This window comes from uncultured Brachybacterium sp. (assembly GCF_947500705.1).
Taxonomy (GTDB): Bacteria; Actinomycetota; Actinomycetes; order Actinomycetales; family Dermabacteraceae; genus Brachybacterium.
Map to the genome: position 1 here is coordinate 513886 of NZ_CANMSY010000002.1, position 114540 is coordinate 628425.

97 protein-coding genes and 1 tRNA gene (2 of these 98 cut by a window edge) are annotated in these 114540 nt (G+C 71.0%); 39 read left to right on the forward strand and 59 right to left on the reverse strand.

Annotated elements, in window-relative coordinates; genetic code table 11:
• The 3 genes from Q0937_RS05465 to Q0937_RS05475 all read left to right on the forward strand — a co-directional run.
• On the forward strand, positions 1 to 548 hold the end of the coding sequence (locus Q0937_RS05465; RefSeq protein ID WP_299300534.1) for a PTS sugar transporter subunit IIA. It extends 1564 nt beyond the left edge of the window; the window shows 548 of its 2112 coding nt (coding positions 1565-2112); its start codon lies off the left edge, out of view; its stop codon occupies positions 546 to 548.
• Positions 549 to 555: 7 nt separating this feature from the next.
• Positions 556 to 1695: a mannitol-1-phosphate 5-dehydrogenase gene (locus tag Q0937_RS05470; RefSeq protein WP_299300537.1), complete on the forward strand. Its 1140-nt coding sequence runs from the start codon at positions 556 to 558 to the stop codon at positions 1693 to 1695.
• Positions 1696 to 1780: 85 nt separating this feature from the next.
• Positions 1781 to 2053 carry an HPr family phosphocarrier protein gene (locus Q0937_RS05475; protein WP_299300540.1) on the forward strand — a complete coding sequence of 91 codons (273 nt, stop codon included), beginning with the start codon at positions 1781 to 1783 and terminating at the stop codon, positions 2051 to 2053.
• A gap of 81 nt (positions 2054 to 2134) precedes the next feature.
• Here Q0937_RS05475 and ptsP read toward each other — a convergent pair whose 3' ends face one another.
• Entirely contained in the window at positions 2135 to 3853 is a 1719-nt protein-coding gene (gene ptsP / locus Q0937_RS05480; RefSeq protein WP_299300983.1) for a phosphoenolpyruvate--protein phosphotransferase, read from the reverse strand.
• A 90-nt stretch (positions 3854 to 3943) separates the two neighbouring features.
• Between ptsP and Q0937_RS05485 the strand changes: the two genes are divergently transcribed.
• The gene (locus Q0937_RS05485; RefSeq protein ID WP_299300543.1) at positions 3944 to 4852 is read left to right on the forward strand and encodes an SDR family NAD(P)-dependent oxidoreductase; all 909 of its coding nucleotides are present in this window, start codon (positions 3944 to 3946) and stop codon (positions 4850 to 4852) included.
• A 5-nt stretch (positions 4853 to 4857) separates the two neighbouring features.
• On the opposite strand, the gene Q0937_RS05490 is transcribed toward Q0937_RS05485, so the two are convergent.
• Complete coding sequence (locus Q0937_RS05490) at positions 4858 to 5235, reverse strand: hypothetical protein (RefSeq protein ID WP_299300546.1); 378 nt, start codon at positions 5233 to 5235, stop codon at positions 4858 to 4860.
• A gap of 200 nt (positions 5236 to 5435) precedes the next feature.
• On the opposite strand from Q0937_RS05490, the gene Q0937_RS05495 reads away from it, so the two are divergent.
• On the forward strand, positions 5436 to 6254 hold the full coding sequence (locus Q0937_RS05495) for a DUF1684 domain-containing protein (protein ID WP_299300549.1): 819 nt from the start codon (positions 5436 to 5438) through the stop codon (positions 6252 to 6254).
• Between the two features lie 2 nt (positions 6255 to 6256).
• On the opposite strand, the gene Q0937_RS05500 is transcribed toward Q0937_RS05495, so the two are convergent.
• From Q0937_RS05500 to Q0937_RS05520, 5 genes are all read right to left on the reverse strand, one after another.
• Positions 6257 to 6344 (reverse strand) — tRNA-Ser (locus Q0937_RS05500).
• A gap of 26 nt (positions 6345 to 6370) precedes the next feature.
• Positions 6371 to 9049, reverse strand: a complete 2679-nt coding sequence (locus tag Q0937_RS05505; RefSeq protein WP_299300552.1) for an HAD-IC family P-type ATPase — start codon at positions 9047 to 9049, stop codon at positions 6371 to 6373.
• A gap of 119 nt (positions 9050 to 9168) precedes the next feature.
• Complete coding sequence (locus Q0937_RS05510) at positions 9169 to 9885, reverse strand: hypothetical protein (RefSeq protein WP_299300555.1); 717 nt, start codon at positions 9883 to 9885, stop codon at positions 9169 to 9171.
• Between the two features lie 13 nt (positions 9886 to 9898).
• Positions 9899 to 10777, reverse strand: coding sequence for an ABC transporter ATP-binding protein (locus Q0937_RS05515; RefSeq protein WP_299300558.1), 879 nt, complete (start codon positions 10775 to 10777; stop codon positions 9899 to 9901).
• The gene (locus tag Q0937_RS05520) at positions 10774 to 11127 is read right to left on the reverse strand and encodes a GntR family transcriptional regulator (RefSeq protein ID WP_299300561.1); all 354 of its coding nucleotides are present in this window, start codon (positions 11125 to 11127) and stop codon (positions 10774 to 10776) included. Before Q0937_RS05520 ends, Q0937_RS05515 begins: the two co-directional genes overlap by 4 nt.
• 356 nt (positions 11128 to 11483) lie before the next feature.
• Here Q0937_RS05520 and Q0937_RS05525 point away from each other — a divergent pair, with 356 nt between their 5' ends.
• Positions 11484 to 12470 (forward strand): MDR family oxidoreductase, encoded by a 987-nt coding sequence (locus Q0937_RS05525; RefSeq protein ID WP_299300563.1) that lies wholly within the window; start codon positions 11484 to 11486, stop codon positions 12468 to 12470.
• Positions 12471 to 12472: 2 nt separating this feature from the next.
• Positions 12473 to 13450: an NAD(P)H-quinone oxidoreductase gene (locus tag Q0937_RS05530; RefSeq protein WP_299300985.1), complete on the forward strand. Its 978-nt coding sequence runs from the start codon at positions 12473 to 12475 to the stop codon at positions 13448 to 13450.
• A 9-nt stretch (positions 13451 to 13459) separates the two neighbouring features.
• Here the strand turns inward: Q0937_RS05530 and Q0937_RS05535 are convergent, their stop codons facing one another.
• A complete protein-coding gene (locus tag Q0937_RS05535; RefSeq protein WP_299300566.1) occupies positions 13460 to 14326 on the reverse strand; it encodes an HAD family hydrolase in 867 nt (288 codons plus the stop codon).
• Between the two features lie 103 nt (positions 14327 to 14429).
• Entirely contained in the window at positions 14430 to 15701 is a 1272-nt protein-coding gene (serS, locus tag Q0937_RS05540; RefSeq protein WP_299300570.1) for a serine--tRNA ligase, read from the reverse strand.
• A gap of 44 nt (positions 15702 to 15745) precedes the next feature.
• Here serS and Q0937_RS05545 point away from each other — a divergent pair, with 44 nt between their 5' ends.
• Positions 15746 to 16915, forward strand: a complete 1170-nt coding sequence (locus Q0937_RS05545; protein WP_299300573.1) for a diacylglycerol kinase family protein — start codon at positions 15746 to 15748, stop codon at positions 16913 to 16915.
• On the opposite strand, the gene Q0937_RS05550 is transcribed toward Q0937_RS05545, so the two are convergent.
• From Q0937_RS05550 to Q0937_RS05580, 7 genes are all read right to left on the reverse strand, one after another.
• Entirely contained in the window at positions 16912 to 17865 is a 954-nt protein-coding gene (locus Q0937_RS05550) for a universal stress protein (RefSeq protein WP_299300576.1), read from the reverse strand. The two genes, Q0937_RS05545 and Q0937_RS05550, sit on opposite strands and share 4 nt — an antisense overlap.
• 159 nt (positions 17866 to 18024) lie before the next feature.
• Positions 18025 to 18564 (reverse strand): YdeI/OmpD-associated family protein, encoded by a 540-nt coding sequence (locus Q0937_RS05555; RefSeq protein ID WP_299300580.1) that lies wholly within the window; start codon positions 18562 to 18564, stop codon positions 18025 to 18027.
• A gap of 40 nt (positions 18565 to 18604) precedes the next feature.
• Positions 18605 to 19582 carry a prephenate dehydratase gene (gene pheA, locus Q0937_RS05560; protein ID WP_299300584.1) on the reverse strand — a complete coding sequence of 326 codons (978 nt, stop codon included), beginning with the start codon at positions 19580 to 19582 and terminating at the stop codon, positions 18605 to 18607.
• A gap of 42 nt (positions 19583 to 19624) precedes the next feature.
• Positions 19625 to 21187, reverse strand: a complete 1563-nt coding sequence (locus Q0937_RS05565; RefSeq protein WP_299300587.1) for an HNH endonuclease signature motif containing protein — start codon at positions 21185 to 21187, stop codon at positions 19625 to 19627.
• A gap of 261 nt (positions 21188 to 21448) precedes the next feature.
• Positions 21449 to 22006: a GNAT family N-acetyltransferase gene (locus Q0937_RS05570; RefSeq protein WP_299300590.1), complete on the reverse strand. Its 558-nt coding sequence runs from the start codon at positions 22004 to 22006 to the stop codon at positions 21449 to 21451.
• Between the two features lie 55 nt (positions 22007 to 22061).
• Positions 22062 to 22466 carry a GntR family transcriptional regulator gene (locus Q0937_RS05575; protein WP_299300592.1) on the reverse strand — a complete coding sequence of 135 codons (405 nt, stop codon included), beginning with the start codon at positions 22464 to 22466 and terminating at the stop codon, positions 22062 to 22064.
• Between the two features lie 17 nt (positions 22467 to 22483).
• A complete protein-coding gene (locus Q0937_RS05580) occupies positions 22484 to 23437 on the reverse strand; it encodes a hypothetical protein (RefSeq protein ID WP_299300595.1) in 954 nt (317 codons plus the stop codon).
• Positions 23438 to 23610: 173 nt separating this feature from the next.
• Here Q0937_RS05580 and Q0937_RS05585 point away from each other — a divergent pair, with 173 nt between their 5' ends.
• A complete protein-coding gene (locus tag Q0937_RS05585) occupies positions 23611 to 25629 on the forward strand; it encodes a hypothetical protein (protein WP_299300598.1) in 2019 nt (672 codons plus the stop codon).
• Here Q0937_RS05585 and Q0937_RS05590 read toward each other — a convergent pair.
• The 4 genes from Q0937_RS05590 to Q0937_RS05605 form a co-directional block, all read right to left on the reverse strand.
• Positions 25568 to 26914: a glycosyltransferase family 2 protein gene (locus Q0937_RS05590; RefSeq protein ID WP_299300600.1), complete on the reverse strand. Its 1347-nt coding sequence runs from the start codon at positions 26912 to 26914 to the stop codon at positions 25568 to 25570. The two genes, Q0937_RS05585 and Q0937_RS05590, sit on opposite strands and share 62 nt — an antisense overlap.
• Positions 26911 to 27741, reverse strand: coding sequence for a DUF5926 family protein (locus Q0937_RS05595; RefSeq protein ID WP_299300602.1), 831 nt, complete (start codon positions 27739 to 27741; stop codon positions 26911 to 26913). The genes Q0937_RS05590 and Q0937_RS05595 overlap by 4 nt, the downstream gene beginning before the upstream one ends.
• 60 nt (positions 27742 to 27801) lie before the next feature.
• On the reverse strand, positions 27802 to 28845 hold the full coding sequence (gene glsA / locus Q0937_RS05600) for a glutaminase A (protein WP_299300605.1): 1044 nt from the start codon (positions 28843 to 28845) through the stop codon (positions 27802 to 27804).
• 65 nt (positions 28846 to 28910) lie between these two features.
• Positions 28911 to 30527 (reverse strand): NAD-dependent epimerase/dehydratase family protein, encoded by a 1617-nt coding sequence (locus tag Q0937_RS05605; RefSeq protein WP_299300608.1) that lies wholly within the window; start codon positions 30525 to 30527, stop codon positions 28911 to 28913.
• 333 nt (positions 30528 to 30860) lie between these two features.
• Between Q0937_RS05605 and Q0937_RS05610 the strand changes: the two genes are divergently transcribed.
• The 5 genes from Q0937_RS05610 (at position 30861) to Q0937_RS05630 (ending at position 42335) form a co-directional block, all read left to right on the forward strand.
• On the forward strand, positions 30861 to 31637 hold the full coding sequence (locus Q0937_RS05610) for a metal-dependent hydrolase (RefSeq protein WP_299300610.1): 777 nt from the start codon (positions 30861 to 30863) through the stop codon (positions 31635 to 31637).
• 214 nt (positions 31638 to 31851) lie between these two features.
• On the forward strand, positions 31852 to 37788 hold the full coding sequence (gene pulA, locus Q0937_RS05615; protein ID WP_299300613.1) for a pullulanase-type alpha-1,6-glucosidase: 5937 nt from the start codon (positions 31852 to 31854) through the stop codon (positions 37786 to 37788).
• Between the two features lie 410 nt (positions 37789 to 38198).
• Complete coding sequence (locus Q0937_RS05620; RefSeq protein WP_299300616.1) at positions 38199 to 39500, forward strand: GAF domain-containing protein; 1302 nt, start codon at positions 38199 to 38201, stop codon at positions 39498 to 39500.
• A 106-nt stretch (positions 39501 to 39606) separates the two neighbouring features.
• On the forward strand, positions 39607 to 41130 hold the full coding sequence (locus tag Q0937_RS05625) for an aldehyde dehydrogenase family protein (RefSeq protein ID WP_299300618.1): 1524 nt from the start codon (positions 39607 to 39609) through the stop codon (positions 41128 to 41130).
• Between the two features lie 176 nt (positions 41131 to 41306).
• Positions 41307 to 42335 carry an ornithine cyclodeaminase gene (locus tag Q0937_RS05630; RefSeq protein WP_299300988.1) on the forward strand — a complete coding sequence of 343 codons (1029 nt, stop codon included), beginning with the start codon at positions 41307 to 41309 and terminating at the stop codon, positions 42333 to 42335.
• 19 nt (positions 42336 to 42354) lie between these two features.
• On the opposite strand, the gene Q0937_RS05635 is transcribed toward Q0937_RS05630, so the two are convergent.
• The 7 genes from Q0937_RS05635 to Q0937_RS05665 all read right to left on the reverse strand — a co-directional run bounded on the left by Q0937_RS05635 (position 42355) and on the right by Q0937_RS05665 (position 49695).
• On the reverse strand, positions 42355 to 43653 hold the full coding sequence (locus tag Q0937_RS05635) for a uracil-xanthine permease family protein (RefSeq protein ID WP_299300621.1): 1299 nt from the start codon (positions 43651 to 43653) through the stop codon (positions 42355 to 42357).
• Between the two features lie 38 nt (positions 43654 to 43691).
• A complete protein-coding gene (locus Q0937_RS05640; RefSeq protein WP_299300624.1) occupies positions 43692 to 45449 on the reverse strand; it encodes a hypothetical protein in 1758 nt (585 codons plus the stop codon).
• 146 nt (positions 45450 to 45595) lie between these two features.
• Positions 45596 to 46261, reverse strand: a complete 666-nt coding sequence (locus tag Q0937_RS05645) for a DUF6320 domain-containing protein (protein ID WP_299300627.1) — start codon at positions 46259 to 46261, stop codon at positions 45596 to 45598.
• Positions 46258 to 47772: an alcohol acetyltransferase gene (locus Q0937_RS05650; protein WP_299300630.1), complete on the reverse strand. Its 1515-nt coding sequence runs from the start codon at positions 47770 to 47772 to the stop codon at positions 46258 to 46260. The genes Q0937_RS05645 and Q0937_RS05650 overlap by 4 nt, the downstream gene beginning before the upstream one ends.
• Positions 47769 to 48719, reverse strand: coding sequence for an alpha/beta hydrolase (locus tag Q0937_RS05655; RefSeq protein WP_299300633.1), 951 nt, complete (start codon positions 48717 to 48719; stop codon positions 47769 to 47771). Before Q0937_RS05655 ends, Q0937_RS05650 begins: the two co-directional genes overlap by 4 nt.
• 48 nt (positions 48720 to 48767) lie before the next feature.
• Entirely contained in the window at positions 48768 to 49265 is a 498-nt protein-coding gene (locus Q0937_RS05660; protein ID WP_299300636.1) for a flavin reductase family protein, read from the reverse strand.
• A 10-nt stretch (positions 49266 to 49275) separates the two neighbouring features.
• Positions 49276 to 49695, reverse strand: coding sequence for a YccF domain-containing protein (locus tag Q0937_RS05665; RefSeq protein ID WP_299300638.1), 420 nt, complete (start codon positions 49693 to 49695; stop codon positions 49276 to 49278).
• A 150-nt stretch (positions 49696 to 49845) separates the two neighbouring features.
• Here Q0937_RS05665 and argS point away from each other — a divergent pair, with 150 nt between their 5' ends.
• Together argS and Q0937_RS05675 are read left to right on the forward strand one after the other, a co-directional pair.
• Positions 49846 to 51609, forward strand: coding sequence for an arginine--tRNA ligase (gene argS / locus Q0937_RS05670; RefSeq protein WP_299300641.1), 1764 nt, complete (start codon positions 49846 to 49848; stop codon positions 51607 to 51609).
• A 149-nt stretch (positions 51610 to 51758) separates the two neighbouring features.
• Entirely contained in the window at positions 51759 to 52466 is a 708-nt protein-coding gene (locus tag Q0937_RS05675; protein WP_299300644.1) for a lysoplasmalogenase family protein, read from the forward strand.
• Here the strand turns inward: Q0937_RS05675 and Q0937_RS05680 are convergent.
• Positions 52463 to 53356, reverse strand: coding sequence for an alpha/beta hydrolase fold domain-containing protein (locus Q0937_RS05680; RefSeq protein WP_299300647.1), 894 nt, complete (start codon positions 53354 to 53356; stop codon positions 52463 to 52465). The genes Q0937_RS05675 and Q0937_RS05680 overlap by 4 nt on opposite strands.
• A gap of 108 nt (positions 53357 to 53464) precedes the next feature.
• Between Q0937_RS05680 and mtnN the strand changes: the two genes are divergently transcribed.
• Both mtnN and Q0937_RS05690 read left to right on the forward strand, forming a co-directional pair.
• Positions 53465 to 54241, forward strand: coding sequence for a 5'-methylthioadenosine/S-adenosylhomocysteine nucleosidase (gene mtnN / locus Q0937_RS05685; RefSeq protein ID WP_299300650.1), 777 nt, complete (start codon positions 53465 to 53467; stop codon positions 54239 to 54241).
• A 197-nt stretch (positions 54242 to 54438) separates the two neighbouring features.
• The gene (locus Q0937_RS05690) at positions 54439 to 56274 is read left to right on the forward strand and encodes a BCCT family transporter (RefSeq protein ID WP_299300653.1); all 1836 of its coding nucleotides are present in this window, start codon (positions 54439 to 54441) and stop codon (positions 56272 to 56274) included.
• A gap of 44 nt (positions 56275 to 56318) precedes the next feature.
• On the opposite strand, the gene Q0937_RS05695 is transcribed toward Q0937_RS05690, so the two are convergent.
• Positions 56319 to 57260 (reverse strand): phosphoglycerate dehydrogenase, encoded by a 942-nt coding sequence (locus Q0937_RS05695; protein WP_299300656.1) that lies wholly within the window; start codon positions 57258 to 57260, stop codon positions 56319 to 56321.
• Between the two features lie 105 nt (positions 57261 to 57365).
• Here Q0937_RS05695 and Q0937_RS05700 point away from each other — a divergent pair, with 105 nt between their 5' ends.
• Positions 57366 to 59165, forward strand: a complete 1800-nt coding sequence (locus tag Q0937_RS05700) for an alpha/beta-hydrolase family protein (protein ID WP_299300659.1) — start codon at positions 57366 to 57368, stop codon at positions 59163 to 59165.
• Between the two features lie 7 nt (positions 59166 to 59172).
• On the opposite strand, the gene Q0937_RS05705 is transcribed toward Q0937_RS05700, so the two are convergent.
• Both Q0937_RS05705 and Q0937_RS05710 read right to left on the reverse strand, forming a co-directional pair.
• Positions 59173 to 60021, reverse strand: coding sequence for a sulfurtransferase (locus tag Q0937_RS05705; protein WP_299300662.1), 849 nt, complete (start codon positions 60019 to 60021; stop codon positions 59173 to 59175).
• A gap of 39 nt (positions 60022 to 60060) precedes the next feature.
• Positions 60061 to 61290 carry an endonuclease/exonuclease/phosphatase family protein gene (locus tag Q0937_RS05710; RefSeq protein WP_299300663.1) on the reverse strand — a complete coding sequence of 410 codons (1230 nt, stop codon included), beginning with the start codon at positions 61288 to 61290 and terminating at the stop codon, positions 60061 to 60063.
• A 103-nt stretch (positions 61291 to 61393) separates the two neighbouring features.
• On the opposite strand from Q0937_RS05710, the gene Q0937_RS05715 reads away from it, so the two are divergent.
• Complete coding sequence (locus Q0937_RS05715; protein WP_299300667.1) at positions 61394 to 62290, forward strand: NAD(P)-dependent oxidoreductase; 897 nt, start codon at positions 61394 to 61396, stop codon at positions 62288 to 62290.
• 37 nt (positions 62291 to 62327) lie between these two features.
• Here the strand turns inward: Q0937_RS05715 and Q0937_RS05720 are convergent, their stop codons facing one another.
• From Q0937_RS05720 to Q0937_RS05740, 5 genes are read right to left on the reverse strand one after another with little or no spacing between them, the layout of a single operon-like run.
• A complete protein-coding gene (locus Q0937_RS05720) occupies positions 62328 to 62864 on the reverse strand; it encodes an AAA family ATPase (RefSeq protein ID WP_299300670.1) in 537 nt (178 codons plus the stop codon).
• Positions 62861 to 64549 carry an FAD-binding dehydrogenase gene (locus tag Q0937_RS05725; RefSeq protein ID WP_299300673.1) on the reverse strand — a complete coding sequence of 563 codons (1689 nt, stop codon included), beginning with the start codon at positions 64547 to 64549 and terminating at the stop codon, positions 62861 to 62863. Before Q0937_RS05725 ends, Q0937_RS05720 begins: the two co-directional genes overlap by 4 nt.
• A gap of 1 nt (position 64550) precedes the next feature.
• Positions 64551 to 64895, reverse strand: a complete 345-nt coding sequence (locus tag Q0937_RS05730) for a hypothetical protein (protein WP_299300676.1) — start codon at positions 64893 to 64895, stop codon at positions 64551 to 64553.
• A gap of 48 nt (positions 64896 to 64943) precedes the next feature.
• On the reverse strand, positions 64944 to 66434 hold the full coding sequence (locus Q0937_RS05735) for a proline-rich domain-containing protein (RefSeq protein ID WP_299300678.1): 1491 nt from the start codon (positions 66432 to 66434) through the stop codon (positions 64944 to 64946).
• A 19-nt stretch (positions 66435 to 66453) separates the two neighbouring features.
• Positions 66454 to 67659: an SPFH domain-containing protein gene (locus tag Q0937_RS05740; RefSeq protein WP_299300682.1), complete on the reverse strand. Its 1206-nt coding sequence runs from the start codon at positions 67657 to 67659 to the stop codon at positions 66454 to 66456.
• A gap of 96 nt (positions 67660 to 67755) precedes the next feature.
• Between Q0937_RS05740 and Q0937_RS05745 the strand changes: the two genes are divergently transcribed.
• Positions 67756 to 68712, forward strand: a complete 957-nt coding sequence (locus tag Q0937_RS05745) for a bile acid:sodium symporter (protein WP_299300685.1) — start codon at positions 67756 to 67758, stop codon at positions 68710 to 68712.
• Between the two features lie 24 nt (positions 68713 to 68736).
• Here the strand turns inward: Q0937_RS05745 and Q0937_RS05750 are convergent, their stop codons facing one another.
• Genes Q0937_RS05750 through Q0937_RS05775 form a run of 6 tightly spaced genes read right to left on the reverse strand, consistent with a single transcriptional unit; the run spans position 68737 to position 75185 of the window.
• Positions 68737 to 70641 (reverse strand): ABC transporter ATP-binding protein, encoded by a 1905-nt coding sequence (locus Q0937_RS05750; protein ID WP_299300688.1) that lies wholly within the window; start codon positions 70639 to 70641, stop codon positions 68737 to 68739.
• A 60-nt stretch (positions 70642 to 70701) separates the two neighbouring features.
• Positions 70702 to 71640: a bile acid:sodium symporter family protein gene (locus Q0937_RS05755; protein ID WP_299300690.1), complete on the reverse strand. Its 939-nt coding sequence runs from the start codon at positions 71638 to 71640 to the stop codon at positions 70702 to 70704.
• Between the two features lie 33 nt (positions 71641 to 71673).
• Positions 71674 to 72309 (reverse strand): response regulator transcription factor, encoded by a 636-nt coding sequence (locus tag Q0937_RS05760; protein WP_299300693.1) that lies wholly within the window; start codon positions 72307 to 72309, stop codon positions 71674 to 71676.
• On the reverse strand, positions 72306 to 73457 hold the full coding sequence (locus tag Q0937_RS05765) for a sensor histidine kinase (protein WP_299300696.1): 1152 nt from the start codon (positions 73455 to 73457) through the stop codon (positions 72306 to 72308). Before Q0937_RS05765 ends, Q0937_RS05760 begins: the two co-directional genes overlap by 4 nt.
• Before the next feature lie 13 nt (positions 73458 to 73470).
• Positions 73471 to 74268, reverse strand: a complete 798-nt coding sequence (locus Q0937_RS05770) for an ABC transporter permease (protein ID WP_299300699.1) — start codon at positions 74266 to 74268, stop codon at positions 73471 to 73473.
• Positions 74265 to 75185: an ABC transporter ATP-binding protein gene (locus tag Q0937_RS05775; protein ID WP_299300702.1), complete on the reverse strand. Its 921-nt coding sequence runs from the start codon at positions 75183 to 75185 to the stop codon at positions 74265 to 74267. The genes Q0937_RS05770 and Q0937_RS05775 overlap by 4 nt, the downstream gene beginning before the upstream one ends.
• Positions 75186 to 75282: 97 nt before the next feature.
• Here Q0937_RS05775 and Q0937_RS05780 point away from each other — a divergent pair, with 97 nt between their 5' ends.
• Complete coding sequence (locus Q0937_RS05780; RefSeq protein WP_299300705.1) at positions 75283 to 76800, forward strand: amidohydrolase; 1518 nt, start codon at positions 75283 to 75285, stop codon at positions 76798 to 76800.
• A 1-nt stretch (position 76801) separates the two neighbouring features.
• Here Q0937_RS05780 and Q0937_RS05785 read toward each other — a convergent pair whose 3' ends face one another.
• From Q0937_RS05785 to Q0937_RS05795, 3 genes are all read right to left on the reverse strand, one after another.
• Positions 76802 to 77200 (reverse strand): type II toxin-antitoxin system VapC family toxin, encoded by a 399-nt coding sequence (locus Q0937_RS05785; protein WP_299300708.1) that lies wholly within the window; start codon positions 77198 to 77200, stop codon positions 76802 to 76804.
• Positions 77197 to 77430 (reverse strand): antitoxin, encoded by a 234-nt coding sequence (locus tag Q0937_RS05790; protein ID WP_299300711.1) that lies wholly within the window; start codon positions 77428 to 77430, stop codon positions 77197 to 77199. The genes Q0937_RS05785 and Q0937_RS05790 overlap by 4 nt, the downstream gene beginning before the upstream one ends.
• A 119-nt stretch (positions 77431 to 77549) precedes the next feature.
• Positions 77550 to 77918, reverse strand: a complete 369-nt coding sequence (locus tag Q0937_RS05795; RefSeq protein ID WP_299300714.1) for a MauE/DoxX family redox-associated membrane protein — start codon at positions 77916 to 77918, stop codon at positions 77550 to 77552.
• Positions 77919 to 78404: 486 nt separating this feature from the next.
• Between Q0937_RS05795 and Q0937_RS05800 the strand changes: the two genes are divergently transcribed.
• The gene (locus Q0937_RS05800; RefSeq protein WP_299300717.1) at positions 78405 to 79295 is read left to right on the forward strand and encodes a serine protein kinase RIO; all 891 of its coding nucleotides are present in this window, start codon (positions 78405 to 78407) and stop codon (positions 79293 to 79295) included.
• Positions 79296 to 79327: 32 nt separating this feature from the next.
• On the opposite strand, the gene Q0937_RS05805 is transcribed toward Q0937_RS05800, so the two are convergent.
• The 4 genes from Q0937_RS05805 to Q0937_RS05820 form a co-directional block, all read right to left on the reverse strand.
• Entirely contained in the window at positions 79328 to 79795 is a 468-nt protein-coding gene (locus tag Q0937_RS05805) for a DUF1992 domain-containing protein (protein WP_299300720.1), read from the reverse strand.
• Between the two features lie 47 nt (positions 79796 to 79842).
• Entirely contained in the window at positions 79843 to 80331 is a 489-nt protein-coding gene (locus Q0937_RS05810; RefSeq protein ID WP_299300723.1) for an SRPBCC family protein, read from the reverse strand.
• A gap of 14 nt (positions 80332 to 80345) precedes the next feature.
• On the reverse strand, positions 80346 to 81566 hold the full coding sequence (locus Q0937_RS05815) for a beta-propeller fold lactonase family protein (protein ID WP_299300726.1): 1221 nt from the start codon (positions 81564 to 81566) through the stop codon (positions 80346 to 80348).
• A 77-nt stretch (positions 81567 to 81643) separates the two neighbouring features.
• On the reverse strand, positions 81644 to 82675 hold the full coding sequence (locus Q0937_RS05820; RefSeq protein WP_299300729.1) for a GNAT family N-acetyltransferase: 1032 nt from the start codon (positions 82673 to 82675) through the stop codon (positions 81644 to 81646).
• Positions 82676 to 82830: 155 nt separating this feature from the next.
• Between Q0937_RS05820 and Q0937_RS05825 the strand changes: the two genes are divergently transcribed.
• On the forward strand, positions 82831 to 83904 hold the full coding sequence (locus Q0937_RS05825; protein WP_299300732.1) for a MerR family transcriptional regulator: 1074 nt from the start codon (positions 82831 to 82833) through the stop codon (positions 83902 to 83904).
• A 138-nt stretch (positions 83905 to 84042) separates the two neighbouring features.
• On the opposite strand, the gene Q0937_RS05830 is transcribed toward Q0937_RS05825, so the two are convergent.
• Positions 84043 to 85272 carry an AAA family ATPase gene (locus Q0937_RS05830; RefSeq protein ID WP_299300735.1) on the reverse strand — a complete coding sequence of 410 codons (1230 nt, stop codon included), beginning with the start codon at positions 85270 to 85272 and terminating at the stop codon, positions 84043 to 84045.
• 466 nt (positions 85273 to 85738) lie between these two features.
• Here Q0937_RS05830 and Q0937_RS05835 point away from each other — a divergent pair, with 466 nt between their 5' ends.
• The gene (locus tag Q0937_RS05835; protein WP_299300738.1) at positions 85739 to 87508 is read left to right on the forward strand and encodes an HNH endonuclease signature motif containing protein; all 1770 of its coding nucleotides are present in this window, start codon (positions 85739 to 85741) and stop codon (positions 87506 to 87508) included.
• 1 nt (position 87509) lies between these two features.
• On the opposite strand, the gene Q0937_RS05840 is transcribed toward Q0937_RS05835, so the two are convergent.
• The gene (locus Q0937_RS05840; RefSeq protein ID WP_299300741.1) at positions 87510 to 88142 is read right to left on the reverse strand and encodes an isochorismatase family protein; all 633 of its coding nucleotides are present in this window, start codon (positions 88140 to 88142) and stop codon (positions 87510 to 87512) included.
• Between the two features lie 131 nt (positions 88143 to 88273).
• Here Q0937_RS05840 and Q0937_RS05845 point away from each other — a divergent pair, with 131 nt between their 5' ends.
• A complete protein-coding gene (locus tag Q0937_RS05845) occupies positions 88274 to 90337 on the forward strand; it encodes an NADPH-dependent 2,4-dienoyl-CoA reductase (RefSeq protein ID WP_299300744.1) in 2064 nt (687 codons plus the stop codon).
• Here Q0937_RS05845 and Q0937_RS05850 read toward each other — a convergent pair whose 3' ends face one another.
• Complete coding sequence (locus Q0937_RS05850) at positions 90338 to 92215, reverse strand: penicillin-binding transpeptidase domain-containing protein (protein WP_299300747.1); 1878 nt, start codon at positions 92213 to 92215, stop codon at positions 90338 to 90340.
• A 30-nt stretch (positions 92216 to 92245) separates the two neighbouring features.
• On the opposite strand from Q0937_RS05850, the gene Q0937_RS05855 reads away from it, so the two are divergent.
• From Q0937_RS05855 to Q0937_RS05900, 10 genes are all read left to right on the forward strand, one after another.
• Positions 92246 to 93157: a PfkB family carbohydrate kinase gene (locus Q0937_RS05855; RefSeq protein WP_299300750.1), complete on the forward strand. Its 912-nt coding sequence runs from the start codon at positions 92246 to 92248 to the stop codon at positions 93155 to 93157.
• A gap of 79 nt (positions 93158 to 93236) precedes the next feature.
• The gene (locus Q0937_RS05860; protein WP_299300753.1) at positions 93237 to 93728 is read left to right on the forward strand and encodes a glutathione peroxidase; all 492 of its coding nucleotides are present in this window, start codon (positions 93237 to 93239) and stop codon (positions 93726 to 93728) included.
• Between the two features lie 50 nt (positions 93729 to 93778).
• The gene (locus tag Q0937_RS05865) at positions 93779 to 94921 is read left to right on the forward strand and encodes an SPFH domain-containing protein (protein WP_299300755.1); all 1143 of its coding nucleotides are present in this window, start codon (positions 93779 to 93781) and stop codon (positions 94919 to 94921) included.
• A gap of 3 nt (positions 94922 to 94924) precedes the next feature.
• Positions 94925 to 96391 (forward strand): arylsulfatase, encoded by a 1467-nt coding sequence (locus Q0937_RS05870; RefSeq protein ID WP_299300758.1) that lies wholly within the window; start codon positions 94925 to 94927, stop codon positions 96389 to 96391.
• A 74-nt stretch (positions 96392 to 96465) separates the two neighbouring features.
• Positions 96466 to 97107: an alcohol dehydrogenase catalytic domain-containing protein gene (locus Q0937_RS05875; protein WP_299300761.1), complete on the forward strand. Its 642-nt coding sequence runs from the start codon at positions 96466 to 96468 to the stop codon at positions 97105 to 97107.
• Positions 97108 to 97193: 86 nt separating this feature from the next.
• Complete coding sequence (locus tag Q0937_RS05880) at positions 97194 to 97316, forward strand: hypothetical protein (protein ID WP_299300764.1); 123 nt, start codon at positions 97194 to 97196, stop codon at positions 97314 to 97316.
• Between the two features lie 75 nt (positions 97317 to 97391).
• Entirely contained in the window at positions 97392 to 98450 is a 1059-nt protein-coding gene (locus Q0937_RS05885; RefSeq protein WP_299300767.1) for a hypothetical protein, read from the forward strand.
• Between the two features lie 85 nt (positions 98451 to 98535).
• Positions 98536 to 101229 (forward strand): PD-(D/E)XK nuclease family protein, encoded by a 2694-nt coding sequence (locus Q0937_RS05890; RefSeq protein ID WP_299300770.1) that lies wholly within the window; start codon positions 98536 to 98538, stop codon positions 101227 to 101229.
• Positions 101226 to 104465 (forward strand): exodeoxyribonuclease V subunit beta, encoded by a 3240-nt coding sequence (locus Q0937_RS05895; RefSeq protein WP_299300773.1) that lies wholly within the window; start codon positions 101226 to 101228, stop codon positions 104463 to 104465. Before Q0937_RS05890 ends, Q0937_RS05895 begins: the two co-directional genes overlap by 4 nt.
• Entirely contained in the window at positions 104449 to 105102 is a 654-nt protein-coding gene (locus tag Q0937_RS05900; RefSeq protein WP_299300776.1) for a nucleoside/nucleotide kinase family protein, read from the forward strand. Before Q0937_RS05895 ends, Q0937_RS05900 begins: the two co-directional genes overlap by 17 nt.
• A gap of 24 nt (positions 105103 to 105126) precedes the next feature.
• Here the strand turns inward: Q0937_RS05900 and Q0937_RS05905 are convergent, their stop codons facing one another.
• The 5 genes from Q0937_RS05905 to Q0937_RS05925 all read right to left on the reverse strand — a co-directional run bounded on the left by Q0937_RS05905 (position 105127) and on the right by Q0937_RS05925 (position 108123).
• Entirely contained in the window at positions 105127 to 105624 is a 498-nt protein-coding gene (locus tag Q0937_RS05905; protein WP_299300778.1) for an FBP domain-containing protein, read from the reverse strand.
• A gap of 226 nt (positions 105625 to 105850) precedes the next feature.
• The gene (locus tag Q0937_RS05910) at positions 105851 to 106735 is read right to left on the reverse strand and encodes an aldo/keto reductase (protein ID WP_299300782.1); all 885 of its coding nucleotides are present in this window, start codon (positions 106733 to 106735) and stop codon (positions 105851 to 105853) included.
• 92 nt (positions 106736 to 106827) lie between these two features.
• A complete protein-coding gene (locus tag Q0937_RS05915; RefSeq protein WP_299300785.1) occupies positions 106828 to 107235 on the reverse strand; it encodes a GNAT family N-acetyltransferase in 408 nt (135 codons plus the stop codon).
• Between the two features lie 73 nt (positions 107236 to 107308).
• The gene (locus Q0937_RS05920; protein ID WP_299300787.1) at positions 107309 to 107530 is read right to left on the reverse strand and encodes a DUF2945 domain-containing protein; all 222 of its coding nucleotides are present in this window, start codon (positions 107528 to 107530) and stop codon (positions 107309 to 107311) included.
• Positions 107527 to 108123, reverse strand: a complete 597-nt coding sequence (locus Q0937_RS05925; RefSeq protein ID WP_299300790.1) for an XRE family transcriptional regulator — start codon at positions 108121 to 108123, stop codon at positions 107527 to 107529. Before Q0937_RS05925 ends, Q0937_RS05920 begins: the two co-directional genes overlap by 4 nt.
• Before the next feature lie 136 nt (positions 108124 to 108259).
• Between Q0937_RS05925 and Q0937_RS05930 the strand changes: the two genes are divergently transcribed.
• Entirely contained in the window at positions 108260 to 109516 is a 1257-nt protein-coding gene (locus Q0937_RS05930; protein ID WP_299300793.1) for an MFS transporter, read from the forward strand.
• Positions 109517 to 109548: 32 nt separating this feature from the next.
• On the opposite strand, the gene Q0937_RS05935 is transcribed toward Q0937_RS05930, so the two are convergent.
• Both Q0937_RS05935 and Q0937_RS05940 read right to left on the reverse strand, forming a co-directional pair.
• Positions 109549 to 111327 carry a glycoside hydrolase family 3 protein gene (locus tag Q0937_RS05935; protein WP_299300795.1) on the reverse strand — a complete coding sequence of 593 codons (1779 nt, stop codon included), beginning with the start codon at positions 111325 to 111327 and terminating at the stop codon, positions 109549 to 109551.
• 10 nt (positions 111328 to 111337) lie between these two features.
• Entirely contained in the window at positions 111338 to 112717 is a 1380-nt protein-coding gene (locus Q0937_RS05940) for a DUF1343 domain-containing protein (RefSeq protein ID WP_299300798.1), read from the reverse strand.
• A gap of 197 nt (positions 112718 to 112914) precedes the next feature.
• Here Q0937_RS05940 and Q0937_RS05945 point away from each other — a divergent pair, with 197 nt between their 5' ends.
• Positions 112915 to 113859 carry a ribokinase gene (locus tag Q0937_RS05945; protein WP_299300801.1) on the forward strand — a complete coding sequence of 315 codons (945 nt, stop codon included), beginning with the start codon at positions 112915 to 112917 and terminating at the stop codon, positions 113857 to 113859.
• 86 nt (positions 113860 to 113945) lie between these two features.
• Positions 113946 to 114540, forward strand: partial view of a formylglycine-generating enzyme family protein gene (locus tag Q0937_RS05950; RefSeq protein WP_299300803.1) — the 5' portion only. 263 nt of this gene lie beyond the right edge of the window; only the first 595 of its 858 coding nucleotides appear in the window; it begins with the start codon at positions 113946 to 113948; its stop codon lies off the right edge, out of view.

Below are 114540 nucleotides of genomic sequence, written 5' to 3' on the forward strand. Positions count from 1 at the left end.
CGGCTGCGGCTCCCACCGGTACCGCTGCTGCGGCTGCCGGGCCGGGGGCGGCCACGGCAGGTGCGGTCGGCGCCGTCCACGGCCGCCGAGCCGCAACACCGGTCGCCGACTCGGGCCCCGAGATCCTCGCCCCGGCGAGCATCATCCTGGACGGCTCCGCGACCGACTCGTCCTCGGGCATCGACGAGGCCGGCGCGCTGCTGGTCACCGCCGGCGCGGTCGACGAGAGCTACGTCTCCGCGATGCACGACCGGGAGGCGACGGTCTCGACCTTCATGGGCAACGGGCTGGCGATCCCGCACGGCACCAACGACGCCAAGTCCGCGATCAAGCGCTCGGCGATGTCGTTCGTCCGCTACCCGGACGGCATCGACTGGAACGGGAACCCCACCACCTTCGTGATCGGGATCGCGGGAGTGGGCAACGAGCACCTGGAGCTGCTGCAGAAGGTCGCGATGACCTTCTCTGACCCCGCCCAGGTGCAGCGCCTGGAGAACGCCACCACCACTGCGGAGATCCTCGAGATCCTCGGCGATACGAAGGAGTGAGGCACTGATGAGAGCCGTACATTTCGGGGCCGGGAACATCGGCCGTGGCTTCGTGGGACTGCTGCTGCATGAGGCGGGGTTCGAGGTGGTGTTCTCCGACGTCTCCGCGGACCTCGTCACACAGCTGCAGCAGGCGGACTCCTACCAGGTGCGCACCGTGGGTCAGCGGCCCACGAGCACCACGGTGAACGGATTCCGTGCGATCAACTCGGCGCAGGATCCCGACACCCTGACCGAGGAGATCGCCTCCGCAGATCTGGTGACCACCGCCGTCGGCGCGCACATCCTGCGTTTCGTGGCACCGAACATCGCTGCAGGCATCGCCGCCCGCCCCGCCGGGGCGCCACCGTTGGCGGTGCTGGCCTGCGAGAACGCGATCAATGCGACGGATCTGCTCGAACAGGAGATCCGCGCCGCCTATCAGGGTGACGACCTCGACGAGAAGGCCCTGTTCGCGAACACCGCGGTGGACAGGATCGTGCCGGTCCAGGCCGACGGTGCGGGCCTGGACGTCACCGTCGAGGACTTCTACGAGTGGGCGGTCGAGCGCGGGCCGTTCAGCGGACATGAGCTCGATGTCCCGGGGATCACCTGGGTCGACGACCTGGGCCCGTACATCGAACGCAAGCTGTTCACGGTGAACACCGGCCACGCCACCACCGCCTGGCACGGCTGGGCGGCAGGGCACGCGACGATCGCGGAGGCGATCTGCGATCCTGCCGTCGCGGTCGAGGTCGAATCGGTGCTCGCCGAGACCTCCTCGCTGCTGGTGGCCGTGCACGGCTTCTCCGAGGAGGAGATGGCCTCCTACCGGACCAAGGTGCTCGGCCGATTCGCGAATACCTCCCTGCCGGACCCCGTTGAGCGGGTGGGTCGGGCACCGCTGCGCAAGCTCTCCCGCGAGGACCGGATCATCGGCCCCGCCGCCGCCCTCGCCGAGCGCGGACTGGAGCACGACAGCCTGCTGGCCGCCTTCGGTGCGGCGCTCGCCTTCACCCCGGAGGGGGACGAGGAGGTCGACCGCCTGCAGGAGATCCTGCGCGCGGGCGATGCAGACACCGCCGCGGCGGAGATCACCGGCCTCGCGACCACCCATCCGCTGTTCCCCGAGGTGCGCGCGCTGATCGCCGCGCGCACTGCGGGCTGAGCTCCCGACCGGTCCCCGGCGCCCGGCCCCTCCGGACGCGGTATATTCCCCTCACACACGTGACCCCACGAAAGGCACACACACCATGGCAGAGCGCACCGTCAAGATCGCCAGCTCCTCCGGGCTCCACGCCCGCCCGGCAGGCATCTTCGCCCAGGCCGCGGCCGAGCAGCCCGCGACCGTGACCATCGAGAAGGCCGGCGGCAGCGCCGTGCAGGCATCGAGCATGCTGATGCTGATGACCCTCGGGGCCGGCAACGGCGACGAGGTGACCCTGCGGGCCGAGGGCGAGGGCGCCGAGGAATCCGTGAACGCACTCGCCGCTCTCCTGGAGAAGGATCTCGACGCCGACGCCTGAGCCGGCCGCGCACAGCGACGAAGGGCGCCCCACCGATCCTGGTGGGGCGCCCTTCGTCTCTGCGGAGAGCAGGTCAGCGGGTCACAGCCCGAGCTCTCCGAGGATCGGCAGGCCGGCGCGAACCACGCTGATCGCGTCCTCCGCGGTGCGCGCGGCGACGGCCTTCGCCGCGAGCTCCTGCGCCTGCGCAAGGGTCACGGTGGAGAGCACCTTCGCGACCACGGGCAGCGAGCGCGGGGTCATCGACAGGCTGTTCACGCCGAGGCCCACCAGCACCACCGCGATGCCGGGGGCACCTGCTGCCTCGCCGCACACGCCGACGGGCTTGTTGGCGCTCTCACCGAAAGCCTCTGGATCGCCGCCCGCAGTGCGGGCCCCATCGCAGGTGGCCTTGACCAGTGCCAGCACCGAGGGCTGCCACGGGGTGTTCAGATGCGCGAGGGAGCCGAGCTGACGATCGGCGGCCATCGTGTACTGGGTGAGGTCATTGGTGCCGATCGAGGCGAAGTCGCACGCTGCGAGGTGTCGGTCCGCGGTGATCGCGGCGGCAGGGGTCTCGACCATGATCCCGGCCGGCTCCAGGCCCCGCTCGCGGCACATCGCGACGAAGTCCTCGGTCTCATCGATGGTCGCGATCATCGGCGCCATCACCCAGGGCTTCGCCTCGGACTGCTTCGCCGCGGCGGCGATGGCGTCGAGCTGGTTGGTCAGCACCGAGCGCTTCTCCCAGGAGGTGCGATAGGCGCGCACGCCGAGCGCCGGGTTCGGCTCGTCGGCGTCAGTGAGGAAGGGCAGCGGCTTGTCGGCGCCGGCGTCGATCGTGCGCACCACGATCTTCTTGCCGGGCAGGTGCGCGAAGGTTTCGACGTAGGCCTTGGTCTGCTCCTCGACGGAGGGCTCGTCCTCGCGGTCCAGGAACAGGAACTCGGTGCGGAACAGGCCCACCCCGTCCGCGTTCGCGGCGGCGGCCTTCTCGGCGTCCTTGGCGCCGCCGATGTTGGCCAGCAGCTGCACTCGGGTCCCGTCGGCGAGCACCCCGCCTCCGCCTTCATAGGTCAGTGGATTCATCTGCTGCTCGGTCCACGCCGCGGCCAGGCGGTGATGCTCGTCGGTGACGTCATCGGTGACGGTGCCGAATCCGGCGTCGACGAACACCTCGGTGCCGTCGGCGAACTCGTGGATGTCCTTCGCGGCGACGATCGCGGGCAGGCCCAGCTGCCGGGCGAGGATCGCGGTATGGGATTGGGGGCCGCCGTCGGAGGTGACCAGAGCGATCACTCGGGCAGGATCGAGGGTCGCGGTGTCCGCCGGAGCGAGGTCGATCGCGGTGAGCACGAAGGGCTCCTCGCCCTCAGGGATACCCGGGGCCTGCTCGCCGCGCAGCTCGGCGACGATGCGGGCGCGCACGTCACGCACGTCGGTGGCACGCTCGGCCATGTACCCGCCGAGGCCCTCGAGCATGGTGGCGACCTGGTCGCCGGCCTCCCAGACGGCCCGCTCCGGAGACTTCCCTGCGGTGAGGACGAAGCCCTGCGCAGTCTGGGTCAGGGAGGGATCCGCGGCCATCTGGGCGGTGGCCTCGAGGATCTTCTTCCCCTCCCCCGCAGCACGCTCGGCGAGCCTGGTCAGGGTGCCCTGCACGGCAGCGGCCGCCGCAGGGATCCGCTCGGCCTCGGCGGCACGGTCCGACCCCTCGGGGAGGGTGTCACCGGACGGCGGCTCGGCGACCGGCGGTGCCATCGAGCGGATGGTGCCGATCACCCGGCCAGGACTGACTGCGACACCGGTGTACTGAGCCATCATTGCCATCTCCTCTGAGGAGGCCGGAAGGGATTCGTGTCCGTCATCGTACGCGGAGCACGACGCTGTCCGCGCCCCTACGATGGCGCGATGAACGCCATGGCCTGGGAGCATCTGCACGAACCCGATCTGCGCGGGCGCACCGTCGTGATGACGGGAGCGAGTGACGGCCTGGGGCGGGAGGCGGCGCTCCAGCTCGCCCGCTGGGGCGCGGACCTCGTCCTCGCGGTGCGCAGCCGTTCCAAGGGTGAGGTGGTCCGGGCCCGGATCGTGCGCGAAACCGGCCGGGAGGAGGCAGTCCGCCTGGTCAAGCTCGACCTGGCGGAGCTCTCCTCGGTCCGCTCCGCGGCCGCTCGGGTCACGGAGTTCACGGACGCCCGCGGGATCGATCTGCTGATCCATGTCGCGGGACTGGTGACCCGCCGCCGGGGGCTCTCCGCGGACGGCTTCGAGCTGATGACCGGCGTGAACGCCCTGGCGCCGCTGCTGCTGACGGATCTGCTGCTGCCGCTGGTGCGGGGGCGGGTCGTGGTGACGGCCTCGCAGGCGCACACCTTCGGCGAGATCGACCTGTCCGATCCGTACTTCTCCCACAGCGGCTGGTCCCTGCGCGCCGCCTATGGACGCTCGAAGCTCGTGACGATGCTGTGGGGGCGCGAGCTCTCCGAGCGGCTGCAGGAACGGGGCGGGCCGGTGGACCTGCAGCTCGTGCACCCCGGCTGGGTGCTCACGAACCTGCAGAACGCGACCGGCTCCGCCCGTCTGGATCGGCTGGTCACCGAGGTGACCCGGCCATTCGCCATGCCGCCGACGGGAGGCGCCGCCGCGGTGCTGTTCGCCGCGACCCAGCCGCTCCCGCCCGGTTCCTACCTCGGCCCCGACGGACCCGGGGCGCTGCGGGGGCGGCCGACGCTCCTGCGCCGCTCCGGCCCGGCGCTGGACCGCGACCTGGCGCGCGAGGTCACGGCCTGGGCACGGTCAGAGGTGGCGGCCGTCTGAGGACATCAGTTCGCGGAGTCCGGGGACTGCGGCGAATCCGCCGAGACCGGGCTCGGGGCCGACTGCGCCGAGACCGCGGAGACCGCGGTCTGTGCGGAGACGGGGCTGTTGGCCGTCAGCATCTGCTCGACGGGCGGCACTGCGCTCGCCAGGCCCTCGCTCACCGCGCCCTCGCTCACCGTGCCCTCGCTCACCGGACTCGGCACCGGAAGGGTGGAGGCGTCCTCGGCCGGACGCTCGGCGGCCTGCACGGTGCTCTGCTCGACGGTGGTGTCGTCCACACCCTTGACGGGCCCGCCCGCGGTCATCGCATAGGCCACTCCGGGGATGAGCACTGCTGCCGTGGTCCCGGCCGCCACTGTCCAGATCGTCTTCGCCCGCATCGTCATCTCTCCTCCGTCGGCCCGTGCTCCGGGCTGCTTCTGTTTCTGTGATGCCCTCAGGGAACACCGCCCGGATGAGACCAGCCGAAGATCCGGATGAGGCCGTTCTCATCGATGTGACCGCCTGTGACGCAGGAGTCGACGCCGGTGCCCGCCCCGCGCAAGACTCCTCGCAGACCACGACGATCGAGGAGCACGCCATGAGCACCACCGACCAGATCACCGACCACGGCACCGCGCCCTCCTCCTGGTCGGACTTCCGAAGCCGGCGCCACCGCTCCCTCGCCGACCCTCACGGGATCCTCGCCCAGGTGGGGCTGCACTGGGTGGATCCGGAGCAGGCGGCCCGGTCCTTCGACGGCGTTCCTGGCAGCTGGGAGTTCGCGGGCGATCAGCTCACGGTGACCTGGCAGGGCGAGGAACTCGAGCTCCTCGCGTCGTCACCGGAGGTGGAGGAGACCCGCGAGGGCGAGCTGTACCGCGCGACGGTCACGACTCCCGGAGATGTGCGTGTGGCGCGGTACGGCGCGGACGTGCAGATCGACGTGATCCGTCGCGGCGGCCGCACAGGGCTGCGCCTCCTGGACCCGGCTGCGCCCCGTCGTACCACGTTCTCCGAAGTCCCCACCTATCCCTTTGATCCGGGGCTCGTGGTCGCCGGCACCTGGACCGCTCGGCCCACCGAGGTGACCGTCGGTTCCGCGCTGCCCTGGCTCGAGCAGCGTCTCCCCTCCCCTGGCGTCGCCTCGCTCGAGATCGGGGGCGAGCGCGTGGAGCTGGTGCTCACCGGCGACGCGAACGTCCTGTTCACCGACGAGACCTCGGGAACCACCAGCGCCGACTGGCGGGTGGTGACCGCGGAGCTCGACGGGGACACGATCACGGTGGACTTCAACCGGGCGGTGAACTTCCCGGCGGCCTTCAGCGCCTGGGCCACCTGCCCGCGCCCGCCCGCCGCGAACCATCTCGCGGCCGCGATCCGGGCCGGGGAGAAGCGGGTGACGCGCACGGAGCGGTGACGCGGAGGGTGCGGGATTCGAACCCGCGGTACAGGGTCACTGCACATTGGTTTTCAAGACCAACTCATTCGGCCGCTCTGACAACCCTCCTCATGCCCGGAGGCACCCGCGAGAGTCTACCGTCGCAGCGCCTTGTCCACCTCCACCACCGCGAACACCACCACGCCGGCCCCGAGCGGGACGAGCCAGCCCGTCCAGCCCACCGCGCCGGAGGCGAAGGCGGTCTGCATGAACGGGACATACACGAAGGCAAGCTGCAGCAGCAGCATGATCACGATGCAGAGCCAGGAGATCGGGTTCGTGGTCAGCAGCTCCTTGCGCAGGCTGCTGGTGCGCGTGAAGCGCGAGGCGAGCAGGTAGAAGATCTGCCCCACCACCAGCGTGTTCACCGCGATGGTGCGGGAGACCTCGAGCGGGACGCCCTGCGACTGGCCCCAGAGGAACACGCCGATGGTGATCGCGCCCAGCAGCAGCGAGACGTACACGATGCGGAGCACGCCGGCCCTCGGCAGGATCGATCCGCCGGGCTTCCGCGGCGGGCGCCGCATGATGTCCGACTCCCCCGGCTCGAACGCCAGGGCCAGTGCCAGGGTGACGGCGGTGATGGTGTTCACCCACAGCACCTGCACCGGGGTCAGCGGGAGCGTCATCCCCAGCAGCACGGAGACCAGGATGACCAGTCCCTGCGCGCCGTTGGTGGGCAGGATGAACACGATGGCCTTGCGGAGGTTGTCATAGATGGTGCGGCCCATCTCGACGGAGTCCGCGATGGTCGCGAAGTTGTCGTCCGCGAGCACCACATCGGCCGCGTCCTTGGTGGCCTCGGTGCCCTTGATGCCCATCGCGACGCCCACGTCGGCCTTCTTCAGCGAGGGAGCGTCGTTCACGCCGTCACCGGTCATCGCGACCACGTCACCGCCGTCCTGCAGCGCGGCGACCAGGCGCAGCTTGTGCTCGGGACTGGTGCGAGCGAAGACGGAACGGGTCCGGGCGAGCTCGGCGAACTCCTCGTCGTCCGCGGCGTCCAGCTGCGCACCGGTCACCGCGCCGTGCTCGTCCTCGATGCCCATCTCGCGACCGATCGCGGTGGCGGTCCCGGCATGGTCACCGGTGATCATCATGACCCGGATGCCGGCGCCGTGGACGAGCCGAATCGCCTCGATCGCCTCCTGCCGGGGCGGGTCGATGATCCCGTAGAGACCCAGGAACGTGAAGCCCCCGGAATCGACGTCCGACGGGACGAGGGAGTCGGTGGCGTCCCCGGCCCGGCGCACCGCCGCGGCGAGCACCCGCAGGCCCTGGCCGCTCAGCTCGTCGATCACCCGGTCCCAGTGCTCGCGATCCAGCGCCTCGCGCTCGTCCAGACCCGTCCCCTGGAAATCGCAGCGGTCCAGCAGCCGATCGGGGGCGCCCTTGAGGTTCACCACGCGGCCGACGCCTTCGATCTCGTCAAGGGTCGCCATGTACTTGTACGCGGAGTCGAAGGGCACCACGGCCAGGCGGTGCTCGTCATCACCTGGGATCCCGGCCTTCATCGCGAAAGTCCGCAGGCCGCCATCCGTCGGCTCGCCGGAGAGCACCCACCTGTCGTCCTTCCGCGAGACGGTGGACTCGTTGGTACGGGCGGCGACCTCGGCGAGCATCCGCAGGTCGCTGCGGCCAGCGGCGTTGACGCTCTTCCCGTCCAGCGTGATATCGCCGGCGGGATCATACCCGGTGCCGCGCACGTCATAGGTGCTGGCGGGGGTGACCACGGTGCGCACGGTCATCTCGTTCCTGGTGAGCGTCCCCGTCTTGTCCGAGGCGATCACGGTGACCGAGCCCAGGGTCTCCACCGAGTTCATACGCCGGGTGATGGAGTTGCGGCCCGCCATCTTCTGCACACCGAGCGCGAGGGTGATGGTGAGGACCGCAGGCAGCCCCTCAGGGATCGCGGCGACCGCGAAGCCGATGGCCGCCATCACGAGCTCGCCGAGCCCGTACTCGTACAGCACCCCGCCGAGACCGAGCATCACCACGGCCGCGAGGACCACCGCGATCGAGAGCTTCGCGGAGAACGAGGACATCTGCCGCGTCAGCGGGGTCTCCATCGACTCGACCTCGTCGAGCATGGAGGTGATGTGCCCGATCTCGGTATGGCGCCCGGTGCCGACCACCACGCCGCGGCCCGACCCGGAGGCGATGGTGGTGCCGGAGAAGGCGATCGCGCTGCGGTCCCCGAGCGCGGCGTCGACCTCGACAGCGCGCGGTGACTTCTCCACCGCGAGGGACTCGCCGGTCAGGGCGGACTCCTCGGCGGTGAGGTTGGTGGCCTCGAGAATGCGGACGTCGGCCGGGACCTTGTCCCCGGCGCCGAGACGCACCACATCCCCAGGGACCAGGTCCTCCGCCGGGATCGTCGACCAGGAGCCGTCGCGCCGCACCTGCGCGTCCAGGGAGAGCATGGAGCGGATGCCCTCGAGGGCATCCGCGGCCTTGCCCTCCTGGACGTACCCGATCACGGCGTTGATCAGCACGACCGCGAGGATCACGACGGTGTCGACGACCTGCCCCATGAGCGTCGTCAGCACGGCGGCGCCGAGCAGGACGTAGATCATCGGATCCTTGAACTGGCGCAGGAACCGGCGCAGGGTGGATTCCGGGGGGACGGAAGGCAGGGCGTTGCGCCCATGCCGCTCGAACCGCGCCGATGCCTCGTCGGCCGACAGCCCCGAGCCGGTGCTGTCCAGCGCCTCGAGCACCTGCCAGCCGTCGTGGGCATGGGCCTGGGCGAGCGGGTCGGGGGTCGGGGTCACGGTGCTCATCTCCCGTCAAGCATCACCCTGCTGAGCGGTATTTTTCCGGGACGTTTGCGGATCTCCGGAAACAGGCCGGGAACGGCAGGGGGCGAGAGCCTTCTCCGCGACCACTGCCGTCAGGCCACCTGGGTGCGACGCACCAGCAGCAGCCACACTCCCGCCGAGGCCGCCCCGATCGCGGCGATCACCACCATCCACGGACCCCAGCCCATGGTCATGACCTCGAGCAGGTTCCGCCCGAAGCCATCCAGCAGAAGCACACCCGCGAAGATGCCCACGCCGATCAGCGCAAGGATCGCTCCGGCCACCCAGAGGAAGGCCTGACCGAACCGCAGGAAGGCGGCGGTGATGGCGGCTCCGAGGAACAGCACCGCCATGATCAGCAGGAAGGTCTGCACGAGGGTCTGCCAGGAGGCGCCGGTGCCGGTGTAGAACACGTCGAAGAACCGCACGTGCAGACCGAAGCCGTCGGTCGCCTTCTCGATGGTCTTGCCGCTCGTGATCAGCACGGAGTAGATGACGGCGTTGCCCAGGAACACCGCGCTGAGACCGGTGGCGAACTCCCGACGGGTCAGCCCCAGCCCGAGCGCGAGCGGGAAGTACTGCCCCATGGAGGTGAAGCCGTAGCCGATCAGCGGCCCCAGCAGGGCGAAGATCGCCCCGTTCCACTGCATGCCGTAGTACATCCCGGCCTGGGCCTCAGGCCCCTGCGACCCGACGATCAGGCCCACCCCCAGGATGACCACGAAGGCGAAGGTGACGGCGACCAGGGGCCATCCGAAGGCCTGCATCCGATTGACCAGGTGCATGTCGATGACGTTGCGCGAGCGCATCAGGGTTCTCCTCTCAGGTCACCGGGGCAGCAGCCGCGGCGGTGGTGCGGTGGACGATGTAGTTCTGCAGCGAGACGGGGGCGACCTGGAGTCCGGCCGCCCGGGCGCGGTCCGCACTGCCCGGCTCGGCATGGACGGTGGCCGTGGCCAGCGCACCGATCTCCTGGACGCGGAGCACATCGGCCCCGGCGATGAAGGCCGTGACCTCGTCCAGCCGGCCGGAGACCTCGATCGCCGCGCTCTGCAGCTCCTCGGCCTCCGCGGAGATCGCGACCCGACCCTCGTCCAGCAGCACCACGTGCTCGAGCAGGTTAGAGACCTCGTCGATGTGGTGGGTGGAGAGGATCACGGTGCGGGGGTGTTCGGAGAAGTCGGCCAGCAGCCGGTCGAAGAAGAGGCGGCGGGCCACCGCATCGAGGCCCAGGTAGGGCTCGTCGAAGAAGGTCAGCGGGGCTCGGGAGGCCAGGCCGATGATGATGCCGACGGCCGAGAGCTGCCCGCGCGAGAGCTTCTTGATGGCCCGCTTCTCCGGCAGCCGGAAGTCGGCGACCAGCTCCCGGGCGAGCCCCTGGTCCCACGCGGGGTAGAGCCCCTCCGCGATCCGCAGCACGTCCAGCGGACGGAATCCGTCGGGGTACTTCTGGCTCTCCTGGATGAAGCAGGTCTTCGAGAGCACCTCGGCGTTCTCCACCGGGTTCTCGCCCAGCACCCGCATCTCACCGGAGGTGGCGAAGATCTGTCCGGTCAGCAGCTTCATGAGCGTGGTCTTGCCGGCGCCGTTGCGGCCCAGCAGTCCGTGCACCCGGCCTGCGGCGAAGTCGAGGGAGACGTCGTCGATCGCAGCGACGTCACGGAAGTGCTTGGTGAGGTTGCGGGTTTCGATAGCACTCATTGCAGTGCCTCCATCATCTCGGTGATCTCTCGGTGGTCGATGCCCAGGTGCGCGGCTTCGCGCAGCAGAGGGGCGAGGTAGTCGCGGGCGAAGTCGTCGCGCCTGCGCTGCCTCAGCATCGCGGTCGCGCCGACGGCGACGAACATTCCCACTCCTCGGCGTTTGACCAGGACGCCGGCGTCGGCCAGGAGGTTCAGCCCCTTGCCGGCGGTGGCGGGGTTGATGCGAAGGAACGCGGCCAGCTCATTGGTGGAGGGCACCGGGCCGTCCTCCGGATGGGTCCCGTTGAGGATCCCGTCCTCGATCTGCTCCGCCACCGCAATGTAGAGCGGCTTCGTCTCATCCAGCACGCGAGCCTCCCTGTCGTGAGGACCGCCATCCCGGTCCGTTGGTTCATTACTCCACTAATGAACCACGGAACCGACGAACCGTCAAGGGGTCGAGGTCGATGCGCGACGTGGTGCGCGGCCCAGGAGAAGCACTCCCACACAACCTGTGGAACGGCGGCGTGGCGCTGGACGTCCAGGCCCCGGCCCCTCTGCAAAGACGACACGGTCCCCGCCGGACAGCCTTCCCGATCCCCGCGGGCATCCACAGGGGTGCGATCCGGATCATCCGTCAAGAGGCGATACCGGCCCATGGGGGCACCGGTGAGGGAAGCGCGCATAGGCTGGAGACATACGCCCCCGAGCGAGAGGAGCGCCCCATGCGCGCCATAGTGATCGAGTCCGAGGGCGCAGCCCCGCGCCTGCTGGAGGACGCCGACGAGTCCCTGCTCAGCGGGGACGTCGAGCTGGACGTGCTGGCGTCCAGCCTCAACTTCAAGGACGGCATGGCCCTGGCCGGCAAGGGCATCGCCCGTGCTCATCCCCTGATCCCCGGCATCGATCTGGTGGGCCGGGTGACCGGCTCGGTTGGCTCGGACACCGAGCGCTTCTCCGCGGGTGACCTGGTGCTCCTCAACGGCGACGGCATCGGCGAATCCCTCCACGGCGGCTTCGCGACCCGCGCCCGGGTGCGGCCCGATGCGCTGGTGCGCCTGCCCGCAGAGCTCTCCGCCGAGCGTGCGGCCGCGATCGGCACCGCCGGGTTCACCGCGATGCTCGCGGTGCTGCGACTGGAGGATGCCGGCCTGACCCCGGACGCCGGGGACATCCTGGTCACCGGGGCCTCCGGCGGTGCGGGATCGATCGCGGTCGCCCTGCTGGCAGGACGCGGCTTCCGGGTCCTCGCCTCGACCGGTCGGGTCGAGGAGAACGGCGAGTATCTGCGGGATCTCGGCGCGGCCGGGGTGCTGGACCGTCGGGAGCTCTCCGAGGAGCCGGGCCGGCCGCTGCAGTCCCAGCGTTTCGCGGGAGCGATCGACGGGGTGGGCAGCACCACGCTCGCCAACGTCCTCGCGCAGACCGCCTGGGGCGGCACGGTCGCCGCCTACGGTCTCGCCCAGGGGCCGGATCTGCCCACCACGGTGCTGCCGTTCATCCTGCGCGGGGTGGCCCTGGCCGGGGTCAACTCGGTGGACTGCCCGCTCCCGCTGCGGCAGCGCGCGTGGGATGCCCTGGCCGACGAGCTCGACCTCGATCTCCTGGACGGGATGACCACCAGCATCGGCCTGTCCGAGACCATCGGACATGCCGACAGGATCCTGGCCGGCGAGGTCCGCGGCCGCACCGTCGTGGAGGTGACCCAGTGACCATGCGCGCAATGGTCATCACGAAGGACCATGGGCTCGAGCTCACCGAGCTCCCCGAACCCGTCGCCGCCCCCGGCGAGGTGCTGATCGACGTCGTCGCCGCAGGGGTGAACCGCGCCGATCTCGCCCAGACCGCCGGGAAGTACCCGCCGCCGCCCGGCGCCTCCGAGCTGCCGGGTCTGGAGGTCTCCGGGTATCGCCGCGACACCGGTGAGAAGGTCGTGGCGCTGCTCGCGGGCGGCGGCTATGCGGAGGTCGTCGCGGTGCCGACGGAGCTGCTGCTCCCGGCCCCGGCAGGGTTCAGCCTGGTCGACGCCGCCGGCGTGATCGAGGCGGCCGCGACCGTGGTCTCCAACCTGGTGCTCGAGGCCGGCCTGCACGAGGGCGAGACGATCCTGATCCAGGGCGGCACCGGCGGCATCGGCAGCGTCGCCATCCAGCTCGCCCGGCATCTGGGGGCGCGGGTGCTCGCCACCGTCGGCTCCGATGCCGCGATCGCGACGGCGCGCGAGCTCGGTGCCGACATGGCCTGGAACCGCCACACCACCGATCTGCTCGAGGCGGTCCGCGAGACCGGCGGGGTGGACGTCATCCTCGACGTGGTCGGCGGGTCGGCGCTGGCCGATCATGTGGGGATGCTGCGGGAGAGCGGCCGGCTGGTCATCATCGGCACCCTCGGCGGAGCGAGCGGCGAACTGCCGATCGGGATGCTGATGGGCAAGCGCGGCCGAGTGGTCGGCACCACTCTGCGCTCGCGCCCGCTGGAGACCAAGCACGGCATCCTCGAAGCCGTCCGGTACCTGGCGTGGCCACTGCTGGAGTCCGGCGACCTGAGAGTCCCGATCCACGCCCGCCTGCCGCTGGAGCGGGCGGAGGAGGCCCACGCGATCCTGCGCGAAGGGGGCCACCTGGGCAAGGTGATCCTCGAGGTCGCAGCACCGGCGAACAACTCCGGCGGTGGGCGGCGTCGGCGGGAGTAGCGGGCTGCCTCAGCCCAGCAGCTGCTCCAGCACGAGCACGGTGCCGTCCTCGTAGATCGAGTCGGTGACGGCATCCGCCACGTCCTTCACGCCCTGCGGGGCCTGGTCCATGGCCACTCCCACCCCCGCCCAGGTGAGCATCTCGACGTCGTTGAAGCCATCGCCGACCGCGACCGTGTGGGCGCTGTCGATCTCGAGCCGGTCGCGGAGCACCTCGAGGGCGCTCGCCTTGGAGATACCGGGGGCGGCCATGTCGAGCCAGGCGGTCCAGCCGATCGAATATTCCACGCCATGGACCCCGGATTCGGCGATGACCTTGCTGAACTCCTGCGGGGAGAGATCCGGGACATGGACGACCACGCGCACGGCCTCGAGGTCCATCAGCTCGTCGAGATCGCTCTCGATCGCCTGCACGCCGAAGCTCGCATCCTGGAATCCGCGGGTCGAGCGGAAGCTACCGTCGACCATCTCGACGGCGTAGTGGGCGTCGGGCGCGACCTCGCGCAGCGTGCGCAGGGCGTGACCGGGCTGGAAGGACCGGGTGTCGATGATGCGGTGGCCGCCCTCGAGCTCCGGGTCCATCTGGACGGTGACCGCCCCGTTGGAGCAGACGGCGAAGCCGTGGGTGATGCCCGCGGTCTCGACGATCGGCAGCGTGGCCCCGAGCGAGCGGCCGGTCGCGATGACGACGGTGTGCGCCTGCGCCGTCTGCTGCAGGACCTCGTGCATCTCAGGGCTCATCACCCCGTCGTGGTCGACCAGGGTGCCATCCACATCCAGGCCGATCAGCAGCTTCTGCGCGGAGAGCCCGGTGAGGTGGTCCCGGAGGCGCGCACGGGTCGCGTCACGGTCGGTGGTCGAGGTCTGGGTCGTCATGTCCGGCAGTGTGGCACCCGCATCCGACGAGCGGGTGAACCAACGGTGGCGACGAGCACTGAGCATGCTGCGCAGACGGCGCAGGGGGGTCGACGGTGCCATCTCAGGCAGCGCCCCCCACGACCTCGAAGATCTCGCGACCGCCGAGGTAGGGCCGCAGCCCCTCAGGGACCACCACCGAGCCGTCGGCCTGCTGGTGGTTCTCGAGGATCGCGGCGATGAAGCGAGTGGTTCCCAGGGTGCCGTTCAGGGTGGCGACCGGCCGCAGCCCGTTCTCGGTGCGCTCGCGGATGTTCAGGCGCCGCGCCTGGAACTGGGTGGTGTTCGAGGTGGAGGTCAGCTCGCGGTAGGTGTTCTGGCTGGGCATCCACGCCTCGCAGTCGTACTTGCGGGCGGCGGAGGTGCCGAGGTCGCCGGCGGCGGTGTCGATGATGCGGTAGGGCACGTCGATGCGCGCCATCATCTCCCGCTCCCACCCGAGCAGCCGTTCGTGCTCCTCGTAGGAGTCCTCGATGCGGCAGTAGGAGAACATCTCGACCTTGTGGAACTGGTGGACGCGGATGATGCCGCGGGTGTCCTTGCCGTAGCTGCCGGCTTCGCGGCGGTAGCAGGCGCTCCAGCCCGCGTAGCGGATCGGGCCGTCCGAGAGATCGATGATCTCGTCCTTGTGATAGCCGGCGAGCGCCACCTCGCTGGTGCCCACGAGGTAGAGGTCGTCGTCCTTGTCGAGGTGGTAGACCTCGTCGGCGTGCTCGCCGAGGAAGCCGGTGCCCTCCATCGACTCGGGCAGCACCAGGGTGGGGGTGATCATCGGGGTGAAGCCGGCATCGGTCGCCAGGGCGATCGCGGAGTTCAGGATCGCGAGCTCGAGCTGGGCGCCGACGCCGCGCAGGAAGTAGAAGCGAGCACCGGAGACCTTCGCGCCGCGGGCCATGTCGATCGCCTTCAGGCCCTCGGCGATCTCCAGGTGGTCCTTGACCGGGTGGTCGAAGCTCGGCACCTCACCGACGTGCTCCCGCACCGCGAAGTCGGCCTCGAGCCCTTCGGGGGCACCCTCGGCGAGGTTCGGGATCTCGTGCAGCGCGGCATCGCGGAGGGACAGGGCCTCGCCGGCCTCGGCCTCGAGCCGCTTGACGTCGGCGCTGAGCTGCTTCACCTCGGCCAGCAGGGCCTGCTTCTGATCACCCTGAGCCTGGGCGACCTGCTTGCCGAAGGCCTTCTGCTCGGCGCGCGCGGACTCGAAGGCCGCGGTGGTCTCGCGCCAGCGGACATCGGCCTCGAGCACCGCGTCCACGGTGGCGGGGTCACGCCGCCGCGCCCGCTGGGCGTCTCGGACAGCTTCAGGGTTCTCACGCAGGTGCCGCAGATCGATCATTGCACCAGGGTACCTGCGTGCACGCGTGCCAGTACGCTGACCGCATGGACCTCACCCTGCTGCTGCTGGGCATCGCCTCGGTGCTCACGACCGTCATCACGATCGCCCTGCTGGTGATGGTGCTGCGCCGCCTCGGCCGCCACCGCAAGGAGCTGAACGACCTGCGCACGGCCGCGGACCGCCGGTCGAGCACGCGCGAGACCGTCGAGGCCACGGTCGAGGGCGCAGAAACCTTCGCCGACGATGGCCGGCTCCGCCGGGTCGCCGTGGTGCTGAATCCCTCGAAGTTCGCGGAGACCGATACTTTCCGCCGGAAGATCACCGAGGTGGTGGAGCGGATCGAGGGCGCGGAGACCGTCTTCTACGAGACCACGATCGACGACCCCGGGAAGGGGCAGACCGAGCAGGCCGTCGCGGAGGGCGCAGACCTCGTGATGGCTGCCGGCGGCGACGGCACGGTGCGCTTGGTCGCCTCGGTGCTGGCCGGCACCGACACCCGGATGGGCATCATCCCCGCCGGCACCGGGAACCTGCTGGCGCGCAATATCGACATCCCGCTGGAGGACCCGTCCGCGGCGATGATCGCCGCGCTGACCGGTGAGGACCATCACGTGGACGTCGGCTGGCTGCGCGTCGGTGACTCCGCCGCCTCGGCCCGCTCCGCCGAACGCCAGATCTTCCTGGTGATCGCCGGCTTCGGCGCCGACGCGGAGATGATCGGCTACACCGACCCGGAGATGAAGAAGCGGATCGGCTGGATCGCCTACATCTTCGGCGGGATCCGCACAGTGCTGGGCCGCTCGGTGGACGTGGTGGTGCAGCTGCCGGACGATACTCGCCATGCTCACAAGGCCCGCACCGTGCTGCTGGGCAACGTGGGCAGGCTGCCGGGAGGCTTCGTGCTGATGCCGGACGCCACGATCGACAACGGCCGCCTCGAGGTGGTCGTCGCGGGCTGGCGCGGCGCGGCAGGGTTCAGCCAGGTCGCCGCCCAGGTGATGAATCCGAAGCTGGTGCCGAAGTATGGGCCCAAGCTCTCCACGATGGAGCGCTACCTGACCACCGGGATCCGGGTGACCACCACCAAGCCGCAGCCGGTGCAGCTGGACGGCGACACGGATGTCGACGCGACCCACCTGATCGCGACGGTCGATCCTGGGGTTCTGCGGCTGCGGGTGCCGGAGGGCAAGGGCGCGGAGCAGACCGCCGGCTAAGCCTGCTCGATCCGTTCGTCGTGCAGCGGCGGCACCACCATGACCGGCCGCTTCGCCCCGTGGAGGGTCGTCCGGGACACCGAACCGAGCAGGGCGCTCCTCAGGGCGCCCCGGCCATGGGAGCCGACGACGATCAGCTGCGCAGCGGGTTCGGCGTCGTGGAGAATCGCGGACGCCTCTCCCTCCCGGACCTCGCCGGAGATCTCGAGGCCCGGCACGTGCTCTGCGAGCCAGGCGATCTCGCCCGCCAGGTCCTCCTCGAGCTCGGCGCGACGGCGGCCGACGACCTCCCCGACATCGTCCGGGCGCAATGGGAACCAGTACTCGCCGCTGTCCGGCCTCGGCAGCGCGGTCAGCAGGAGCAGGGAGGTGCCGCGCTCGGCCGCTTCCTGCGCCGCATGCAACGCGGCGCGACGGCTGTGGGGCGATCCGTCGACGCCGACCACCACCGGTCCCGTGGAGGGCTCGATGCCCGCGGGGACCACCACCGTGGGGCACCGCGCGTGGGCGGGCAGGGCCGTGGAGACCGAGCCCAGCACCCGGCCCAGGAAACCTCCTCGCCCGCGGGCACCGACGACCATCAGGTGCGCCCGCTCCGAGGCGTCCACGAGCCCTCCGACGGAGTCTCCCTCGATCGTCAGGTAGGAGACCTCGCCGGAGTGCTCGGCCAGTCGTGTCGCCGCCACTTCCAGCACGTACCCAGCGATCTGCCGGCGAGCGTCGTCCTCGGGCTCCGCACTGAGCGAGGCGTAGTTGGCGTAGACCGGGAGCGCGGCCCGATAGGTGGTGATGACGCTCAGCCGACTCCCGCGGCGGGCGGCGACACCGGCGGCGTAGTCCAGAGCGAGCTCGGAGTTCGGGGAGCCGTCGAATCCGACCGCGACACCGAGGTGTCGCGCGGCGGGGTCGAAGGGGATCGTGTGCTGCTCGTGGTGTGCCTCTGCGCTCATGGCAAGCCCTCCGCGGGGCTGCCGACACGGACGACGATGACGCCCCGCTGTCGAGTCCATCCTCGTCGCTCCCCACCCTACTCCTCGGACGAGAGCTCGCAACAGGACTCGGGGCGCGGCCGTCAGCGGTGGTCGGCGGTCGGCGGTGGCGAGTGCCGGTCAGCCCTTCAGCTTGCCGCTGCGGGCGAGCTCCGGGTCTGTGCAGGAGGAGAGGTCGAAGCAGCAGGGACGACGCTTCCCGCTCCGCAGCTTGTCGATCGAGACCTCCACGCGGCGGGCGCGGGTGTCGGCGCTGCGGGTCGACCCGACCCAGCGCACCCATTCCCAGCGCGCCATCGGGGTGATGGATGCCCAGGTCTCCTCGAGATCGTCGGCCTGTTCGAGCGCGGCACCGAGATCCTCCGGGAGCTCCGGCTCGGGCCAGGCCTTGGTGGGGGTGAGAGTGAAGTCGACGACGCTGCCCTCGCTCAGGTCCAGTTCCCGCTGCAGCGCACCGTCGACGCGCAGCCAGTGCCCCTTGCGGCCGTCGGGCTCGACCACCATGGCCAGCTCCAGGCCGTTCAGCACGGCATCGACGGCGACCTGGCCGCGGGAGGGCAGCGCAGTGCTGGCCTCCTCGGGGAGCGGGATGAGGAGCCGCTCGTCGATCGCCCGGACCTCGGCGGTCCCGACGACAGGGCTGCTGGGCTTCGCTGCCATGACTGCTCTTCCTCTGCTCGTCCTCAGGTCCTGCTCGTCCTCAGATCTCCGTGGCGGGGTCCGTCGGGGTGATCATCCCCGACAGCCGCTCGATCCACTCGCGGGCGTCGTCGTAGGCATGGTCGGCGAAGTCCTCGCGGACCTCCGCCCGCTGCCCGTCGATCCGCGGGTACGAGCCGAGATAGTGCACCACCGGGCAGAGCCGGTGGAGCGAGCGCAGGGCGGCGGCGACGCGGCGGTCCTCGATGTGGCCTTCGATGTCGAGGGAGAAGGAGTATCGGCCGAGGAAGTCACCGATGGGGCGGGACTCGATCCGGGACATGTTCACACCGTTGGAGCTGAGGATCTCGAGCGCCTCGAGCAGGGCGCCGGAGCGGTTGTGAGGCAGCTGGAGCACGAGCGTGGTCTTGTCGGCGCCGGTGCGGGCGGGGATCCGTCCCTCGCGGGTGACCAGCACGAAGCGGGTCACCGCACCGTCGTAGTCCTCGATGCCCTCGGCGAGGACCTCGAGACCGAAGTGCTTCGCGGCGAGCGGGGAGCAGACGGCGGCCCGGCCGCGAGCCTCGTCTGCGCTCACCGCGGCGAGGTCTCGTGCAGCGGCTGCGGTCGAGGAGGCGGCCGCGATGTTCGCGCCCGGCACGTTCTTCCGCAACCAACCCTGGACCTGTGCCTGGGCGTGCGGGTGGGAGGAGACGGTGGTCAGCTCCTCCAGCGGCGTGGCCTCCCGGGCGGCGAGCACGAAGGTGATCTGCACGGTCTGCTCGGCGACGATGACGATCGAATCGGTCGCGGCGAGCACGTCGAGAGTGCCGGAGACGCCGCCTTCGACCGAGTTCTCGATCGGCGCCATCAGCGCATCGATATCGCCGGCGAGCAGGTCGGTGGTCGCGGTGGCCACGGCCGAGAAGGGCACCAGCACCGGCTCGGCCGCGGCGAACTCTTCGGGCGTCTCCGCAAGTGCCTGCAGGAGCGCCTGGTGGGTGAAGGTCGTCTCTGGACCAAGGAATCCGTACCGCATAGAGGAAGGGTACTTCGGGCGCAAGGACGCGCGCGGATCCAGTCAGAACGGTGGATCCTGGCTCCATCGTTCGCGCTCGGCGGCTTCGTCAGGGTCCTCCCCCGGATCGAGCTTCCCCTCGACGACGGTGTCGACGGGCCCCCATTCCTGGTGGATCCGTGCGTTCTCGCCGTTGCGGTCCATCTCTTCCATCAGGCAGAGCCACTGGTAGTGCTCCCACGACTCCATCATGGCGGTGGCGAGGCGGGGTGTGGCCAGGTCAGGGCGCGGGGAGACCCTCGTCCTCACCAGAGATGGCGAGCCGACCGTCCAGGTGGTGGAGCCGTCGGGTTCCCTTTCAGGATCCACGCGGCGAGCGGTCTTGAGGTCGTGATGGCCCCAATGCAGTCGGTGGAGGTTGTCGATGCTGGTGGGGCCTCCCCGTTCGGGGTGCGCATGGTCGAATTCCTCGATGTGGTCGTTCTCCGCGTCATCGGTGGTGCTCTTCGTGCAGCCGGGGACGGCGCAGCGGGGAGTGGTCAGTCGGAGGTGCTCGACCATCTCCGGAGTGGGGCGGTAGCGCTGAGCCGGAAGCGGGAGGAACCCTCCCGTGATCGGCTCCGTGAAGACCCGGTGCCACACCGGCTCGGCCTCGGCGAGCTTGCGGGCCATGGCTGCGGGCAGCGGGGTCATGCCGTCATAGGTGGCGGGCGTGTCATCCAGTCCCATCATGGTGAGGACGGGGATGACGATGTTGATGCGGTGCCGGGGTGCGGGCACCTCGACGCCTGCGGTGTCGAGCAGGGTGCGGTGGATGATCGCGTAGCGCAGTGCGGCGAGGGTCATGGCGCCGCCGTCACGGGCGAGGTCGCCGTCGAGGTCGAAGGGGATCGGGGCGTCCTGCTCGAGGGCATGGCGCTGCGCGGCCTGGACGGCCTTCGCCGAGGCATCGAGCCGGCGGGCGAGGGAGAGGATCTCGGGGATCGGGCCGGTGACGCGGAGGCAGGCGATGCCGTCATCGCGCCCGCTGGACTCGACGGTGACGTCACGGGAGTGCTCCGGGCAGTGGCGCGGCTCCTCCCGCTCGAACCAGGAGACCAGCTGGCGCAATTCATCGTGGAACCGATCAGCGGGAATGGAGGCGAGCTCCCACGCGGCGATGTATTCATCGGCCAGGGAGCGCTGCGATGGGGTGAATTCCCTGACAGCCTTCAGCATTCTCTGATGCCATTCCTTCGGCATCTCTCCGGAGGCGAGGCGTTCGAAGGTTCGCGGCATCTCGGCGAGGGCGATATGCGCGTCGCGAATCCGAAAGGACGCGAGCGCCGTGGTGGTGCGCAGCGCGATGGCGATCGCGAGGCTGCGCTCCTCACGGTCGTCCGCGATGTCCGGGTTCTCGTGGTCGATCCAGAACGGAGCGAGGTCGAGCAGGTGCCGGGCATGACGCCGCGACTCCTCGCGCTCGGTCTCCATCATGCCGGCCACAGCGGAGGCATCGGCACTGCCGGCTTTGAGCTTGCCGCGCGTGATCAACGACGTGGGGGTCAGTGGCGAGCGCGCACGGACCTGGATGAACGGAGGGGCACCGTCAGATCGACCGACAGGACGCTGCTCTGTCACGGCCATCGTCTCCACCTCCTCGTCGGCACGATCGCGAAAGAACTACTCGAAGAATGGTTCTTTCCGAGGTCTCCATCTTATCTCCGGGCACCACCGAGAACAAGGCATCCCCGCGGATGGGGATTAAATTGTGGATAACTCCGAGTGGGGAGGAACGGTCGCACCGATCCACCATTGATCACACAATTCGTCCACATTCTTCGAGGTGCCTTGACCGTGCGCGAAGGATATGCGTGAGAAGAGTAAGGGACGGAGGGAGTGCACCCCTCAGCTCTTTCGAAGCTCAAGGACCCAGCGGTCCACGGTGCGTGCCGCATCCGCCGGATGTCGTTCCACCACGCCTGTCGGCTGTGCACCGATGCTCCGGGCGAGGGCGCGGGAAGCTTCGTTCGACGGCGCGATGCGCAGGACGAGTCGTGAGATCCGCGGGTCGACTCGAGCGCGTGCGGTCAGCGCTGCCGCCAGGGCGTGGCCGTGACCGCGGCCGCGGTGGGGCAAGAGGATCCAGTACGTCAGTGCGGCCTCACCACGCTCGAGGCCCGGGTCCACCAGATTGAGCCCGCCGCCGCCGATCAGCACACCGTCGAGGGAGGCCGCGAATTCACGGATCGGCCCGTCGGCCTGCCATCGTGCCGCGCGGGCGAGGAACGAGTCCAGGCTCTCCCGGCTCCAGCGCTCCCCCACGATCTCCGCAGCGAGCGCCGTGTCCTGCCCGGCGAGGATGGCGTCGGCGTGCCCGGGGCCGAGCCTTTCCAGATGGATCCTCACCCCTGCACTCCGGTCGGTGGAGCGCTCTTCGACGCCCTGCTGGCTGATCTCGACCACGACCTTCGGAAAGGTGCCGCCGCTGCGGCATCGTGCTGCGCGAGACGCACCTGCGTCATGCTCCCCCGTCGCTCGCACCCGAGAGCGCTGCACGCACCGAGGCGAGGATCTCCACGTCACGGGCACCGCGGGCCCGTGCGGCGGCGATCGGGCCGGCGAACAGGGCCACCAGCCCCGCATCCACCGGCCCACCGGCCTCGCGCTGGACGGTCGACGCGAGCTTGCGCGCCTCCATCGCCGCCCCGGGGGCGACGGTCGTCCCCGCCCCCCGACGGGTGAGCACGATCTGGGACTCCTCGAGCAGCTTGTACGCGCGCGCGACGGTGCCGGCCGCGAGGCCGAGGTCGCCCGCCAGGACACGAATCGCAGGAAGTTTGTCGCCCGGCTTCAGCTCACCCGTGCGGACCTGCTCGATGATCTCGCGGCGGACCTGCTCGTAGGGCGGGGTCGGATTGTTCATGTCGACCACGATATGACTCATCGGCGCTCCCCCTGCACCCCGGCCACATCCGATCCGTCGACCACAGTCTCCGGTACGCGCACATCACGCGGTGCCCCCTTCCTCGCGATCGCCTCCGGGAAGACCACCATCACCAGTCCCACCGGCAGCACCAGGAGGCCGACGACGACCCCGACGCCGCTGAGCACGATGCACGCCAGCTCGACGCCGGTGGCGGCATGTTCTGCAGAGGGGAGCAGCTGCATCCCCATGAGCGCCGCGACCGGCAGCAGGGTGAGCGAAGCGACGAGCACAAGCGCTCCGAGCACGGAGGTGAAGGAGCGCCGTCGCAGCAGGATGTCCTGCACATCGTCGCTCGGACGGCGGCGAAGGATCACACGGAGCGCCAGAGCTGCCGCGACGCAGAGCACGAGCAGCCCACCCCAGATCGGGAGCGTGTACTGCGCTCCCGGGAAGGGGCTGGAAGTCGATTCCAGGATTCCGCCGCCCTCGAGCACGTCCACGGTCGCATAGAAGCGTCCGTCCGTCGCGAGCACGGTGGAGATCGCCGTGAGGAGCACGAGCACCCCGACGGCGACCGTGCAGAGCACGACCGCGAAACGGGGGACCAGGTCTCCTGCGGTGCGGCGGCGCAGCGAGGCCCGACGCACCGAGTTCCGAGGCGCGGGCAGGGTGAGCTCTCCGCCCGCGATGGCGAGCACCAGGACGAGGCCGCCGGCAGCCGGGCCGAAGGAGGCCAGGGCTCCATGGGCCAACGGCCCCGAGACCGAGCCTCCTGAGGTGCCGACGGACACGACCACCCCCATCATGAGGAGCCCGAGGAGCAGCCCGGCCCAGCGCGCGAGAAGCGCGCCGCGATGCAGGCCCGTGCGTTCAGCGCCGAGGCCGCCGGCGACGACGAGAGCTCCGACGAGCACCAGCGCAGCGACTGCGACGACAGGGACCACCAGCAGGACGAGAGCACCGGACATGGCATACCTCCAGGGGGAAACTTGTATCAGGTAAACGACACAATGGACCGCCCGGACCTTTGTGTCAATAGCTTGACACAAAGGAGATGCTCCAGTGAGGGAGCGGTGGAGGGTCTGCAACGGCCGGCCGCGCAGCGCAGTCCTTCCCCGACGCCTCCCCGTAGCATCGGAGCGTGCTCCAGGACCTGCCTACCCCCGTGCGCCGAACGCCGCTCGCCGTGCTGCTCGCGCTGCTGTTCGGCGCTCTGCTCCTCGCCGGCGCGCCCACCGCCTCCGCCGACGATCCCGACGATCCCGTGCGACTCGTGATCGCGACCGCGGGGCTCGGCTGGGAGGACATCGACCCCCAGGTCACCCCGAATCTTCAGTGCCTCGCCGACCGCTCCGGCGCAGGTGCCATGAACACCACCTCGACCTCGGTCATCTCCACGAAGCGGCAGGGCATGGAGACGCTGCACACCGGATACCGCGGCCTGGCGGACGAGGCGCCGCGCACCAGCGGCATCCCGAGCCCGGCCCAGGATCAGTGGGAGCAGCTCGGAGTGCCGGTGAGCGCCGTGGACCTCAGTGCGTCTCCGACGGACTCCGCGTACACCCAGATCGCCGACGCGCTCGCCGCAGGCGACCTGGTCCAGGTCACCGTCCCCTCGTTGCCCGATGCCGACGATCCAGCCCGCACCCAGGCCCTGGTCGCCCTCGACGGCGCCGTCGGCGCGATCCTCGACGAGCTCGGCGGCTGCGAGAGCGCGGGCCTCCCCCGCACCCTGCTGGTCTCCGTCGCCGCGACCGACCCCGAGCACCCGGAGTCGGTCGAGCAGCCGGGCGCGGTCGCCTCGCGCACAGCGGGCCTGCAGGTCGCCCTCGACACCGCCTTCCCCGGCAAGGCGCTGACCAGCGGGGCCACCAAGCAGACCGGCGTGGTGGTGCTCACCGATGTGCTCGCCACGATCCTCACCTCCTATGACGCCGCGGCCGACGGGCTGATCCCCGGCCAGCCGTTCCGCGGCGCCGACCACGACGATCCGCAGCAGCTGGCGCTGGATCGCTCCGAGGCCGCGGCGCAGGTCGATGCCGCGACCGTGCCCGCGCTCGGCTCCTGGTTCGTGCTCGGCGTGATCGGGATCGTGATCCTGCTGGTCCCGCCGCTGGCGAGGCGTCCCCGGCTCGCCGCCGTCGGCCGCGCGCTCGCGGCGATCGCACCGCTCGCGCTCCCGGTGGGGATGTTCGCCTCGCTGGTGCCGTGGTGGCGCGCGGAGCACTCGACGCTGGCGCTGACGGGCGTGGTGTGGGCGGGCTGTGCACTGCTGTCGGTGCTGGTGCTCGCCGGTCCCTGGCGGCATCATCGCCTGGGCCCGGTGGGAGTGTCCGCGGCACTCGTCGCGCTGCTGATCCTCGGCGAATCGGCGACCGGGTCGCGGTTCCAGCTGGGCTCGCCGCTGGGGACGCAGCCGATCTCCGGCGGCCGCTTCTACGGGCTCTCGAACCACCTGTTCGGGATGGTGCTCGCGGCGGCGCTGATGGCGCTGCTGTGCCTGTTCGCGGTGGTGCGCACCCCGCGCGGCCGGGTGATGTGGACGGTGGCCGTCGGGGCCCTGGTCGCGATCGTGTGCGTGGCCCCGTCGATGGGCGCCGACTTCGGGTCGATGCTGGCCACGATCCCCGCCTTCGGGCTGCTGGCGCTGCTGGTCTCCGGGATCCGGCCGCGGCTGTGGCACCTCCTCGCCCTCGGCGCGGGCGGCGCCGTCGCGGTGCTGGGGGTCTCGTTCCTGGACTGGCTGCGACCGGCCGAGGACCGCACCCACCTGGGGCGCTTCATCGACGAGCTGCTCAGCGGCGAGGTGATCTCGGTGGTGGTCCGCAAGCTCGCCCAGAACGTCGCGATGACCACCGGCTATCCCGCCCTCGCGGTCGTGATGGTGCTCGCGGTGCTCGCCTCGGTCGCGGTGCTGATCCCGGGCCAGCTGCGCTGGCGACGGCTCGCGGCGCTGGATGCCGAGCACCCGGCCTCGTACTGGGTGCGCATCGCGCTCGTGGTGGGCACGTGGGTGGGCTATGCGGTCAACGACACCGGGCCGGTGCTGGTCGCGGCGATGTTCGGCATCTGGCTGTGCTACCTGCCGGCGGTGCTGCCTACCGGTTCTCCGCGTCCACTGCCGCGTGCACCACGAGCGAGGTGTACTCGTCAGGGCTGAGCGGCGTGGGCACGGACTCCGGGATGGTGGGCTCGCCGATGTCGAGGTGCGAGGCGATGATCACCGCATGCTCCGGGGTGAAGCGGCCCTCGACCGGGGCGCTCCGCAGCCGGGCCGCGAGCGTCTCGAGGTCCGTCTCCGCGAGATAGACGACGTCGTCGGGGGCGAAGTCGCCGTCCACCGGCAGCTCGCGCAGCAGGGCGTCGAGCTCTGCGGCATCCACGTCGCCGAGGGCACGGGTCTCGTCATCGGAGAACTCACCGTTCACGGGCAGGTCCGCGAGGGTCAGCCGACGCGCCACAGCATGCTCTGCACGCTCGGCCTCAGAGGCAGGCTCCGGGACGACGGTCCAGGTCTTCTCCTCGTCATGGTCCGCGGACCCTGTCGGCAAGGGTGCGACGTCCGCGGGTTCCAGCGGCTGCGGCACCTCGGCCTCCTCCTGTCCGTCCTCGTCGAGATCCGGGGCCAGGTGGCGCTTGCGGGCGAGCGCCCGCACCACGTCGCGCAGCTGCGCGGCGCGGTGCAGCTGGCCTCGCAGGTCCTTGCCCGTGGCGCGATGATGGAGCTCGGCAGGGATCTCCTTGACCCAGAACCCGCTGCTGAGCGCGTCGATCGTCAGCGAGGTCTCCACTCCCCAGCCCGGAGCGAGGGGGAGGCAGGCCTCCCAGGTCTCGCGGGTGATGCAGCGGGTGCCGGAGAGCGGCTGGTTCGGCTCCCAGCCGGTCGCCCGGTGGATGCCGCGGCGCGCGGTGCGCACCACGATGCCCATCCCCGCAGCACCCTCCTGCGGGGGCAGCAGCGCGATGGCCATGTCCACGCCCTCGCCGAGCACCGCCTCGACCAGCGGCTGCGCCGCTTCGGCGGAGCCGCCCATGTCCGCGTCGAGGAACAGCAGGGCGCGCGGCACGGTGTGGCTCGCGTCGATCACCGGCAGCGGACCGGTGTGGCCGGGCGAGCGCGGTTCGGCGTGCAGCTCCTCGGAGAAGCTCGCGCCACCATCGGCCCGCTCGGCGTCCTCGCGGATCGCGACCATCTGGGCGCCGGTCGCCATCGCGGCGGCCTTGCCCCGGTTCGTCTTGTGTCGCACCACCAGGGCGTCCGCCCCCATGGCGACGGCAGAGGTGGCGTCGGTGGAACCGTCGTCGATGACCACCACCAGGTCCACGCCCGCGATCCTGCGGGCGGACTCGATGGTCGCCTCGATCCGCTCCGCCTCGTTCTTGGCGGGGATCACGACGGCCACCCGCTCGGGGCGGTGCGCCGTCAGCGGCCCCGCGGTGCTCATCGCAGCGTCACCTGACGGGCGACGATGCCGCCTCGCGCCCGACGCTCGAGGGTGGTCAGCGGCTCGGTCGAGCCGAGCGCCTCTTCGAAGCGGGCGCGGAAGGCCTCTGCCTCGGCCTCGGCGGCCTCGACCCCGGAGCCCTTCGCGAGGTCCCAGACCGGGATCGACAGGCCCTCGGCGCGGAAGGAGCCGACGTACTTGGCGCCCTCGCAGATCGCGGATTCGCGGCGGGCGTGGAGGCGGGTGACCGCGTCGATCACCTTCTCCTCGTCGGCGTCGAGCACCCAGCGCACGTGCTCCTTCGCACCGGCGTCGACCCAGTAGGCGTGGGGCAGGCCCGCGACCGCGCGGGTCTGCATGATCGAGTCGTTCGCCTGGGAGATCGCCTGGTCGATCTCACCGGTGCGCTCGGCGCTGGGGTCGAGCCAGAACTCGAAGGTGTCCTGCACCTGGAGCTCGAAGTCGCCGCTGAGGTCGAGGATGTCCTGCAGCCGCGGGGCGTCCTCGTCGAGGGTGACGGTGGTGATCGGGTTGCCGGGTTCGAGTGCGGCGGCGAGCTTGATCGCCTGGCCGATCCCGCGCGAGAGATCGCCTCCGGGGTAGGCGGCCTGGATGCCGACGGTGACGGAGCCGTCGGTGCGGCGCACCGCGGGCCAGGCCATCGGCAGGATCGTCGCGAGCTCGACGTCGAGGGAGCCGTACTCCGCGGTCGTCTTCGCGGCCATCGTCGCCGCCGGGATCAGCTGACGCATGGCCACCAGGTCCGGTTCGTTCGGCAGGCCCTCGAAGGGGCGGCGGACCAGGTCGTTGCTCGAGGTGGAACTCATGGGGGCGAGTCTACCGATCCGCGGGCGCATCCCCGCGCAAGGCGGCCTCGAGCAGCATGATCATGGGTGCGTGCCCACCTCCATCAGCTCCCGGGCGCACTCCTCCAGGTCCCGCGGCACCACGCCGTCGAGCATGTGCAGGGCGAAGTCCTGGCTGAGCCGTTCGAAGAAGTAGGTGCCGCGCACGGAGTTGCCGTGCAGGTCCAGCTGCGGGGCATAGCTGGCAAGGCCGAAGCGGGAGGGCAGGGCCGCGATGATCCCACCGCCCACCCCCGACTTCGCGGGCAGGCCCACGTCCCCGACCCAGTCCCCCGCGTTGTCATACATCCCGCAGGTGAGCATCACCGAGAGCACCTGGCGGGCGGCGACGCGGGAGAACACCTCCTCGCCGGTGAGCGGGTTGGTGCCGCCGGAGGCGAGGGTCGCGGCCATCACCGCGAGGTCCGTGACGGTGGTGAGCACGGCGCAGCCCTCGACGTAGCCGGCGACCACCTCGGCGGCGTCCTCACTCATCGAGCCGGCCGCTCGCAGCATGTAGGCGAGTGCCAGGTTCCGGTCGGCGGTGGTCAGCTCCTCGTCGCGGGTCTCCTCGTGCAGCTCGAGGGGACGGCCGGCGGCGGCGTCCAGCACCTCGCGCAGTCGCCTGGTGCGGTCGACCTGGGTGGGACCCAGCATGGCGTGGGTGCGGATCGCGCCGATGTTGACCAACGGGTTCTTGGGTTTCTTGGAGTACGGGTCGAGGCTGAGGGCGTTGAACTCCTCGCCCGTCGGCTCCTCGTCGACCACGGAATCGACGTAGTCCATCCCGTGCAGGTCGATCGCGGCCCCATAGGCGAAGGCTTTCGAGATCGACTGCATGGGGAAGGCGTGGTCGGTGCCGGCGGAGGTGATCTCCCCGTCGATCGTGCACACGGCCATGCCGAGGTGGTCATCGCGCGCGCCGGAGAGATAGGACAGCTCGGGGATGTCCCCGACGGCCTCGGCGCTGCCGGAGATGCCGCGATCAGGCAGGATCGCCCCGATCTCCTCGGAGATCTCGGGCACCGTCGCCGTGGAGAGGGCGAGAGTGAGGCGGTCCAGGTACGTGGTCAGTGCGCTCGTCACGGGACCGACCGTACAGGCCGGGAAACTCCTATCGCACCCTGGCGTCGCTGCGCTTCGTACCGCCCTCAGTCCTGAGGGGTGTGAGTCTCGAGGTCGACGCGGAACGCGCGGCGACGGGCGTAGGCGTGGACCTCGTCGAGCCGCTCGTGCTGGTGCAGCGCCTGCTCCGCGAGCTCGTGGAAGGTCTCGGCGTCCAGGCCCAGATCCTCGGCGTTGTCGGCGAGGGTCTGCCAGCCGCCGCGCTTGCCGAGCACCGCACTGCGCAGCAGCTCGGTCTCGAGCACCATCGTCATCGGGGAGCGACTGACCAGCCGGCCGTTGTTCTTGAGGCGGCCCGCGTGCTCTCCGAGCCAGGCGACCGCCTGCCGGTGGGGCAGTCGACGCAGCCCGAGATCGTCGATCAGCTGCTGGAGGAGGCGGCGCTCGGCACGGATCTGCTCGGCGATCGAGGAGAGCGTGGGATGGACCGGGGTATCCACGAAGTCGGCCACCATCCGGTCGATGCGCGCCATACCCGCGGTCGCACCGGTGAGGTGGTCGGAGAGGTACAGACCGAGCAGTCCGTCGTCGATCCGCGAGGAGGTCCCGGCATGCTGTCCCCCGCCCTCGCCGGCGGTGATCCGGCTGCCTGGGACACGGGCCCGGCGGCTGTCGCGCGGTCGCATCGGCACCGAATCGGCCCCCCGGCCCTCGGCCATCCCGTCGAGCAGCTCCATCAGCGCGTCGGCGGCGCTGTGGCGGGGCTGCCAGTCCAGCTCCCGCTTGGCGCGGGAGTTGTCCATGACCGGGGCGTTCATCGCCATGTCCAACCAGCCGGCGTCGGCCGCGACCAGTCCGGCGCGATGCCCGGCGGCGAGTGCCGTGCGCACCGCGGGCACCGGCAGCTGGACGGCGCGACCGTGCCCCACGAGTCGGGCGAGGTCCTGCACGCCGAGCACGTCATCGGCGCAGATGTTGAAGGCACCGGGCTGCTTCCGCACCGCCGCCGCGGCGTAGGCGGCGGCCACGTCCTCGGCGTGGACGGCCTGGATCCGCAGACCCTGCGGCAGCGGGAGCAGCGGCGGGCGGCCTGCGCGCAGCAGCTGCACAGGCATCCAGCCGCCCAGGAAGTAGCGCTGGATCTCGGAGCCGGCCCCGCCCTGGAAGATCAGTGCGGGCCGCAGCCGGGTGACCGTGAGCTCGGGATGGGCGGCGGCGATCTCGTCCAGCACCTCCTCCTGCGCGACCTTGTCGACGCTGTAATGGGAGGTGCGCACGCCCTCGGTCGGCCAGGACTCGTCCCGGACCTCCCGCCCCGGGGAGGGCGAGTAGGCCCCGACCGAGGAGGCGACCACCAGGGTGCCCACGCCGGCCTCGACGGCCGCCTGCGCGACGTGCCGCGTCCCCTCGACGTTGACCCGTCGCAGCAGCTCACGATGGCTGTTCGGCTGGATCAGCCAGGCCAGGTGGATCACGGCATCCGCCCCGCGAAGGACATCGACGAGCTGCTCGGTGGCCTCCTGAGCGGTGGTCGCGGCCCCGATGTCCACCGCTGCCCACTCCGCACCGGCATAGGGCTGTGAGGAGGTCTCGGGCAGACGGCGTGCGATGCCCAGGACCGAGGTCACCTCAGGGCGACGACCCAGTGCGGACAGCACCTCGGTCCCGACGTTCCCGGTGGCTCCGATGACGGCGACTCTCATGATGTGCTCCCTCGAGCGCCGCGCGAGGCGCGGCACGGTGGCGGATCCTGCTGGACGTTCTCGGCTGAGCACCCAACGTAGGCACCGGTGGCCGCGAGGTGAAGGGCTGGGGCCGGACCCCGACCGGTCGGTCTCCCGTTCGGGGAGCGCGCTGGCTCCGCTGAGGGCACGCGAGCTGGAGGTGCGCGAGCTGATTCTCGTGCGTCCCCACCCGCCGGTACGCTTCCTCCCGGCCCTCCTCCCCCGATGACCTCACGCGTCCCACCAGCGGATCCGTCCGCGTCCTTCCCCTGGCGGGGCCACGCAGAGCAACTCCCGAGGAGGACGATGCCCATGATGGGCGGACATCACGCGATCAGCGGCACCGCCGCCTGGATGGCCCTGGCGGGTTCTGCCCCGGTGCTGGGGCATGCGGCGGGGCTGGACCTGTGGGACCTGTCCCCCGAGCACGTGATCGCCGGGGCCGTGGTCGCCACCGGCGCCGCGCTGCTGCCGGACATCGACCATCCCGGTGCCACGGTCTCCCGCTCCGGGGGCGGCCTCACCAAGGCGCTCACGCGAGTGGTCAGCAGGGCGGCCGGGCATCGGGGAGCGACCCACACCCTTCTGGCCGTCGCCGCCTTCACCGCGCTGGCGATGGTCGTCGACGGGCTCGACTGGCAGGTCCAGGTGCCCGTGCTGGGCGAGGTCGAGGCCGGCGCCGCCCTCCTGGTCACCCTCATGTGCGCCCTCGGGACCCGGGCCCTGAAGGTGGTCGAGGGACCGCTGCTGCCCTGGGTGGTGGGGCTCGGCTCGGGAGTGCTGGTCGGCGTCATCGCCCCGGATACCTCCTTCTGGCTCCCGGCCGCCGTGGCGGTGGGGGCGCTGACCCATCTTGCCGGCGACCTGCTCACCACTGACGGGATCCCCTTCCCCACCTGGCCGCTGACCGTGAGGCCACCGAAGCACCTCGCCTCGCCCCTCTGGCAGCGCAGCGGGGACATCGCCGTGCCGCTCCTGGGCAACGCCGGCAGCGCACGCGAGTGGCTGCTGTGCACGGTGCTGACCGGCTTCGCCGCCACGACCGTGATCGTGACGGTCGCCGGGGCGCCCGGGATGCTGGCGGTCTGAGCACCGCTGGAGGTGCCGGTGATGAAAGTTCTTGCAGGTTTGCGCATTCCGTTGAGGACTTCCGGGGCAGGCCGTAGGGTCGTTCCGACGCATCGCCGCGCTGTCGCGGCAGTTGCCAGGAGCCCTCTTGCAAGAACGTCACGTTCTTGCAGGTCTCCGTGCCTCTCCCCGTCGGCTCCGGCCGGCACCCTTGCCCGGACAGAGGAGTCCCCGCATGTCGGTCCCGCAGTCAGCACGTCCCCTTGCCACCCGTCTGCTCGCCGTCGGCAGCGCGCTGCTGATGGCGACGGCCACGATCCTCGGCACGGCGCCGCTGGTGTTCGCCGTCGGACCCGGCCAGCCGGTGCTCACCGGCTCTCTCCAGGACGAGCTGGGCTGCGAGGTGGACTGGGACCCGGCGTGCGAGGCGAGCGCGCTCGCCCCCACTGCTGTGGCCGGGCAGTGGGAGTCGACCTTCGACGTCCCCGCCGGGCAGTACGAGGTCAAGGCAGCGATCGGCGGCAGCTGGGAGACGGCCTTCGGCCTGGACGGCGGCGAGGACAACATCCCGCTGGCCGTCGCGGCGCCCACCCGCGTGACCTTCCGCTTCGATGAGGAGACCTCTCGGCTCTCGGTCGCGCTCGCCGACCAGGGCGGGGAGTACACCGAGGAGGATGCCGAGCTCGCCAGCGCTCCCTACCGCCATCCCGGCGGCGGCGAGACCTTCTACTTCGTGCTCACCGACCGCTTCGAGAACGGCGATCCGAGCAACGACACCGGCGGCGTCGACGGCGAGCGCCTCGATCACGGCTTCGATCCCACGGACAAGGGCTTCTACCAGGGCGGTGACATCGCCGGTCTCCACTCGCAGCTGGACTACATCGAGGGCCTGGGGATGAGCGCGATCTGGCTGACCCCCTCCTTCACCAACAACCCCGTCCAGGGCGAGGGCGAGGACGCGAGCGCCGGCTATCACGGCTACTGGGTCACCGACTTCACCACGATCGATCCGCACCTGGGCACGAACGAGGAGCTCAAGGCGCTGATCGAGGACGCCCACTCGCGCGGCATCAAGGTCTACTTCGACATCATCACCAACCACACCGCGGACCTCATCGACTTCGAGGAGGGCGAGTACGGCTACCTCGACCAGGCCACCAGCCCGTACCTGGATGCGGCCGGGACCCCGGTGGACGTCACCGCGCTCGCGCAGTCCGCGGACTTCCCGGCCCTGGATCCGGCGAGCTCGTTCCCCTACACCCCGGTGCGCTCGGCGGAGAACCAGGTGATGGTCCCCGAGGCGCTGAACGACGTGACGATGTACCACAACCGCGGCAACTCGACGTGGGAGGGAGAGTCCGTCACCTTCGGCGACTTCGACGGCCTGGACGACCTGATGACCGAGGACCCGCGGGTGCTCGCGACGATGGAGGACATCTACACCACCTGGATGGACTTCGGCATCGACGGCTTCCGCATCGACACCGCCAAGCACGTCGACTTCGCGTTCTGGCAGGCCTTCACCGCGACCCTCGTCGATCACCAGGGCGAGACCCCGGCCGGGGAGCAGTTCTTCACCTTCGGCGAGGTCTACGACGCCGACGCGAAGCTCCTCTCCCCCTACGTGCGCGAGACCGAGATGGACTCGGTGCTCGACTTCGCCTATCAGTCCTCCGCGACGAACTGGGCGAAGGGCTTCACCGCGCAAGGCATGGCCGGTCTGTTCGCGGCCGATGACTTCTACACGACGGCGGATTCCTCCGCCGCGGATCTGCCCACCTTCGTGGGCAATCACGACATGGGCCGCATCGGATATCTGCTGCGGGACTCCGACCGGCTCGGCGAGCGCACCGCCTTCGCGCATCAGACGATGCTGCTCACCCGCGGCCAGCCGGTGATCTACTACGGCGACGAGCAGGGCTTCGTGGGCGACGGCAACGACAAGGACGCCCGCCAGTCGATGTTCGGAAGCCAGGTCCCCTCCTATCTCGACGACACCCTGATCGACGGCGCGCCCTACGGCGAGGGCGAGCACTTCTCGACCGAGGCGCAGCTGTACCCGCTGATCAGCGAGCTCGCCACGCTGCGGAACACCACCCCCGCGCTCGCCACCGGCGCGCAGATCGAGCTGCATGCCGAGGACGGCGCCGGGATCTACGCCTTCTCCCGCGTGGACCGCGAGGAGAAGCTCGAGCACCTGGTCGCTCTGAACAACGCCCCCGAGGCGCGCACGCTCACCCTCACCACCCTCACCCCCGGCGCGAGCTACACCTCGCTCTACGGCGACCACGCCCCGGAGACCGCCGCGGCGGACGGCACGCTCGAGATCACCGTGCCCGCGCTCGGCGCCGTGGTGCTGGTGGCCGATGCACCCGTCGCCGCAGCTGCCGAGGCGCAGGAGATCGCGCTTGATCTCGTCGACGGTGCGAAGGTCGAGGGTCAGGCTCCGATCGGCGCCGACGTCACCGCCGATCGCTGGGCCGAGACCTCCTTCAGCTGGCGCCTCGCCGGGGAGGCCGCCTGGACCCCGCTCGGCACGGCGGAGGACGACACCCCACGCGTGTTCCACGACGTCAGCTCGCTGCCCGTCGGCACCCTGCTCGAGTACCGCGCGGTCTCCACCGACGCGGCCGGGAACCGGGTCGCGGACTCGACCACCGCGGTCGTCGGCGCGGACCTCTCCGCCGCCGGGTCCGAGGAGGGCCCGGGCGCGATCGACGAGCTGTCCGTGACGCTCCCCGGCTCGCACAACGCGGCGATGGGCTGCGCGGGTGACTGGCAGCCGGACTGCACCGCAGCCCAGCTCACCCTGGATGCCGAGTCCGGGAAGTACACCGGCACCTTCGACGTGCCGGCCGGCGACTTCGCCTTCAAGGTCGCGGTCGGGGGCAGCTGGGACGAGAACTACGGCGCCGGCGGCGTGCCCGGCGGCGCGGACATCACCTACACCCACGAGGGCGGGCCGCTGACCTTCTGGTACGACCCGGTCACCCATGTCGCGCAGAACAGCGCCCAGGGTCCGTTCATCACCCTGCCCGGCTCGTTCAACGCCGCGCTCGGCTGCCCCGAGGACTGGATGCCCGGATGCATGCGCACCTGGATGCAGGATCCCGACGGCGACGGCGCGTACACCTTCACCACCGACGCGATCCCCGGCGGGTCCTACGAGGTGAAGGCCGCTCACGGAGGATCCTGGGATGAGAGCTACGGCGTGGGCGGCGAGCCGGGCGGCGGCAACTACACCTTCTCCACCCAGGACGGAGAGATCGTGACCTTCACCTACGATCTGGCCACCCGTCAGCTGACCATCGAGGCCGCCGATCCGCTGACCGCCGTCTCCGGCAAGCAGCTGGGGCACTTCGTGGACGCCGGCACCATCGCCTGGCCCGCGAACCTGGTCACTGCGGAGTCCGGCACCCGCTGGGAGCTGTTCACGGCACCGACCGGCGGGCTCACCGTCGCAGCGGGCGAGGTCACCGGCGGCGAGAGCCTCGGGGAGCTGACCCTGCGGGACGGCGGCCTGGAGGAGGCCGAGCTCGCCGGTCGCGGGCACCTGAAGGACTTCCTCGCCCTCGACCTGCCGGCGCTGGACCGAGCGGTGCTCGAGGAGGCGCTGCGCGGTGAGCTGGCGCTGGCCCAGTACGGCCCGGACGGCATCGAAGCCCTCACCGGGCTGCAGATCCCCGGGGTGCTCGATGACCTCTTCGCGGCAGGCGCCGCCGGGCAGGAGCTCGGCGTGAGCTGGAGCGATGGGGTGCCCACCCTGTCGCTGTGGGCGCCGACCGCCCAGAGCGTGACGCTGCAGCTGCACGGCCCGGCCGAGGCGGCCGGTGATCCGTCGGCCGCTCGTGCCACCGCCGCGACCGAGATCGCGATGGAGCGCGGAGCCGGCGGCGTGTGGACCTCGACCGGTGCGGCCGAATGGACCGATCAGGCCTACACCTTCGCCGTGGACGTGTTCGTGCCTGCCCTCGGCGAGGTGGTCACCAACACCGTCACCGACCCGTACTCCGTGGGCCTGACCCTGAACTCGCAGCACTCGGTGGTGCTGGATCTGGAGGATCCGCGCTGGGCGCCGGAGGTCTGGACGGACACTCCGGCCCCGACGGTCGCGCAGTTCGCCGATCAGACCATCTACGAGCTGCAACTGCGGGACTTCTCCGCCGGGGACGAGGCCCTTCCCGAGGAGGTCCGGGGCAGCTACGCCGCCTTCGGGCATCCGGACTCGGCAGGCTCGGCGCGGCTCGGCGAGCTCGCCGAGGCGGGCGTGACCACGGTGCATCTGCTGCCCACCTTCGACATCGCCACCATCGAGGAGGACCGCGCCGCACAGGTCCAGCCGGAGCTCCCGGCCGACGCCGGCCCTGCCTCCACCGCGCAGCAGGCAGCGGTGACCGCGGTCGCGGACCAGGACCCCTACAACTGGGGCTACGACCCGCTGCACTACATGAGCCCCGAGGGCTCCTATGCGACCGACGGTCACCAGATCGGTGGTGAGCGCACGCGGGAGTTCCGCTCCATGGTGGGCGAGCTGCACTCGATGGGCCTGCAGGTGGTGCTCGACCAGGTCTACAACCACACCGCCGCGCACGGCCAGGCCGACAAGTCTGTGCTGGACCGTATCGTTCCCGGCTACTACCAGCGGCTGAACCTCGACGGCGGGGTGGAGAACTCCACCTGCTGCTCGAACATCGCGACCGAGAACGACATGGCGCAGAAGCTCATGGTCGACTCGACCGTGCTGTGGGCCCGTGAGTACCACGTGGACGGCTTCCGCTTCGATCTGATGGGCCACCACTCGGTGGAGAACATGCTCGCGGTGCGCGAGGCGCTGGATGAGCTGACGCTCGAGGACGACGGGGTGGACGGGAAGTCCATCTACCTCTACGGCGAGGGCTGGAACTTCGGCGAGATCGCCGACAACGCTCGCTTCACACAGGCCACGCAGGGGCAGCTGGGCGGCACCTCGATCGGCACCTTCAACGATCGACTGCGGGATGCCGTGCACGGAGGCAGCCCCTTCGACACCGACAAGCGCACCGTGCAGGGCTTCGGCAATGGTCTCGCCACGATGCCGAACGGGTTCGCGGAGGTTGGCGAGGAGGAGCAGCTGACCGACCTGCGTCACCGCACCGACCTGATCCGCCTCGGGATGGCCGGCAACCTCGCGGACTACGAGCTGCTGAGCTCGACCGGGGAGGTGGTGCGCGGTGACCAGCTGGACTACAACGGCGCTCCGGCCGGCTACGCGAGCCGTCCGGAGGAGACGGTCAACTACGTCGACGCGCATGACAACGAAGCGCTCTACGACATGAACGCGTGGAAGCTGCCGCAGGACACCCCCATGGATGTGCGGGTGCGGATGAACACGCTGTCGCTCGCGACGGTGACCCTGGGCCAGTCCCCCTCGTTCTGGGCCGGCGGCACGGACCTGATGCGCTCGAAGTCACTGGACCGCGACAGCTACAACTCCGGCGACCACTTCAACACGATCGACTGGACGAAGCAGGACAACGGCTTCGGCAACGGCCTGCCCCCAGAGGAGAAGAACGGCGAGGCCTGGGACCTCATGGTCCCGATGCTCGAGGATCCGCACAAGACTCCGACCCCGGAGGACATCGGGCTCTCCAGCGAGGTCACCCTGGACCTGCTGCGCCTGCGCTCCTCCTCGGCACTGTTCACCCTCGGTGACGCGGAGCTGATCCGGCAGAAGGTCAGCTTCCCGAACGCGGGCGCCGACGCCACCGCCGGACTGCTGGTGATGCGGGTCGATGACACCGTGGGCGTGGACGCGGACCCGGCGCTCGACGGGCTGGTCACCGTGTTCAACGCCTCCGGCGAGCCGATCACCGAGGCGATCGAGGGCATGGCGGGGCTCGGCTACCAGCTGCACGAGGTGCAGGCCGGCGGCGCCGACGAGGTCGTCAAGGGCGCGACCTGGGATGCGGAGAGCGGCACGGTCACGATCCCTGCCCACACCGTCGCGGTGTTCGTGGCCCCGCAGGCCGGAGCACCCGAGGAGCCGGGCGAGGGCGGGGAGAAGCAGACCGGACCGCCGGAGCACGCCGGAGAGACCGGCAGGCCCGACCACGCCGGGCAGCCCGGCCCGCCGCCGCACTCGAACGGGAAGGGCAAGGGCGCAGGTGCGGGGCGCTCGGAGGGTGAGGGCTGAGCGACCGGGCGTTCGATCGCTCGAGGATCAGGCAGACCTCTTGCGTTGACCGTCGTCGGACGGGGAGCGCGGATCAGTTCAGAGCGTCGTGTCGACATCGGGTCGTGCTGTTCGACGTACCAGTGAAGGCGTCGGCGGCGAGCGGCTGAGTACGCGGGTGGTCGCGGCCATCGAGACCACCTGTCGGCGGAGCGGACCCGGATCGCCGTGGGCGATGGGGTCTTCTGGACGACGGCAGTGTGAAGAACGGTTATTACCCTCACCCGCAGCTGTCACCTCGACGCGCATCAGTCCCTTTTGCCCCGCACCCGACGGCGCGGTACGGTCAGCACAGCTATGACACGAGCGACGACGAGGTGAATCGTGATCAACGCATGCCCTCTCGTTCCGGCCTCCCGGAATGAGTTCTGATGACCGCGATCCGCTGGTCGCCGACGGATTCTGCCTACCAGGCACGGCTCCTTCGCGCCCACGAGAACCTGCGCGCGAATGCCGAGACCCGCCCCGACCGGAATCCGGTGCGAGAGCCGGTGCTCGCCTCCTGGCGCCGCTCGCTCGCCTCCCTGCCCCCGGATGCCCTCCCCACCGGCACTGTCCTCGAGGGTGAGGAGCTCGCCGCCGCGCGGCAGGAGCATCTCTTCTCGTCGGTGCTGCCGCTGCTGCGCTCGCGACTGATCGAACCCGCCGTCGAAGCCGGGCTGATGGTCGCGCTCGGGGACGCGCACGGGCGGCTGCTGTGGGTCGAAGGACGGCCGCACCTGATCTCCCGCGCCGATGACATGGGCTTCGCCGCCGGCGCCGACTGGTCCGAGCGCGTCATGGGCACCTCCGCCCCCGCGCTCGCCCTCACCACAGCCTCCTCGATGCAGGTGGTCGGTGCCGAGCACTTCCACGAGGCCGTCCATCCCTGGAGCTGCAGCGCGGTCCCGGTGCTGCACCCCCACACCGGGAAGACCCTCGGGGTCCTCGATGTCACCGGCACCGCCGAGGCGGTCTCCCCGCTCGTCCTGCCGCTGCTCGAGGCGACCGCCCGCGCGGTCCAGGAGGAGCTGCGCGCCCTGCTTCCCGTCGGCCCTGCCGCAGCGGCCCCGACCTCCCGCCGGCCGCGGATCCTGCCCCGCTCCCCCGCCGAGCTGCTGCTCACCGGGCGTCGCACCCCGCTGCTGCGCCAGGGTGCTCGGAGCTCCGAGCTCAGCGGTCGCCATGCCGAGCTGCTGACCCTGCTGCATCTCTCGCCCGACGGCATCAGCGGCGGCGAGCTGGCTGAACAGCTCCACGGGAGCGTCGCGGCCGAGGGCACCGTGCGCGCCGAGGTGGTGCGGCTGCGCAAGACGCTCGCGGCCTTCCCCGATCTCCAGATCGTGTCGCGACCGTATCGCCTGCTCGGCCGGGTGGACAGCGACCTGCTGCGTGCCCGAGCCGCGCTCGAGCGCGGGGACCTCGAGGGCGTGCTCGCCCACTGCGTCGGGGAGCTGCTGCCGCTCTCCGAATCGCCCGCGATCCGTCGGCTGCGTCGCAGCACCGAGGCGCACCTGCGCGAACTGCTGCTCGAGCAGGGCACCTCCCCCCAGCTGTGGCAGTACGCGCAGCGACCTGGGACGGAGGACGACCTCGAGGTGCTGATGGCGATCCTCGCACTCGCCCCGTCGGACGCCCCCGAGCGCTCCGCCGCGATGGCCCGAGCTCAAGCCCTGCGAGGCGAGACGGACTGAGGCCGCCGGCTCCCCGCTGCATGCAACGTCGATGCAACGTGACCTGGGTTACGGTGCTGGGCATCCGACGCCGTCGTCGGCTCCGCACTGCAGCGAAGGGAACGCCATGACTGCCTATGCACACCCCGGCACCGAGGGCTCGAAGGTCACCTTCAAGCCCCGCTACGAGAACTACATCGGCGGCCAGTGGGTCCCGCCCGTCAAGGGCGAGTACTTCGAGAACCCCTCCCCCGTCACCGGGAAGGTCTTCACCGAGGTGGCCCGCTCCACCGCCGAGGACATCGAGAAGGCCCTCGACGCCGCTCACGCTGCCGCCCCGGCCTGGGGGACCACGTCGGTCGCAGAGCGTGCGGTGATCCTCAACAAGATCGCCGACCGGATCGAGGACAACCTCGAGATGCTCTCCGTGGCCGAGACCTGGGACAACGGCAAGGCGATCCGCGAGTGCCTGAACGCGGACATGCCGCTGGCCGTGGACCACTTCCGCTACTTCGCCAGCGCCATCCGGGCGCAGGAGGGCGCGCTCTCCCAGCTCGACGACGACACCGTCGCCTACCACTTCCACGAGCCGCTCGGCGTGGTCGGCCAGATCATCCCCTGGAACTTCCCGATCCTGATGGCGGTCTGGAAGCTCGCCCCCGCCCTCGCGGCCGGCAACTGCGTCGTGCTCAAGCCCGCCGAGCAGACCCCGGCCTCGATCCTGGTGCTCGCCGAGCTGATCGGCGACCTGCTGCCGGACGGCGTGCTGAACATCGTCAACGGCTTCGGCGTCGAGGCCGGCAAGCCGCTCGCCTCGAACAAGCGGATCGCGAAGATCGCCTTCACCGGCGAGACCACCACCGGTCGCCTGATCATGCAGTACGCCTCGCAGAACCTGATCCCGGTGACCCTGGAGCTGGGTGGGAAGAGCCCGAACCTCTTCTTCGAGGACGTCGCCGCGCAGAAGGACAGCTTCTACGACAAGGCCCTCGAGGGCTTCGCGATGTTCGCCCTGAACCAGGGCGAGGTGTGCACCTGCCCCTCGCGCGCCCTGGTACAGGAGTCGATCTACGACGGCTTCGTCGCCGACGGGATCGAGCGGGTCAAGGCGATCACAGTGGGCGACCCGCTGGACACCGACACCATGATGGGTGCGCAGGCCAGCAATGATCAGCTCGAGAAGATCCTGTCCTACATCGACATCGGGAAGCAGGAGGGTGCGAAGCTGCTCATCGGCGGCGGGCGTGCGGACCTCGGCGGGGAGCTCTCCGGCGGCTACTACGTGGAGCCCACGATCTTCGAGGGTGACAACTCGATGCGGATCTTCCAGGAGGAGATCTTCGGTCCGGTGCTGGCGCTGACCCGCTTCAGCGACTACGACCAGGCGATCTCGATCGCGAACGACACCCTCTACGGGCTCGGCTCGGGCGTGTGGAGCCGGCAGCAGAACACCATCTACCGGGCAGGCCGCGCGATCCAGGCCGGTCGCGTCTGGGTGAACAACTACCACTCCTACCCGGCGCACTCCGCGTTCGGCGGCTACAAGTCCTCCGGCATCGGCCGCGAGAACCACCTGATGATGCTCGACCACTACCAGCAGACCAAGAACCTGCTGGTCTCCTACTCGGAGAACAAGCTCGGCTTCTTCTGAGCCGGCCCCGGGCGGCTCCCGAGCGGTCCTGGCCATCGCTGAGCCACCACGCCACGACCGCCGACGGGCGGGTCGGCCGGTATCGCACCGGGCGGCCCGCCCGTCGGCCTATCCTGGAGGTCAGAGCACTCCTGAACCCTGCGCGATGACGCGCCCACCGACGGGAGATGAGAACGATGCCCCACCTGCTCGATGTGCCCGGCATGAGCCGCTGGATCCAGCACGACGGCCCGGAGCCCCTCCTCACCGGCCTCGTGCAGTTCCTCGAGGAGGACCTGCACCGCTGGGACTCCTTCGAGAAGATCCCCCGCCTGGCCAGCCACACCCCCTTCGGCGTGATCGAGCTGATGCCGATCACCGACGGGGAGCTGTACTCGTTCAAGTACGTCAACGGCCACCCGATGAACCCGGCCCGCGGTCTGCAGACCGTCACCGCCTTCGGGGTGCTGGCCGATGTGGACAACGGCTACCCGATCTTCTTCGCGGAGATGACGCTGCTGACCGCGCTGCGCACCGCCGCGCAGTCGGCCCTGGCCGCGCGCGAGATGGCGCGGGCCGGGGCGCAAGTCCATGCTCTGATCGGGGCGGGGTCCCAGGCCGAGTTCCAGGCCCTCGCCTTTCGTGCGGTGCTCGGGATCGATCAGCTGCGCGTGACCGATGTGGATGCCGCGGCGGTCGAGAAGGTGCGCCGCAATCTCGAGCCGCTGGGGTTCTCCGTCGCGCAGTGCGAGAGCGTCGAGGAGGCGGTCCATGGTGCCGACATCATCACCACCTGCACCGCCGACAAGGCCCGCGCCGCGGTGCTGCACCGGGACCAGGTGCGGCCCGGCACGCATATCAACGCCATCGGCGGCGACTGCCCCGGCAAGACGGAGCTCGATCCCGCGCTGCTCGAGGACGCGCGGGTGGTGGTGGAGTACGAGCCGCAGACCCGCCTCGAGGGAGAGATCCAGCAGCTGCCGCCCGAGTTCGAGGTGACCGAGCTGTGGCGGGTGATCACCGGGGCGGCCGCCGGCCGCACCGACGATGAGGAGATCACCGTCTTCGACTCGGTCGGCTTCGCTCTCGCGGACTTCTCAGCGCTGCGCTATGCGCAGCAGGCCACGCACGGCACCGACCTGCTGGAGTGGATCGACGTGATCGCCGACCCGGATGACCCGAAGGATCTGTTCTCGCTGATCACCGCGCACCACCCCGCCGGCTGAGCGGGGCCGGCGGCCGGCCTCAGACCTCGTGGGAGGGAGCGACCTGCTCGGCGGGCTCGCGGACCTGCTCGGTGCCGGTGGCGCGGCCCAGCTGGTTCATCAGGTGGTAGATGACCAGTGCCGCGGCGGTGCCCAGGGCGATGCCCGTCAGGGTGATGCCGCCGAAGGTCCAGGTCACGTTCGCGATGCCGACCACGAGGGCGACTCCGGCGGTGAACTGGTTCTTCGGCCGGGAGAAGTCGACCTTGCCGTCCACCCACATGCGCACGCCGACGATGCCGATCAGGCCGTAGAGCACGAAGGTCACCCCACCGAGCACACCCGGCGGGATGGTGAAGATGGCGGCGCCGACCTTCGGGGAGAGCGAGAGCAGGATCGCGACGACGCCGGCCACCCAGTAGGCGGCGGTGGAGTAGACGCGGGTGGCGCTCATGACGCCGATGTTCTCGCCGTAGGTGGTGGTCGGCGAGCCGCCGAAGCCGGCCGAGAGCGCGGTGGCCAGACCGTCGGACGTGAGGGTGCGGCCCACCATGTGGTCCAGGTTCCGGTTCGTCATCAGGCCCACGCTGGTCACGTGGCCCACGTTCTCTGCCAGCAGCACCACCACCACGGGCAGGAACATCGGCAGCAGACCGAGGTTGAACTCCGGGTGATGGAACTCGGGCAGTCCCAGCCAGGCGGCATCGGCGACCGGCGAGAAGTCGACCTCACCGCGCGCGACCGCCACGGCATAGCCGATCAGCACGCCCAGCAGCACCGAGACCCGGCCCAGCAGGCCCTTGAACAGGGCGGTGCACAGCACCACCGCGAACAGGGTGATGGTCGCGGTGACCGCCGACTGCTGGAAATTCAGGTACGCGGTCGGGGCGAGATTGAAGCCGATCAGGGCCACGATCGAGCCCATCACCACCGGGGGCATGAGCACCCCGATCCAGCGGGTGCCGACCTTCTGGACCAGCAGCCCCAGCAGCGCCAGCAGCACGCCGGTGACCATCACCCCGCCGAGCGCCGCGCCCATCGAATCCGCCTCGGTGGACGCGGTGATCGGGGCGATGAACGCGAAGGAGGAGCCGAGATAGCTGGGCACCTTGTTCTGGGTGATGAGCAGGAACAGCAGGGTGCCGATGCCGGAGAACAGCAGCGTGGTCGAGGGCGGGAAGCCCGTCAGCAGCGGCACCAGGAAGGTCGCGCCGAACATGGCGACCACGTGCTGGGCGCCGATGCCGATGGTCAGCGGCCAGGCCAGCCGCTCCTCGGGCAGGACGATCGCGTCGGGGGCGATGGTGCGGCCGTTTCCGTGCAGGCTCCAGCGGAACATGGTTCTCCAGGGGGTGGGGAGGGGGAGGGTGGGGCGGGTCAGGCCGCGGGGAAGTTCTTCCGGCGGGCCGTCTCCTCGGTGACGTCCGGGACGCGGTCCAGCAGCGAGATGCGCCCGCCGTCACGAGCCCGGAAGTCGGCGAACATCCTGGTGAGGTCCGGGGCGCCGAACTCGTCGCGCACCGGGGCGGGCACCGTGAGCATCAGCGCTGCGGCGAGACCGATGAACAGCGCGACCCCTCCGGTGGCCAGTCCTGCCCCGGCGGCCATCGCCAGCGAGTTCACGATCACGTCGAGGAAGCCGACGACCGTCAGCACCAGCGCGGCGACCACGCCGCTGGCCCGAGCGGTCACGGCGGGACGTGAGAGGAGCGAGGTGCGCCCGAACAACGAGACCACCACGAAGCAGCCGCCGACCACTGCATCGATCAGGTGCAGCACCGGGCTGCCGGGCGCCTGCCCCGTGGTCGCGACGATCGCGGCCAGCAGGTGCCAGATCACGGCGGCGGCATGCATGATCGCGCTGAGCTCGAAGGCTCGCACGGTGTAGACCAGCCAGTCGGTGCGGCGGAACGAGACGGGCATGGTCCGCACGAAGGAGCGGGAGATCATCAGCCCGAAGGCGGCGACCAGGAACGGCAGGTAGACGAAGCCGGAGGCGAAGCTCAACGGCGCGGCGAACTGCAGCCCGAGGCTGTTGTCGGCGAGTGCGGCGATCACCAGCGCCCCCACCACCGCGGTCGAGGTGACATACCAGGACCGCTCCCGGCGCAGCGCGGAGGACAGCACGATCCCCAGCAGCAGAGCGGAGACCAGTGCGTTGGCGAAGGTCATCAGCGAGAACGCCCAGCCGGTGGTGAACACGCGGCCCACGATCATCACGGTGGCGATCAGCAGGGAGAGCGCCGTGGCCACGGCCACGCCCTGCAGCGTGATCCTGGCCGCGCGCCGGGCCCGCGCCTGGGGCAGGTAGCCCTCGTGGGCACGCGGCTCGATGCCCAGGATCGCGCCGAGCAGGAGCAGCGAGACCCCGATGCCGATGCCCACCGGTGGCCCTTCGGGGAGGGACGCGAAGAGCTTCGGCAGGGAGAGCACCAGGTCCGCGACGATCACGGTGACGGAGACGAGCATCGCGGGCAGCAGGCCGACCACGCGCAGGACGCGCACGACGACCAGCGGCGGCTTCTCGGCGACCCAGCGCAGCAGGTGCACGATCAGCAGTGCCGCGAGCCCGGTGCCGATGGCGATCTGCCCGAGCAGATCCAGCAGCGGGCTCTGGGCGAGGGTGAAGGTGGTGGTCAGCGCCGTGGCCAGGCAGACCAGGGCGAACACGTCCCGCAGGGCGTCGAACACGCCCAGCTCCTTGAAGCGGTCCGGCAGCACGAAGCCGTTCAGCGGGATCTCGTCATCCTCCGCGTTCGGAGTGGTGCCCGAGCGCGCATAGGAGACGGTGCCCGGACGCGACAGCGGCGAGACCAGCTCCCGCTCTGCGTCCGAGTCGACGTCGCCGTTCTCCAGCACCGGGAGCGCGCCGGTCACCGGTGCCGGCTCCGCGGTGACGTCCGGGCTGCCGAGGTCCGTGCCGGCGAGATCCAGTCCGCTGGGGTCGACCGTCTCGTTCTCGCCGGCCGGCAGGGACGGCGCGGCGCCCCGACGCGCGAGCAGAGGGGTGGCGTAGCGGTCGAACGCGGCACGGTCCGGCAGCCGGTCGGTGGGCAGGCTGTGCGGGTCGTCGATGGCGAAGATCCAGTCGGCGTCCTGGTCCCGGTGCTGACCGTCCCGTGGCTTCCTGTTCATCGACCTTCTCTCCTGCTGTGCGACGCCCTGGGGCCGTCCGTGACTGCGCTCCGTGCGCGGGTGTGCGTCTTGCATCCTAGGGAGGGGAGGGGTGCTGTCCCCGTCGGCGCGCCGTGGAGCCGGTGCGCAGTGCGTCTCAGCGCGTCTCACAGATGCAGGCGGGTGGCGAGCTCATGGCGCACGGCCCCGCCGCGCACCGTCAGCAGCAGCACCACCACGACCAGGCTGAGACCGCCGCAGATCGCGGAGGGGATCACGGTGTCCACCCAGCCCAGGGCCATGAAAACGATCGGGGTGAGGCCCAGCAGCACCGTCAGCCCACTGTAGACCACGTAATCGCCCAGCTCCATCCGGATCACGCGGGCCGTGATCAGCAGCCCGACAATCGAGGCGGCGCAGATGATCGGCACCACGAAGGTCAGGGACCAGCCGTCCCAGCCGGAGAGGTAGTCCCAGTAGACGCAGACGCCGCCCGCCGCCACCACCAGGTAGACGATGAACTTGGCGAGGTTGCGGCGCTTGCTCACCGCCATCACCACCACCAGCCAGGTGGTCGCGATCCCGAGCCACACGCTGCGCAGCGCCCCGATGCCGTCGTCGTCGGGCCCGAACAGCAGCTGGGCGACGAAGGACAGCACGATCACACCCAGCGAGGTGAGGGCCAGCACCCGCAGCACCCGGCGCCGCGAGAAGCGCAGCGGCACCGCCGGGTAGGGTCCGGGCACGGGCTCACCCACCAGCGAGGTCCCGCACAGCGGGCAGCGGATCCAGTCGCCCTCGACCTGGACCGTGCACGCCGGGCAGCGTCTCATGTCCCGAACTCCAGCAGCTCGTCCTCGGAGACCCGGGCGGCGGAGACCGTGACCTCGATCCCTGCCTCCGTGAGTAGCGCGGCGTACTCCCGCACGTGATCAGTCTGCACGAAGGGTGCGGTGAAGCTGAGGGTCAGCAGGCCGTCGTGCGAGATCGCGCAGAACTGCGGACGCACGGCGGAGACGTGGAACAGCATCCGTCCCACATGGGACTCGGCCGGCTCGGGCAGCGTGACCCGGCCCAGGTTGGAGATCGCGACCGTCAGCCGGCGGTTGTTCGCGTAGTTGATCACGCTCAGCAGCCGGTCCTTGACCGGCCGCGGCACGATCCGGGCCAGCGGCATGCGCTCCACCCTGATCAGCTTCTGCAGCTTCTGCTCGAGCGCCTCCGGGGTGGCCTCCGCGGAGAAGCGCTCCTGGAGCCCGCGGGCCACCGCCCCGGTCGAATCGTCGCCGTGTCCGTAGGTGTGCTCGACCCGGATGGTCGCGAAGAAGTTCCGGGCGGAGGTCGAGGGGAAGAACTGGCGCAGGTTCACCGGCACCGACGCCGCCATCGTCGGCCCCTCATGCGACGAACGCGCACCGTGCGCCGCGGAGTCGCTGCGGCGGATCGCCTCGAAGAACAGCGCGGTGAGGTACATCGTCAGCGCCACCCCCTCGGCCTTCGCGAGGCCCAGCACAGGCCGCGCCGGCATCATCAGCTCGATGATGCGGGTGCGGTGATCGGGGGTGCGGGTGCCGTGCACGTGATGGATCCGGTGCCGGGCCGGGCGCGGGGCGCGGGGAGCGGAGGCCTCGAGGGGAGCGCCCTCCGTCGGCGGTTCGTCGGCCTCCTGGACCGTGAGCACCGCGGGGGCGGCCTCACGGCTGAACTCCTCCTGGTGGGCATCCTGTTGGACCTCGGGTGTGCGGCGCCGCCGCCGGAAGTAGTGCGCGAAGGAGTCGGTGGTCAGCTCATGGACCTCCTCGGCAGCCTGCGCTCCAGGATGCGTGCCGACGGCCGCGAGCGGCGGGTCCGGCCGCTCCGCCGCCCCCGGTCGTGCTTCGGCCTGCGCCGCCGAACGGGGCGGGGCCTCCTCGGGGAATCGCCGACGGGCGTACCCGGCGAGCAGGTCGGTGAGGAACCACAGCGCCCCGGTGCCGTCGGAGAGCGCATGGAAGATCTCGAGGCTGACGCGCCGATGGTGATGGACCACCCGGAACAGCAGGGTGCGCCGGTCCGGCTGGTAGATCGCGGCGCAGCTGGGGAGGGTCTCCTCCTCCACCACCGGATGCAGTTCGCTGTCCTGGAGGTAGTACCAGAACACCCCTCGACGCAGCACCGCGTGGTAGAGCGGGAAGCGTGCGTAGGTCTCGTCGAGGGCCTCCTGCAGCAGGCCCGGATCGACCTCGTGGTCCAGCTCGGCGCTCATCCGGAACACCTTGGGGTCCGCATCCCTGCGGGTGGCGGGGAAGATGTTCGAGGCGTTGTCCAGGCGGACCCAGTGCCGTCGGCGCACCTGCCTGCTCATGGGCTCGCCTGCCCGAGCGGGTCCTGGGCCAGGAAGTCGTCGATCACCTCGTAGGCCTCGCGCAGCGGCCGGGCGAAGCGCGGGAGGGTGATGAAGCCGTGCAGCGCCCGCTCGACCCGGTGGAGGCGCACCCGGTTGCCGGCCTCCTCGAGCGCTCGCGCGTAGGCCTCGCCCTCGTCGCACAGCAGGTCCAGCTCGGCGGTGATCATGAGGGTGTCCGGCTGCCCGGAGAGATCGGTGGCCATCAGCGGGGAGACCAGGCGATTCTTCCGCAGCTCGGGGTCAGGGGCATACAGCTCGAAGTAGTCCTGGATCTCGGTGTTGGTCAGCCGGTAGTCCTCGCCGTGATGGCGCACGGAGGCGAAGGGCGAGGTCTCCGGGTCGTGGTCCCAGTGCGTGACCGGGTACAGCAGGATCTGGCGGGAGGGCGGGCGATGCCCTCGCTCGCGCAGCAGCAGGGAGACGGCCGCGGCGAGGTTCCCGCCGGCGGAGTCGCCCATCAGCACGATCTGGTCCGGGCCCTCGAGCCCGGCCCGGCGGGGATCTTCGAGCAGCCAGCGCGTGGTGCCGTAGCAGTCCTCGAGCGCCGCCGGGAAGGGATGCTCGGGAGCCAGCCGGTAGTCGACCGACGCCACCCGGCAGCCGGTGAGGTCGGCCATGGTGGCGCAGGCGGGGGTGTAGCTCTCGATGTCGCCGGTGACCCAGCCGCCGCCGTGGAAGAACAGCAGCAGCTCCTCGCGACGCTGCACGCGCGGGGTGAACACCCGCACCGGCACGCGCCTGCCGGTCCCGCTGTCGGAGAAGGTGTCCCAGGTGGGGGTGCGGTACCGCGCGGCAGGCAGTGCTGCCAGCTGCCGCTGCAGATGCCGGACCCGCTCGTAGTCCTCCCGCACATCGACACGGCCGAGGGCGACGAGGCGCAGCGCGAGCCTCAGCAGCGGGTTCACGATCGGAGGCCGGTGGCGGCGGGGCGCAGGTCCATGCCGTAAGGATAGTCAGCGCAGATCGGCCCGGTCCGCCGCGAAGCGCACTGCGGGGCCGGCCTCGAGCCGCCCCTCCCCCATCTCCACCACCGGACCGATCAGCAGACGGTGGGTGGCGGCGTCGACGCCCTGCTCGACGCGGATCGCGAAGTGGGCGAGCACGCCGGGCAGGATCGCGTCCCCGTCACCCGTGCGGGTGACCTCGAGGCCGCTGAGCATCCCCTGCAGCGGGGCGGCCGGCGTGCCGAAACGGTCGGCGAGCTCGTGCTGGTCCTCGGCGAGCAGGTGGAGGCAGAAATGACCGGCCTCCTCGACCGTCTCCGCCGCCCGCGACATGCCGTACAGCGCGATCAGCATGGTGGGCGGGTCATAGGAGACATCGAGATAGGAATCCACGGTCACGGCGAGGTCGTAGGAGCCCTGCCGGGCGGTGACCACCGCGAGCCCCACCGCGAGCAGGTCGCTGAGCCGGCGGTACTCGTCCTGGTCCACAGGGTCCACAGGATTCATCGAGCGGGGCTCAACGGGCCGTCGGGAGCATCCGGGCGCGGGCCGTGCTCGAGTCCATGACCTCCTTGCCGAAGGGGAAGCAGGTCACCGGGATCAGCTTGAGGTTCGCCCAGGCCAGCGGGATGCCGATGAGGGTGACGGCCTGGGCGAGCGCGGTGCCCACGTGGCCGAGGGCCAGCCACCAGCCCGCGATCACGAACCAGATCACGTTGCCGAGGGTGCTCATCGCACCGCCGCCGCCGGTGTCCACCACCTCGCGGCCGAAGGGCCAGAGCACGAAGCCGGCGATGCGGAAGGAGGCGATCCCGAAGGGGATCGTGACGATGACGAGGCAGGCGAGGACGCCGGCGAGCAGGTAGCCGAGGAACAGGGCCCAGCCAGCGGTCAGCAGCCAGATGAGGTTGAGGATCAGGGTCAGTACGGAGCGCATGGGCCCAGCCTAGGGACCCGCCCGGGCGGTGGCCATGGGGCTGTCCCCCTCGGTGACCCCGGGGGCGGCCGCCGCCCGCCGCCGCGAGGTCTGTCCAGCATCACGCTCCGCCGCGCCGGAACGGCTCGCTGCGCCGATTACCCTGGAGCCATGCCTGCTCCCGAGATCGCGCTGACCCAGCGTTTCCAGTCCGCCTTCGCCGCCGCCTTCGGGCCCGAGTTCGCCGACGCGGATCCGATCATCCGCCCCTCCCAGTTCGCGGACTTCCAGTGCAATGCCGCGATGGGACTCGCGAAGCGCCTGGCGAGGAAGCCCCGCGACATCGCCGCCGAGATCCTCGCCGCGGTGGATCTGAGCGATATCGCCGAGACCCCCGAGATCGCCGGACCCGGCTTCCTGAACATCCGCCTGCGCACCGACTGGATCGCCGCGCAGGCCGCCGACCTCTCCGCCGACTCGCGCCTCGGCGTCCCCTCCCCCGAGTCCCCGGACACCGTGGTGGTCGACTACTCGGCGCCGAACGTCGCCAAGGAGATGCACGTCGGGCACCTGCGCACCACCGTCGTGGGCGACTCGATCGTGCGCACGCTCGAGAAGCTCGGCCACACCGTGATCCGCCAGAACCACATCGGCGACTGGGGCACGCCCTTCGGCATGCTCATCGAGCACCTGCTCGAGGTGGGCGAGGACAGCGCCGAGGCCGACCTGCTGAAGTCGGACCCGAACGCCTTCTACCAGGCGGCGCGCGCGAAGTTCGACGCCGCCGAGGCTGCGGGCGCTGCAGAGGACGGCAGCGACTTCGCGTCCCGCGCCCGCAAGCGCGTGTCCACCCTGCAGTCCGGCGACGCCGAGTCCCTGCGCATCTGGACGAACCTGGTGGAGCTGTCCAAGCAGTACTTCCACCGCATCTACGACATGCTCGACGTGACCCTCACCGACGAGCACCTCGCCGGGGAGTCCAGCTACAACGACCTGCTCGAGGCCGTCTGCGAGGACCTCGAGGCCGCGGGGATCGCGCGGATCTCCGACGGCGCGCTGTGCGTCTTCCCCGAGGGCTTCCTGGGCCGTGACGAGCAGCCGCTGCCGCTGATCATCCGGAAGTCCGACGGCGGCTACGGCTACGCCACGACCGACCTCGCCGCGATCCGCCACCGCACCACCACGCTCGGGGCGAACCGCATCGCCTATGTGGTCGGTGCCGCCCAGGAGCTGCACTTCCAGATGGTCTTCAGCGCCGCGGGCGAGGCCGGCTGGCTGCCGGGCGACGTCCAGGCGCAGCACGTGAAGATCGGCTCGGTGCTCGGTGAGGACGGCAAGATCCTGCGCACCCGCTCCGGGTCCTCGCTGCGGCTGATGGCGCTGCTCGAGGAGGCCGTGAACACCGCCCGCACCGTCATCGAGGAGCTGCGCCCGGACCTGCCCGAGGCGGAGCGGGAGCAGATCGCCCACGACATCGGCATCGGCGGCGTGAAGTACGCCGACCTCTCCACCGCACACGACTCGGACTACACCTTCGACCTGGACCGGATGCTGGCCCTGACCGGCAACACCGCTCCGTACCTGCAGTACGCGGTGGCGCGGATCCGCTCGATCAGTCGCAAGGCCGAGGCCCAGGGCATCACCGCAGCCGCCGCCCCGCGGGTCGAGAACGACGCAGAACGGGCGCTCGCGCTGGCGCTGCTGGAGTTCGGGCCGACGCTCACCGCCGTCGGTGCCGAGTTCGAGCCGCACCGCCTGTGCGCCTATCTGTTCTCTCTCGCGCAGGCGTTCACCGCCTTCTACGAGGCCTCCCCGATCCTCAAGGAGTCCGTCGAGGAGATCCGGGCCGGTCGGCTCGCGCTCGCGCAGCTCTGCGAGCGGGTGCTGGTCGAAGGCCTCGACGCCCTCGGTGTGAACGCGCCTGAACAGATGTGACGGCCAGTTCACAGAAGTCGGGCGATATCCGGCAATTCATACAGCTGTCGGGCGTCGTGACCGAAACGTGGCCCGACGTTATCCAAACGTGCCCGAGCCGAGCGGTTCATGCCCTGGTCCGGGCGGGAAACGATTCCTACTCTTGAGCGGTGCCGCCGATCCGCTCCGTTCACCTCCTGCTCTGGGCGCTCTACGCCCTGACGGTGATCGTGCACCTCGGCGCCGTGATGATGGAGGCGGACGTGGCCCAGCGGCTGACCCAGCCGCTGTTCGCGCCGATCCTGATCGCGGCGCTCCTGACCGCCGCCCCGCAGCGCTCGCGCACCACCACCCTGCTGCTCGGCGGACTGCTGTGCGCCTGGGCCGGTGACACGCTGGGCCAGCTGATGCCCGGCGCCGTCCAGCTGCTCACCGTGTTCGGCTTCCTGGGGGCGCTGGTCTTCTACTCGGCGGCACTGGCCCCGATCTGGGCGCGCAGCCGCGATGCGATGCGCATCGCCCTGGCCATCCCCTATGCGGGGGTCGTGATCGGACTGTTCGTGGCCTGCGCCGACGGCGCCGGTCCCCTGCTCCCCGCGGTCGCGGCCTATGCGGTGGCGCTGGCCACGATGGCCTTTCTCTCCGCCGGGGGCAACGGGCTGACCTGGACCGGCGGCACCCTGTTCCTGACGTCCAGCTCGCTGCTGGCGATGGACTGGTTCCTGCCGGGCGCCTCGATCGCCTACAGCACCGAGCTGGTGATGCTCACGTACGCCGTGGGCCACGGCCTGCTCATCGCCGGCATGATCCAGGCAATGCCGCGGCGTCGCTGGACCGCCTGCGCCCCGAGCGCAGCCCTGGTCATCGTCGAGAACTAGCTCAGCACCCGTTCCAGCAGCTCCGCCTGCTCGCGGTGGAGCCGCTCGATGTCCTCACCCTTGCGCGGGATCAGCTGCAGGCCCAGACGGCCGCTGACCTCGCGATAGGACAGATCCGCGCCGGTCTCCTGGAGCTGCAGCTTCGCCACCCGCACGTCGGACAGGAACAGATCCCGCATCCCCACGCTGAGGTGGATGGGCGGCAGGCCGTCGAGCCGGGCGTTGATCGGGGAGAGATCCGGATCATCCAGCGAGGTGCGCCCCGCATAGCGGCGTGCCGCATCGCGCAGCAGGCGCCGCTCATGCACCGGATCGGACTGATCGGTCTCGGAGATCCCGGCGTTGGACAGCTCGAGATCCAGCCAGGGGGACATCGCGATCAGCGCGGCCGGGGTGGGGATCTCGGGCCGCTCCCGCAGCCGTCGGGCGATGACGACGGCGAGGCCGCCGCCGGAGTGCTGGCCGGCCAGCACCCACGGACGACCCGCGAGGCGGCCGTCGGCGGCGAGCACGGCGAGTGCGGACTCCACGTCGTCCCTGCCCACCGGGTGCTGGTGGTCGGGAGCGTTGCGATAGTCGATCATCAGCCCGGCGCAGCCCCTGGCCTCTGCCTGACGGGAGAGCCAGGCCCAGTCGCTCGCGAACGGGCCCGAGACGTAGGCACCGCCGTGGAGGTAGACGATGACACCGTTCCCGGCGCGGTGCTCGTCGAGCCAGACGGTGCGGGTGCGGCCGATCATCTCGGGCTCGATCGCATGGGACTTCAGCACATGACCGGGCGGATTGGGGCGGCGGGCCTCGCTGAGCGCCTGGTGGGACAGCGTCGCGGGGATCGGGATCCTTCGCACGGCCCGTGCCCCCGTCACCACGGCGTCTCGGATGCGTCCCATCAGTGCCTCCTGTTCGCGACCTCGTGGGTCGACTCGCTGGCGTGTGCGCTCAGCCTAACGAACCGAGCTGGGACTCGGAGTCCCGCCGTGCCCCGGTAGCCTTCCCCCATGCCTCGCTCGCCCCTGCCTCCGTCCTCGCCGTCCGGCCCCCTTGTCGGCCCGCTGCTGGTCCTCGCCGCGATGCCCGAGGAGGCGTCACCGCTGGTCGGCCGGCTCGAGGAGGCCTCCCCGCTCGAGGTCCCCTTCGACGGGGGCGTCGCCGCCGTGCGCGGCTCCCTGCAGGGCACCGACACCGTGGTGGTCACCACCGGCATCGGGATCGCCGCTGCCGCAGCCGCCGCGACCTGGGGCGTCCTCACCACGGCTCCCGCCCTGATCGTCGCCGCCGGCTCGTGCGGTGGGCTCGCAGCCGACGTCGAGGTGGGCACTCTGGTGGTGGGCGAGACCTTCACCTACTCGATCGCCGATGCCACCGCCTTCGGGTACGCCCCGGGGCAGGTCCCCGGCGGCCCCGAGCGCTTCGAGGCCGAGGCGGCCTGGGTGGATCTGGCCGAGCAGGCGGCGCGCCGGGCTGACACGCAGGCACCACCGGGCGAGGGCCGCGGGGTGCGGCGCGGCCTGATGCTCTCCGGGGACGCCTTCGTCACCGCCGAGATCGCCGAGCCGATGCGTGCGCGGTTCCCGACAGCGGTGAGCACCGATATGGAGACCACGGCGAGCGCCCGCACCGCCGCGGTGCTCCGGGTTCCCTTCATCGCGCTGCGCGCAGTCTCGGACCTGTGCGGGCCGGCCGCCGGTCAGCAGTTCCATCTCGAGCTGGACCTGGTCGCGGAGATCTCTGCGCGCGCGGTGGAGGAGCTCGCGGCGCTGCTGTCGCAGGGCTGACGCCGGCCCGCGCCCCGGCCGGTGTGCTGTGTGACGGCGCACCCGCAGGCCGTCTGAAGGGCTCCTGCAGGGCCCCGCCCTCGATGTCCGCGTTAAGGTTCAAAGGCCCGGTTCGTCGATTTCGTGACCTGGATCACCCTCGTGGTGTGCGGTGCGGCGGTCGGGCCTGTCCCCGTCCCCTTCCGGAAAGAGGCACCGTGTCCACTCCGACGACACCGAACTCTCCCCCGCCCTCCTCCCCCTCCGATGACGTGCCGCGCCCTGTGGGCGGGTACTCCCTCTCGAAGCCGGTCTTCTTCACCGCCGGAGGCATCATCCTGCTCGCCGTGGCCTTCGCGCTGCTGCTGCCGGACGTCTTCAACTCAGCGATCTCGACCCTGAACTCGACGGTCGTGAGCTCGATCGGCTGGTACTACGTCCTGATCGTCACGGCCTTCGTGGGCTTCGGCATCGTGGTCGCGGCCAGCCGGATGGGCAATATCAAGCTCGGCAAGGACGACGACGAGCCCGAGTACAGCCTCTTCTCCTGGTTCGCGATGCTCTTCGCCGCCGGCATGGGCATCGGCTTGGTCTTCTGGGGGGCGGCGGAACCGCTGACCTTCTACAGCGAGGCCGGGGCACCGCCGAACGCCGCGGGTCTGGCGGATCCGGACCGGGCCGAGCGCGCGCTCGGCCAGACCTTCCTGCACTGGGGCCTGCACGCCTGGGGCATCTACGTCATCGTCGGCCTCGCCGTCGCCTACGCGGTGCACCGCAGGGGCCGCCCGGTCTCCATCCGGTGGGCGCTCGAACCGATTCTCGGCAAGCGCACCGATACCTGGATCGGCGACGTCATCGACATCATCGCCCTCGTGGGCACCCTCTTCGGCATCGCCACCTCGCTCGGCTTCGGCGTGAACCAGATCGCGGCGGGCCTCGACCATCTCGGCATTCTCCCGAACTCCACCACGGTCCAGGTCATCATCGTGCTCGCGGTGACGGCACTGGCGACGCTCTCGGCCGCCAGCGGCGTCGACAAGGGCATCAAGCTGCTGTCCAACCTGAACATGGGCCTGGCGGCGATCCTCCTGATCGCTGTGCTGATCCTCGGCCCGACCCTGTTCCTGCTGCGCGACGTGGTCTCGAACATCGGCTACTACCTGCAGAACTTCCTCCAGCTCGCCTTCCAGACCCTGCCGTTCCGCGGTGAGGAGGGCGCCAGTTGGATCAACGGCTGGACCACGTTCTACTGGGGCTGGTGGATCTCCTGGTCGCCCTTCGTCGGCGTGTTCATCGCCCGCATCTCCAAGGGCCGCACCGTGCGCCAGTTCGTCACCGGCGTGCTGCTGGTCCCGACTGCGCTGACGTTCCTCTGGTTCACCATCATGGGCGGCACCGCGCTGTACAAGTCCGTCATCGAGGGCATCGACTTCACCGGGGAGGACGGGTCGATCGACGCGAACACCGCGCTGTTCGACACCTTCGCCCAGCTGCCGGCCGGCGCGCTGCTCTCGGGCATCGCCATCATCCTGGTCTCGATCTTCTTCATCACCAGCGCCGACTCCGGTGCCTTCGTGATGGACATGATCGCCCACAAGGGCGACCCGAACCCTCCACGGATCACCCGGATCTTCTGGGCCTCCGCCTCCGGCGTCATCGCCGCCTCCCTGATCTGGGTCAGCTCGCTGTCCGGTGATGCCGAGGCCTCCGGCATGACGGCGCTGCAGTCGCTCGCGCTGCTCTCCGCACTCCCGTTCTCGATCGTGATGATCGGCATGTGCATCTCGCTCTGGCGCTCCCTGGGCAAGGAGGTCAAGGTCATCGAACGGCTCGAGCTGCGGCTTCGTCAGCGGGAGTTCGTCGAACGCTACTCCGGGGTGATCTCCGACCGGGTGGATGCCCGGGTCGATGCGCAGGTCTCCACGCAGATCGGCCAGCAGGTCCAGGAGGAGGTCGCCGAGCAGCTCTCGACCTACACCGGGGAGATGACGATCCCGTCGAGCGACGACACGCCGGGCTCCACCGACACGGAGCGCGGTCGCCGCCGGAGGTGAGCCCCTCCCGTGGGGCCCCTCCTCCGGCCCTGCGCGCGGCGGGCTCAGCGCTCCGTCGCGTGCAGGATCTCCGTCCCCGCGGCCAGCGCGCGGAGGTTCTCGGTGATCCGGGCATCGGCCCCCACGGGGCGACCACCCGCCGCGTGCGGGGTGATCAGCAGCCGCGGGGCATCCCACAGCGGATCCCCGTCCGGCAGCGGCTCCGGCTCGGTGACGTCCACGGCGGCGCCGCCCAGGGTGCCCGCCTCGAGCGCCTCACGCAGGGCGACCTGGTCCACGGTGGCGCCGCGGCCGACGTTGAGCAGCAGCGCATGATCCGGCAGCGCGGCCAGCACCTCGCGACCCACGATCCCGGCGGTCTGCTCCGTCGCGGGCAGGATGTTGATCAGCACGTCCACCTCGGGCAGCGCGGCGAGCACGGTCTCCTCGGCGATCACCTCGAAGCCCGACCGGGTGCCGGCGGTGCGGGCGGCGCCCCGCACCTCGGCGCCGAGCGCCTGCAGGGTGGGGGCGAGGGTCTGCCCGATCTGGCCGAAGCCCCAGATCAGCACCCGCGCACCGATCAGGGTGGTGATCCGGCCCTCGGGGTGCAGCGGCTGCAGGCCACCGAGCTCCGAGGACCACTCGTGGCGCTGCTGCGCCTCCCGGCTCTCCGGGAGTCGCCGCACCAGGCTCAGCAGCAGCGCGAGGGCGTGCTCGCTGACCGTGAGGGAGTGCAGCCCGGCTCCGGCGGCGATCACCACCTGCTCGTCGAAACCGGCGGCGAGGATCCCGTCCACCCCGGCCGAGAGCGACTGCACCAGCTTCAGCTCTCCCAGCTGCTCAGCCGCGGAGGCGAGATGGCGGCGGGAGGCGCCCCAGACGACCAGGACGTCCGCATCGTGATGTACGGCCGGGATCTCGGCGCGGGCGTCGATCGTCACCGCCTCCCAGCCCTCGGGCAGCGCGGGGTTCAGCGGGACGGTGTCGGGCAGCAGGATCTTCATGCCCTCAGACTACGGATCCGCGGTGCTCCCCGGGCCGCGCCGCCGCTGGCCGGACCGGCGCCATCCCGGATGCCGATCAAGGGGCCTGTCCGATAGCCTGCGGGCATGCGTTCCGGCTCCGCACGATCACTGTTCGGCATGACGAGACTGGCCGCCGGTGCTCGCGCGGTGCTGCGCTCGGCCACCCGGAGGACGGGCCGGCGGGCCCGCCGGGTCGCGGTCCTCGCGCCGTTGGACACCGGTGGCTTCCTCGGCGCCTCGGTCGCCGCCTGGATCTCCACCTCCCCGAGCCTGCTGCCGCGCACCTGGTGGATGTGGGCCGTGAACATCGGACTGTCCGAGGTCTACGGCTACGCGAGCGGCGTTCTGGCCAGGAAGCTGGTGCGTCGGATCGGCACCGCGATCGGGCTGCAGATGCAGATCGCCCCCGACCATCGCGTCCGGGCCCGGTGGGTCGGAGCGGCCGCGCTGGTGGGGATCACGACCTACTCCTGGGTGCGAGGGGTGATGCGGCAGCGGGAGATCAGCCATCGGGTGCAGCAGGAGCCGAAGAACCTCGCGACCCACGTGGTGGGCAGCGCGGCGGGCCTCGGCGCCTCCGTCGGGGCACTGGTGCTGGTCCGCTCGGTGATCGCGACCACGCACCTGTATCGCGCGATGCTGCGCCCCTACCTGCCGCCGCGGATCGTTCGCGTGCTCTCCCTGCTGCTCACCGCGGCGACCGTCGCGATGGTCACCGATCGCCTGCTCCGCGGCCGCGTGCTCGAGAACGTGCTGGAGCGTGCCGAGACCGCGAACCTGCTGATCGCCCCGGACGTCCCCCGTCCCACCTCGCCGCTGCGCTCAGGCGGCCCGGAGTCGCTCGAGAGCTGGCAGTCGCTCGGTGCCCCCGGCCGCAAGATCGTCTCCGGCGGTGCGGACACCCACCTGATCAGCCGGACCGTCGGACAGGAGGCGCTCGAGCCGATCCGCGTCTACGCCGCGAAATCCCCCTCCCGTTCGCTCGAGGACACCATCACCGCCGTGGTCGCAGAGCTGGACCGCACCGAGGCCTGGGACCGCGAGGTGCTGGTGCTGTTCACCGGGACCGGCACCGGCTGGCTGCAGGAGTGGTCGCTCTCGGCGATCGAGTTCCTCACCGCCGGGAACTGTGCGACCGCCTCGATCCAGTACTCGTTCTACCCCAGCCCGCTGACCTATCTGGCGGACCGCCGCTCCCCCGAGCGGGCCGGGCGGCTGCTGCTGACGGCGGTGAGGCGCCGGCTGTCCGAGCTTCCGGCGGAGCGCCGTCCCCGGCTCTACGTGGCCGGGGAGTCCCTGGGCTCCTACGGCGGCCAAGCCGCCTTCCGAGACGTCCCGGAGATGCTCTCCACGGTCGACGGCGCGGTCTGGACCGGGACCCCGAGCTTCACGCCCCTCTGGCAGCAGCTCACCGAGCACTCCCGCCCCGGCTCCCCCGCCGTCGCTCCAATCATCGACAGCGGACGCCACATCCGCGTGATCACACGGCCCCGGGACCTGGTGCGCAACTACTGGGGCGGCCTCTACAGCCCGTGGGAGCATCCGCGGGTGGTCTACGCCCAGCATCCCTCGGATCCGGTGGTCTGGCTGGATCTGAACCTGCTCTGGCGGGAGCCGGCCTGGCTGCGGGAGCGGGTGGGGCACGACGTCACCCCCGCGATGCGCTGGTTCCCCTGGATCACCTTCTGGCAGATCGCGGCGGACATGCCGCTGTCGATCAAGGTCAGAGGCGGCCATGGCCACTCGTATCACGAGGAGATGGTGCCGATCTGGGCCGCGGTGCTGGGCCAGGACGGAGACGGGGACGGCGCTCCCTCGGAGGCGCAGCGGCGCAGGTTCCGCGCGATCGTCGACGCGATCCGCAGGATCACCCCGCAGGGGTGAGGGTCGCTCAGGGGTTCGGACCGACGGCCACGGGGCGGATCGCCTCCGCACTCCACTGCGACCACGATCCCGGGAACAGGCGCAGCCGGGTGAAGCCCGCACTCTCCAGGGCCAGCAGGTCATGGGCGGCGGTCACGCCCGAGCCGCAGTAGACGATGGTCTCGTGGTCCTCCCGCACCCCGGCCGCCTCGAAGCGGCTGCGCAGCTGCGAGGCAGACAGGAACCGACCGTCCTGGTCGAGGTTCCCGGAGAAGGGCAGGTTCACCGCCCCGGGGATGTGCCCGGCACGGGCGTCGATCGGCTCGACGTCCCCGCGATAGCGCTCCGCCGCACGGGCATCGACCACCAGGGCCGCGCCCGCGGCGACCTCGTCGGCGGTGGCGATGCGGCTCGCAGGCCAGTCGCGCACCGGCACATCACCGGCAGCGGGGCGCACGTCCTCCGTCTTGACCGGGCCGTCCCAGGCCTCCAGGCCACCGCTGAGCACCGCGGCGTCATGTCCCAGCGCCCGCAGCATCCACACCAGGCGGCCGGCCGGTGCCCCGTTGCTGTCGTCATAGGCGACCACGGTGGAGGCCTCGGTGACCCCGGCGCGGCGCAGCGCAGCGGCGAAGTCCTCCGCCGCAGGCAGCGGGTGACGGCCGGCCCCGGGCCGCGCGGGAGCGGCCAGCTCGGTGTCCAGATCGAGGTAGACCGCGCCGGGCAGGTGCCCCTCGAGGTAGGTGTGATGGCCCTTGGAGCCATCGAGCGCCCAGCGCACATCGAGCAGCTGGAGCGGGCGGTCACCTGCGACGGCTCCCGCGAGCAGCGTCTGCAGGTGGGCGACGTCGATGATCGGAGGCAGTGCGGAGGTCATGCCGCAAGCCTACGACTCCGCAGTGCAGTCACGCAGGGCTCAGGACCTGAGCTGGAGGTCCACCCGCACCAGGCGATGATCGGAGGTGGGGAAGGGGTGCACACCGGTCAGCTCGCTGCCGGGCTGCCCCGGCGAGGGCCAGTACACCGCAGAGGAGACCACCTGGAGCGGCCGGGAGGGCAGCACATAGTCGACCCGGAGGTTGCCCGGGGCGGGAGCGTCGCCGAAGTCGGCGGTGTCGAACTGGGGGTCACCGACGTGGTCCAGGTTCGCGCCCCCCTGCGTCGTGGCAGCCTCCACCGCGCCCGTGCTGCGAGGTCTGGTGTCCTGCACCCGCGCATGGGTGAGCAGCTGATCGATCGCGCCGGGCCAGGAGTCGCCGTCGAGCGGATCGGAGTTGTAGTCACCCAGGATCACGAACTGCTCCTGGGGTGCGAGCCCGCCCTGGACACCGGCATCATCGACGATCCAGCTCGAACGACGGCCGGGGCTGAGGTAATCGGCCCACAGGCGGATCTCGTCGCTGTTGCGGCGCTGATTGCGCTTCTCGGGCCCATCGAAGCTCGGCGGGGTCGGGTGCGCGGCGAGCACGTGCACGGTGCTCGGACCGATCTGCACCGGCACGTCCCAGTGCGCCTTCGAGCTCAGCCGCAGTGCGGCCGAGATCTCCGGACCGTAGTACTCGGTGGGCAGCAGGTTGCTGGGCATGTCCGCCCAGCGCAGGTTCTGGAAGGTGCGCACCTGATCGGTGAGGATCGGGAACCGGGACAGGATCGCCATTCCGTACTGACCGGGGAACTCCCCGAAGCCCCAGGCGTCATCCGCACCGCCGACGGTCCCATCGCGGTTCAGGTCCATGCCGCTGGGCACGCCGGAGTTCACCGGGCCCGTGAAGACGTAGGGATAGAAGACCGCGCTCTTGCCGTTCTGGGGCACCTGGAGGTACTTCTCGCGGAAGAGGTCCATTCCCGCGCCGTCCGCATCGTGGTCGAACTCGTTCAGCAGCAGCACATCGGGGTTGTTGATCTGGATGACCTCGGCGACCGCGCGGATCTGCGGGTCCTCACCGGTGGCGAGGTCCTCGAGCAGCTGCCCGGCCCGGCTGCGGTTCAGCGAGGCGTTGAAGGTCGCGACCCGCATCCTTCGGAAGCGGCCGCTGTGGCGGGCGGGTGCCGGAGCGGCGTCCGCCGCAGTGGCGGCAGCAGGCAGTCCCAACCCCGCGGCAGCAGCCGCGACGAGCGCTCGACGACGGGTTACGCGAGAAGTCATACCCTCCATTGTGCACGCTCAGGAGAGTGCGCGACAGTGCGCTGTGGACGGCCCGCCTGAGGTCCCCTCCCCCCGGCCTGCAAGTGATGCCAGACTGGAGAGCATGAGAATCGCATTCCTGGGAACCGGCCGCATGGGCACCGAGCTCGCCCTCCACCTGGTCAAGGGCCATGAGCTGACGGTCTGGAACCGCACCGCGGAGCGCACCGCGCAGCTGGCCGAGGCGGGTGCCGCGGTCGCCGCCACCGCCGCTGCGGCAGTGGACGGCGCCGAGCTGGTCATCACGTCCCTGTTCGGTCCCGATGCGGTGCGCGAGAGCGTCATCGCACCGGATCTGATCCCCGCCGGCATCCCCTGGGTGGACACCACCACCGTCTCCCCCGCTGATGCGGACGAATTCGCCGCTGCGGTCCCCACCTATGTGGGGGTGCCGGTGGTCGGCTCGCTGGGCCCCGCCCGCAACGGCGCGCTCGGCGTCTACGTCGGCACCCCCGACGCGGCCCTGCGGGCCCGGGTGATGGAGCTGGTGGCGCCCTGGGCCGATCCGACCCGGCTGATCGGGGTGGACTCCGGGCGCAAGGCCGCCGTCGGGAAGCTGCTCGCGAACCTGGCCCTCGCGATCAGCGCGCAGGGCCTGCGCGAGGCGCTCGCCCTCGGCGAGGCGACCGGAACCTCCGCCGGGGAGACCCTCGAGATGCTCGGCGGGACCGGGCTCGCCTTCATCGCCACCATGAAGGGCACCTTCGTGCGCGGGGAGCGCACGACCGAGGGTGGCGACTTCACGGCGAATGCGATCGCGAAGGATGCCCGGCTGATGATCGACACCGTCGAAGGCCCGGCCGTCGGGGAGGCGAGCGACGACGCCGGCCCTCGTCCGGGCTCCGACCTGCCGGCTCTGCGCGGGGCGCTTGCCTCGCTCGAGGCGGAGATCGCCGCCGGACACGGCGAGCACGACTTCTCCACCATCCTGCTCGAGGAGGCCGAGCGCACCGGGGAGTGAGCGACCGGCCGAGGCATCGAGCACAGCGCGCGACGATCTATGGATGCTCAACCCGGGCCGCGGCGAGCACGGCGCGGGCGGTGTCGGATGGCTCCTCGGCGATCGGCACCGCGACATCCTCGACGGCCGCGGCATCGAGGATCGCGGTGAGCTCGTCGAAGCGGTCCAGATGCCAGGCCAGCGCGTCGGGATCTAGCTCGTGCCGGCGGTGCAGGCGTGCCCGCACGAGCTCCCGCGGAGCGAGCAGCCGCACGACGGTCAGACGGAGACCGAGCGCGTCCTGGTACACGGCGTGCGCCGCCCTGTCCTCGATGACTCCGGCGGCGACCAGCACCTCCGCCCCGGCCTCCCGGTAGTTCCGGGCGACGGAGCGCAGGTTCGCCAGCTCGATCGTGGTGTGGAAGCGGTCCCCGGGCGGGGCGGGCCAGGCGCGACGGATCGCGTCGAGGTCGATCACGGCGCCGGGGACGCCGTGCTCCTCGAGCAGGGCTCCGACGGCATCGGCGACCGTGGTCTTGCCGACGCCGACCGCACCGGTGAGCAGCAGCGCCCGGGGTTCCTCTCCCGCGCTCATCGCAGGTCCCCTAGCACGCCGCGGGCCGCCTGCCGTCCGGAGAAGAGGCAGCCGCCGAGGAAGGTGCCCTCCAGGGCGTTGTGTCCGTGCATGCCACCGCCCCCGAAGCCGCTCGCCTCACCGGCGGCGTACAGCCCGGGCAGCAGCTCGGTGCCGGCGCCCGCGCCCGCCTCGCGCTGCACCCGCCCGCCGAGGTCGGTCTCGAGGCCGCCGAGGGTCTTGCGCAGCAGCACGTGCAGGCGCACCGCGATCAGCGGGCCGGCCTTGGGATCCAGCAACCGATGCGGGGCGGCGGTGCGGATCAGCCGGTCGCCCAGGTACTTGCGTGCCCCGCGCAGGGCAGTGATCTGGGCGTCCTTCGAGAAGGGATTCCGCACCTCCGCGTCCCGGGCGCGGATCACGCGCTCGAGCTCGCGGGCCCCGATCAGCTCCTCGCCGGTCAGCGCGTTCATCTGGCGGACCAGGTCCGTGACGGAGTCCGCCTGCAGGAAGTCCTCGCCGTGATCGAGGAAGGCCTGCACCGGACCGGGTGCGCCGGGCCGCACCCGGCCGAGCACCTGCTTCCAGTCCTTCCCGGTGAGATCCGGGTTCTGCTCGCTGCCCGAGAGCGCGAACTCCTTCTCGATGATCTTCCGGGTGAGCACGAACCAGGAGTGGTCATGGCCGGTGGTGCGCAGGTGGCGCAGCGTCGAGGTGGTGTCGAAGCCGGGATAGGCGGGCGCCGGCAGTCGCTTCCCGCGGGCGTCGATCCAGAGCGAGGAAGGGCCCGGGAGGATGCGGATCCCGTGCCCCCGCCAGACTGGGTCCCAGTTGCGGATCCCCTCGGTGTAGTGCCACATCCGGTCCTGGTGGATCCAGTGCCCGCCGGCCCGGGCGGCGGCGAGCATTCCCGCACCGTCCACGCTCGCCGGCACCCCGTGCACGAACTGCTCCGGCATGGTGCCCAGCTCCGCGGGCCACAGCTGACGCACCAGCTCCTCGTTGCCGCCGATGCCGCCGGTGGCCACCAGCACCGCCGCGGCGCGCTCCTCGAACTCGCCGGTCACCTCGCGATCCGAGCCGGCGCCGCGCGAGCTGGCGTCGGCCGCGAGGAGGCTGCCGCGCACCCCGGTCACGCGTCCGTCCTCGACCAGCAGATCCCGGGCGGCATGCCGGGTGCACAGCGTGATCCGGCCGGCCTCGCGATGCGAGGCCAGCTTGCGCAGGAAGGGTGCCACGATCCCCGGCCCGGTGCCCCAGGTGATGTGGAAGCGCGGCACCGAGTTGCCATGGCCCTCGGCGCGGCCGTCGCCCCGCTCCGCCCAGCCCACCACCGGGAAGCTGCGGTGGCCGAGCCCACGCAGCCACTCGCGCTTCTCTCCCGCCGCGAACTGCAGGTACGCCTCTGCCCAGCGGCGTGGCCAGAGGTCTGCGGGACTGTCGAAGGCGGCGGAGCCGAGCCAGTCCTGGCGGGCCAGGTCCAGGCTGTCACGGATCCCCAGCCGGCGCTGCTCCGGGGTGTCGACGAGGAACAGCCCGCCGAAGCTCCACCAGGCCTGGCCCCCGAGGTCCTGCTCCCCCTCGCGCTCGAGCAGCAGCACGCGCCTGCCGCCATCGGCGATCTCGGTGGCGGCCACCAGCCCCGCCAGGCCCGCCCCGATCACGATCGCGTCGTGGTCGCGCGAGGAGTTCGACGGACCGGTCATCTCATGGCACCTTGATGCGGCGCACCCGCGTGAGGTGGTCGGTGCTGTTGCGCCCGGACATCGAGCGGCTCTTCTGGCGGTTGTTGGTCCCGACCCTGCGGTCGCCCTGGCGGAGATTGCCGACGGCGACCTCCGTCTCCTTCTCGAACTTGTGGCGCTTGTCGGTGTTGCGGTAGTAGCGGTAGATCCCGCCGTAGACCGCGGCGAACACCGCTGGGCCGGCGACGAAGGGGAACGCGATGCCGATCGCCCCGGAATCGGAGTCGGCCAGCAGCATCGTGGTCGTCGGGTCGGCGGCCAGCTCAGCGAGCAGCGGGAGCATCGCATCCTCCTCGGTCAGGGCCATCACAGCAGGCGGTGCAGCGGTCGGGCTTGCTCAAAATCATCGTCGGCCTCATCCCATCAGGAACCAGCCGAAGCCGACGACGCCGGCGATGACCGCGGCCACGGTGCCGGCGGCGCAGGCCACGGCGAAGATCTTCGGATGAGAGACGGGGACGGAGCCCATGGTGTTGCCGTTGCGGGCGTTGACCGCGATGTAGTGCACGAGGGAGCCCTCGCCCTTCGCGGAGTCCGCGTAGCTGTACAGCCACACCGGCACGTACACCGAGACCCAGCGGGTGCCGCGCACGGCGACTCCCTCCTCCTCCCAGCGCACCCCGCGGTCATAGCGGCCGATGGTGGGGCTCGCCTTCGCCCGGGCGATCGCCAGGAACCGGTTCTCGACCTCGTCGTCCACGTCGCGCACGTTCAGATCGCGGCGCTCGGACGTGAAGTTCTTGAGGTAGTTCGAGTTGTAGGTGACCGCATTCTCGGTGTCGTACGGCTGCACGGCGCCCAGGATGTTGTTCGTCGCCTGCTTGTTGTCCTTGATGTCGAAGCGCTCGGCGGACTCCACGGTGAGGTCGTCCACCAGCAGATCGAAGGCACGCTGCACGGAGTAGACATCCGCGTCGTAGTACGTCTCGGACCGCTTGTTGTCGCCGCTGCCGGTGGTCACCGTGTACTGGCGCGTGGTGACCTCGCCGGTGCCCCGCAGGACGGCATGCATGTTGCCATCGACCACCATGTACGGGATGTACACGCCCATCACGTTGTCGGGGACGAACTCGGCTTTGAAGCGGGCGTGCGCGAAAGCCTTGCGCTTGCCCGCGAAGGCATCGATGCGCTCGATCGCCTCCTCGCGGGTGAGCTGGAAGGGCAGCACCGCGTCGGGGACCGCACCGTTGGGGATCTGGGTGTTGATCGAGAGGGTCTGGCGGCACCAGTGGCAGCGGGCCTGCAGCTGCTGCTCGACGTTGATGACCACCTCCGCACCGCAGCCCTGGCACTTCAGGGTCACCGTGGTGAGGTCCTCACGGATATCCGCTGTGCCCGAGGCCATGGTGTGGCCGCGCAGCTCCGCGATCGAGGAGTCCAGGCCGAAGGCCCGCTCCGCGTTCTCCTCGTTCCAGGTGTGACGGCAGTAGGAGCAGAACAAGGCTTTCGCGGTGAGCGAGTAGTGGATGTCCGAGCTGCCGCAGCGCGGGCACTTGTTCAGGCCGTCGTCCTTGCCCGAGCTCGTGTCGATGATCCTGTTCGAGGAGTGCTTCAGCGCCGCCTCCGCCGCCCCGGCGACCGCGTCGTCGCCGAGCATCTGCTCCTGGGGCTGCTGTTTGTCGCCCTGCTGAGCACCGCCGGGCCATTGCGGCATCGCCTGCGGTCCGGCGCTCGGGGCGCCCGACGGGGTGAACCGCGGGTCACCGCCGGGCGGCGCCCCCTGACCGGACTGTCCGGGGCGCAGCGGCTGCCCGGTGGGAGCGGGCGGGACCGGCCCGCCGGGCCCAGCAGGCCTGGCGGGCTGGTCCGGTCGCGCCCACGGCGGGTGCTCAGGAGGCACTGTCATCGCGATGCGTCGTGCCGGCTCAGAGACCGAGGGCGGCCTTCTTCGCCGCCTCGTAGTCCGTCTCGGAGATCAGGCCCTGATCCAGCATCTGCTTGTACTGGGCGAGCTTCGCCACCGGGTCCTCCTGGGCCGGCGCCGCCTGCTGGGGCTGGGCCTGCTGCTGTTCCTGCGGAGCACCCTGCTGGCCCGGCGGGGCCCAGGGCTGAACCGGGTTGACCATGCCACCGGCCGCACCCATGCCGGCCCCGAACATCGCCAGGCCTGCACCGCCGCCGGTCTCCCCGGCGGCCTGCACGCCGCGCGCGGCGGCCTGGTTCATGAACGACTGCGAGCGGGCGCCGGAGAGGGCGTCGGCCTTCTGCACGTCCTTCAGCAGCTCACGGGTGTGCTGGTCGTACTCGATCGAGACGATCGCGGTCTTCACGATCGCGAGGCCGCGGTCGCTGGACCAGCGGTAGCCCTCTTCGACAGCGGCGGAGAGCGACTGCGCGAAGCCCACCGAATCGCCCTGGATCTTGGAGATCCGGTTGCCCTTGTCGGGATCGTTGGTGTAACGGGAGAACGCCTGCGCGAGGGAGCCGACGACCTCCTGGAACAGCTGGCTGCCGGCCTTGTTGTCGACGTCGGCGAAGTCGAACACCGGGGCGTTCGCGGAGATGAAGGTCGCGGGCACGAAGTTGTGCACGAACAGCAGCGGGTCGATGATCCGCAGCGTGTACGAGCCGCGGCACACCGCGCCGACCTGCGAGTTGAGGTAGGCGTCGTCCCAGTAGATCTCCGACTGGGTCCCGAAGCGGTTGTCCGGGATCTCCTTGAGGCTCACGTAGAAGGCGAGCTGCTGCGAGGAGGGGCGGCCGCCGAACTTGAACCGCTCCCAGGAGGTGCCGACGGTCGAGGCGAGGATGTCGTCACCGGCGAAGACGGAGCGGGCATCCGGGGAGGAGTCGTTGAACTCGTACCCCCCGGCCTCGGTGATCAGACCGGTCGCCCGGCCGTCGACCACGGTGATCAGCCCGTAGCCCTGGGGGACGAGGATCTTCGAGCCGTTGGAGATGACGTTCTCGCTCCCGCGGGTGTTCGAGCCGCGACCGGCGTTGGTGCCCTGCGGGACGGCCGGGAACAGCGCTGCCGTCTGCGGCAGACCGTTCGGAACGGTGAGGAAGTCCTTCCACTGATCGGCGAGCATCCCGCCGACCGCGCCCTTGAATGCCTGGATGAATCCCATGTCAGCTCCTTCGTTCCCCCGAGACTGTGTGATCGGAGCCATGCTATCGCGGAGCACCCGAATACTCGCTGGATCCGCGGGCTACCGTCGCCGGGTATGGAGCGTGAGCAGAGCCGGCAGTGGGCGGAGCGTCATCAGGTCGCGATCTGTCTGCTGGCGATCGGGGCGGGCGCGGCGCTCGGGGCGCTCCTGCCCGGGGCGGCTCCGACCCTCGAGGTGGCGGTGGAGCCGTCGATCGCCGCCCTGCTGCTGGTGACCTTCCTCGGGGTGCCGCTGCGCGGGATCGGGGCGGCACTGGGCGATCGTCGCTTCCTGCTGGCCCTGCTGGCGGTGAACTTCCTGGTCGTCCCGATGATCGCCTGGGCGCTCACCCGTCCTCTGACCGGCTCACCCGAGCTGCTGATCGGTGCGCTGCTGGTGCTGCTGGCGCCCTGCATCGACTACGTCCTCGTGTTCACCGCGCTCGCGGGCGGGGCGCACGAGCGGCTGCTCGCCGCGACACCGCTGCTCATGCTCGCCCAGATGCTGGCCCTGCCGGTGCTGGTGCCGCTGCTGAGCGGAGGGGCGGCGGGGCTCATCGACCCGCTCCCGTTCCTGCGCGCCTTCGTGCTGCTGATCGTCCTCCCCCTGCTGGCCGCCGCGCTCCTCCAGCGCTTCGCCCCGCGCCTGGACCTCGCGCCCGCGATGATTCCGCTGATGGTGCTGGTGCTGATCACGGTGGTCGCCTCCCAGACCCCGCGGGTGCTCGGCGCGGGCACGGCGCTGCTCGCAGTGGTGCCCGTCTATCTCGCGTTCCTGCTGCTCGCGACCGGCGCCGGGATCCTGGTCTCGCGACTCGCGCGGCTCCGGACCGCCGCCGCTCGCGCCCTCACCTTCTCCGGCGCCACCCGCAACTCGCTGGTGGTGCTGCCGCTCGCGCTCGCAATGCCGTCGGCGCTGGTGCCCGCGGCCGTCGTCACCCAGACCCTCGTCGAGCTGCTGGGGATGGCGGTGCTGGTGCGGGTGCTGCCGCGGTTGATCAGGGACGGATCGCGACCACCAGCCCGATCGTGACCGGATGCCGTTCACCGGCGACACTCAGCCGGTGATGTCGAACGTCGCGAGCTTCTTCTTGTTCCCGGCGCTCTGCAGGTCCAGCAGCTGGGCGTAGATGCCGCCGCTCGCGGCGAGCTCGGCCGGAGAGCCGATCTCATCGATGCGCCCATCGCTCAGGGTGATGATCCGGTCGACCCCGGCGATCGTGGAGAGGCGATGGGCGATGATCAGCGAGGTGCGGCCGGCCATCAGCTCCTCGAGCCCCTTCTGCACCTGGATCTCTGCCTTGGTGTCCAGGGCGGAGGTGGCCTCGTCGAGCACGAGCACGGGGGCGTCCTTGAGCATCGCGCGGGCCACCGCGATCCGCTGGCGCTGCCCACCGGAGAGCTTGAGCCCGCGCTCCCCGATCACCTGCTCGTAGCCGGCCGGGAAGCGGCGGATGAAGGTGTCGGCGTTCGCGCGGCGGGCCGCATCGACCACCTCCTCCTCGCTGGCCTCGGGGCGGCCGTACGCGATGTTCTCGCGGATGCTGCCGGAGAACAGGGAGGCGTCCTGGAAGACCACTCCGATGCGGGAACGCAGCTGGTCCAGCGGCAGCTCCGCGCTGGGACGGCCCACCACCTCGATGCTTCCCCGGCGCGGCTCGTACAGGCCCAGCAACAGGTTGACGATGGTGGACTTGCCGCCACCGGACTCCCCCACCAGGGCGATCTTCTCGCCGCGCGCCACCGCGAAGTCGATCTCGTGCAGCACGTCCTCGCCATCCTCATAGGCGAAGTCGACACCTCGGAAGGCGACCACGGGAGCGCCGGGCACCGCCTCGATCTCCGGGGAGACGGTGAGCACCGGGGCGGGTGCCCTGTCGTCGGCGTGCCCGTCGACCCCCTCCCCGTCGGCGACGGTGCCGCTCGCATGCCCGGCATCCGCGGCGTCCGTCGGCCGCGCGGCCATCACCGCGGCCGTGCGGGGATCCACCGGGGTCTCCATCACCCGGAAGTAGTCCTTGGAGCCGGCGATCGCGCGCTGGGCGGAGTCGATCACCCAGCTCATCGACTCCACCGGCGCCTTCGCCATGGCCATCAGCTGGATCAGCAGCACCATCTCGCCGATCGTGAACTGCCCCTGGACGGTGCGCACGAAGATGATCACGTAGATGCCGAAGAAGATGAGGTTCAGGAACGCCCGACGGATCACGTCCATCCGGTGCCAGTGCGAGGACTGCGCGCGCGTGGTGGCGTCGGTGGAGCGGAAGCGGCGGGAGAAGTCTGCGAGCTCCCCGCGCTCGCGCACGAAGGACTTCACCACCCGGATCTGGCCGACCACCTCGGCGAAGCGGCCCGAGGCGATGTCGATCTGCTCGTTCTTCTCCCCCTCCAGGCGCTGCCACTTCACCGAGGTCAACGAGGTCAGCCATACGTAGACGGGGAAGACGATCAGCAGCAGCACGGTGAGCGGCCAGGCGTACCAGGCGCTGATCGCGAGCACCGCAGCGGTGGTGATCAGCATCGATGCGAAGGAGTTCGACATCATCTTGGTGAAGTTCGTGATCTCGGTGATCGAGCGGTTCAGCCTCGCCACGATGGTGCCGGTGATCTCGCCGTCGAACCAGCGCTGGGGCAGGTGGAGGAGCTTGTCGTAGTAGCGCACCGAGAGGATGGTGCGCATCCGGTTGCTCATCACGTCGCCGAACCAGCCGCCGACGTTGGAGATCACGGTGACGGCCAGCTCCGCCGCCAGCACCGCCGCGGCGATGAGGACGACGGTGCGCACAGCGGTGCCGGTCCCGCCCTGCTCGTCCACGGCACCCGCGACGGTGTCGGTCGCGTGACCGATCAGGAAGGGCACCGCGAGGCCCGCGACCGCGGTGAGCACGGAGCAGGCGATGATCGCGATGTACAGCGGGGCGAGGGCACGGGTGAAGCGGACGATGCGCAGCAGGGATGTCACCTGCTCAGCCTAGGCGGGGCCCTCCGGCCTGACCACGTGCTTCTGCTCTCCCCACGTGCTTCAATCCGACTTCGGGCCCACCACGCCCAGCAGCACTCCGAGGGAGGTCCTCTCCCCCGCGCTCCGTCGCCGCAGCACGCCGCTGCCCAGGGCGTAGGGCACCAGCATCACGAAGCCGACGGCGCTGAGCAGCAGGATCGCGACCACGATCGAGCCGTCGTCGTCGGACCCTTCGGCGCCGGTGCGGGCCACCAGCAGGGCGGCGGCGATGTTGCGCTGGCTGGTGAGGATCGCGGGGCCGTCGCGCACCGTCAGGCTGTCCCCGGCGAGGTCTCCGGCGATGCGGCCGGCGACGAAGGCGAGCGCCACGAGACCGACCGCGACCAGCAGCACCGGGGAGAGCACCAGGTCCAGCACCAGGCCGGTGTTCGCCCCGAAGCCGGAGAGGAACATCAGCACCGCGGAGACCGCCGCGACGCTGCCGGCGATGCGGGCGAGCAGGTCGGCCTGCCCCGGCCAGACGGCGGCGAGCACGATGCCCGCGATCATCGGGGAGAGCATGGTGCCGAGCAGCAGCCGCGCCACCGCCCAGCCGTTCACGGTCACGTCCTGGAGAAGGAAGGGCACCACCAGCGGCATGAACAGGATCGAGCCGAGCAGCAGCACCGCCATCGGACCGGCGGTCTCGCCGTAGGGGATGCGGGCCATCGCACCGAGCTGCAGCACGAAGGGTGCTCCCGCGGCGCACAGAGCGATGATGAAGCCCTCCCCGGTCTGGTGCGGGAGCATATCGCTGAGCAGCCAGATCAGCAGTGTGCCCACGGCCGGGACCACCACGAAGTTCACGCCGAGCACCGCGAAGACCGTGCGGCGGTCCCGCAGCTGCCTGCGGAAGGCGCCGAGCGGGGTGCGCAGCCCCATCGAGAGCATCGAGGCGATCGCGAAGATCGGCACGCTGATCTGGATCAGCAGGCCGAACAGGGATTCGATCGTATGCACCACGGCAGGTTACGCGAGCCGACCGGGCAGTCGTCAGATCCACCCGTTGTCGGATGCGCTCCTCACGGCCTCGGCCCGGTTGCCGACCCCGAGCTTCCCGATCACGGCGGAGAGGTGGTTGCGCACGGTGCCCTCGGAGAGGAAGAGGGTCTGCGCGATCGACGCGGTGGTGCCGCCGGCGGCCACGGCCTGCAGCACCTCGGTCTCCTTCGCGGTCAGCGGGCTCGCGCCGACGGCGAGGGACTGCGCGGCGAGCTCGGGGTCGACCACCCGCAGACCCTGGTGCACGCGGCGCACCGCGTCGACGAGCTGCTCGACGGGCGTGTCCTTGACCATGAAGCCGTGCGCACCGGCCTCCATGGTGCGGCGCAGGTAGCCGGCGCGCCCGAAGGTGGTCAGCACGATGATCCGAGGTGCCCCGTCACTCCCCCGCAGAGCCTCGGCGACCTCGATCCCGTCCGCCGGCCCCACGGCACCCTCGGCCGTGGTGCCGGCCGGCATCTGCACGTCCAGCAGCAGCACATCGGGGCGGTGCTCGGCCACCGCGGCGAGGGCGCCTGCCCCGTCGGCCGCCTCCCCCACGACCTCGAGGTCTCTCTCCAGGCGCAGCAGCGCGACCAGGCCCGAGCGCAGGATCGCCTGGTCGTCGGCGACCACCAGGCGGATCATGCGCTCGCTCCCATCCGGGCGGTGAGGCGGGTGCCGGTCTCGCTCGAGTCCACCTCGAGCTGCCCGCCGGCGAGCGCCACGCGGGCCTCGAGGCCACGCAGGCCGGAGCGGTCCGCACCCTGGGGGATGCCGACGCCGTCGTCCTCGACGCTCACGGAGTCCGGATCGACGGTGATCTCGGCGCGGGTGGCGCGGGAGTGGCGCACGATGTTGGTGACTCCTTCGCGGATCACGTAGCCGAACAGCTCGGCGAGGTCGTCGTGCAGCGGCGGCAGGGCGGTGGGGACCTCGGCCTGGATCCCGACGGTGGTGAGCACGGTGCGGGCGGAGGCGATCTCGGTCGCGGCGCGCACGTGCTGCATGCCGGAGGCGGTCGCGCGGACGTCCGAGAGCGCCTGGCGCACGGTCTGCTCGATGTGCACGAGCTGCTCGCGGGCGGCCTCGGGATCGGAGTCCAGGAGCCGGCGGGCGAGCTGCGCGGAGATGGTGAGCGAGGTCAGCGAGTGGCCGAGGAGGTCGTGCAGGTCGCGTCCGATGCGCTCGCGCTCCGCGGCGACCGCCAGCACGGCGTTGCGGTGCTGGGCGGCCTCGAGCTGCTCCTGGAGCACCTGCTGGCGCACCCCGTAGCCGATGCCCCACGCCATCACGGTGCCCATGACGGCGAGGCCGGCGGCGATCGGCACCGCGAACACGAAGGCGAGCACCACCACGGTGAGGCTCATCAGCAGCATGCTCGGCACCGCCCACCTCCAGGGCAACAGCAGCACATGGGTCATGGCCTGGAACATCACCATGAACAGGACGTTCGCCCCGAGCGCCGGGATCAGGAGCAGCAACAGTGCGGTGCATACCGCGAACCAGGCCAGGCGCACGCGCTGAGGGTAGAGCCCGATGCCGGTGGCGTAGGCGAACAGCAGCGCGTAGAGCGGCAGCACCAGGGTGACCACGAGCGCGGCGGGGCCCGGGTCCTGGATCCAGGCGATCGTGATCGGGATCAGGATGAACAGCACCGGCGGGATCGCGAAGGCGAGGCCGCCGGACTCGACGGCGGCACGGTGGATCGCGCGCGGTGTGAGGGGCCGGGCGTCGGCCTCCTCCTCGGAGCCGCGTGCCCACGCCCCCCACGTCGTCGTGTCGGTGGTTCCCATGGCGCTCATTGTGTCAGCGACGCTTCAGGCCCACCGCGCGGCGCAGGCTGAACGCGCACAGCCCGCCGAGCACCACGGTCCAGGCACCGATCACGAGCAGGCCGGTCACGGGCAGCTCCCCGTCGTACATCGACCACTGCCCGAGCTGCGAGATCCAGTAGGTGGGCATGGCCTGCCCGACCTGCTGCATCCAGCTCGGGAACATCTCCAGCGGCATCCACAGCCCGCCGAAGATCGCCATCGCCATCATGGTCACCACGCCTCCCGCCATGGCGGCGCCGCCCTTGAGGACCATGCCCAGCACGATCCCGATGAGGATGGTGGGCAGCAGCCCCAGCCAGAGCACCACGACGGTGGTGAGGAACGGGCCGGCGCCCACCTCGACGCCGGTCGCGAGGCCCACCACTCCCACCGCGACCAGCGCGGGGAGGATCACGGCGCTCGCCGCCATCACCGAGCCGACGAGGAACGAGCGGGGGGACAGCCCCGCGACGATCAGCTGCCGCAGGAAGCCGTTGCGCTGGTCCTCCTGGATCTGGGTGCCGGCCGTGACGGCGGCGCCGAGCCCGCCGTAGGCGGCCATGTTGACCATGATCATGCCGCGGGCCTGCCCGTCGGCGGCCTCGCCGAACATCATCCCGAACAGCAGGTACATCCCCACCGGCAGGGCGATCGTGAACACCATGAACATGACGTTGGTGACCGTCATCCGCGTGGTGTGCAGCGCGTAGCGCACGGTGCGGGTCGCGGCCGACGGGGCGGCGGTGGTGCGGGCGGTGGCAGCGGTGGTGGTGGCAGCGGTGGTGGTCATCGTGCGTCTCCTTCGTGGTCGGTGATGCGCAGGAAGGCCTCCTCGAGCCCGGGCGCGGAGACCAGGACCTCGTGGACGGCGGCGGCGAGCTCCCCGGTGAACAGCGCGGCGAGCGCGGCATCGGAGTCGGAGCAGAGGGCGCGCACGCGGCGCGGGTCCGTCTCGTCGGCCGCAGCGCTCTCGACGCCGGGCAGCCCGGCGATCTGCTCCGGGGACGCGCCGCGCAGGGTGATCACGCGCCCGGCGACGACGGCGCTGATCTCGGGGCCGGTGCCGTCGGCGACCACGCGGCCGCGGTCCATGACGATCACGCGAGCCGCCTCGCGCTCGGCCTCATCGAGATGGTGGGTGGCGAAGACGACGGTGCGGCCGGTGGCGGCGACCTCTCGCATCTGGTCCCAGAAGGCGCGGCGGGCACCGACGTCCATGCCGACGGTCGGCTCGTCCAGCAGCAGCACCTGGGGGTCTCCGAGCAGCGCGATCGCGAAGCGGACCCGCTGCGCCTGGCCGCCGGACAGCGCCCCCATCTTGCGCCCCACCAGGTCTTCGATGTCGGCCTGGGCGATCACGTCGGCCAGCGGCATGGGGTGGGCCTGCAGGGAGTGGAGCATCCGCAGCATCGAGCGGACGCTCTGGTCCGGCAGCAGCGCCCCGGCCTGGAGCATGGTGCCGATCAGTCCGGTGCGGGTGGCGGTCACGGGGTCGGTGCCGAGCACGCTCACGGCGCCGGTGTCGGGCGTGGCGAGCCCGACCATCATCTCCATCGCGGTGGATTTGCCGGCGCCGTTGGGGCCCAGCAGCGCCACGATCTCGCCGGGGCGGATCTCGAGGTCGAGGCCGTCGAGGGCGCGCACCGCTCCGTAGTGCTTGCTGAGCCCGCGCAGGCTGATCGCGGCGGTGGTGGTGGTCGTGGTCATGGCCCCAGACTTCCGCGACGGCGGCCCTCGCCCCAGTCCCCGCGGTCATGACCGGGTCATGACAGTCGTCATGGCTTCGTGCGGCTAGTCTGGATCGGTGCTGATCAGACAGGTGCGGCCGTATGACGCCGCCACGGGTGGGGCGCCGGCCCGCCCGGTGGACCTGCGGCTCCGCGACGGCGTGATCACCGAGCTCGCCGTCGGCCTCCGTGCCGCTCCCGGCGAGGAGATCCTCGAGGGTGCCGGCGCGCTCGCGATCCCGGGGCTCTGGGACCAGCACGTCCACTCCGGGCAGCTCGCTCAGGCCCATGCCCGCCTGGACACCTCCGGGGCGGGCAGCGTGGGCGTGATCCTCGAGCTGGTGCGCGCCGAGCTCGGGGTGCGTCGTGAATCCGCCGTCGATTCCACGATGGCGCTGATCGGTTTCGGTCACCGCCTGGTGGACTTCGCCGTGCGGCCGACGGTGCCGGCGCTCGACGAGGCGACCGACGCGGTGCCCACGGTGCTGATCGGCGGCGATGCGCATCACGCCTGGCTGAACTCCGCCGCACTGCGCGCCCTGGGCCTGCCCCCGCGCGACGGGATCGTCGCGGAGGAGGAATGGTTCGCGCTCGCCCCGCGCCTGCCTGAGCTGCCCGGAGTCGCCGCTGCGGTGGCCACCGGTGCGGCGATGCTGCAGCGCCAGGCCCTGCAGCGCGGAGTGGTGGGGCTGACGGACATGGAGTGGGGCCGACCCTGGGAGGAGTGGCCGCACCGCACCCCCCGTATGCGGATCCGCACCGCGGTCTATCCCGAGGAGCTCGCCGCGGCGCCGGGCCCGACGGGTCTGGTGCTCGACGAGCGGGGCCTGGTGTCCATGGGCCCGCTCAAGGTGATCGTGGACGGCGCCCTCGGCTCCCACTCCGCCTACACCCGCGATGCCTACACCGACGGCCACGGCTATGCGGGTCACGGCGTCCTCAGCGTCGGCCCCGAGGCCCTGCGCGATGCGCTGCGCCGGGCGAAGTCCCAGGGCCTCACCGCCGCGGTCCACGCGATCGGCGATGCCGCCGCACAGGTCGCGCTCGCGGCGATCCGGGCCGTCGGCGGCGAGGGCGCTCGGATCGAGCACGCCCAGATGCTCACGGACGACGACATCGACGCGATGGCCGCGCTCGGCGTCACCGCCTCCGTCCAGCCTGCCCATCTGCTGGACGACCGCGATGCGACCGACACGATCTGGCCCGGCCACGGCACCCAGGCCTTCCGGCTGCGGGACCTGCTCACCGCCGGGGTGCCGCTCGCGCTGGGCTCCGACGCCCCGGTCGCCCCGCTGGATCCGTGGCTGGCGATGGCCGCGGCCGTGCACCGCAGCGCCGACGCGCGCCCGGGCTGGCATCCCGAGCAGCAGCTCCAGCCGCGCGAGGCCCTCGCCGCCTCGACCGACGGGATCACGGCCCTGCAGGTGGGCGGCCCGGGCGATGTGGTGCTGCTCGAGGACTCCCCCTTCGTCGACGTCCCGTTCGGCGCCGACGGGTTGCTGGTCGACGCCGCGGCCCGAGAGGCGGCGCACCGCCTGCGGGAGACCTCGGTGCTCGCGACGACCGTGGCCGGACGCCTCGAGTCGATGCGGTGAGTCAGACCGGCACCACGGTGCTCTGCGGGAAGGCGCGCGCGAGCCGACGGTCGAGCGTCAGGACCCTGATCTGGTCCGCAGCGTCCGAGAGCGAGTGCCCGAGCGCGAGATAGATGGCGTCGTAGGCAGTGGCGTTGTCCCGCAGTGACCATGCGAGGCGCAGCAGCGGCCGTTCGGGATACCAGGCGATGCCCAGCGATTCGAGATCCTCGAGCACCTCTCGTGCCCTGGCCTCCTCGAGCTGTGCGCTGCGCACCCATCCGCGCAGGACGCTCAGCAGTTCGACTGCCATCAGCTCGGGGGCGGCGAGCTCGTGCCCGTCGATCTCGCGGAGGATGCCGTCTACCGCAGGCTGTCGGAGCAGGAGCGCCGCCGCGGCCGAGGCATCCAGGACGATCACCCGCCGATCCGCTCGGCGCGTGCCCGCTCGAGCTCCTCGACCGGATCGGTGAGCACGGGCGCCGACCGCGCGGAGATGCGCGCAAGCACCTCGTCCCGCGAGGGCCGAGCCGCAATCCGGTCCAGCTCACCGCGGAGGTACTCGCTCAGCGAGAGCCCCTGGAGCGCGGCACGCCGTTTCAGGATGGCTGCGGTCTCCGGTCGGACGTCGCGGATCTGCACTGTGCTCATGGCACAGATCATAGGTGTGCATGCATGTTGCATGCAAAGGGTCTGGGCGGCGCCCTCCCCTGATGACCTGGATCGGCTTGCGAGGAGCGCTGCTGGCAGGGATGCCCGACCCGCTCGCCTCAGCCCCGACGCGCCACGTGCACAGCCTGGGCGATGAGCAGTCCCTGCAGCGGCAACCGCCCGACAGCGATCGCCCGCTTCCCCGGCCGGGCCCTGCGCCAGTCGATGGCCATCTGCACATTCGCCGGGAACACCGCCACGAACAGCACCGCCGCGGCGATCCCGCCCAGGCGCCGAGTGCGCGGGACGGCGAGCAGCCCGGCCACCCCGAGCTCCGCGACACCGGAGGCATAGGTGAAGTTCCGCGCCCGGCCGGGCAGAGCCCGCGGGACGATCGTGTCGAAGGGCTCGGGTCTGACGAAGTGCATGGTCCCCGCCCCTCCGAGCAGGGCGGCAAGAAATCCGGTGGTCTTCCGCGCGTGGGTCATTCCCCGGATCCTACGGTGGGCAGCACACAGAACTCACCGGTTCGGCAGGCAGCAGGTCCTCAGAGGTGGCCATCGGCATCGGGATGACGGTCACCCCGAGGAGGCGGCTCCTCCTCAGCCTCCTCCCCTCCCTCCGGATCGCACCCCGCCAGCCCCGCCAGCCCCAGCGACACCAGCACCGCTCCGGTCCGCACCAGGCAACGGCGGGACGGGCGGCTCGAAGATCGCGCGGGGGGCATGCCCGCATCAGATCACGCTCTGCGCAGACTCCCGGAAGTTGTCCCCAATCCCCAGCTCAGGCAGCAGGTGCACCGGCGTCGAGTATTCACTCGCGCCTCATGACAGTCCCGTCGTACGCTGTGCCCGGTTCCGTGTGGAGCCCTGAGGGAAGGAGGAGCTGATGGTTGTCACCGCGCTGACCCCTGCAGTCCTCCCTTCCGCACCGACCTGCTGAGCAGCTCGCAGGTCCTCCCTCAGGAGACCCCTATGACCACGTCCTTCGACCAGGACGCCTTCTTCGCCCGCGCCATGTTCACCGCCACCGTCGCCGAGCTCGACAAGGATCAGCGCTGGTCCACCTGGCCCGAGACCGCCCACACGATGGACCGCGGCCCGCAGCCCTTTCCCGACTGGGTCGTCCAGCACGACGGCGCGATCGACACCGAGCTCGGGATCCTCAAGACCGGCAAGGAGGCCGACGCCTTCCTCCTCGAGCGTGCCCTGCCCGAGGAGCTCCTGAGCGGTGCTCCCGGCGAGGCGGTGCTGATGGTCGCCAAGCGCTACCGCTCCCCCGACCACTCGACCTTCCACCGCGGCAGTGCCTACACCGACGGCCGCCGCACCACGGACACCCGCGAGGCCCGGGCGATGGCCAAGGGCACCGCCTTCGGCAAGCAGGTCGCCGCCGCGCAGTGGGCCCGCACCGAGTTCGACATGCTCTGCCGGCTGTGGGAGGCCGGGCTGCCGGTGCCCTACCCGATCCAGCTCGTCGGCACGGAGCTGTGCATGGAGTTCATCGGCACCGACGACGAGCACGGCGCGGTCGCCGCCCCGCGCCTGCAGGAGACCGCGCCGGATGGGCCGACAGTCGCCCGCTGGGCCCACCTGCTGCGGGGCGCGGTCCTGGATCTCGCCCTCCTGGGCCTGGTCCACGGCGACCTCTCCCCCTACAACATCCTCGCCGATTCCCGGCAGGCCGAGCCCGATCCGGTGATCATCGACGTCCCGCAGGTGATCGACCTGATCGCGAATCCGAACGGCACCGAGTTCCTGCGCCGTGACTGCGTGAACGTGTGCACCTGGCTGCGCTCGCACGGGGCGTCCGCGTCGGCCGCTGATCCCGAGGAGTGGTTCCGCGCCGCGACGGCACAGCACTGAGCTGCAGGTGGCCGGTGCAGGGCGACTGACCCTCAGCCCCGTCGGCGCAGCGGCCACCAGCGCCGCCGGCGGGATTCCGCCACCGGCTCGGGCGTGGGTGCCATCGTCGGCGCCGGCCTGGGCACGCGCACCTCCCGCCACCGTGCGACGGCATCCTCCGGATCCCAGGCCGGGGCGAGCATCCGCTGGAAGGGATTCGCACGCCGGTCCTGATGGACCCTCTCGGTGAAGTCCTCGGCATACTCCCGCACGGCCCGCTCATCCGGCAGCGCGGCCAGGGTCTCGTCCCGCTTCTCGAACTCCTTGCGCAGCAGCACCACCACCGGGAGCAGAGCCTGACTGTCGATCTCGCCGCTGGCCAGGCGCTGGTTGATCCACCAGTCCGGATCGTGGGCAGCGGGCAGGTCCAGCGGCTTCCCGGCGCCGGGGAGGTTGTCGAAGTCCCCGCGCCGCGCGGCCTGGTCGATCGCTGATTCCACGCGCGCGATGTCCGGGTCCATCGCCGGCCCGAGGGTCCTCGGGTCGACGGGCTCGTCCGGCGTCGTGCTCAGGAGTCCCCGCCCTCCTCGGCGAGCTGGGCGAGGCGGTCGATCGAGGCCATCAGCTTCTCCGGCGTCATCAGGCGCGCCTTGGCCAGGCGCTTCTCCTGCTCGGCAGGCAGCGCGGTGAAGTCATAGAGATGGGTGACGCGGGTGCGGTCATCATCGACGGGTTCGAGGATCCAGCCCCAACGGTGACCGGAAGGTTCCTCACCCTCGGGGGCAGGGGCCCAGACGATCTCCCGCCCCTCGACGAAGGCGACGACGTGATTGTCGCGCACCCCGCCGTTGGTCAGCGTCATCACGAACACGTCGCCGTCGGCACGCACCCGCTGGCCAGGAGCGGCCTCGGCGAGGTTGTCGTTGCCGTCCCAGCGCGGCTGCTGCGAGGGATCGGCGATCAGCTCGAAGATCGTCTCCGCCGGGGCGGCGATGTCCCGGGAGGCGGTGACGAGGCGGTCGTCGTGGGTCTGCGGGGTGGTGACGTCGTCGTTCATGACTCCATCCTGGCTCATGGCTCGACCGTGCCGCCAGGGGCAGTGTCGTCGAAGACGTCGATCGAGCCGGCATAGTTCGCGACCCAGACCCGGCGCTGGGTGGGCTCGTAGGTGATGCCGATGGGGTTCTTGCCCACCTCGACGCTCTGGATCTCCTCGAGGGTCTCGGTGTCGAACTTGGAGACGGTGTTCGCGTAGTAGTTCACGACGTACAGCGCGAGGCCATCGGGAGAGATCGCCATGGTGCGCGGCTCACGCCCGGTCGGGGCCGTGCGCAGCACCTCCCCGGTCGCGGCGTCGAGCTCGAGCAGCTCATCGCTGCCCGAGACGGTGAGATACATGCGGGTCGCATCGGGTGAGAGCACCAGGTGGCGGGGCTTGCGCCCGGTCTCGAGCACCAGCTCGCTCTGCCCCGTCTCGAGATCGAGCTTGTACATCTCGTCGGCGTACATCGCGGTGACATAGGCGGTGCGGTTGTCCGGCAGGATCACGCTGCCGCGCGGGGCGGCATCCACCGGGATCTCCCGGATCTCCTCGCCTGCCTCGAGGTCGAGCACGGAGACGGTCTCGTCGCACCAGTTCGAGACCAGCGCGGTGCTCCCGTCCGCGGAGAGGGAGATGAACTTCGGGACCCGCCCCACCTCGATCACCTGGTCCCACTGGCCGGAGGCGAGGTCGAGGCGGAACACGGCGGAGCGCCCGATCGCCTCGCCGTTCGCGCAGTCGTCGGAGGCAGCAGCACCCTCGCCGGGGCCGCGCAGGCGGTACTGGGAGACATAGGCGTATTTCCCGTCGGGCGAGAACACCGCCTCGACGGGGGCTCCTTCGGTCGTCCCGGCGCGGTCCGGATACCCGAACTCGGCGAGATCGATCGTGTCGGCCACGGTGTGCGTGAGCTCGAGGGTCTCGGCGTCGTACAGCGTCGAGGAGTGGCTGTACATCATGTTGTTCGCGATGACCGTGCCCGCCGGGCTCGCGACCACGGACTTCGGGGTGATGTCCCCCGTTATCCGTTCCAGATGGGTCAGGCGGGTGGTGTTCGAGGGGTCACCGGGCGGCAGCTCGGGCACCGCGCCCGCTGCCCAGCTCCCTCCCTCGGGAGTGACCACGCTGGTCACCAGTCCTCCGACCATGCCGCCGGCCATCACCAGCGACAGGATCGCGATGGCGACCGTGAACTGGTCATGCGGCCGCTCGCGACGCACTTTCCTGTGGTGCTTCGCCTGCACGCTCATCGATCATCCCCGCCCATGCGGGAGAACCTAGCCCGAGCGCCGCCGACGGGCGGGAGGTGGAGCGGCGTGTCGGGAGTTCAGAGCGCGGGACGCCCCTGCAGCACCAGCTCTCGGTAGAGCACCCGGTAGCCGAGCTTCTCGTTGATCTCGATCATCCAGGGGTTCACATGCGAGTTCCAGGTGACCAGGCTCCGCAGCTGCGGGGCGCGCTCTCCCAGCTGCCGGTGGGTGGCGACCTTGAGCGCGAGGCCCAGTCGGTGCCCACGGTGCTCGGGCATGACCAGCGTGTTCTCCTGCCAGCCGAGGGTGCTGTCGGCGGATTCGTGGAGGTGCACCTCGGAGTTCCCGGCGAAGCTGCCGTCGGGTGCGACGGCGACCGCCGTGATCCGCAGCGTCCCCGCCTCGCGCATCCGGCGCTCGCTCTCGCGGATCCGCTCCGGGGTGTAGTCCGGCGCCTCGTGCTCGACGTCCTCATCGGGTTCGTCGAGCTCGAGCTGCCGCATGAGCAGGCCATAGGCCTCGAGGTGCTCCTCGGGGATCTCCCCGTCCCACAGCTCGATCCGGTACTCGCCGATCCTCTCCTCGGCCTCGGCCTGCAGCGTCTGCAGCAGCGAGGCCTCGAGCGGGAGCGCCAGCGCGCGGCAGACGGCGAGGTTCTTCCGGGTGATCCCGAGCCGACGGGCGAGCCGGTTCACGGGCTGCTCCGGGCTGTCAGGGTCGCCGTCGGCCGGGATCTCGCCGTAGCCCTCGACCAGGCTGCGGCCGGATTCGCGGATCGCGGGGATCAGCGCCTCCTCGACCAGTGCGGTCGCGATCCCCTGGCCGCGGAAGGCGGGATGCACCGAGACCTCGACGGAGATGGTCTCGAGGTTCTCCTGCAGCGGCATGAAGGCATTCGCGCGGCCGACGAGCAGCTCGCCGCCCTCGATCACCTCGGCGATCGCCACCCAGCGCCGCACCGTCCAGTACGGGGACTCGCTGAACTGGGCCCGCAGCTGCTCACGGGTGAGGGCCTGGCTGCCGCCGTAGGTGTGCTCATCCAGCGCGCTCTCGAGCGCGAGGTACTGGTCGAGCTCGAGATCGGAGGAGGGGTCCAGAGGGCGGATCATCAGCTGCATGGGAAAAGCAGACCACACCGGATCGGCGCTGGTCGACGGATTATCTGCGCCGACGCTTGACTCTCCCCCTGGGACAATCCGGAAGGTCATCATCACCGGGAGGGTCCCGGTGCCCGGGGACCGGGCGAGGAATGACGGAGGATCGCATGGACGAGACGCTGCTGAGCATCGGGGAGCTGGCCGCCGCGAGCGGGCTGAGCCCCAAGGCGCTGCGCCTCTACGCCGACTCCGGGCTGCTGGTGCCCCGGCGCGTCGACCCCTTCACCGGCTACCGATCCTACGGAGCCGACCAGATCGAACGGGCACGGCTGATCGCCGCCCTGCGCGGCCTGGGGATGGGGCTCGCCCGGATCGGTGTGCTCTGCGATCTGGACGGTGACGCCGCTGCTGCGGAGCTCCGCTCCTGGTGGCGGCAGGAGGAGGCCGACTCCCTCTCCCGCGCCGCATCTGTCCGCTCTCTCGCCCATGACCTCGGGGAACGTCCGACGGAGAACATCATGACCGCTCCCACCACCACTCCCCTCACCGCCTCGGCACTGCATCAGGGCCTCGTACGAGGTTCTCAGCAGGACGCCGCGGCGGTCCGCGCGCTGCCGGGCGGCCGCACCCTGCTCGCCGTCGCCGACGGCTTCGGCAGCGCCGGCGACCTCGCCCCGCAGATCCTCGCCGCCTTCGCGACGGCGCTCGAGGGGGCGCTCGGCGAGTCACCCGGCGCCGCCCAGCTCACCGCCCTCGAGATCGCCTGGACCGCAGCGGAAGCCCTGGTCCCGGCCGACGGCGACGCCGGCTCGACCCTCTCCGCGGCGCTGATCGACGGGGACCGTCTGCACATCGCCCACCTCGGCGACGCCCGCGTGGTCCTGGTGCGCGGTGAGCAGGTCGACGTGGTCACCCAGGACCACACCCGTCTGCGCTCGCTGGTCGAGGCGGGCCGACTCTCCCCCGAGGAGGTCGCCTCGCATCCCGATCGGGCGGTGCTGAACCGTGCCCTCGCCGCAGGTGCCCCCACCGCCCCCGACCTGCTGGTGCGCCGCCTCGCCCCGGGCGATCTGGTGCTGGTGACGACCGACGGGCTGCATGCCGTCGTCGACCCGTCGACCCTCGCCGACGCGCTCATGGACGGGGCAGAGGACCCGAGCGCCCTCGCGGAGTCGCTCGTGCACCTCGCCCTCGCCGCCGGCGGTCCCGACAACATCGGCCTCGCCCTCGCGCGGGTGTGAGGAGGCGCGCTCAGCGCCCGGCGAGAACCAGGCGGATGACTTCCAGGACCGCCGCTCCGATCAGCACGGTGAGGCCGGTGGCGTACGTGCGGGCGGGGCGCCGGGACGTGGACTTGAGGGCGTCTTCGGCGCCTCCCCCTAAGGTCGATCCTCGCGCCGTGCCCGGTGGGAGCGGCGCACTCCCCGATCGGGTTCGACGTCCGTCCCGACGCCCTCCCGCGCCTCGTGACGCAGCGCGTCCCCGAGGTAGGGCAGGGAGAACTCGACGAAACCGCGCCCGGCGGGCCGGATCAGCTCCTCCTCGATGAGGCGCTCGCGGTAGGTGGACTGGTTGCGCGGATCGATGCCCATCCGTCTCGCGATGTCGCCGACGGCCGAGGGGCCCTCGTCCTCGAGCATCGCGTGGAGGTACTCGCGTTTGCGGGGGCTCAGTCCGCGCAGCGCCGGACCGTGGACGTTCTTGATCATCGCCGCGATCACGGCATCGCGCCCGCCGCGCACGTCCTCGATCTCGATCGTGTCGGCCTCGCTGCTGTTCTGCCAGGCCTTCGACCCGATCAGCTGGATCAGGTACGGGTAGCCCCGCGAGATCTCGCCGGCCAGCACGGCAGCGTCAGGGGTGATCGTCTTCGCGGTGTCGGCGATGGTCAGGCGGATCGCCTCCGCGGCAGTGCCCACATCCACGCTGCCCACCTCGATCCGGTGCGCACGGCGCAGGAAGGTGGTGCGCTCATGGTCCAGCAGTGCGTCGACCCCGGGCCGCACCCCGGCGGCGATGAAGGCGACGGCGTGACCGGAGCCGATGAGGTCCTGCACGTGCTGGGTGAGGGCGTGCAGCTGGTCGCGCTCGACCGACTGCAGCTCATCGAGGGTGATCAGCAGCCCGCCGCCGTCCTCGTCGGTGAGCTGGGCGAGCCGGTCGAGCACCGTGGTGAGCACCTCCCCCTCCCCTTCGTAGCGCTGGACGATGTCTCGGGAGGCGCTCACCTGGAAGGCGTGCGCGGACGTCAGGCGCGAGGTCTCGGCCTCTGGATCCATCTCTCGCAGACGCGCGATGGCCTGGCTGCGCAGCTCCTCGGTGAGGGACGTCGAGGAGGTGTGCAGCCGCAGATCGGTCCATCCCGCGTCGAGGGCAAGCTCCCGGAACTCGGTGAGCAGGACTGTTTTGCCGGAGCCTCGGGCGCCGGAGATGAGGATCGCCCTCGCCTCGGGCACGTTCCCGGCCAGGGCGGCGGTGAACTCCTCGATCACGAGGTCGCGCCCGGCGAGGATCATCGGGGTGAGCCCGAAGCCGGGGGTGAAGGGGTTCGCGGGGGTCGCGGGGATCGAGCGGGGCGTCGAGCGGTTCACAGGGTGGGGCGTCGCCATGGAGCCATCCTGCTCTGTATGTCTCTGTATGTACAGGGGTGGGCCGCGGGCTGCCTCCGCACCCGCCGAGACAGCTCACACCGGGCACGGATGCACCGTTCCTCCCCACTGCGAGTTATCCACATTTGGCGAGCACGTATTGACAATTAGGCATTCTACTGAGAATCCCTGCAGGCCGGACTCCTCAGAGAAATAGCGGCCTGCCGAAAAGGGTGCCGCCTGCAGGTGCAGCCGTCGCGAGGCCCGTCAGCATTCCCCCGGCCTGCCAGGCTCCCGCCTCCACCACCAGGTGCATCTCGCCTCGTCGAGGCCGTGCCCGTCGACCATTCCTCCCCACTCATGGGTTATCCACAGATTCGTCCCCATTTCGTGCTGACCCTTCAGTAGGAAGGACGGGAGAATTAGTATTGAGGGATATCGCAGAAGCGGTTCTTGGGGATGCTGGTGGGTGAGAGGAGGGGTGTCGGTGGGTGAGTTCGAGGAGGACCAGTTCGCGTCCGACGACGCGGACGCAGCGGGCGAACCGCTGGCCGGTATCCCTGCGCGTGAGGACAGCCGCGCCGCCGAGGCCCCGGCCGACCGCGATGCCGCCGCTGCGGGCACGGAGGACCCGCCCGATCCCGGTGCTGCGACGGCTCCCGGTCTGCCTGCCGAGCCCGAGGCCGGTGTCGCGCCGGAAGGTCTGCCTGCGTGGTCGGTGCGGGCGCGGCGGGTGCTGGATGAGGAGTGCATCATCGAGGAAGCCGTCCCGGGGAGTCTTGACGCGGGCCGGGTGATGGGTCTGCATCGCACGATGCGGATCCGGGCGAGTCTGCGGGCGCATCAGCTGCGTCAGCTCTCCACGTTCTTTCGGGAGGATCCCGAGGTACGGGGCCTGCTGGATGACGCTGACGTCACGGCGTTGAAGGTCGCCGCAGGGCTGCGGTGCACCTACCCCCAAGCTCATGCGCTGGTTCGTGACGCGCATCTGGCGGTGGCGTGGATGCCGGTGACGTTCACGTATCTGCGGCGGGGGGATCTGCCCGAGCAGTGGCATCACTACCTGATCCGCCACTGCCGGCGTCTGAGCGAGGAGCAGGCCCGGGAGGTGGATGCGCATATGGCCGGTATCGAGATCCCGTCGGTCTCGCAGGACACGTTCGAGAAGCATGTCCGGCTCGCGGTCGCTCTGGCGACCGCGGGGACGCTCCCTGCCCCGCCGTCCCAGTCACGCAATGTGGAGGTCGTGGGGGTCGATACCGAGACGGGGACCGCGGCACTGATGGTGACGGGCCCGATTCCGGAGATCCAGGCCCTCGCCCACCGGCTCGATATCGCAGCCCGCACGGTCCAGAAAGCCCAGCGCCACGCGCTGGAAGCCGGGGTGGAGGGGCCGTTGCCGTTCGATATCGATCGTGACCTCGCCGAGCGGGGTACTGCCCTGTCGTTGCGGACGCTCAGATATGCGATCTTGACTCACTCGGTCCTGGATATCGATCCGGTCCAGGAGACGGCACGGCCCTACAAGATCCTGGTCACCGTCCCGGCCCTGACCCTGATGGGCCACAGCGACGCACCCGCAATGCTGGACGGGATGACGCCCCTGCCCGCACAGCTCGCCCGAGAACTCGCTGCGGGAGAGAGCACGTGGCAGCGGATCCTCACCGATCCGATCACCGGCGCCTACCTGCCCGTGACCGCGCAGACCTACCACCCCACCGCCCAGATGCGGCTCCAGCTGCGGCTGCGCCACCCCGTCTGTGCGGTGCCGGGCTGTGTCCGGGCGACGGTCCTCGCGGCGGAGGATGACCACATCATCGAATACGACCACGACCACCCGGGCCAGGGTGGGCAGACCAGTCTGTGGAACCTCCACCGGCTCTGCTGGCTGCACCACAAGCAGAAGACCGCCGGGCTGATCGACCCCGCCCGTGACCCGGCCGATGACCCCGCCCACGGGGACGGGACCACCACAGCCGGGCCGTTGGAGACGGTGTGGGATATCGGGCGGGACATCCGGCTACGGGCCCGGGAGGACACCGACCTGCTCACCCCACGTCTGGCCCGAACCCTCGAACGGGACTGGCGGACCTACCAACGCGCCCACGAGGACGCGCTACGCCTCCACGCCGAAGAGAAGACCAGACCCCGGCAGGAACGCGCCGCCGAGCAGCGCCGTGCCGCGTGGGCCAGACACCGCGGCCGCCGGATCATCCCACCCGGCCCCACCCACGACGAGACCGAACCACCCTTCTGACTCAGGCAGTCAGACCCGGCGACATGACCACCTCGACCCCGGCCGTGGACAGCTCGTCCGCGAGGGCGGGAATCCCTGCAGAGTGCACCGCCGCGGTGAGGTCCCGCAGCACCCGCACCGGCGCACCGGACTCTGCTGCGCCGAGAGCCGTGGCGCGCACGCAGAAGTCGTACGCCAGCCCCACCACGTCGATCCGCTCCCAGGTGCCGCCATCGGTCGGAACAGCGGCGATCAGCTGATCCACCTGCTCGCCCGTCGCGACGACCTTTCCCTCGAGCACGCTGTACGACGGAACCCCCTGCCCCTTCCGCACGATCTCGAGCCGCTCCCCCAGCTCCTCGGCGAGCGCCGCCACCTCCGGGTGCAGCGCCGCACCCTCGGTCTCCGCGACGCAGTGCACCGGCCAGGTCTCGGCGAAGTCCGGCTCCGCCGGCGGCACCGCGAAGTGTCCGCCGTTGTCGGTGTCCCCGCGATGCCAGTCCTGACTGGCGAGGATGCGGTCATACCCGGCGCCATGGACCCGCACATGCTCGGCGATCCTCCGCGCCACCTCGGCGCCCCCGTCGACGCCGAGCGCACCGCCCTCGCAGAAGTCGTTCTGGACATCGACGATGATCAGCATGCGCGACGACATGGCACTCCTCGCTCCGGCAATAGGTTCCGGTCCAGCGTACGCAGTGCCCCGGCGTCCACCCGCTCCCACCCGCGCTCCGCGGAGCACCTCCGCTGTCCCTCGCCTCCCCGGAGCCTGGCAGAATCGTTCGCATGTCAGCGTTGCCTCCCCACCCGACCGCGCCCCGCACCTACCCCCGGCTGCTCTCGCCGCTGGATCTGGGCCGGTTCGAGGTGCGCAACCGCATCGTGATGGGCTCGATGCACGTCGGGCTCGAGGACCGCCCGGCCGAGGTCAAGAAGCTCGCCGCCTATCTCGGCGAGCGCGCCCGGGGCGGTGCAGGGCTGATCGTGACCGGCGGCTTCTCCCCCGACCGCACCGGCCGGCTCACCCCTGGCGGGGCACAGGCCGACGCACGCACCCTGCGCGGCCACCGAGTGATCACCCGCGAGGTCCACGAGGCGGATGGCCGGATCATCCTGCAGCTGCTGCACGCCGGCCGCTACTCCTTCCATCCCCTGGCCGCGTCCGCCGCCGCCGGGAAGTCACCGCTGTCCCCGTTCCGGGCCCGCCGTCTGACCCGGCGCGGGGTGGGCCGCACCGTGGAGCACTTCGCCGAGGCCGCACGGCGAGCAGTCGAGGCCGGCTACGACGGCGTCGAGATCATGGGCTCCGAGGGCTACCTCCTGAACCAGTTCCTGGCGCCGGCCACCAACCGGCGGCGGGACCGCTGGGGGCGCGGGCCCGAGGGCCGGCGAGCGCTTCCGCTGGCCGTGGCCGCCGCCGTGCGGGAGGCGATCGGCGACGAGGCCCTGCTCAGCTACCGCCTCTCCCTGCTGGACCTGGTGCCGGGCGGCCAGACCTGGGAGGAGACGACCGCCCTCGCCCAGGGCCTCGTCGAACGCGGTGTGGACGTGCTGTCCTCCGGGATCGGCTGGCATGAGGCGCGGGTGCCCACGATCGTCACCTCGGTGCCGCGAGCGGCGTTCGCCGAGAACACCGCTGCCCTCCGCGAGCTGGTGGAGGTGCCGGTGATCGCCTCGAACCGGATCCACGCTCCCGCCGTCGCCGAGCGGGTCCTCGCCGACGGCCAGGCGGATCTGGTCTCGATGGCGCGCCCGCTGCTCGCGGATCCGCAGCTGCCGAACAAGCTCGCAGACGGTCGCGCCAACCAGGTCGTCGCCTGCATCTCCTGCAATCAGGCCTGCCTGGACAAGGTGTTCGACGGCAAACGTGCCAGCTGCCTGGTGAACCCGCGTGCCGGGCACGAGACGGAGCTGCTGCTGAACCCTGTGATCGAGCGCCGTGCCCGCAAGGTCGCCGTCGTCGGCGCGGGTCCCGCCGGGCTCGAGGCGGCACTGGCCGCCGCCGAGCGCGGTCACATCGTGACCCTGTTCGAGGCGACCGCGGAGATCGGCGGTCAGCTGCGGCTGGCCGCCCGCATCCCCGGCAAGGAGGACTATGCGCAGGCGCTGCAGTCCTGGCGGATGCGACTGGCGGCGGCCGGGGTGGGGATCCGGCTGGAGACGCGGCCGACGGGCCAGGACCTCGCCGGGTTCCATGATGTCATCGTCGCGACCGGTGTGAAGCCCCGCGAGATCGAGCTGCCCGCGACGGGCGGGCCGCAGGTGATCAGCTACGCCGACCTGCTCGAGGGGCGGGCCGAGGCCGGGGACCGGGTCGCGATCATCGGTGCCGGCGGGATCGGGGTCGACGTCGCCGAGTTCCTCAGCGCCCCGCGGCCGTCGCCGACCCTGGACGTCGCCGTATGGAAGCAGCACTGGGGCGTGGTCGAGGCCGACGAGGAGCATCGCGGCGGCGTCACCGCCCGGCCCGCCGAGGAACCGCGGCGCGAGGTCCATCTGCTGCAGCGCAAGGAGACCCGGATCGGGGCCGGGCTCGGCCGCACCACCGGCTGGGTGCACCGTGCGGAGCTGCGCCACGCAGGCGTGATCCAGCACCGCGGCGTGACCTACCGCCACGTCGACGAGCAGGGCCTGCACATCCTCGAGGGGGAAGACGCCCGGGTGCTCGAGGTGGACACCGTGGTGGTCTGTGCCGGGCAGGTCAGCGTCAATGCCCTGGCCGACGAAGTGGCTGCTGCACGCAAGGGTCGGGCGCCCCGCGTGCACGTGATCGGCGGGGCCGACGTCGCCGCGGAGCTCGACGCCGAGCGCGCGATCCGTCAGGCAGTCGAGGTCGCCGCCGGGCTCTAGCTAGGCGCCCTCGAGCACCTCGCGGGCGATCGGGCCGGCAGTGACGGAGCCGTAGCTGCCGTCCTCGACGAACGCTGCGACCACGAGATCGCCCTGGGCGACGATCACCCAGGAGTGGAGCTTCAGTTCCCCCTCCGCGTTGGTCCACTCCGCGGTGCCGGTCTTGCCGATGACCGGCTCGCCGGGGAGGTCCGCGAAGTCGCGGAGGCTGCCGTCGGTGACCACGCCGCGCAGCATCTCCTGCAGCTGCGAGGTCTCCTCCGCCGTCAAGGGGTGCGGCACCTCGGTGGTCACCGGATCGACGTCGGCGAGGATCCGCGGGGTCACCGTCGCGCCGTTCTGGATGCTCGCGAGCACCACCGCCATGGACAGCGGGGAGGTGAGCACCCGGCCCTGCCCCATCATCGCCGCGGCGTGCTCGGTGCCGGTGTCCTCCGGGTCGATGGATCCCATGAAGGCCTCGAGCCCCTCGGGGGCCTCCTGGCCGATACCGAGGGTGGCCGCGGCGTCGGCGAGCGCGGGCTGGTCCACCGTGTCGTGCTGCAGCAGCAGGGCGGTGTTGCAGGAGTACGCGATGACGGAGCGCAGAGGCATCATCCCGAACAGGGACGGGTCCATCGAGTCGGCGTTCTTGAAGCTCGCGCCGTCGATGCTCGCCGTCTCCGGGCACTCCAGCTCGGTGTCCGGGGTGATGCCCGCCCGCAGCAGCGAGAGGGCGGTGACCGCTTTGAAGGTGGAGCCGGGGGCGTACTGGCCGACGAGACCCACCGGATAGGACTGGCCGGTGGGTCCGAGGGCAGAGGCCAGGAGGTCACCGGTGGAGGGCTGCAGCACGATCACCGCAGCCGGCGACTCCGCCTCGGCGATCGCCGCGGTGGCCGAGCGCTGCAGATCGGTGTCGAGGGTGGTGGGAACCGCCGCCCCGTCGACAGGATCGACCCGGTGCAGGGAGCGCTGCTCTCCGCCGTCGTCGGCCACCGCGACCACCTCGGCACCGTCCGTGCCGACGAGCGCGTCATGCCGGGCGCCGACCACGCCGCCGCTGGCGATCAGATCTCCGGCGACGAGCTCGCCGTCGGACTTCTCGATGTCCTCGGCGCTCGCCTCACGCAGGGAGCCGAGCACCCCGGGCGCGAAGTCGCGCCGGGCGGCGAGGGGGCGGTTCTGCTCGAGCGCCCGGAAGCCGGTGATCTGCGCGGCCTCGTCCAGCGGGTACTCCCCCTCGGCCTCGACGCGGACGGTGAGGGCGGGGACGAAGGCCTCGGGGCCGTTGTCGGCGACGGCCTGGGCGTAGCGGTCGGGGTCGGTGCCCAGCAGCCCGGCGAGGTCGCGGGCCGCGGCCTCCTGCTCGCCCTCCTCGAGCTGGGTCTTATCCAGGCCGAGGACCTTCACCGGGAGCTCTCCGTACAGCACGTCGCCGTCGCGATCGGTGACGGTGCCGAGGGTCGCGGGCACGGTCGCGAGGTCCAGATGCTCGTCAGCGCCCAGGCCCGGGGCGTAGACCTCTGGGCGGAGCTCCGCCGCCCAGCCGTCCTCGCCGCGGCGCAGGGTCGCCTCGGTGGTGTACTCCCAGGTCCCGGCGTCATCCGGCAGGGTCCAGGTCCAGGCGAGGGTCGCGGTGCGCACGCCATCTTCCGCGGTCCCGGCATCGGCGAGCTCGACCTGCGGGGCGGCGCCCGTCGCCTCGATGAGCGGGCCGAGGACCGTCTGATGCGGGGCCGCGGAGGCGTCCGACAGAGCGGCGACGAGGGCCTGGGCCTCCTCCTGCCCGTCGTCGGCGCTGCTGCGCCACAGCAGACCGGCTGCCACCAGTGCGGCGATCGCGAGCACGGCGATCAGGATGAGCAGTGGTGCGCGGCGGGTCGAAGAGGAGGCCATAGCCCCATGCTCCCACCTACACTCGTGGCCATGCCCCGAGTGCTCCACACCGCCCAAGCGCTCGTCGACGTCATCCTGGAGATCGACGAGCTGCCCCCGCGCGGCGGCAACGCCAACGCCCGCAGCGAGCGCTGGTACGCCGGCGGTGCGGTGACCACGCTGATCGCCGCCTCCCGCACCGGCGCGGTCGCGGTGCACGGCGGAGCCCACGGCACGGGCCCGCACGGCGACCTGATCCGTGAGGCGCTCGCGCGGGACGGTGTGCTCCTCTCGGACGAGATCCATGGCGAGGCGGATACCGGCTACTGCACGGTGCTGCTGGAACCGTCGGCCGAACGCACCTTCCTCACCGTGTACGGAGCGGAGCGTCAGATCACCGCTGAATCCCTCGCGACTCTGGATCCGCAGCCCGGGGATCTCGTGTGCGTGTCCGGGTACAGCCTGTTCGAGCCCACCCGCGATCCGCTGCTGGAGTTCCTCGACTCCCTGCCCGAGGGGGTCGACGTAGTGCTGGATCCGGGCGATCCCTTCGCGAGCTTCCCTCCCGCGATCCAGCGGCGGGTGCTGTCACGCACCACGGTGTGGACCTCGAACGCCGACGAAGCGCGGGCTCTCACCGATCTCGACGATCTCGAGGACACCCCGGAGGCGATCCGTCGGCGGCTCTCGCCGGGGGCAGTGGTGGTGGTGCGCGACGGCGATCGCGGCTGCCTCGTGTTCCATCACGGTCGCGGCACCCAGATCCCTGCCTTCCCGCAGACGGCGGTGGACACCAATGGTGCGGGCGACACCCATACCGGGGTGATGCTGGCCGAGCGGGCCCTCGGCGCGGACTGGGAGTCCGCAGCCACCCGCGCCAACGCCGCGGCGGCGATCGCGGTGACCCGCCACGGCACCGAGAGCGCCCCGACCCGGGCCGAGGTCGACGCGTTCCTCTCGTGAGTGGGAGGTCCCGGCCCACGGTCAGCGTCCGGTTCTAAGATGGAGGCGCACATCACTGTCTGATCCGAATCAGGAGACCATGGCCGACCCGACCTTCCACGATTTCACGGCGCTCACCATCGATGGTGAGCTCCGAGCGATGAGTGAGTACCGCGGGCGCCTGGTCCTCGTCGTCAACACCGCCACGCTGTGCGCCTTCACGCCGCAGCTGACCGGCCTGCAGGAGCTGCACGACCGCTTCTCCGCGCACGGCTTCACGGTGCTCGGCTTCCCCTCGGACCAGTTCCATCAGGAGCCCGGGACGGATGAGGAGATCCAGGAGGTCTGCACCTCGACCTTTGAGGTCACCTTCCCGCTGTTCTCGAAGATCGATGTCAACGGTTCTTCTGCCCATCCGCTGTGGCAGTGGATGTGCGCGCAGAAGGCCGGGGTGATCGGTGGGCGCATCGCCTGGAACTTCACCAAGTTCCTCATCGACGGCGAGGGGAAGGTGCTGCGCCGCTACGCTCCGCCGGTGCCGCCGGGCCGGATCGCGCGCCGGATCGAGTCGGAGCTGGGCTTACGTCCATGAAGGGTTGGTAGCGTGGGTCACAACCGACCACCTACCTGAAAGGTGACCCCATGGAAGGCGTCATTCTCTTCCTCGTCCTCGGCCTCGGCTTCCTGATCCTCCTCGTGATCGTGGGGGCGCTGCTGTTCGGCGGCCTGCGCACCTCGCTGATGTTCACGGTGCATACGCAGGAAGCGGTCATCGTCGAGCGCTTCGGCAAGTTCAAGCGCGTCGCGCACGCCGGTCTGAACTTCAAGACCCCCTTCATCGACAACATCACCAGGCCGGTCTCGCTGCGCGTGCAGCAGCTCGAGGTGAACATCGAGTCCAAGACCAAGGACAACGTCTTCGTCAACGTCCCGGTCGCGGTCCAGTACCAGATCGAGAAGGACCAGGTCGTCGCGGCGTACTACGAGCTGTCCAACCCCGAGGCGCAGATCCGCTCGTACGTCTTCGACACGGTGCGCTCGGCACTGTCCGGCCTCGAGCTGGATCAGGCCTTCGAGTCGAAGGACGACATCGCCAGCAGCGTCGAGCGGACCCTGGCGACGTCGATGCAGAAGTTCGGCTTCAACATCATCAACACCCTGGTCCAGGACATCTCGCCGGACCAGCGGGTGCGCGATTCGATGAACTCCATCAACGCCGCCCAGCGGGACCGGGTCGCCGCCCAGTCCCTCGCCGAGGCCGACAAGATCAAGCGCGTCACCCAGGCCGAGGCCGAGGCCGAGTCCAAGCGCCTCCAGGGTGAGGGCGTCGCCGCCCAGCGCAAGGCGATCGCCCTGGGCATCGCCGAGCAGTACGAGATGCTCCGCAAGGTCGGGATCGAGAACTCCGCCGAGCAGCTGCTGCTGATGACGCAGTACTTCGACACCATGCAGGACGTGGCCCGCAACGCCCGCTCCAACGTGCTCTACCTGCCCTCGAACCCGGGTGCCGTGGGATCCATGGGGGACGAGATCCGCACCGCGATGCTGCAGTCGCAGGCCGCGGCCGCCGCGAGCCAGGACGCCGATGTGGCCGACGCCGATTCCCGCAAGCGCATCTCCGCCGAGCAGCTGCGCGAGCAGGAGCAGCAGCGAGCCGAGCGGGCTCGCGCCCAGTCCGAGCAGCGTGCTCGCGCGGCGAGGCAGCAGGCGCAGCAGGCCCCGGAGAGCTACCCCGGCGGGAGCGTCCCGCCGTGGACGCGCCCGGGCAGCGCGAACCAGGGCTGAGGAGTGACCGCACGGCCCCACGTCGTATTCGTCTGCGTCGACGAGATGCGGGCGGATGCGATGGGGGTCGCTGGCAACGAGCACATCGACACCCCGAACCTCGATGATCTCGCACGGGGCGGGTATCACTTCACCCGCGCTTATTCGGCCACGCCCACCTGCGTGCCCGCCAGGGTCGCGATGTTCACCGGGAAGTCCCCGGAGCTGCACGGGCGGTACGGCTACCGGGAGGGGATCTCCTTCCCGGAGGCGTACCCGGTGACGCTGCAGTCCACGCTGGGTGACGCCGGGTATCAGACCTTCGGGGTGGGGAAGATGCACGTCTTCCCGGACCGGGCGCGCTGCGGCTTCGACGAGGTGCTGCTGCACGACGGCTTCCTGCACACCTCGCGCCGGCTCAGCCGGGGACCATCGGCGGCGATCGACGACTATGTCGAGTTCCTGCGCCGTGAGACCGGCGACCCGCGGGCGGACTACCAGGAGACCGGGATCGGCTGCAATGCGCTGACGGCCCGGCCCTGGGAGCGGGAGGAGCGGCTGCATCCCACCCGCTGGGTGGCCGATGAGTCGCTGCGCTTCCTCGAGCGGCGGGATCCGACCAGGCCGTTCTTCCTGTACATGTCCTTCCACCGGCCGCATGCGCCCTTCGATCCTCCGGGATGGCTGTGGGAGAAGTATCGGGGCCGCCCGGGGCCGCGCCGCGCCCGAGGCGGATGGGTCGAGCGCTTCGACGAGCACCGCCGCGACTACGGCTCCGAGGCGGAGTTCGGGACGCAGAAGGAGAGTACGCACGAGGCCGCGCGGGCCGGGTACTACGGCTCGATCGAATTCATCGACCTGCAGCTGAACCGGCTCAAGGAGACCCTCTCGGATCAGGGCCTGCTCGAGGACACCGTGATCGTGTTCGTCTCCGATCACGGCGACATGATGGGCGACCACGACATGTACCGGAAGTCCGTGGGCTACGAGGGCTCTGCCCGGGTGCCGCTGGTGGTGCACGTGCCGCCGCGCTGGCGCGCGGGCTGGGGAGCCCCGGGGCAGGTCGACGCGATCGCCGAGCTGCGGGACCTGATGCCGACGGTGCTCGAGCTCGCCGGAGTCGAGGTGCCGGAGGGGGTGGACGGGATCAGCCTGCGGCCCGGGAGCGAGCTGCGCGAGCATCTGCACGGCGAGCACCTGATCACCTCGCTGGGCCGGCATTCGATGCAGTGGATCCGCTCGCAGCGCTTCAAGTATGTGTGGTTCTCCGGGGACGGGCACGAGCAGCTCTTCGACCTCGAGGCCGATCCGCTCGAGGAGCGGGATCTCGCCGGCTCGGCGGAGCATGCGGAGGAGCTGGCGCGGCATCGGGAGCTGCTGGTCCGAGAGCTCACGGGGCGCGAGGAGGGGTTCGTCGCGGGCGGTGCGCTGGTCGCGGGCCGAGCGGTGCAGTCCGAGGCGGCGTGGGTGCGCGAGTTCGCGAGGCTCTGACCTGCCCTTGCGGATTATTTAATTTTCATCTAATGCGGGGTCATCACATCGACGACGAAGGAGTGGTGATCCCCATGAAGGCATGGCAGTTCACTGGTACCGGCAAGCCCCTGGAGCTGAACGAGGTCGAGGAGCCCACTGCGGACCCCGGAGAGGTCGTCGTGGATGTCAAGGCCGCAGGCGTGTGCCACTCCGACGTCGCCGCACTCGATGACGAGGGCTGGATGGCGCTGTTCCAGCAGGGGCTCCCCCGCACCATGGGCCACGAGTCCGCCGGCGTCATCAGCCAGGTGGGCGAGGGCATGGAGCACTGGAAGGTCGGCGACCGGGTCGGTCTGGCACCGATGATGGCCGACGGCACGGCGCTCGGTTACGGCCCCTGGGACGGCGGCTTCGGCCCGAAGCTCCGCGCGACCGACGACAATCTCGTCGCGCTCCCCGACGCCGTCTCCTTCGAGCTCGGGGCGATGGCCACCGATGCGGGCCTGACCGCGTACCACGCGATCATGGCCCTCGGCGGGGCGAAGCCCGGCATGAAGGTCGGCGAGATCGGCCTGACCGGGGTCGCCGAATCGATCATCGAGTTCTCGGACCTGGGCCTCGAGCTGGTCGTGGACTACGCCGGCTTCGGCACCACCACCGCCCAGGGCCTCGAGGCGCTGGCCAAGTTCGGCACCTTCGTGCAGGTGGGGATGGGGAGCTCGAAGCGCCCCTGAACACCTATGAGCTGATCACCAAGCAGCTGACGATCAAGGGCTCGAACTCCGGCACCAAGGAGGACCTCGAGGGCCTGTACGCGCTGATGGCCTCCGGCGAGCTGAACCCGCCGATCAATCACATCACCCACGCGGAGATCCCCGGTGCCATCGACAAGCTCCGCGCCGGCGGCGTGATCGGACGGTTCGTGGCGAGCTACGAGGACTGATCGCCGACCGAAGTCGCGCCTGGCCGATCCCGAAGGATGATCCCGCGGGGTCGGCCTCTGCGATGAGGTGGGGGTATGAACGCTTCTGCCGTCTCCCCCGCGGGTCCCGCCGACTATTCCGTCGAGAAGCGGATGGCCCGCACCGCCGCCGTGACCCTGGGCTGGTGGGCGCACGGTGCCGTGCGCCTGCTGCTCGCGGTGGCGATGCTCTATTACGGCGTCGCGAAGCTCGTGCTGGGCCAGTTCGGGGTCACCGACATGGGCGATGCGCTGATCACCCAGGGCGAGATGAGCCCGATGGGGATGCTGTGGCGGATGGTCGCCTTCTCCCCGCTGTTCCAGGTCCTGGGGGGCCTGGCCGAGTGGGGCGCCGCGATCGCTCTGCTGTGGCGGCGTTCGGTCCCGCTGGGAGCGGTGATCGCGGCCGGATCGATGTCGCTGGTGCTGGTGCTGAACCTCGGCTATGACGTCCCCGTCAAGCAGATCGCGCTCGCGCTGCTGGTGATGTCGCTGCTCGTGCTGACCCCGTGGGTCCCGCGCCTGGCCAGGGCATTCCTGGGCCACGGGGAGATCGGGAAGGGTCCGCTGCCCACGCTGGTGCCGTGGCGGCCTGCCGCGCGGGTCACGAACATCGCCGGTCCGATCGCCGCGCTGCTGCTGGTGGGTGTGGTGGGCTGGGGCATGAGCGCGATGTACCCCGAGCGGAGCGTCGACGAGTCCGCACCGGCCGGGGTGTGGACCGTGCAGGAGGATGTCGCCGAGCCCGCCGCCCAGCTGCACCAGGACACGCGCTGGAGCGCACTCGCCTTCGGCGAGGTGGAGTACGACGGCCGCGCCGCGGTGCAGCTGCGGCAGGCGAACGGGGAGCTGCTGAGCGGCAGCTACGACCGCACCGGGCCGCATACCGTCGAGCTGTCGCTCGGGCCGCTGCGCGAACAGGGGCAGCCGCTGCAGGAGCATTCCGCGATCGAGCCCGTCGTGCTCACGCTGACGTTCGAGGAGCAGGCCGACGGCACGCTGCATCTCACCGGTGAAGGGCAGGATCTGGTGCTCGCCCCGGACGACTCCGCGATGGTGCTCTATGAGCGGGGGTTCAGCTGGGGCGTGCGCGCGGACGATCCCTTCAACCGCTGAGCCCGCCGCCTGGAGGCAGGCTGCCTCCTGATGTCGGCCCCCTCCCCTAGTCTGGGGCGGGACGCGCGACGACGGAGGAGCCCAGATGCAGATCGAGTTCGGCTGGTCGCTGGACGGCACCGCCTGGGCGGATGGCTCCAGCACCACCGGGTCCGTGAGGATGGGCCCTCGTGCCCTCGTCCAGCTGCTGCAAGGACGGCTGGCACTGACCCGGCCGTCGGTCGATCCGGCGGTGCGGGTCGCGCAGTACGCCCGCGCGATCGCCGCCGCGGACCACGAGTGGGCACGCGCCTCGTTCGACGTCGATCCGTGGTCGACCGCGAGCACGATGCTGTCCTGGCGGGATGCGGCCGTGATGGCCGGAGCCTCGCTGCGACGGGCGCCCGGGCTGCCTGCACGGATCGAGGCGCTGAGCACGATCGAGGAGGCGGCCGACCTCTCCCCCGGCGCCGCCGATGACCTGCGGGAGATCGTCGACCTGCTCGAGGAGCTCTCCGCGTCACCCTGGCCGCTGGGGATCGAGCGGGTCCTCTGCCACGAGGAGCCGACGACCCTCCCCGGTCTGTGGCCGCGGCTGCTGAAGCTCCTGGCCGGGTCCGGGGTGGAGGTCCGTCGGGCCGACGAGGCGCCGTCCGTGCGGCCGGAGCTGGTGCTGCTGGAGACCGATGACGAATGGACCGCCGCCGAGACCGCCGCCCGGTTCCTGGCCGGGCGCGACGGCGATCCCGTCCACGTCCTCGCCACGGAGGACACGATCCTCCTGGATCAGGAGCTGCACCGCCGCGGCCAGGCGGCGATCGGGGTGGCCGGGGCCTCCGCGGACCGCACCAGCCTGCAGATCCTCCCGCTGTACCTCTCCATCGCGATCGCGCCGGTGGACGTGCAGCAGCTCGGTGCCTTCCTCGATCTGCGGGTGCTGGATGCCCCGGAGGCGGATCGCGAGCCGATCGGCCTGGTGCCCGCACGGGTGCGGCGCCGGTTCCTCGACGCCCTGGCCGCCCAGCCCGGCACCGGCGGTCCGGCCTGGGAGGCGGTGCTCTCCGAGCTCGCCGCCGATCCCGAGGAGGTCGCCGCCCTCGAGATCGCCCGAGCGGTCTCCGCTCTGGTCACGCACCCGATCGATCCGGAGCAGCTGACGCCGCCGCGGCTGCGGGCGGCGACCGTCTGGCTCGGCGAGCGGCTGCGCGCGCTCGGTCAGGGCGAGCCCGGGCTCGTGCGCGCGAGCGCGCATCTGCAGACCTTCCTCGCCGTGCTCGACACCCTCGGCGATGGCCATGTGCTGGGTGCGCGCGAGCTCTCCCAGGTCGTCGAAGCCTCCGGAGGGCGCGCCGCCTCGCCCGTGGCCCGGCCCGAGGCGACCGCTGCCTGGACCTCCTGCACCCGCCCGGCGCAGCTGCGCCCGCGCGGCGGGGACGTGCTGTGGTGGGGCGCGGACCGGCACGATTCGCAGACCGGCGTCACCTGGGACGGCGTCGAGATCGAGGCACTCGTGGGGCTCGGGGCGCGTGTGGTCGAGCCCGCCGCCCTCGCAGCGCTGGAGACCGACGCGGGACTGCGCGGACTGCGCGGTGCCGGGCGGCTGATCGTGGTCCGCACCCGCAGCCGCGCGGAGAAGGCCACCGCCCCGCATTCCCTGCTCGCCCACCTCGCGGCCGAGCGGGCCGCCGCCGGGGAGGGCGTCGCGAAGGTGCTCGAGCAGTTCCGGGTGGACCCGCGCGCTGCGGTCGGGGAGGGGGTCTGGGAGCTCGCGGGATCGCGACGGCCGCTGAGCGTGCCTGCGCTCATCGGCCCGGCGGAGCCTGCGCAGGATCTCACCAAGCGCGCCGGCCCGGCCCCGCATCTGGTGCCGACGGCGCTGAGCTACTCCCAGGCGGAGAACCTGCTGGGCTGCCGACAGAAGTGGACCTACCGCACCGGGCTCGGGATTCGTCCTGCCTCGGTCGCGAGCGTGCCCAGCGGCAATCAGATGATCGGCACCCTCGTGCACACCGTCGTCGAGGAGCTGGTGAACACCGGCCAGGAGCAGGAGCGCAGCGGGCCCCCGTCGGCCGAGCAGATCGCCCAGATGCTGGAGCGGCTCGTTCCCCAGCTCGCCTCAGAGCTGCTGCTGCCCGGTCGGGAGGTCGAGCTGACCACGATGCGCGAGACCGCCGTGCGCTCTCTGGTCGAGTTCTTCGGCCGATTGGCAGAGGCGGGGCTGGTGATCACCTCGGTCGAGTCGCGCTTCGAGGAGCCGCTGACCCTGCACCTGCAGCGCGGGGACCTTGAGGTGCCATTCCTGGGCTACCGCGATGTGCTCGCCGAGGACGCCGCCGGGAGGCCCACCGTGATCGACCTGAAGTGGACCTCGGCCGCGAAGAAGTACCCCGAGCTGTTCGATGCCGGCGAGGCGCTGCAGCTCGCCTCCTATGCCTGGTCGCTGCATGACGACTCGGCGGATGTCGGCTACTTCCTGCTCAAGCAGGGCGAGTTCGTCTCCGCGAATCCGGCGCTGGACCCCCATGGCCGACCCACCCTCGACATCGCGGCCGCGTGGTCGAGGACGACCTCGGGGATCACCGAGGCGCTCGACGCGATCGGCGAGGGCACTGTCACGGCACAGTCCGGGCAGATCCTGCGCGACGCCGGACAGGGGCTCGACACCCCGCGCCCGGACGCGAAGAAGACCTACGCCGCGGCGCAGGAGGAGGCCCGAGCAGACGGCGGGATCGTGGTCGACGCCCGCTGCGACTTCTGCGATTTCTCCCTGCTGTGCGGCCTGAGAGGAGATGCATCATGAGCTTCACCCTGATCAACGCCTCGGCAGGCTCCGGCAAGACATACACTCTGACCAGGCAGCTGGCCGAGCGGCTCGAGGCCGGGCTGGACCCCTCGCAGATCATCGCCACCACCTTCACCGTCAAGGCGGCCGAGGAGCTCTCCCAGCGGGTGCGCTCCACGCTCCTGGACCGCCAGCAGGTCGAGGCGGCGCGGGGCATCGACAGCGCCCTGATCAGCACCGTGAACTCGGTCGCCGGGCGCCTGGTGACCGAGTACGCGCTGGACGCGGGCATCTCCCCCCAGGTGCAGGTGCTCGACGACACGACCCAGAGGGCGGCCTTCGCGGCGGCGATCGACCGCACGGCCGCCGCGGCCGGGGTGCGCTGGGCGGCGATGCTCGCCCGCACCGAGCACGACGGCGACGAGAAGGACGCCGGCTTCATCCCCACGAGGCAGGCCTGGCGGGGCCGGGTGAAGGACGTCGCGGACGCCGCCCGCACCAACCTCCTCGGGGCAGATGAGCTGCGCGCCGCCGCGACCGTGTCCTGGGAGGAGTTCCGGGAGGCGGCCCAGCTGCCCGAGCCCGGGGAGGATCTGCGGGGTCGCTGGCTGCATGAACTGGGGCAGCGGATCGAGGGTTTCGCGGAGGATCTGGCCGCGTCGGTCGATGAGTCCGGCGAGGGCACCAAGGGCGGGCCGATCTCCCCGCGCAGCGTGAACAGGGCGCGGGGCGACCTCGACGCGCTGCGCCGGTTGGAGCGCACCCTGCGGGATCGCGAGCGGGCGCCGTGGTCGAGCTGGTTGCGCCTGGCCGGCGGCAGCTTCGGGGCGCCGGCGAAGAAGGCTCTCGAGCCGCTCGCGATCGAGGTCGGAGAGGGCTTCGCGCAGAATCCTGCGTGGCAGCAGGACGTGCAGGACCTCATCACGCTCATCCTCGACGTCGCTGCGGATTCGCTGGACGCCTACGAGGCCTACAAGCGCGAGCTGGGCCTGATCGACTTCATCGACCAGGAGGTGCAGGCGCTGCGCCTGCTGCAGGATTCGCCGCGGGTGCGGGAATCCATCGCCTCGCGCTACCGCCTCCTCGCAGTCGACGAGTTCCAGGACACCTCTCCCGTGCAGCTGGCCCTTTTCCTCGAGCTCTCCCAGCTCATCGAGGAGAAGATCTGGGTGGGCGACCCCAAGCAGGCGATCTACGGCTTCCGCGACGCCGACCCGCGCCTGATGCAGGACATCATCGCCGCGCTCGAAGGCGGCGGCACCGTGTTCGGGACGGGTGAGGTCGAGAACCTCTCCCACTCCTGGCGCTCGCAGAAGCTGCTGGTCGACTTCTCCAACGCCCTGTTCAGCCCGGTGTTCGCGCCCGACGGGGAAGGTCTGGATCGGGTGCGGCTCCAGATCCCCGAGCAGCGGGAAGCCACGGCGGGTGACGGCGCGCTCGAGGTGTGGGAGGCGACGAAGAACGACCGCCGCGTGGTCTCCGCGCAGAAGCATGCCGCGATGATCGCCGAGCAGATCCGACGCCGCATCGACGAGGGCGCCTTCACCCCGGGCTCCACCGCGGTGCTGGTGCGCAGCAACACTCAGCGGGCCTCCGTGGTCGCCGCCCTGCAGGAGCGCGGAGTGCCCACCGCCGGCGCCGCGCATCCGCTCCTCGCGACCCGGGAGGCGCAGATGGTGCGGGCGGCGCTCGCGGTGACCCTCGACGGCTCGGACACCCTGGCGCTCACCGAGCTGGTGACGCTGCTGAGCGATCATGGCGCCCACGAGGACTGGTTCGCGCAGCTCATGGCCGCGCCGGATCGCGACGCGCGCAAGGCCGTGTTCTCGAGCTGGTGGGAGGATCCCGTGCTGACCGGGCTGCGCGAGGTGCGCCGTGCCTGCATCGGCTTCACCCCGGTGGAGATGATCAGTGCGCTGATCGACGCCCTGGACCTGCCGCAGCGGATCAAGCGCTGGACCGGTCAGGGCTCCCGACGCCGCACCCTGGATGCGCTGCGGGCGATGGCGCAGGAGACCACGCAGCGGCGTCGGGCGGAAGGCTCCCCCATCACACTGACCGGTCTGCGCGCCGAGCTCGACGCGTGGACGGAGGGACCAGACCTCTCCGCCCTGCCCGAGGCGGTCTGGGTGGGCACCATCCACGGAGCCAAGGGCCTGGAATGGGATCACGTCGTCGCCTACCTCGGTGCACCCCCGAAAGAGCGTGCCCACTCCAGCGGCGTGCTCGTGGTCTCCCCCGGCGCACCGGACGTCACCGCCCCGCTGGTCGGCCGCAGCCTGCGGTTCTGGCCGAAGATCGCCGCACCTGCGGACGCTGCGGAGAGCCTCGCGGCCTCAGGGTTCGCGAGCCGCCGCCGCGAGGCTGAGGCGGAGGAGTCCGGGAGGCTGCACTATGTGGCCCTCACCCGCGCCGCCCGCACCTCCGTGCTCGCCGTGCCCGGCACCTCCACGGTGCTGGACACCCTCATCGAGACGCCGCCCCTGGTGAGCTGGTCCGAGGGGGCGATCAGCGTGCACGGCACCGAGGGCATGCTGCCGGCGACCGTGACTGCGGTGAACGTCGACGACCTGATGGAGGAGATCCCTGCACGGCTGCCGCGCAGCACCGACCCGCTCGCGGCGACCGACGTCCCGCTGCGCCCCGCCGCGCCGAGCTCCGCCCGGCTGTCCGCTCGGTTCCAGGCCTCCGCTGCGGCGTCGGGCGGGGCACTCGGCGAGGTGTTGGAGCCTCGTAGCATCGGTCCGGTGCTGGTCAGCGGCGGCGGGCCGCAGTGGGAGCGCGTCGGCGAGGCCGTGCACGCCTATCTCGCCCTGCCGCTCGAGAATCTCTCGCCGGAGCAGCGGCTGGCGGCGGCTGAGCGTCTGCTCTCTCGCTGGGTGGTGACGCGGACGGTGCAGGCGCGGGTGCTGCTGGAGGCCGGGGAGAGCTGGACGCGCTTCGTGAACTCCGAGTTCCCCGGCGCCGTGCAGCTCACCGAGCAGCCGATCACCTGGTGGAACGAGGACGCTCAAGTTATGGAGGGCTGGATCGACACCCTGCTGCGCCTGCCCTCGGGCGAGATCGTGCTGGTGGACCACAAGGCGTACCCGGGCGATGACCCGGTGACGCACATCCGCGAGAAGTACCTGGGCCAGATGGCCACCTATTCCCGGGCGCTGGCCTCAGCCGGCCGCGCCCCGGATCGGATCCTGATGCACCTGCCGCTGCGCGGAGAGATCGTCGAGGTGAGGGTCCATGGGCAGGAGCGTTGAGCTGATCTCCCCCGAGGAGGCCGTGGCCCGGGCTCTCGCGCTGCTCGATGAGGCGCTGCGGTCCGGGGCGCGGCGCGTGCTCGGGATCGCGGGGGCGCCTGGTTCGGGGAAGTCCTCGCTCACGGCGATGCTGGCTCGGGAGCTTCCCGCAGGGTCCTGCGTGGTGGTGCCGATGGATGGGTTCCATCTGGCGGATGTCGCGCTCGCGCGGCTCGGTCGGAGCGGGCGGAAGGGCGCGCCGGACACCTTCGATGCCGCAGGCTATGTCGCGCTGCTGCAGCGCGTGCGGGCGGCGATGCCGCAGGATCCGCCGGTGTGGGCGCCGATGTTCGAACGGGACCTCGAGCAGCCGCTCGCCGGGGCGATCGAGGTGCCCGCGCAGGTGCCGCTGGTGATCACCGAGGGGAACTACCTGCTCGGTGACGACGCGTTCGCGAAGGTGCGCGGGATGCTGGATGCCCGCTGGTTCGTCGAGGCGCCCCAGGAGCTGCGGCACCGGTGGCTGATCGAGCGGCACGAGCGCTTCGGGAAATCACCTGCGGCGGCGCGGGAGTGGGCGCTCGGGCCCGATGAGGACAACGCCCGCCTGATCGCGGGAACCCGCGACCGGGCGGACGTCGTGGTGCAGCTGGACTGACGCGCAGGTCAGCTGTGCGGCCGATCAGCCGCGCATGACCGCCCGGGCGAATCCCGCGCTGCGCTCCTGCAGGCCCGCGATGCGCTGCTCGCGATGGTGGGCGAGCACTGCCGGGTCCTCGGTGCGCAGCTCGAAGGTCGCCGGGGCTCGGCGCACATTGCGGGAGCAGCGGAAGTCGGCGCAGATCGCGGTGCCGATGGTGTTGCCGCGGCGGCCCGAGGCCCCTGCCAGGGGCGCCACGAAGGAGGCCGCGCGGACGCCGTCGATGACGTCCTCGCACCAGGCGCAGAGCATCTTGCGGCTCGGGGGGCGGCCAGTGCCGCGCAGCAGCAGGCCGACGGGCTCGTCCTCGACCTCGAGCACGACATAGTGCAGCTGCGGCTTGCGGGAGTCCTGCCAGCCGAGGTAGTCGACGGCCTCCCAGCGCACGGCGGAGAGGTCGGGCAGCTCGGCCCGGGTGGCATCGCCCTTGGTGGCGTTGACGAAGCTGGAGCGGATCTTTTCAGAGTTCACGGGGAGCATGGGGTCCTCACGGAGAGCGCACAGGAGCACCCCGGTGTCGGGGGTCCGGCGCGGGAGACGACGGTCAGCGGTGGTGGGGCGTGCGAGCACGCCGCATCACGCCGAGCAGGCCTCGTGGGCCGCCCCGCTTCCTGCAGGCCGTATGGCCATGCCGTCTCCCCTCGTGTCACGGACCCTGCCACGGTACGCCCGCGGGCCCGTGACCGCCACCGGAATGTGCCGGGGCTCAGGCGATGATCTGGTGCAGCTGCTCGAGCTCCTCCGCGCTGAGCTCGAGGTTCATCGCGTGCGCGGAGTCGGTGATGGACTCGGGGCGGCTGGCTCCCGGGATCGGGATCACGTGCTCGCCGAGGGACAGCTCCCAGGCGAGGACCACCTGCTGCGGGCTGACCGCATGCGCCTCGGCCACGCGCTGGATCTGCGGGAACCGCTCCCCCACGGCCCGTGCTCCGCCACCGGTGCCGCCCAGCGGCGACCAGGGGACGAAGGCGATGCCGTGCTCGCCGCAGTGGCGCAGCTCTGCGCGGCTGGTGTGGAAGAACGTCGGGGAGAACTCGTTCTGGACCGCGGCGAGGCCTCCCTCGCCGAGCACGTCGCGGGCCACGTCGATCTCCTCGGTGTTCGCATTGGAGATGCCGATCTCGCGGATCAGGCCCTCCTGCTGGAAGGTGGCGAGGGCCTCGACCGCGTCCGCGTAGCGGATGCTGCGGTCGGGCCGGTGCCAGTAGTACAGGCCCACGGAGTCGGTGCCGAGATTCGCCAGGGACGTCTCGAGCGCGGCACGGAGGTAGGTGGCGGAGCCGTCACGGCCTCCGCCGTCGGCGGAGCGGGTGATACCGCCCTTGGTGGCGACCGTGATCGTGGAGCGATCGCCGTCCCAGCTGTCCAGGGCCTCGGCGACGAACTTCTCGTTGTGACCCATGGTGTCCCAGGAAGGGGCGTAGATGTCCGCCGTGTCGAGCAGGGTGATGCCCGCGTCGAGGGCCGCGTGGAGGGTGGCCATGGCGCGGTCGTGCGGGGCGGGCTCGCCGCGCCCCATCGACAATGGCATCGCGCCGAGGCCGAGGGCGGAGACGGTCAGGGAGCCGATACGGCGGGTGGGTGCACTCATGGGGTAAGCGTAGTCCGCTGGCGCGAAGGCGGAACTGCCCCTGACCTCATGGTCAGATCACCGGCGGGAGCTCGAGGTGGACCCGCGGCCGCTCAGAGCTCCAGGATCCCCGCGGTGGTGCGGCGGAAGAGTCCGTCGGCCATGTAGAAGTCTCCGAGGTCGGCCTCGAAGTCGACGTGCAACCACTGCACCGTGGCGGACCGGCATTCCTCGATCGCATGCAGGACCAGGGACCGCCCGATCCCGGTTCCCTGATGCTCGGGATGGACCACGACGTCGAGCAGGAAGGCGTGCCGCCCTCCATCGGTGATCACATTGCAGAAGCCGATCAGGGTCTCTCCGCGTCGCGCCGTGATCCAGCCCAGCGAGTAGCGCTCGAGCCGCTCGCCCCATGGCTGGACCTCGTGCTCGAGAGCGAAAGCCGCGGAATGCAGGGCGGAGAGCTCCTGGTCGTCGATCGTCGCGCGCCAGGCACAGCGGAGCGGCTCCGTGGGTTCCATGCGACTCAGTGTGCAGGGTGCGAGGCCGCCCCGTCAGGGGTTCCGCGGAATCCCTGACCCACCTCCCAGAGCATCAGGGCTGGCTCGAGAGCTTGCGGAGCGCTGAGCCCTTGTGTGCGGCGACATGGTCGGTCTTGTCGCTCGCGATCTCGTACTGGGGCTCCTCCTCGCTCGCGCGCCGGGTGTGGCCCTTGTAGTCGAAGTCCTTCGTATGGACCTCGGTGATGGTGCCGGAGACGCGTCCGGCCTCGGAGTTCCAGCTGACGTGGTCGCCGACGGCGAAGTGCTTGCTCATGACAGTCCTCCTCCTTGCTCGGTGGTTCCTCGCACCGTGCGTGCGAGCAGGGCGACGGAGAAGAACACCGCCGCCTGGCCTTCGTGGGCCCGGTAGCGGTAGCCGCCGCCGGTGGCGATCCGGCCGGAGCCACCGGCCTCGATGACGTGGACATCGTCTCCGGTGTCGATCTCGAGCGCTCCCTCGATCACGTGATGCGTCAGGCCCGGGAGCAGGATGCCTGCGCCGCCCTCGTAGATGTCCTCGCCCAGCAGCTTCCACTTCCAGGTCTCGACCGAGAGCGTCTCGGTGTCCACGGCGTCCAGCAGCACCGCCCAGCTGCCGGCGTCGGTGGACCAGACCTCGACGCCGTCCGGGGCGCCGTCCGCGCCCACCCCCATCAGGGCGGCGAAGGTGGTGCCGAGCCCGGCGGCGATCCGGTCCAGAGTTGCGACCGAGGGATTCGCCTGGCCGAGCTCGATCTGGGTGAGCATGCGGCGGCTGACCTCGCTGAGCTCGGCGAGTGCGCCGACACTGAGCTCCTGCTGCTGGCGCGCGGCACGGATCCGGTCGCCGAGCTGCGCGACGACTGCGGGGCGCATCCCACCGCTCATCCGGGCCTCCTCGTGGTGCTGATCGTCCGATCCTACCGAGGGTGACGGGAACTATATTGCGCATCGACGCCGTTGCGCACTATGTTGCGCAGAGGGGTCATCTCCCCTGCTCCCCACGCTTCGAAGGAGGTCACTCATGGCCGGACGCACTGCCGTCGCCCCCGTTCAGCGCACCCCGGTGCGTCGGCCGAACGGAGCGCTGCTGCGCTGGTTCGTGTCCTATGGGTCCTTCGCGGTGCCGCAGGCCGCGGCGCCGATCGCGTTCTCGCTGATCGCGCTCCCGCTGACCGGCGACGCCGCCAGCGGCGCGGCCATGATGCTCGCGATGACGATCGCGCAGGTGCTGGGCGCGGTGCCGATCACCCGTCTGGGCCGACGCTTCTCCCCGATCCCCTTCCTGCGGGTGCTGATCGGGCTGCGCACCCTCGCCCTGGTGGGGATCGCGGTGCTCGCGGGGCTGCACGCACCCTTCCCGCTGGTGGTCGCTGGAGCTGCGCTCGCGGGACTGGTCAACGGTGCCGCCTACGGAAATCTGCGCGCGGTGCTGAACCATCTGGTGCCCGCGGGCCGGCTGCCGCGCGCCCTCGGGGTCGCAGCCACGCTCAACGAGGTCACCTTCGTGGCCTCCCCGGTGCTCGCCGCGGTGCTGGGCAGCGTCTCCCCCCAGGCCGCGGCCTGGGCGATGGTGCTGCTGGGGATGGGGCCGATGGTGCTGCTGCCGCGCATCGCCACCGCCACGGCGCCCGGTCCCGAGCATCGGGCCTCCCGGCTGCGCCTATCGCCGATGATCGTGCTGTGGCTGGTGTGCGGCGGGGCGAGTGCCGCGGCGATCGCCGCCATCGAGATCGGTGCGGTCTCCATGGCGGTCTCCTTCGGTCTGCCGGCGGCCTGGGGCGTGCTCTTCCCGGTCGCGATCTGCGCGTCCTCGATCGTCGGCGGGATCTGGGTGAGCGTCCACAATCGGATGCCGCGCCGCCGCACCGTGCTCGCCTGGCTGGCGGTGACCGCGCTCGGTGTGGCAGCGGTCGGCTTCGGGAGCTCGGTGGCCACCACCGTGATCGGCGCCCTCCTGGTGGGCGCGGTGCTCGCACCCTTGGCCACCTACTACTCGCTGGTGCTGGACCACCTGGTCGCGCCCGAGCATCGCGCCGAGGTGTTCGCCCAGCTGCGCACCGCGAATGCGCTGGGCATCATCACCTCCAGCGCACTGCTCTCTCTGGTCTCCCTGCAGGTGACCTTCACCGTGGTGATGGCCCTGATGACGGCGGTGATGGTGGTGGCCGGGCTGGTGTTCACGGCGGGCTGGGTGAAGGCCCGCCGGCGGCGTCTTGCACGGGAGGCGGCCGAAGGCCGGGCCCACGAGGCGGCAGATTCCACGCCCGTGCTTCGCTGATCTCGCTCAGCGCCCACCCCGGCAGCGACGGCTCAGCGCAGTCCGTGCCCGAGCGGGTAGGCCTCCCCCGTGCCGTCGGCCTGTGGGATCGTGACCGGGAGGGAGCCGCGCAGGGTCACGTCCCCGGCGAGCGCTCCGGCGACCGCCTCGAGGTTGCAGTCGGAGTTGCCGTAGGCGGCCAGTGAGGCGGCGACCTCTCCGACGTGGACCACGTCGTAGGGGTTGCGCAGCGAGACATGGACGACGGGAGTGCCGGTCGCGGCGAGCGCCGTGACCACCGCCACCTGCGAGGCGGGAGTGGTGAAGGCGGAGGACGAGGTGAACACCAGTGCCACGTCGACATCCGCCGCCGCGGCGGCGGCCTGTTCCGGGGTCGCACCGGCCAGCGGGGTCGCCTGCAGGCCGTGCGCCAGCAGAGCCTGGGCGGCCACGTCGATCTTCGCTGCGGTGCCGACGCCGGTGACCAGCACCGTGGCGCCCTTGGCGAGCGGGATCGCGCCTGCGTCATCGGCGATGAGGGTGAGGGCGTCGTCGGCGATCTTCTGGGCGGTGCGCACCGAGCGTGCCGTCCCGATCGCGTCGGCTGCGGTCGCGGGGTCCACGTGGACCTGCTCGAACAGGCCGCGGCGCAGCTTCTGGGCGAGGATGCGGCGCACCGATTCGTCCAGCCTTTCCTCGGTGATCTCACCGCTGGCGACCGCATCGCGCACCCCGCCGATGGCGACCACGAGGTCCGGCGGCATGAGCATCTGGTCGGCGCCGGCGAGGATCGCCTCGACCGGGACCCGGTCATCTCCGAACAGGGTGCGCACGCCCTCCATCGCGAGCGAGTCGGTGACGATCACGCCCTCGAAGCCGAGCTCGTTCCGCAGCAGCCCGGTGAGGATCGGACGCGAGAGGGTGGCCGGGACCCCGGAGTCATCCAGCGCGGGCACCACGATGTGGGCGGTCATGATGGCATCCACACCCTCCTCGATCGCCGCGACGAAGGGCGGCAGGTCCAGGGTGTCGAGTTCCTCGCGGGTGTGGTCGATGACCGGGAGTCCGAGGTGGGAGTCGGTCGCGGTATCGCCGTGGCCGGGGAAGTGCTTGGCCGCGGCCGAGCAGTTCGCCTTCTGCATGCCTTTGATCTGGGCCGCCCCGAGCAGAGCGACAGCGCTGGGGTCCGCGCCGAGGGATCGCACCCCGATCACCGGGTTCTGCGCCTCGATGTTGACGTCCACCACCGGGGAGAACGCCTGGTGGAGGCCGGCCGCCCGCATCTCGGTGCCGACGATGTCGCCGGCCTTGCGGGCGTGGGCATGGGAGCCGGTGGCCCCGAGGGCCATCTGCCCGGGCAGCGGGGTCGCGGGAGCAGGCAGTCGGTAGACCACTCCGCGTTCCTCGTCGGCGCTGATGATCAAGGGGATGCCGCCGGCGTCGAGGGCGGCGTCCTGGACGTCGTTCGAGAGGGTCGCGATCTGCTCGATGTCCTGGAGGTTGTCGCTCCAGACGAAGTAGATCAGTCCGCCCACGTGGTGGGTGCGCACGATGTCGGCGATGGTGTCCACCCCGGTGGTGCTCGTGTTGGACGCATGAGGCTGGTCGGCCCGGGAGCCGTAGCCGACGGCCACGAACAGCTGGCCGATCTTCTGCTCGATGCTCATCCCGGCGAGCAGCTCGTCGATCGTGGCTGAGTTCCTGCCGCCGTTCTTGCCGCCGGGTGCGGCGTGGGCGGCGGTGGGAAGGGCGACGGCGGTGCCGGCCCCGGCGAGGGCGGCCGCCCCGATGGCGCGGCGGCTGACGCGGAGAGGGGTGTTCTGGTTCGGCATCGTCTGCTCCTCAGTAAAGGCGGTAGCGGCGGGTGGTGGCGGAGAAGCGCTGGGCCTCTTCGCCCCAGGCGGCGACGATCGACTCCGGGCTGTCCCCGGCCTCCAGCATCGCGCGGGTGCGCTTGGTGCCGGAGAGCTTGTCGATCCAGCAGACGTCCTCCTCGGTGCGGCAGTCCTCGCCCTCGCGCCAGTCGACCTCGTCGACGTTGCGCAGCAGCGCGGCGAGCACGTGGACGCCGGTGCGCACGGGCTCGTACGCCGAGGCGTCGGTGACGTGCAGCTGCAGGCCGCCGCAGAAGGCGCCGGCGTGCTTGGAGGAGATGGGGGTGGCGAACATCGGCCGGTAGAGCACCCCCGGAAGCCCCGCGCTCTGCAGGTCCGTGATGATTGCGTCGATCTGCGCCTCACCGATGAAGGGAGCGCCGAACCAGAGGAACGGCGTGGTGGTCCCGCGGCCCTCGGAGATGTTCAGCGACTCGATCAGGCCCGTGCCGGCGTAGACCACGGCGGTGTCCGGGGTGGGGATGTTCGGGGAGGGCAGCACCCAGGGCAGGTCGGCGGCGGCGGGGTCCTCCGGGTCAAAGCCGCTCATCTCGATCACCTCGAGAGTCACGGCGCCGTCGAGGAACTCGCCGTTGAACAGCCGGGCGAGCTCGCCCACGGTGAGGCCGTGGGTTTGCGGGATCTCGCGCAGCCCCACGAAGCTCGACAGCTCCGGCTCGAGCACGAAGCCCTCGATATCGGTGCCCAGCGGGTTCGGGCGATCCAGCACGACGAACCGCTTCCCGTTCTCGCCGGCGGCTTCCATCGCGTAGTACAGGGTCCAGATGTACGTGTAGAAGCGGGTGCCGATGTCCTGGATGTCGAAGACCAGCACGTCCACGTCGGCGAGCATCTCCGGGGTGGGCTTCTGGGTCGCGCCGTACAGCGAGCGCACCGGCAGCCCGGTCTTCTCGTCGAGGTAGTCGCCGACGGAGCCGCCGGCCGGCTCGGCGCCGCGCACCCCGTGCTCGGGGCCGAACAGGGCGGTCATCGTGAAGCCGCCGCCCTCCTGCGCGGCGACCAGCAGATCGATCGTGGAGCGCAGCTCGCGGTCGGTGCCGGTGGGGTTCGTGATCAGGCCGACGCGCGCTCCGCGCAAGGTCTCGAGGATCTCGGGCTCCAGCAGGTTCTCGATGCCGAGCCGGAAGTCGCCCTTGCCCTTGCCGTGCCCCTTCCCCTTGCCGCGTCCCGCGGGGGCGGCGTGGGCGGCGCCGGCGGTGGCGAGGACCGCCCCGGCGGGGAGTGCGCCGAAGGAGGCGAGGACTCGGCGCCGAGCGGGCCGAGCCTTCTCGTCGGCCGTCGGTGCTGCCTGTCGGGGTGCTGGTGCTCCGGGTGCGAGCTGGTTCACGAGGGGGCCTCCGTCGTCGTTGACGGATGGTGCGCGCGAGCGAAGGGGCGCACACGCATGCACGCTAGCGACCCTGTGGGCTGGGTCACCACCGATTGCAGAAACTCCCCACGTGGCACCGCGTGGCGCTCGCGCTACCGTGAGGTCTGCGCGGCGGTGGACGCCGCGCAGGACGCGACGAAGGAGACCGGAGATCCATGAGCAGCAGTCAGCAGCGGGGCCAGGTGCTCGTGGTCGGCTCGGCCACGGTGGATCTGACCACCTTCTCCAGGCGTCTGCCCGGGCCGGGCGAGACCCTGCTGGGAGACTCGTTCTCGCTGGTGATGGGCGGGAAGGGCGCGAACCAGGCAGTGGCCGCCGCCCGCGCGGGGGCCGCGACCCTCTTCGTGGGCTGCGTGGGAGATGACCTCTTCGCCCCGCTCGTGCGCGAGGGTCTGGCCGCTGCGGGCGTGGAGCTGACGCACCTGCACGAGGTGCCCGGACAGACGGGCATCGCGCACATCCGGGTCGATGGCGCCGGCGAGAACGACATCGTGATGGTGCCGCTGGCGAACGATGCGCTGGACTCGGCGCAGATCGACGCGGCGCTCGACGAGGCTGAGCCCGAGGGCGGGGTGCTGCTGACCCAGCTGGAGATCCCCGCGGCCGCCACCGGCCACGCGATCCGCGGCGCGCGCGCCCGCGGGTTCACGGTGGTGCTCGATCCCGCCCCGGCGCACGAGCTGGACGAGCAGATCTGGCCGCTGATCGATGTGGTGACTCCGAACGAGACCGAGGCGGCGCTGCTGACCGGCGATGGCGTGGAGAGCCGGGAGGATGCGGTGCGCGCCGGGCGCTGGTTCCTGGAGCGCGGGGTGGGCGCCGCACTGATCACGAGGGCGGGCGCGGGCAGCGTGCTGGTCACGGAGGACGAGGTGCACGACGTCGCAGCCCATCCGGTCACGGTGGTGGACACCACCGCGGCCGGGGATGCCTTCGCCGGCTATCTCGCCGCAGGGCTCGCGGGCGGGCAGGATCTGCTCGCAGCGATCCAGCGGGCCGGCGCGGCCGGAGCGCTCGCGGTCACCCGGCGCGGAGCCTCCCCCAGCATCCCCGGGCTCGGCGACGTGCAGGAGCTGCTGGCGGAGGGGACGAGGGCATGAGCGGGAGCTGCTGCGCGGCCGGGCGGGCGGAGCTGGGCGCGAGCGCGGGGCCGACGGCGGGGGCCGGGGGTGCGGCGGATCTGTCGGTGTCCGCTCCCGTCGAAGAGGTGCTCGCCCGCGCCGAGCGGGCGGTGCTGATCGAGGCCGGCGCGTTCCGGATGGGCACCGAGGATGCGGACCGCCACCGCGACGACGGCGAATCGCCTGTGCGCAGCGTGGAGGTCCCCGCCTTCGGCATCGACGCCACCTGCGTGACCAATGCCGAATTCGCAGCATTCGTCGGCGAGACCGGGTATGTCACCGAGGCTGAGGAGTTCGGCTGGTCCTTCGTGTTCGGCGCACTGCTCGAGCCGGAGCAGCGCCGGGCGAGCCGGAAGCCGCCCGGCACGCCCTGGTGGCGCGCGGTCGACGGGGCGCGCTGGGACCGGCCGGAAGGGCCTGGGTCGACGGTCACCGAGCGCGGGGAGCATCCTGTCGTGCAGGTCTCGCTGCGGGACGCGGAGGCCTTCGCCGCCTGGTGCGGGATGCGGCTGCCGCGCGAGGCGGAATGGGAGAAGGCCGCCCGAGGGGGCCTGGACCAGGCCCGCTACGCCTGGGGCGACCAGCTGACCCCGGGCGGGGAGCACCGCTGCAACATCTGGCAGGGCGGCTTCCCGGTGCGCAACACCCTCGAGGACGGCT

Bases quoted from the DNA above. Each gene is read 5' to 3' on its own strand.
- Q0937_RS05775 (WP_299300702.1), bottom strand. From the start codon at position 75,185: ATGACCACGACCACCACCACCGCCGCGATCAGCCTGCGCGGGCTCAGC.
- Q0937_RS05945 (WP_299300801.1), top strand. From the start codon at position 112,915: ATGAGCAGCAGTCAGCAGCGGGGCCAGGTGCTCGTGGTCGGCTCGGCC.
- Q0937_RS05890 (WP_299300770.1), top strand. From the start codon at position 98,536: ATGCAGATCGAGTTCGGCTGGTCGCTGGACGGCACCGCCTGGGCGGAT.
- Q0937_RS05880 (WP_299300764.1), top strand. From the start codon at position 97,194: ATGGCCTCCGGCGAGCTGAACCCGCCGATCAATCACATCACCCACGCG.
- Q0937_RS05530 (WP_299300985.1), top strand. From the start codon at position 12,473: ATGCGCGCAATGGTCATCACGAAGGACCATGGGCTCGAGCTCACCGAG.
- Q0937_RS05820 (WP_299300729.1), bottom strand. From the start codon at position 82,675: ATGATCCGCCCTCTGGACCCCTCCTCCGATCTCGAGCTCGACCAGTAC.
- Q0937_RS05915 (WP_299300785.1), bottom strand. From the start codon at position 107,235: ATGGAACCCACGGAGCCGCTCCGCTGTGCCTGGCGCGCGACGATCGAC.
- Q0937_RS05910 (WP_299300782.1), bottom strand. From the start codon at position 106,735: ATGAGTGCACCCACCCGCCGTATCGGCTCCCTGACCGTCTCCGCCCTC.
- Q0937_RS05635 (WP_299300621.1), bottom strand. From the start codon at position 43,653: ATGTTCCGCTGGAGCCTGCACGGAAACGGCCGCACCATCGCCCCCGAC.
- Q0937_RS05485 (WP_299300543.1), top strand. From the start codon at position 3,944: ATGAACGCCATGGCCTGGGAGCATCTGCACGAACCCGATCTGCGCGGG.
- Q0937_RS05800 (WP_299300717.1), top strand. From the start codon at position 78,405: ATGACCACGTCCTTCGACCAGGACGCCTTCTTCGCCCGCGCCATGTTC.
- Q0937_RS05850 (WP_299300747.1), bottom strand. From the start codon at position 92,215: ATGGCCTCCTCTTCGACCCGCCGCGCACCACTGCTCATCCTGATCGCC.
- Q0937_RS05905 (WP_299300778.1), bottom strand. From the start codon at position 105,624: ATGCTCCCCGTGAACTCTGAAAAGATCCGCTCCAGCTTCGTCAACGCC.
- Q0937_RS05790 (WP_299300711.1), bottom strand. From the start codon at position 77,430: ATGAGCACAGTGCAGATCCGCGACGTCCGACCGGAGACCGCAGCCATC.
- Q0937_RS05665 (WP_299300638.1), bottom strand. From the start codon at position 49,695: ATGCGCTCCGTACTGACCCTGATCCTCAACCTCATCTGGCTGCTGACC.
- Q0937_RS05575 (WP_299300592.1), bottom strand. From the start codon at position 22,466: ATGAACAATCCGACCCCGCCCTACGAGCAGGTCCGCCGCGAGATCATC.
- Q0937_RS05885 (WP_299300767.1), top strand. From the start codon at position 97,392: ATGAACGCTTCTGCCGTCTCCCCCGCGGGTCCCGCCGACTATTCCGTC.
- Q0937_RS05550 (WP_299300576.1), bottom strand. From the start codon at position 17,865: ATGAGCGCAGAGGCACACCACGAGCAGCACACGATCCCCTTCGACCCC.
- Q0937_RS05745 (WP_299300685.1), top strand. From the start codon at position 67,756: ATGGAGCGTGAGCAGAGCCGGCAGTGGGCGGAGCGTCATCAGGTCGCG.
- Q0937_RS05920 (WP_299300787.1), bottom strand. From the start codon at position 107,530: ATGAGCAAGCACTTCGCCGTCGGCGACCACGTCAGCTGGAACTCCGAG.
- Q0937_RS05725 (WP_299300673.1), bottom strand. From the start codon at position 64,549: ATGACCGGTCCGTCGAACTCCTCGCGCGACCACGACGCGATCGTGATC.
- Q0937_RS05770 (WP_299300699.1), bottom strand. From the start codon at position 74,268: ATGACCACCACCGCTGCCACCACCACCGCTGCCACCGCCCGCACCACC.
- Q0937_RS05855 (WP_299300750.1), top strand. From the start codon at position 92,246: ATGCCCCGAGTGCTCCACACCGCCCAAGCGCTCGTCGACGTCATCCTG.
- Q0937_RS05695 (WP_299300656.1), bottom strand. From the start codon at position 57,260: ATGAAGATCCTGCTGCCCGACACCGTCCCGCTGAACCCCGCGCTGCCC.
- Q0937_RS05640 (WP_299300624.1), bottom strand. From the start codon at position 45,449: ATGAACAGGAAGCCACGGGACGGTCAGCACCGGGACCAGGACGCCGAC.
- mtnN (WP_299300650.1), top strand. From the start codon at position 53,465: ATGCCTCGCTCGCCCCTGCCTCCGTCCTCGCCGTCCGGCCCCCTTGTC.
- Q0937_RS05650 (WP_299300630.1), bottom strand. From the start codon at position 47,772: ATGAGCAGGCAGGTGCGCCGACGGCACTGGGTCCGCCTGGACAACGCC.
- Q0937_RS05825 (WP_299300732.1), top strand. From the start codon at position 82,831: ATGGACGAGACGCTGCTGAGCATCGGGGAGCTGGCCGCCGCGAGCGGG.
- Q0937_RS05810 (WP_299300723.1), bottom strand. From the start codon at position 80,331: ATGAACGACGACGTCACCACCCCGCAGACCCACGACGACCGCCTCGTC.
- Q0937_RS05525 (WP_299300563.1), top strand. From the start codon at position 11,484: ATGCGCGCCATAGTGATCGAGTCCGAGGGCGCAGCCCCGCGCCTGCTG.
- Q0937_RS05620 (WP_299300616.1), top strand. From the start codon at position 38,199: ATGACCGCGATCCGCTGGTCGCCGACGGATTCTGCCTACCAGGCACGG.
- Q0937_RS05805 (WP_299300720.1), bottom strand. From the start codon at position 79,795: ATGGACCCGGACATCGCGCGCGTGGAATCAGCGATCGACCAGGCCGCG.
- Q0937_RS05935 (WP_299300795.1), bottom strand. From the start codon at position 111,327: ATGCCGAACCAGAACACCCCTCTCCGCGTCAGCCGCCGCGCCATCGGG.
- Q0937_RS05925 (WP_299300790.1), bottom strand. From the start codon at position 108,123: ATGAGCGGTGGGATGCGCCCCGCAGTCGTCGCGCAGCTCGGCGACCGG.
- Q0937_RS05565 (WP_299300587.1), bottom strand. From the start codon at position 21,187: ATGGCCGTGACAGAGCAGCGTCCTGTCGGTCGATCTGACGGTGCCCCT.
- Q0937_RS05760 (WP_299300693.1), bottom strand. From the start codon at position 72,309: ATGATCCGCCTGGTGGTCGCCGACGACCAGGCGATCCTGCGCTCGGGC.
- Q0937_RS05845 (WP_299300744.1), top strand. From the start codon at position 88,274: ATGTCAGCGTTGCCTCCCCACCCGACCGCGCCCCGCACCTACCCCCGG.
- Q0937_RS05930 (WP_299300793.1), top strand. From the start codon at position 108,260: ATGGCCGGACGCACTGCCGTCGCCCCCGTTCAGCGCACCCCGGTGCGT.
- Q0937_RS05555 (WP_299300580.1), bottom strand. From the start codon at position 18,564: ATGGCAGCGAAGCCCAGCAGCCCTGTCGTCGGGACCGCCGAGGTCCGG.
- Q0937_RS05740 (WP_299300682.1), bottom strand. From the start codon at position 67,659: ATGGGATTCATCCAGGCATTCAAGGGCGCGGTCGGCGGGATGCTCGCC.
- Q0937_RS05895 (WP_299300773.1), top strand. From the start codon at position 101,226: ATGAGCTTCACCCTGATCAACGCCTCGGCAGGCTCCGGCAAGACATAC.
- serS (WP_299300570.1), bottom strand. From the start codon at position 15,701: ATGATCGATCTGCGGCACCTGCGTGAGAACCCTGAAGCTGTCCGAGAC.
- Q0937_RS05490 (WP_299300546.1), bottom strand. From the start codon at position 5,235: ATGCGGGCGAAGACGATCTGGACAGTGGCGGCCGGGACCACGGCAGCA.
- Q0937_RS05515 (WP_299300558.1), bottom strand. From the start codon at position 10,777: ATGAGTGCTATCGAAACCCGCAACCTCACCAAGCACTTCCGTGACGTC.
- Q0937_RS05605 (WP_299300608.1), bottom strand. From the start codon at position 30,527: ATGAGAGTCGCCGTCATCGGAGCCACCGGGAACGTCGGGACCGAGGTG.
- Q0937_RS05730 (WP_299300676.1), bottom strand. From the start codon at position 64,895: ATGGCCCTGACCGAGGAGGATGCGATGCTCCCGCTGCTCGCTGAGCTG.
- Q0937_RS05645 (WP_299300627.1), bottom strand. From the start codon at position 46,261: ATGAGACGCTGCCCGGCGTGCACGGTCCAGGTCGAGGGCGACTGGATC.
- Q0937_RS05860 (WP_299300753.1), top strand. From the start codon at position 93,237: ATGGCCGACCCGACCTTCCACGATTTCACGGCGCTCACCATCGATGGT.
- pheA (WP_299300584.1), bottom strand. From the start codon at position 19,582: ATGCGGTACGGATTCCTTGGTCCAGAGACGACCTTCACCCACCAGGCG.
- ptsP (WP_299300983.1), bottom strand. From the start codon at position 3,853: ATGGCTCAGTACACCGGTGTCGCAGTCAGTCCTGGCCGGGTGATCGGC.
- Q0937_RS05735 (WP_299300678.1), bottom strand. From the start codon at position 66,434: ATGACAGTGCCTCCTGAGCACCCGCCGTGGGCGCGACCGGACCAGCCC.
- Q0937_RS05710 (WP_299300663.1), bottom strand. From the start codon at position 61,290: ATGACTTCTCGCGTAACCCGTCGTCGAGCGCTCGTCGCGGCTGCTGCC.
- Q0937_RS05495 (WP_299300549.1), top strand. From the start codon at position 5,436: ATGAGCACCACCGACCAGATCACCGACCACGGCACCGCGCCCTCCTCC.
- Q0937_RS05705 (WP_299300662.1), bottom strand. From the start codon at position 60,021: ATGACCTCCGCACTGCCTCCGATCATCGACGTCGCCCACCTGCAGACG.
- Q0937_RS05720 (WP_299300670.1), bottom strand. From the start codon at position 62,864: ATGAGCGCGGGAGAGGAACCCCGGGCGCTGCTGCTCACCGGTGCGGTC.
- Q0937_RS05830 (WP_299300735.1), bottom strand. From the start codon at position 85,272: ATGGCGACGCCCCACCCTGTGAACCGCTCGACGCCCCGCTCGATCCCC.
- Q0937_RS05840 (WP_299300741.1), bottom strand. From the start codon at position 88,142: ATGTCGTCGCGCATGCTGATCATCGTCGATGTCCAGAACGACTTCTGC.
- Q0937_RS05900 (WP_299300776.1), top strand. From the start codon at position 104,449: ATGGGCAGGAGCGTTGAGCTGATCTCCCCCGAGGAGGCCGTGGCCCGG.
- argS (WP_299300641.1), top strand. From the start codon at position 49,846: ATGCCTGCTCCCGAGATCGCGCTGACCCAGCGTTTCCAGTCCGCCTTC.
- Q0937_RS05590 (WP_299300600.1), bottom strand. From the start codon at position 26,914: ATGAGCACCGCGGGGCCGCTGACGGCGCACCGCCCCGAGCGGGTGGCC.
- Q0937_RS05580 (WP_299300595.1), bottom strand. From the start codon at position 23,437: ATGTCCGGTGCTCTCGTCCTGCTGGTGGTCCCTGTCGTCGCAGTCGCT.
- pulA (WP_299300613.1), top strand. From the start codon at position 31,852: ATGTCGGTCCCGCAGTCAGCACGTCCCCTTGCCACCCGTCTGCTCGCC.
- Q0937_RS05795 (WP_299300714.1), bottom strand. From the start codon at position 77,918: ATGACCCACGCGCGGAAGACCACCGGATTTCTTGCCGCCCTGCTCGGA.
- Q0937_RS05595 (WP_299300602.1), bottom strand. From the start codon at position 27,741: ATGAGTTCCACCTCGAGCAACGACCTGGTCCGCCGCCCCTTCGAGGGC.
- Q0937_RS05610 (WP_299300610.1), top strand. From the start codon at position 30,861: ATGATGGGCGGACATCACGCGATCAGCGGCACCGCCGCCTGGATGGCC.
- Q0937_RS05630 (WP_299300988.1), top strand. From the start codon at position 41,307: ATGCCCCACCTGCTCGATGTGCCCGGCATGAGCCGCTGGATCCAGCAC.
- Q0937_RS05625 (WP_299300618.1), top strand. From the start codon at position 39,607: ATGACTGCCTATGCACACCCCGGCACCGAGGGCTCGAAGGTCACCTTC.
- Q0937_RS05815 (WP_299300726.1), bottom strand. From the start codon at position 81,566: ATGAGCGTGCAGGCGAAGCACCACAGGAAAGTGCGTCGCGAGCGGCCG.
- Q0937_RS05660 (WP_299300636.1), bottom strand. From the start codon at position 49,265: ATGAATCCTGTGGACCCTGTGGACCAGGACGAGTACCGCCGGCTCAGC.
- Q0937_RS05865 (WP_299300755.1), top strand. From the start codon at position 93,779: ATGGAAGGCGTCATTCTCTTCCTCGTCCTCGGCCTCGGCTTCCTGATC.
- Q0937_RS05470 (WP_299300537.1), top strand. From the start codon at position 556: ATGAGAGCCGTACATTTCGGGGCCGGGAACATCGGCCGTGGCTTCGTG.
- Q0937_RS05680 (WP_299300647.1), bottom strand. From the start codon at position 53,356: ATGGGACGCATCCGAGACGCCGTGGTGACGGGGGCACGGGCCGTGCGA.
- Q0937_RS05765 (WP_299300696.1), bottom strand. From the start codon at position 73,457: ATGGGAACCACCGACACGACGACGTGGGGGGCGTGGGCACGCGGCTCC.
- Q0937_RS05535 (WP_299300566.1), bottom strand. From the start codon at position 14,326: ATGACGACCCAGACCTCGACCACCGACCGTGACGCGACCCGTGCGCGC.
- Q0937_RS05475 (WP_299300540.1), top strand. From the start codon at position 1,781: ATGGCAGAGCGCACCGTCAAGATCGCCAGCTCCTCCGGGCTCCACGCC.
- Q0937_RS05545 (WP_299300573.1), top strand. From the start codon at position 15,746: ATGGACCTCACCCTGCTGCTGCTGGGCATCGCCTCGGTGCTCACGACC.
- Q0937_RS05875 (WP_299300761.1), top strand. From the start codon at position 96,466: ATGAAGGCATGGCAGTTCACTGGTACCGGCAAGCCCCTGGAGCTGAAC.
- Q0937_RS05715 (WP_299300667.1), top strand. From the start codon at position 61,394: ATGAGAATCGCATTCCTGGGAACCGGCCGCATGGGCACCGAGCTCGCC.
- Q0937_RS05700 (WP_299300659.1), top strand. From the start codon at position 57,366: ATGCGTTCCGGCTCCGCACGATCACTGTTCGGCATGACGAGACTGGCC.
- Q0937_RS05510 (WP_299300555.1), bottom strand. From the start codon at position 9,885: ATGCGCTCGCGCAACGTCATCGACATGCACCTGGTCAATCGGATGCAG.